This window comes from Bacillus sp. HSf4, from assembly GCF_029537375.1.
GTDB classification, from domain to species: Bacteria; Bacillota; Bacilli; order Bacillales; family Bacillaceae; genus Bacillus; species Bacillus sonorensis_A.
In genome coordinates this window covers 3,323,019-3,436,052 of record NZ_CP120679.1, presented here as the reverse complement: position 1 = coordinate 3,436,052, position 113,034 = coordinate 3,323,019, and the positions used below count along the sequence as shown (strand labels likewise).

General features: G+C 45.4%; 134 protein-coding genes, 1 tRNA gene and 2 pseudogenes (1 of these 137 cut by a window edge). 92 read left to right on the top strand and 45 right to left on the bottom strand.

Features of this window, described 5'->3' with window-relative positions:
- Positions 1-326 precede the first annotated feature (326 nt).
- The 7 genes from P3X63_RS17865 to P3X63_RS17835 all read right to left on the bottom strand — a co-directional run bounded on the left by P3X63_RS17865 (position 327) and on the right by P3X63_RS17835 (position 3,573).
- Positions 327-1,457 carry a response regulator aspartate phosphatase gene (locus tag P3X63_RS17865; RefSeq protein ID WP_277691619.1) on the bottom strand — a complete coding sequence of 377 codons (1,131 nt, stop codon included), beginning with the start codon at positions 1,455-1,457 and terminating at the stop codon, positions 327-329.
- 127 nt (positions 1,458-1,584) lie between these two features.
- On the bottom strand, positions 1,585-1,758 hold the full coding sequence (locus P3X63_RS17860; RefSeq protein WP_106070851.1) for a DUF8096 family protein: 174 nt from the start codon (positions 1,756-1,758) through the stop codon (positions 1,585-1,587).
- 47 nt (positions 1,759-1,805) lie between these two features.
- A complete protein-coding gene (locus P3X63_RS17855; protein WP_277691618.1) occupies positions 1,806-2,615 on the bottom strand; it encodes an ATP-dependent DNA ligase in 810 nt (269 codons plus the stop codon).
- An 89-nt stretch (positions 2,616-2,704) separates the two neighbouring features.
- Positions 2,705-2,857 carry a hypothetical protein gene (locus tag P3X63_RS17850; protein ID WP_023856052.1) on the bottom strand — a complete coding sequence of 51 codons (153 nt, stop codon included), beginning with the start codon at positions 2,855-2,857 and terminating at the stop codon, positions 2,705-2,707.
- 100 nt (positions 2,858-2,957) lie between these two features.
- On the bottom strand, positions 2,958-3,173 hold the full coding sequence (locus P3X63_RS17845; RefSeq protein ID WP_277691617.1) for a hypothetical protein: 216 nt from the start codon (positions 3,171-3,173) through the stop codon (positions 2,958-2,960).
- A gap of 41 nt (positions 3,174-3,214) precedes the next feature.
- Complete coding sequence (locus P3X63_RS17840; protein WP_277691616.1) at positions 3,215-3,412, bottom strand: hypothetical protein; 198 nt, start codon at positions 3,410-3,412, stop codon at positions 3,215-3,217.
- Positions 3,412-3,573, bottom strand: coding sequence for a hypothetical protein (locus P3X63_RS17835; RefSeq protein WP_277691615.1), 162 nt, complete (start codon positions 3,571-3,573; stop codon positions 3,412-3,414). Before P3X63_RS17835 ends, P3X63_RS17840 begins: the two co-directional genes overlap by 1 nt.
- A gap of 304 nt (positions 3,574-3,877) precedes the next feature.
- Here P3X63_RS17835 and P3X63_RS17830 point away from each other — a divergent pair, with 304 nt between their 5' ends.
- A complete protein-coding gene (locus P3X63_RS17830; protein ID WP_026588462.1) occupies positions 3,878-4,096 on the top strand; it encodes a helix-turn-helix domain-containing protein in 219 nt (72 codons plus the stop codon).
- 75 nt (positions 4,097-4,171) lie between these two features.
- Here the strand turns inward: P3X63_RS17830 and P3X63_RS17825 are convergent, their stop codons facing one another.
- Together P3X63_RS17825 and P3X63_RS17820 are read right to left on the bottom strand one after the other, a co-directional pair.
- Positions 4,172-4,483 carry a hypothetical protein gene (locus tag P3X63_RS17825; protein ID WP_277691614.1) on the bottom strand — a complete coding sequence of 104 codons (312 nt, stop codon included), beginning with the start codon at positions 4,481-4,483 and terminating at the stop codon, positions 4,172-4,174.
- An 11-nt stretch (positions 4,484-4,494) separates the two neighbouring features.
- Positions 4,495-5,934: a lipase gene (locus P3X63_RS17820; RefSeq protein WP_277691613.1), complete on the bottom strand. Its 1,440-nt coding sequence runs from the start codon at positions 5,932-5,934 to the stop codon at positions 4,495-4,497.
- Positions 5,935-5,992: 58 nt separating this feature from the next.
- On the opposite strand from P3X63_RS17820, the gene P3X63_RS17815 reads away from it, so the two are divergent.
- Positions 5,993-6,307, top strand: a complete 315-nt coding sequence (locus P3X63_RS17815) for a DUF1433 domain-containing protein (RefSeq protein ID WP_026586476.1) — start codon at positions 5,993-5,995, stop codon at positions 6,305-6,307.
- Between the two features lie 64 nt (positions 6,308-6,371).
- On the opposite strand, the gene P3X63_RS17810 is transcribed toward P3X63_RS17815, so the two are convergent.
- Positions 6,372-6,467 (bottom strand): hypothetical protein, encoded by a 96-nt coding sequence (locus P3X63_RS17810; protein WP_270568544.1) that lies wholly within the window; start codon positions 6,465-6,467, stop codon positions 6,372-6,374.
- A gap of 49 nt (positions 6,468-6,516) precedes the next feature.
- Positions 6,517-6,735 (bottom strand): helix-turn-helix domain-containing protein, encoded by a 219-nt coding sequence (locus P3X63_RS17805; RefSeq protein ID WP_026586477.1) that lies wholly within the window; start codon positions 6,733-6,735, stop codon positions 6,517-6,519.
- A gap of 110 nt (positions 6,736-6,845) precedes the next feature.
- Between P3X63_RS17805 and P3X63_RS17800 the strand changes: the two genes are divergently transcribed.
- The 12 genes from P3X63_RS17800 to P3X63_RS17745 all read left to right on the top strand — a co-directional run bounded on the left by P3X63_RS17800 (position 6,846) and on the right by P3X63_RS17745 (position 14,453).
- Positions 6,846-7,046 (top strand): hypothetical protein, encoded by a 201-nt coding sequence (locus tag P3X63_RS17800; protein WP_277691612.1) that lies wholly within the window; start codon positions 6,846-6,848, stop codon positions 7,044-7,046.
- The gene (locus tag P3X63_RS17795) at positions 7,043-7,381 is read left to right on the top strand and encodes a hypothetical protein (RefSeq protein WP_277691611.1); all 339 of its coding nucleotides are present in this window, start codon (positions 7,043-7,045) and stop codon (positions 7,379-7,381) included. The genes P3X63_RS17800 and P3X63_RS17795 overlap by 4 nt, the downstream gene beginning before the upstream one ends.
- The gene (locus P3X63_RS17790) at positions 7,378-7,920 is read left to right on the top strand and encodes a hypothetical protein (RefSeq protein WP_277691610.1); all 543 of its coding nucleotides are present in this window, start codon (positions 7,378-7,380) and stop codon (positions 7,918-7,920) included. The genes P3X63_RS17795 and P3X63_RS17790 overlap by 4 nt, the downstream gene beginning before the upstream one ends.
- Before the next feature lie 1,552 nt (positions 7,921-9,472).
- Positions 9,473-9,700 (top strand): helix-turn-helix domain-containing protein, encoded by a 228-nt coding sequence (locus P3X63_RS17785; RefSeq protein ID WP_277691609.1) that lies wholly within the window; start codon positions 9,473-9,475, stop codon positions 9,698-9,700.
- Between the two features lie 103 nt (positions 9,701-9,803).
- On the top strand, positions 9,804-10,175 hold the full coding sequence (locus P3X63_RS17780) for a DUF134 domain-containing protein (RefSeq protein WP_277691608.1): 372 nt from the start codon (positions 9,804-9,806) through the stop codon (positions 10,173-10,175).
- A gap of 36 nt (positions 10,176-10,211) precedes the next feature.
- Positions 10,212-11,024 (top strand): hypothetical protein, encoded by an 813-nt coding sequence (locus tag P3X63_RS17775; RefSeq protein ID WP_277691607.1) that lies wholly within the window; start codon positions 10,212-10,214, stop codon positions 11,022-11,024.
- Positions 11,025-11,110: 86 nt separating this feature from the next.
- Positions 11,111-11,422: a hypothetical protein gene (locus P3X63_RS17770; RefSeq protein WP_277691606.1), complete on the top strand. Its 312-nt coding sequence runs from the start codon at positions 11,111-11,113 to the stop codon at positions 11,420-11,422.
- A gap of 2 nt (positions 11,423-11,424) precedes the next feature.
- Entirely contained in the window at positions 11,425-12,261 is an 837-nt protein-coding gene (locus P3X63_RS17765) for a BRO family protein (protein WP_277691605.1), read from the top strand.
- Positions 12,258-12,446, top strand: coding sequence for a hypothetical protein (locus tag P3X63_RS17760; RefSeq protein ID WP_277691604.1), 189 nt, complete (start codon positions 12,258-12,260; stop codon positions 12,444-12,446). The genes P3X63_RS17765 and P3X63_RS17760 overlap by 4 nt, the downstream gene beginning before the upstream one ends.
- 37 nt (positions 12,447-12,483) lie before the next feature.
- Positions 12,484-12,930, top strand: a complete 447-nt coding sequence (locus tag P3X63_RS17755; protein WP_277691603.1) for a helix-turn-helix domain-containing protein — start codon at positions 12,484-12,486, stop codon at positions 12,928-12,930.
- A gap of 1,068 nt (positions 12,931-13,998) precedes the next feature.
- The gene (locus P3X63_RS17750; protein WP_277691602.1) at positions 13,999-14,157 is read left to right on the top strand and encodes a hypothetical protein; all 159 of its coding nucleotides are present in this window, start codon (positions 13,999-14,001) and stop codon (positions 14,155-14,157) included.
- Between the two features lie 23 nt (positions 14,158-14,180).
- Positions 14,181-14,453, top strand: a complete 273-nt coding sequence (locus P3X63_RS17745) for a hypothetical protein (protein ID WP_277691601.1) — start codon at positions 14,181-14,183, stop codon at positions 14,451-14,453.
- A gap of 271 nt (positions 14,454-14,724) precedes the next feature.
- Here P3X63_RS17745 and P3X63_RS17740 read toward each other — a convergent pair whose 3' ends face one another.
- Positions 14,725-14,931, bottom strand: coding sequence for a KTSC domain-containing protein (locus tag P3X63_RS17740; protein WP_219989254.1), 207 nt, complete (start codon positions 14,929-14,931; stop codon positions 14,725-14,727).
- Positions 14,932-15,009: 78 nt separating this feature from the next.
- Here P3X63_RS17740 and P3X63_RS17735 point away from each other — a divergent pair, with 78 nt between their 5' ends.
- From P3X63_RS17735 to P3X63_RS17725, 3 genes are all read left to right on the top strand, one after another.
- Positions 15,010-15,147, top strand: a complete 138-nt coding sequence (locus P3X63_RS17735; protein WP_277691600.1) for a hypothetical protein — start codon at positions 15,010-15,012, stop codon at positions 15,145-15,147.
- 99 nt (positions 15,148-15,246) lie between these two features.
- Positions 15,247-15,318: transfer RNA gene (locus P3X63_RS17730), tRNA-Trp, on the top strand.
- Between the two features lie 48 nt (positions 15,319-15,366).
- Positions 15,367-15,912, top strand: coding sequence for a hypothetical protein (locus P3X63_RS17725; protein WP_277691599.1), 546 nt, complete (start codon positions 15,367-15,369; stop codon positions 15,910-15,912).
- Positions 15,913-15,930: 18 nt separating this feature from the next.
- Here P3X63_RS17725 and P3X63_RS17720 read toward each other — a convergent pair whose 3' ends face one another.
- Complete coding sequence (locus P3X63_RS17720; protein ID WP_277691598.1) at positions 15,931-16,476, bottom strand: tyrosine-type recombinase/integrase; 546 nt, start codon at positions 16,474-16,476, stop codon at positions 15,931-15,933.
- Positions 16,477-16,579: 103 nt separating this feature from the next.
- Here P3X63_RS17720 and P3X63_RS17715 point away from each other — a divergent pair, with 103 nt between their 5' ends.
- The 27 genes and pseudogenes from P3X63_RS17715 (at position 16,580) to P3X63_RS17585 (ending at position 38,491) form a co-directional block, all read left to right on the top strand.
- Positions 16,580-18,334 carry a hypothetical protein gene (locus tag P3X63_RS17715; protein WP_277691597.1) on the top strand — a complete coding sequence of 585 codons (1,755 nt, stop codon included), beginning with the start codon at positions 16,580-16,582 and terminating at the stop codon, positions 18,332-18,334.
- A 16-nt stretch (positions 18,335-18,350) separates the two neighbouring features.
- Positions 18,351-18,779, top strand: a complete 429-nt coding sequence (locus P3X63_RS17710; protein WP_277691596.1) for a phBC6A51 family helix-turn-helix protein — start codon at positions 18,351-18,353, stop codon at positions 18,777-18,779.
- A 2-nt stretch (positions 18,780-18,781) separates the two neighbouring features.
- Positions 18,782-20,413 (top strand): phage portal protein, encoded by a 1,632-nt coding sequence (locus P3X63_RS17705; RefSeq protein WP_277691595.1) that lies wholly within the window; start codon positions 18,782-18,784, stop codon positions 20,411-20,413.
- Positions 20,410-21,231: a phage minor capsid protein gene (locus P3X63_RS17700; protein WP_277692940.1), complete on the top strand. Its 822-nt coding sequence runs from the start codon at positions 20,410-20,412 to the stop codon at positions 21,229-21,231. The genes P3X63_RS17705 and P3X63_RS17700 overlap by 4 nt, the downstream gene beginning before the upstream one ends.
- Complete coding sequence (locus tag P3X63_RS17695; protein ID WP_277691594.1) at positions 21,231-21,788, top strand: hypothetical protein; 558 nt, start codon at positions 21,231-21,233, stop codon at positions 21,786-21,788. Before P3X63_RS17700 ends, P3X63_RS17695 begins: the two co-directional genes overlap by 1 nt.
- A 113-nt stretch (positions 21,789-21,901) precedes the next feature.
- Complete coding sequence (locus P3X63_RS17690; protein ID WP_277691593.1) at positions 21,902-22,633, top strand: phage scaffolding protein; 732 nt, start codon at positions 21,902-21,904, stop codon at positions 22,631-22,633.
- Between the two features lie 52 nt (positions 22,634-22,685).
- Positions 22,686-23,783 carry an SU10 major capsid protein gene (locus P3X63_RS17685; RefSeq protein ID WP_277691592.1) on the top strand — a complete coding sequence of 366 codons (1,098 nt, stop codon included), beginning with the start codon at positions 22,686-22,688 and terminating at the stop codon, positions 23,781-23,783.
- Between the two features lie 54 nt (positions 23,784-23,837).
- On the top strand, positions 23,838-24,050 hold the full coding sequence (locus tag P3X63_RS17680; protein WP_077736285.1) for a hypothetical protein: 213 nt from the start codon (positions 23,838-23,840) through the stop codon (positions 24,048-24,050).
- Positions 24,051-24,065: 15 nt separating this feature from the next.
- Positions 24,066-24,452, top strand: coding sequence for a hypothetical protein (locus P3X63_RS17675; RefSeq protein WP_026588451.1), 387 nt, complete (start codon positions 24,066-24,068; stop codon positions 24,450-24,452).
- Positions 24,453-24,791 (top strand): hypothetical protein, encoded by a 339-nt coding sequence (locus P3X63_RS17670; protein WP_026588450.1) that lies wholly within the window; start codon positions 24,453-24,455, stop codon positions 24,789-24,791.
- Positions 24,788-25,198 carry a hypothetical protein gene (locus P3X63_RS17665; RefSeq protein ID WP_277691591.1) on the top strand — a complete coding sequence of 137 codons (411 nt, stop codon included), beginning with the start codon at positions 24,788-24,790 and terminating at the stop codon, positions 25,196-25,198. The genes P3X63_RS17670 and P3X63_RS17665 overlap by 4 nt, the downstream gene beginning before the upstream one ends.
- 3 nt (positions 25,199-25,201) lie before the next feature.
- Complete coding sequence (locus P3X63_RS17660) at positions 25,202-25,576, top strand: minor capsid protein (protein ID WP_277691590.1); 375 nt, start codon at positions 25,202-25,204, stop codon at positions 25,574-25,576.
- Between the two features lie 41 nt (positions 25,577-25,617).
- Positions 25,618-26,163: a hypothetical protein gene (locus P3X63_RS17655; protein WP_077736289.1), complete on the top strand. Its 546-nt coding sequence runs from the start codon at positions 25,618-25,620 to the stop codon at positions 26,161-26,163.
- A 58-nt stretch (positions 26,164-26,221) separates the two neighbouring features.
- Entirely contained in the window at positions 26,222-26,590 is a 369-nt protein-coding gene (locus P3X63_RS17650) for a hypothetical protein (protein ID WP_277691589.1), read from the top strand.
- A gap of 335 nt (positions 26,591-26,925) precedes the next feature.
- Positions 26,926-29,736, top strand: a complete 2,811-nt coding sequence (locus P3X63_RS17645) for a phage tail tape measure protein (RefSeq protein ID WP_277691588.1) — start codon at positions 26,926-26,928, stop codon at positions 29,734-29,736.
- A 19-nt stretch (positions 29,737-29,755) separates the two neighbouring features.
- A complete protein-coding gene (locus tag P3X63_RS17640; RefSeq protein ID WP_277691587.1) occupies positions 29,756-30,598 on the top strand; it encodes a phage tail family protein in 843 nt (280 codons plus the stop codon).
- 9 nt (positions 30,599-30,607) lie between these two features.
- Positions 30,608-31,972, top strand: coding sequence for a phage tail protein (locus tag P3X63_RS17635; protein ID WP_277691586.1), 1,365 nt, complete (start codon positions 30,608-30,610; stop codon positions 31,970-31,972).
- 15 nt (positions 31,973-31,987) lie between these two features.
- The gene (locus P3X63_RS17630) at positions 31,988-33,847 is read left to right on the top strand and encodes a right-handed parallel beta-helix repeat-containing protein (RefSeq protein ID WP_277691585.1); all 1,860 of its coding nucleotides are present in this window, start codon (positions 31,988-31,990) and stop codon (positions 33,845-33,847) included.
- A gap of 16 nt (positions 33,848-33,863) precedes the next feature.
- The gene (locus P3X63_RS17625; RefSeq protein ID WP_277691584.1) at positions 33,864-35,333 is read left to right on the top strand and encodes a phage baseplate upper protein; all 1,470 of its coding nucleotides are present in this window, start codon (positions 33,864-33,866) and stop codon (positions 35,331-35,333) included.
- 12 nt (positions 35,334-35,345) lie between these two features.
- Positions 35,346-35,636 (top strand): hypothetical protein, encoded by a 291-nt coding sequence (locus P3X63_RS17620; protein ID WP_277691583.1) that lies wholly within the window; start codon positions 35,346-35,348, stop codon positions 35,634-35,636.
- Positions 35,637-35,819, top strand: coding sequence for an XkdX family protein (locus P3X63_RS17615; protein ID WP_277691582.1), 183 nt, complete (start codon positions 35,637-35,639; stop codon positions 35,817-35,819).
- Between the two features lie 24 nt (positions 35,820-35,843).
- Positions 35,844-36,047, top strand: a complete 204-nt coding sequence (locus P3X63_RS17610; RefSeq protein WP_277691581.1) for a BhlA/UviB family holin-like peptide — start codon at positions 35,844-35,846, stop codon at positions 36,045-36,047.
- 70 nt (positions 36,048-36,117) lie between these two features.
- Positions 36,118-37,017 carry an N-acetylmuramoyl-L-alanine amidase gene (locus P3X63_RS17605; RefSeq protein WP_277691580.1) on the top strand — a complete coding sequence of 300 codons (900 nt, stop codon included), beginning with the start codon at positions 36,118-36,120 and terminating at the stop codon, positions 37,015-37,017.
- 20 nt (positions 37,018-37,037) lie between these two features.
- Positions 37,038-37,268, top strand: coding sequence for a phage holin (locus P3X63_RS17600; RefSeq protein WP_277691579.1), 231 nt, complete (start codon positions 37,038-37,040; stop codon positions 37,266-37,268).
- A gap of 147 nt (positions 37,269-37,415) precedes the next feature.
- Positions 37,416-37,601, top strand: coding sequence for a hypothetical protein (locus P3X63_RS17595; RefSeq protein ID WP_277691578.1), 186 nt, complete (start codon positions 37,416-37,418; stop codon positions 37,599-37,601).
- 223 nt (positions 37,602-37,824) lie between these two features.
- A pseudogene (locus tag P3X63_RS17590) lies at positions 37,825-37,917 on the top strand (iron-sulfur cluster assembly accessory protein); the annotation flags it as partial.
- Positions 37,918-38,011: 94 nt separating this feature from the next.
- A complete protein-coding gene (locus tag P3X63_RS17585) occupies positions 38,012-38,491 on the top strand; it encodes a GNAT family N-acetyltransferase (RefSeq protein WP_026588616.1) in 480 nt (159 codons plus the stop codon).
- A 280-nt stretch (positions 38,492-38,771) separates the two neighbouring features.
- Here P3X63_RS17585 and P3X63_RS17580 read toward each other — a convergent pair whose 3' ends face one another.
- Positions 38,772-38,996 (bottom strand): cold-shock protein, encoded by a 225-nt coding sequence (locus P3X63_RS17580; RefSeq protein ID WP_026588615.1) that lies wholly within the window; start codon positions 38,994-38,996, stop codon positions 38,772-38,774.
- A gap of 140 nt (positions 38,997-39,136) precedes the next feature.
- Here P3X63_RS17580 and P3X63_RS17575 point away from each other — a divergent pair, with 140 nt between their 5' ends.
- Positions 39,137-39,340 (top strand): DUF2116 family Zn-ribbon domain-containing protein, encoded by a 204-nt coding sequence (locus P3X63_RS17575; protein WP_026588614.1) that lies wholly within the window; start codon positions 39,137-39,139, stop codon positions 39,338-39,340.
- Between the two features lie 35 nt (positions 39,341-39,375).
- Here the strand turns inward: P3X63_RS17575 and yumC are convergent, their stop codons facing one another.
- Entirely contained in the window at positions 39,376-40,374 is a 999-nt protein-coding gene (gene yumC / locus P3X63_RS17570) for a ferredoxin--NADP reductase 2 (RefSeq protein WP_026588613.1), read from the bottom strand.
- A gap of 342 nt (positions 40,375-40,716) precedes the next feature.
- Here yumC and P3X63_RS17565 point away from each other — a divergent pair, with 342 nt between their 5' ends.
- The 4 genes from P3X63_RS17565 (at position 40,717) to P3X63_RS17550 (ending at position 43,444) form a co-directional block, all read left to right on the top strand.
- Positions 40,717-41,934 carry an NAD(P)/FAD-dependent oxidoreductase gene (locus P3X63_RS17565; RefSeq protein ID WP_179115653.1) on the top strand — a complete coding sequence of 406 codons (1,218 nt, stop codon included), beginning with the start codon at positions 40,717-40,719 and terminating at the stop codon, positions 41,932-41,934.
- Positions 41,935-42,117: 183 nt separating this feature from the next.
- Positions 42,118-42,246 carry a YuiA family protein gene (locus P3X63_RS17560; RefSeq protein WP_035428456.1) on the top strand — a complete coding sequence of 43 codons (129 nt, stop codon included), beginning with the start codon at positions 42,118-42,120 and terminating at the stop codon, positions 42,244-42,246.
- Between the two features lie 76 nt (positions 42,247-42,322).
- Positions 42,323-42,643 carry a YuiB family protein gene (locus tag P3X63_RS17555; RefSeq protein WP_026588611.1) on the top strand — a complete coding sequence of 107 codons (321 nt, stop codon included), beginning with the start codon at positions 42,323-42,325 and terminating at the stop codon, positions 42,641-42,643.
- A 135-nt stretch (positions 42,644-42,778) separates the two neighbouring features.
- Positions 42,779-43,444, top strand: a complete 666-nt coding sequence (locus tag P3X63_RS17550; protein ID WP_277692939.1) for a 3D domain-containing protein — start codon at positions 42,779-42,781, stop codon at positions 43,442-43,444.
- A gap of 47 nt (positions 43,445-43,491) precedes the next feature.
- On the opposite strand, the gene P3X63_RS17545 is transcribed toward P3X63_RS17550, so the two are convergent.
- Complete coding sequence (locus P3X63_RS17545; protein WP_026588609.1) at positions 43,492-43,968, bottom strand: divergent PAP2 family protein; 477 nt, start codon at positions 43,966-43,968, stop codon at positions 43,492-43,494.
- Positions 43,969-44,131: 163 nt separating this feature from the next.
- Here P3X63_RS17545 and P3X63_RS17540 point away from each other — a divergent pair, with 163 nt between their 5' ends.
- The 3 genes from P3X63_RS17540 (at position 44,132) to P3X63_RS17530 (ending at position 48,606) form a co-directional block, all read left to right on the top strand.
- The gene (locus P3X63_RS17540) at positions 44,132-45,622 is read left to right on the top strand and encodes a leucyl aminopeptidase (RefSeq protein WP_077735495.1); all 1,491 of its coding nucleotides are present in this window, start codon (positions 44,132-44,134) and stop codon (positions 45,620-45,622) included.
- A gap of 158 nt (positions 45,623-45,780) precedes the next feature.
- Positions 45,781-47,109, top strand: a complete 1,329-nt coding sequence (locus P3X63_RS17535; RefSeq protein ID WP_026588607.1) for a Na+/H+ antiporter family protein — start codon at positions 45,781-45,783, stop codon at positions 47,107-47,109.
- Between the two features lie 144 nt (positions 47,110-47,253).
- The gene (locus P3X63_RS17530) at positions 47,254-48,606 is read left to right on the top strand and encodes an IS1182 family transposase (protein WP_179115646.1); all 1,353 of its coding nucleotides are present in this window, start codon (positions 47,254-47,256) and stop codon (positions 48,604-48,606) included.
- Between the two features lie 117 nt (positions 48,607-48,723).
- Here the strand turns inward: P3X63_RS17530 and P3X63_RS17525 are convergent, their stop codons facing one another.
- Positions 48,724-49,320, bottom strand: coding sequence for a biotin transporter BioY (locus P3X63_RS17525; protein WP_026588606.1), 597 nt, complete (start codon positions 49,318-49,320; stop codon positions 48,724-48,726).
- A 100-nt stretch (positions 49,321-49,420) separates the two neighbouring features.
- On the opposite strand from P3X63_RS17525, the gene P3X63_RS17520 reads away from it, so the two are divergent.
- The gene (locus P3X63_RS17520) at positions 49,421-50,017 is read left to right on the top strand and encodes a sulfite oxidase-like oxidoreductase (RefSeq protein WP_026588605.1); all 597 of its coding nucleotides are present in this window, start codon (positions 49,421-49,423) and stop codon (positions 50,015-50,017) included.
- Between the two features lie 44 nt (positions 50,018-50,061).
- Here P3X63_RS17520 and ald read toward each other — a convergent pair whose 3' ends face one another.
- Entirely contained in the window at positions 50,062-51,201 is a 1,140-nt protein-coding gene (ald, locus tag P3X63_RS17515) for an alanine dehydrogenase (protein WP_026588604.1), read from the bottom strand.
- Between the two features lie 105 nt (positions 51,202-51,306).
- Positions 51,307-52,545 (bottom strand): sporulation transcriptional activator AdeR, encoded by a 1,239-nt coding sequence (locus P3X63_RS17510; RefSeq protein WP_077735494.1) that lies wholly within the window; start codon positions 52,543-52,545, stop codon positions 51,307-51,309.
- 182 nt (positions 52,546-52,727) lie between these two features.
- Here P3X63_RS17510 and P3X63_RS17505 point away from each other — a divergent pair, with 182 nt between their 5' ends.
- The 9 genes from P3X63_RS17505 (at position 52,728) to P3X63_RS17465 (ending at position 66,217) form a co-directional block, all read left to right on the top strand.
- Complete coding sequence (locus P3X63_RS17505; protein WP_077735493.1) at positions 52,728-54,131, top strand: alanine/glycine:cation symporter family protein; 1,404 nt, start codon at positions 52,728-52,730, stop codon at positions 54,129-54,131.
- A gap of 367 nt (positions 54,132-54,498) precedes the next feature.
- Entirely contained in the window at positions 54,499-54,795 is a 297-nt protein-coding gene (locus P3X63_RS17500) for a WXG100 family type VII secretion target (protein WP_026588601.1), read from the top strand.
- An 80-nt stretch (positions 54,796-54,875) separates the two neighbouring features.
- Positions 54,876-55,115, top strand: coding sequence for an ESX secretion system protein YukD (gene yukD, locus P3X63_RS17495; protein ID WP_026588600.1), 240 nt, complete (start codon positions 54,876-54,878; stop codon positions 55,113-55,115).
- Between the two features lie 14 nt (positions 55,116-55,129).
- A complete protein-coding gene (essB, locus tag P3X63_RS17490; RefSeq protein ID WP_277691577.1) occupies positions 55,130-56,464 on the top strand; it encodes a type VII secretion protein EssB in 1,335 nt (444 codons plus the stop codon).
- Between the two features lie 36 nt (positions 56,465-56,500).
- Positions 56,501-60,985 (top strand): type VII secretion protein EssC, encoded by a 4,485-nt coding sequence (gene essC, locus P3X63_RS17485; RefSeq protein ID WP_026588598.1) that lies wholly within the window; start codon positions 56,501-56,503, stop codon positions 60,983-60,985.
- Complete coding sequence (gene esaA, locus P3X63_RS17480) at positions 60,982-64,146, top strand: type VII secretion protein EsaA (RefSeq protein ID WP_277691576.1); 3,165 nt, start codon at positions 60,982-60,984, stop codon at positions 64,144-64,146. Before essC ends, esaA begins: the two co-directional genes overlap by 4 nt.
- Positions 64,130-64,627 (top strand): type VII secretion protein EssA, encoded by a 498-nt coding sequence (gene essA / locus P3X63_RS17475; protein WP_277691575.1) that lies wholly within the window; start codon positions 64,130-64,132, stop codon positions 64,625-64,627. The genes esaA and essA overlap by 17 nt, the downstream gene beginning before the upstream one ends.
- Before the next feature lie 88 nt (positions 64,628-64,715).
- The gene (locus tag P3X63_RS17470; protein ID WP_277691574.1) at positions 64,716-65,447 is read left to right on the top strand and encodes a (S)-benzoin forming benzil reductase; all 732 of its coding nucleotides are present in this window, start codon (positions 64,716-64,718) and stop codon (positions 65,445-65,447) included.
- Positions 65,448-65,686: 239 nt separating this feature from the next.
- Complete coding sequence (locus tag P3X63_RS17465) at positions 65,687-66,217, top strand: HD domain-containing protein (protein ID WP_277691573.1); 531 nt, start codon at positions 65,687-65,689, stop codon at positions 66,215-66,217.
- On the opposite strand, the gene P3X63_RS17460 is transcribed toward P3X63_RS17465, so the two are convergent.
- Positions 66,214-67,668 carry an esterase/lipase family protein gene (locus P3X63_RS17460; RefSeq protein ID WP_077735489.1) on the bottom strand — a complete coding sequence of 485 codons (1,455 nt, stop codon included), beginning with the start codon at positions 67,666-67,668 and terminating at the stop codon, positions 66,214-66,216. The genes P3X63_RS17465 and P3X63_RS17460 overlap by 4 nt on opposite strands.
- Positions 67,669-67,950: 282 nt before the next feature.
- Between P3X63_RS17460 and P3X63_RS17455 the strand changes: the two genes are divergently transcribed.
- From P3X63_RS17455 to P3X63_RS17425, 7 genes are all read left to right on the top strand, one after another.
- On the top strand, positions 67,951-69,054 hold the full coding sequence (locus tag P3X63_RS17455; RefSeq protein ID WP_026588592.1) for an AI-2E family transporter: 1,104 nt from the start codon (positions 67,951-67,953) through the stop codon (positions 69,052-69,054).
- Between the two features lie 56 nt (positions 69,055-69,110).
- The gene (locus tag P3X63_RS17450) at positions 69,111-69,332 is read left to right on the top strand and encodes a spore germination protein (RefSeq protein ID WP_026588591.1); all 222 of its coding nucleotides are present in this window, start codon (positions 69,111-69,113) and stop codon (positions 69,330-69,332) included.
- Positions 69,333-69,407: 75 nt separating this feature from the next.
- Entirely contained in the window at positions 69,408-69,656 is a 249-nt protein-coding gene (locus P3X63_RS17445; RefSeq protein ID WP_026588590.1) for a YueH family protein, read from the top strand.
- An 88-nt stretch (positions 69,657-69,744) separates the two neighbouring features.
- Positions 69,745-70,143 (top strand): YueI family protein, encoded by a 399-nt coding sequence (locus tag P3X63_RS17440; RefSeq protein ID WP_026588589.1) that lies wholly within the window; start codon positions 69,745-69,747, stop codon positions 70,141-70,143.
- A 152-nt stretch (positions 70,144-70,295) separates the two neighbouring features.
- Entirely contained in the window at positions 70,296-70,847 is a 552-nt protein-coding gene (locus tag P3X63_RS17435) for a cysteine hydrolase family protein (protein ID WP_026588588.1), read from the top strand.
- A gap of 17 nt (positions 70,848-70,864) precedes the next feature.
- Positions 70,865-72,334 carry a nicotinate phosphoribosyltransferase gene (locus P3X63_RS17430; RefSeq protein ID WP_026588587.1) on the top strand — a complete coding sequence of 490 codons (1,470 nt, stop codon included), beginning with the start codon at positions 70,865-70,867 and terminating at the stop codon, positions 72,332-72,334.
- Positions 72,335-72,498: 164 nt separating this feature from the next.
- The gene (locus tag P3X63_RS17425; RefSeq protein WP_026588586.1) at positions 72,499-73,716 is read left to right on the top strand and encodes an EAL and HDOD domain-containing protein; all 1,218 of its coding nucleotides are present in this window, start codon (positions 72,499-72,501) and stop codon (positions 73,714-73,716) included.
- Positions 73,717-73,765: 49 nt separating this feature from the next.
- Here P3X63_RS17425 and P3X63_RS17420 read toward each other — a convergent pair whose 3' ends face one another.
- Positions 73,766-74,095 (bottom strand): YuzC family spore coat inner layer protein, encoded by a 330-nt coding sequence (locus P3X63_RS17420; protein WP_026588585.1) that lies wholly within the window; start codon positions 74,093-74,095, stop codon positions 73,766-73,768.
- Positions 74,096-74,589: 494 nt separating this feature from the next.
- Between P3X63_RS17420 and degQ the strand changes: the two genes are divergently transcribed.
- From degQ to P3X63_RS17390, 6 genes are all read left to right on the top strand, one after another.
- Positions 74,590-74,730, top strand: coding sequence for a degradation enzyme regulation protein DegQ (gene degQ, locus P3X63_RS17415; protein ID WP_026588584.1), 141 nt, complete (start codon positions 74,590-74,592; stop codon positions 74,728-74,730).
- A 186-nt stretch (positions 74,731-74,916) separates the two neighbouring features.
- Complete coding sequence (locus P3X63_RS17410; protein WP_026588583.1) at positions 74,917-75,798, top strand: polyprenyl synthetase family protein; 882 nt, start codon at positions 74,917-74,919, stop codon at positions 75,796-75,798.
- 8 nt (positions 75,799-75,806) lie between these two features.
- A complete protein-coding gene (comX, locus tag P3X63_RS17405; RefSeq protein ID WP_026588582.1) occupies positions 75,807-75,971 on the top strand; it encodes a competence pheromone ComX in 165 nt (54 codons plus the stop codon).
- Between the two features lie 22 nt (positions 75,972-75,993).
- On the top strand, positions 75,994-78,300 hold the full coding sequence (locus tag P3X63_RS17400) for an ATP-binding protein (RefSeq protein ID WP_026588581.1): 2,307 nt from the start codon (positions 75,994-75,996) through the stop codon (positions 78,298-78,300).
- 86 nt (positions 78,301-78,386) lie between these two features.
- On the top strand, positions 78,387-79,025 hold the full coding sequence (gene comA / locus P3X63_RS17395) for a two-component system response regulator ComA (protein ID WP_026588580.1): 639 nt from the start codon (positions 78,387-78,389) through the stop codon (positions 79,023-79,025).
- Positions 79,026-79,044: 19 nt separating this feature from the next.
- Positions 79,045-79,434, top strand: a complete 390-nt coding sequence (locus tag P3X63_RS17390) for a hotdog fold thioesterase (protein WP_026588579.1) — start codon at positions 79,045-79,047, stop codon at positions 79,432-79,434.
- Positions 79,435-79,474: 40 nt separating this feature from the next.
- Here the strand turns inward: P3X63_RS17390 and mnhG are convergent, their stop codons facing one another.
- From mnhG to P3X63_RS17355, 7 genes are read right to left on the bottom strand one after another with little or no spacing between them, the layout of a single operon-like run.
- The gene (mnhG, locus tag P3X63_RS17385) at positions 79,475-79,849 is read right to left on the bottom strand and encodes a monovalent cation/H(+) antiporter subunit G (protein ID WP_026588578.1); all 375 of its coding nucleotides are present in this window, start codon (positions 79,847-79,849) and stop codon (positions 79,475-79,477) included.
- Positions 79,833-80,117 carry a Na(+)/H(+) antiporter subunit F1 gene (locus P3X63_RS17380; RefSeq protein WP_026588577.1) on the bottom strand — a complete coding sequence of 95 codons (285 nt, stop codon included), beginning with the start codon at positions 80,115-80,117 and terminating at the stop codon, positions 79,833-79,835. The genes mnhG and P3X63_RS17380 overlap by 17 nt, the downstream gene beginning before the upstream one ends.
- Complete coding sequence (locus P3X63_RS17375) at positions 80,117-80,593, bottom strand: Na+/H+ antiporter subunit E (protein WP_026588576.1); 477 nt, start codon at positions 80,591-80,593, stop codon at positions 80,117-80,119. Before P3X63_RS17375 ends, P3X63_RS17380 begins: the two co-directional genes overlap by 1 nt.
- A 5-nt stretch (positions 80,594-80,598) precedes the next feature.
- Complete coding sequence (locus P3X63_RS17370; protein WP_026588575.1) at positions 80,599-82,077, bottom strand: Na+/H+ antiporter subunit D; 1,479 nt, start codon at positions 82,075-82,077, stop codon at positions 80,599-80,601.
- Positions 82,070-82,411, bottom strand: a complete 342-nt coding sequence (locus P3X63_RS17365; RefSeq protein WP_026588574.1) for a Na(+)/H(+) antiporter subunit C — start codon at positions 82,409-82,411, stop codon at positions 82,070-82,072. Before P3X63_RS17365 ends, P3X63_RS17370 begins: the two co-directional genes overlap by 8 nt.
- A complete protein-coding gene (locus tag P3X63_RS17360) occupies positions 82,411-82,842 on the bottom strand; it encodes a Na(+)/H(+) antiporter subunit B (RefSeq protein WP_277691572.1) in 432 nt (143 codons plus the stop codon). Before P3X63_RS17360 ends, P3X63_RS17365 begins: the two co-directional genes overlap by 1 nt.
- Positions 82,839-85,241, bottom strand: a complete 2,403-nt coding sequence (locus tag P3X63_RS17355) for a Na+/H+ antiporter subunit A (protein WP_277691571.1) — start codon at positions 85,239-85,241, stop codon at positions 82,839-82,841. The genes P3X63_RS17360 and P3X63_RS17355 overlap by 4 nt, the downstream gene beginning before the upstream one ends.
- Positions 85,242-85,486: 245 nt before the next feature.
- Between P3X63_RS17355 and P3X63_RS17350 the strand changes: the two genes are divergently transcribed.
- Positions 85,487-85,720, top strand: coding sequence for a hypothetical protein (locus P3X63_RS17350; protein WP_026588571.1), 234 nt, complete (start codon positions 85,487-85,489; stop codon positions 85,718-85,720).
- Between the two features lie 59 nt (positions 85,721-85,779).
- Here P3X63_RS17350 and P3X63_RS17345 read toward each other — a convergent pair whose 3' ends face one another.
- From P3X63_RS17345 to malK, 6 genes are all read right to left on the bottom strand, one after another.
- Entirely contained in the window at positions 85,780-87,123 is a 1,344-nt protein-coding gene (locus P3X63_RS17345; RefSeq protein ID WP_277691570.1) for a 2-hydroxycarboxylate transporter family protein, read from the bottom strand.
- Positions 87,124-87,348: 225 nt separating this feature from the next.
- Positions 87,349-88,140, bottom strand: coding sequence for a phosphatidylserine decarboxylase (locus P3X63_RS17340; protein WP_026588569.1), 792 nt, complete (start codon positions 88,138-88,140; stop codon positions 87,349-87,351).
- Positions 88,141-88,184: 44 nt separating this feature from the next.
- Positions 88,185-88,667, bottom strand: a complete 483-nt coding sequence (locus P3X63_RS17335; protein WP_026588568.1) for a DedA family protein — start codon at positions 88,665-88,667, stop codon at positions 88,185-88,187.
- A 6-nt stretch (positions 88,668-88,673) separates the two neighbouring features.
- On the bottom strand, positions 88,674-89,210 hold the full coding sequence (pssA, locus tag P3X63_RS17330; RefSeq protein ID WP_026588567.1) for a CDP-diacylglycerol--serine O-phosphatidyltransferase: 537 nt from the start codon (positions 89,208-89,210) through the stop codon (positions 88,674-88,676).
- A 275-nt stretch (positions 89,211-89,485) separates the two neighbouring features.
- Positions 89,486-90,193 (bottom strand): response regulator, encoded by a 708-nt coding sequence (locus P3X63_RS17325; protein WP_026588566.1) that lies wholly within the window; start codon positions 90,191-90,193, stop codon positions 89,486-89,488.
- Entirely contained in the window at positions 90,186-91,787 is a 1,602-nt protein-coding gene (gene malK, locus P3X63_RS17320; protein WP_026588565.1) for a malate sensor histidine kinase MalK, read from the bottom strand. The genes P3X63_RS17325 and malK overlap by 8 nt, the downstream gene beginning before the upstream one ends.
- 185 nt (positions 91,788-91,972) lie before the next feature.
- Here malK and P3X63_RS17315 point away from each other — a divergent pair, with 185 nt between their 5' ends.
- Complete coding sequence (locus tag P3X63_RS17315) at positions 91,973-92,530, top strand: YufK family protein (protein ID WP_026588564.1); 558 nt, start codon at positions 91,973-91,975, stop codon at positions 92,528-92,530.
- A 57-nt stretch (positions 92,531-92,587) separates the two neighbouring features.
- Here P3X63_RS17315 and P3X63_RS17310 read toward each other — a convergent pair whose 3' ends face one another.
- From P3X63_RS17310 to P3X63_RS17300, 3 genes and pseudogenes are all read right to left on the bottom strand, one after another.
- Positions 92,588-92,995 (bottom strand): thiol-disulfide oxidoreductase DCC family protein, encoded by a 408-nt coding sequence (locus P3X63_RS17310; protein ID WP_026588563.1) that lies wholly within the window; start codon positions 92,993-92,995, stop codon positions 92,588-92,590.
- A 20-nt stretch (positions 92,996-93,015) separates the two neighbouring features.
- Positions 93,016-94,894: pseudogene (locus tag P3X63_RS17305) on the bottom strand (transglycosylase domain-containing protein).
- A 97-nt stretch (positions 94,895-94,991) separates the two neighbouring features.
- A complete protein-coding gene (locus P3X63_RS17300; RefSeq protein WP_035428450.1) occupies positions 94,992-96,233 on the bottom strand; it encodes an MFS transporter in 1,242 nt (413 codons plus the stop codon).
- 246 nt (positions 96,234-96,479) lie between these two features.
- Here P3X63_RS17300 and kapD point away from each other — a divergent pair, with 246 nt between their 5' ends.
- Complete coding sequence (gene kapD / locus P3X63_RS17295; RefSeq protein WP_026588559.1) at positions 96,480-97,097, top strand: 3'-5' exonuclease KapD; 618 nt, start codon at positions 96,480-96,482, stop codon at positions 97,095-97,097.
- 28 nt (positions 97,098-97,125) lie between these two features.
- Here the strand turns inward: kapD and kapB are convergent, their stop codons facing one another.
- Positions 97,126-97,512, bottom strand: a complete 387-nt coding sequence (kapB, locus tag P3X63_RS17290; RefSeq protein ID WP_026588558.1) for a kinase-associated lipoprotein KapB — start codon at positions 97,510-97,512, stop codon at positions 97,126-97,128.
- A gap of 55 nt (positions 97,513-97,567) precedes the next feature.
- On the opposite strand from kapB, the gene P3X63_RS17285 reads away from it, so the two are divergent.
- Complete coding sequence (locus P3X63_RS17285) at positions 97,568-97,765, top strand: hypothetical protein (RefSeq protein WP_077735484.1); 198 nt, start codon at positions 97,568-97,570, stop codon at positions 97,763-97,765.
- 14 nt (positions 97,766-97,779) lie between these two features.
- Here the strand turns inward: P3X63_RS17285 and P3X63_RS17280 are convergent, their stop codons facing one another.
- Positions 97,780-98,943 (bottom strand): MalY/PatB family protein, encoded by a 1,164-nt coding sequence (locus P3X63_RS17280; protein ID WP_277691569.1) that lies wholly within the window; start codon positions 98,941-98,943, stop codon positions 97,780-97,782.
- 104 nt (positions 98,944-99,047) lie between these two features.
- Here P3X63_RS17280 and P3X63_RS17275 point away from each other — a divergent pair, with 104 nt between their 5' ends.
- Together P3X63_RS17275 and P3X63_RS17270 are read left to right on the top strand one after the other, a co-directional pair.
- Positions 99,048-99,545 carry a hypothetical protein gene (locus tag P3X63_RS17275; protein ID WP_277691568.1) on the top strand — a complete coding sequence of 166 codons (498 nt, stop codon included), beginning with the start codon at positions 99,048-99,050 and terminating at the stop codon, positions 99,543-99,545.
- A 77-nt stretch (positions 99,546-99,622) separates the two neighbouring features.
- Positions 99,623-99,877 carry a DUF1871 family protein gene (locus tag P3X63_RS17270; RefSeq protein ID WP_026588554.1) on the top strand — a complete coding sequence of 85 codons (255 nt, stop codon included), beginning with the start codon at positions 99,623-99,625 and terminating at the stop codon, positions 99,875-99,877.
- A 49-nt stretch (positions 99,878-99,926) separates the two neighbouring features.
- Here the strand turns inward: P3X63_RS17270 and P3X63_RS17265 are convergent, their stop codons facing one another.
- Positions 99,927-100,748 carry an alpha/beta fold hydrolase gene (locus P3X63_RS17265; protein ID WP_026588553.1) on the bottom strand — a complete coding sequence of 274 codons (822 nt, stop codon included), beginning with the start codon at positions 100,746-100,748 and terminating at the stop codon, positions 99,927-99,929.
- A 203-nt stretch (positions 100,749-100,951) separates the two neighbouring features.
- On the opposite strand from P3X63_RS17265, the gene P3X63_RS17260 reads away from it, so the two are divergent.
- From P3X63_RS17260 to yugI, 3 genes are all read left to right on the top strand, one after another.
- The gene (locus P3X63_RS17260; RefSeq protein ID WP_277691567.1) at positions 100,952-101,452 is read left to right on the top strand and encodes an Lrp/AsnC family transcriptional regulator; all 501 of its coding nucleotides are present in this window, start codon (positions 100,952-100,954) and stop codon (positions 101,450-101,452) included.
- A complete protein-coding gene (locus P3X63_RS17255; RefSeq protein WP_026588551.1) occupies positions 101,453-102,613 on the top strand; it encodes an aminotransferase in 1,161 nt (386 codons plus the stop codon).
- 220 nt (positions 102,614-102,833) lie between these two features.
- Complete coding sequence (gene yugI / locus P3X63_RS17250) at positions 102,834-103,223, top strand: S1 domain-containing post-transcriptional regulator GSP13 (protein WP_026588550.1); 390 nt, start codon at positions 102,834-102,836, stop codon at positions 103,221-103,223.
- Between the two features lie 51 nt (positions 103,224-103,274).
- Here yugI and P3X63_RS17245 read toward each other — a convergent pair whose 3' ends face one another.
- Positions 103,275-103,511, bottom strand: coding sequence for a DUF378 domain-containing protein (locus P3X63_RS17245; protein ID WP_026588549.1), 237 nt, complete (start codon positions 103,509-103,511; stop codon positions 103,275-103,277).
- Positions 103,512-103,646: 135 nt separating this feature from the next.
- On the opposite strand from P3X63_RS17245, the gene P3X63_RS17240 reads away from it, so the two are divergent.
- Together P3X63_RS17240 and P3X63_RS17235 are read left to right on the top strand one after the other, a co-directional pair.
- On the top strand, positions 103,647-104,810 hold the full coding sequence (locus P3X63_RS17240) for an iron-containing alcohol dehydrogenase (RefSeq protein WP_026588548.1): 1,164 nt from the start codon (positions 103,647-103,649) through the stop codon (positions 104,808-104,810).
- Positions 104,811-105,110: 300 nt separating this feature from the next.
- A complete protein-coding gene (locus tag P3X63_RS17235; protein ID WP_026588547.1) occupies positions 105,111-106,463 on the top strand; it encodes a glucose-6-phosphate isomerase in 1,353 nt (450 codons plus the stop codon).
- 45 nt (positions 106,464-106,508) lie between these two features.
- On the opposite strand, the gene P3X63_RS17230 is transcribed toward P3X63_RS17235, so the two are convergent.
- Positions 106,509-107,027: a GNAT family N-acetyltransferase gene (locus tag P3X63_RS17230; RefSeq protein WP_026588546.1), complete on the bottom strand. Its 519-nt coding sequence runs from the start codon at positions 107,025-107,027 to the stop codon at positions 106,509-106,511.
- A 106-nt stretch (positions 107,028-107,133) separates the two neighbouring features.
- Positions 107,134-107,514 (bottom strand): VOC family protein, encoded by a 381-nt coding sequence (locus P3X63_RS17225; protein ID WP_026588545.1) that lies wholly within the window; start codon positions 107,512-107,514, stop codon positions 107,134-107,136.
- Between the two features lie 252 nt (positions 107,515-107,766).
- Here P3X63_RS17225 and P3X63_RS17220 point away from each other — a divergent pair, with 252 nt between their 5' ends.
- Both P3X63_RS17220 and P3X63_RS17215 read left to right on the top strand, forming a co-directional pair.
- Entirely contained in the window at positions 107,767-108,333 is a 567-nt protein-coding gene (locus tag P3X63_RS17220) for a DUF421 domain-containing protein (protein ID WP_026588544.1), read from the top strand.
- A 46-nt stretch (positions 108,334-108,379) separates the two neighbouring features.
- The gene (locus tag P3X63_RS17215; protein ID WP_026588543.1) at positions 108,380-108,784 is read left to right on the top strand and encodes a YugN-like family protein; all 405 of its coding nucleotides are present in this window, start codon (positions 108,380-108,382) and stop codon (positions 108,782-108,784) included.
- Here the strand turns inward: P3X63_RS17215 and P3X63_RS17210 are convergent.
- Positions 108,781-109,764, bottom strand: coding sequence for a potassium channel family protein (locus P3X63_RS17210; protein WP_026588542.1), 984 nt, complete (start codon positions 109,762-109,764; stop codon positions 108,781-108,783). The genes P3X63_RS17215 and P3X63_RS17210 overlap by 4 nt on opposite strands.
- Positions 109,761-110,015: a protein mistic gene (locus tag P3X63_RS17205; protein ID WP_026588541.1), complete on the bottom strand. Its 255-nt coding sequence runs from the start codon at positions 110,013-110,015 to the stop codon at positions 109,761-109,763. The genes P3X63_RS17210 and P3X63_RS17205 overlap by 4 nt, the downstream gene beginning before the upstream one ends.
- Positions 110,016-110,187: 172 nt before the next feature.
- On the opposite strand from P3X63_RS17205, the gene P3X63_RS17200 reads away from it, so the two are divergent.
- The 4 genes from P3X63_RS17200 to P3X63_RS17185 all read left to right on the top strand — a co-directional run.
- The gene (locus P3X63_RS17200; protein ID WP_026588540.1) at positions 110,188-110,412 is read left to right on the top strand and encodes a YuzI family membrane protein; all 225 of its coding nucleotides are present in this window, start codon (positions 110,188-110,190) and stop codon (positions 110,410-110,412) included.
- Between the two features lie 103 nt (positions 110,413-110,515).
- Positions 110,516-111,190, top strand: coding sequence for a zinc metallopeptidase (locus P3X63_RS17195; RefSeq protein ID WP_026588539.1), 675 nt, complete (start codon positions 110,516-110,518; stop codon positions 111,188-111,190).
- A gap of 52 nt (positions 111,191-111,242) precedes the next feature.
- Positions 111,243-112,532, top strand: coding sequence for a hemolysin family protein (locus tag P3X63_RS17190; RefSeq protein WP_026588538.1), 1,290 nt, complete (start codon positions 111,243-111,245; stop codon positions 112,530-112,532).
- A gap of 180 nt (positions 112,533-112,712) precedes the next feature.
- Positions 112,713-113,034: the beginning of a GH12 family glycosyl hydrolase domain-containing protein gene (locus tag P3X63_RS17185; RefSeq protein WP_026588537.1), read on the top strand. The gene runs 464 nt beyond the window's last position; only the first 322 of its 786 coding nucleotides appear in the window; the start codon lies at positions 112,713-112,715; its stop codon lies off the right edge, out of view.

The following is a 113,034-nucleotide window of genomic DNA, read 5'->3' as shown; positions in this document are numbered from 1 at the left end:
AAAACGACGCTCGGAACGTACAGCCATGTTTTGCCTTCGATGCAGGCGGAATTAGTCGGAAAACTGGACGAGTTGATCGCGAAAGTGTGACCGATATACGTTCAACCCCAACGTGGTTATCGGCAATCCACGACGCCAGACAAGACGCTGCTTGCGATGTTTAACGTTAAGAAACCGTAGAAATGAAAAAAGCCCCGCATTGGGGCTTTTCTTACGTTTGCTTACGGGTAGCTATTTGATATACGCCGTCAGACTGGTCGGTTGCTGAAACAACGCTAATGCCTATCGTTAATACCGCGGCGGCTAAAATGGGAATAACGAGCTTTTTAATACTCATATAAACACTCCCCTTTTTTAATTTGTGTTTGCGCATACATCATTTTTTGAAGGAACTCGATTGAGTTTCTGTGGTCTTTTCTTTCAAGGTATTGGTTGGAGACTTCAAGCGAAAGCTCTTCTATGTATGCAAATATTTTATTCTCCTCCAAGTATTTAAATACCTCTAAAATCTCTTCTTTATTCACAGAATAGATATATAAGGCCTCAAGATATTCAAATAGGGAAGTGAATAGGGTATCATTGAATTTTCGAGCCTTTTGTTTGCCAATACGAAATATCTCGATTGCGCGCTCGTAGTTTTTCTGCTTAAAAAGAAGTTGAGTGAAGTAATACAATGATTGTGGTAGGTTGTTATATTCTTCTTTTAGGTTAATCTCTACGGCTTTTTCAGCATATTCAACTGCTGTATCAATGTCCCCCATACATTCATGACAATCGGCTATATTGAAATAGGCAGAACTAATAAGCCTTTTATTGTTAATTTCTATCGCTAATTCGAGTGCGTTTTCCAGGTGGGGTAAGGCTTTGTCGTGGCACATTAAATCGTCATAGTTGCCCGCGATTACAAATAAACATTGGATTTTACGGACTTTGTAGAGTTCGTGATTATTATATATTTTAAAGGCTCTTAATATATGATACATGGACACATGCGTCTGTTTCATGATGTAGTACGCTTCAGCCATTTTAAAGTGAAACTCGGCTTGTTCTATAACATCAGTAATGATAGATAGCTGCTTTTCTGCGTTTCGATAAAACTCTATCGCTTTGATGTACTGTTTTTTCTCGAATTCATACATGCCCCTAAAGAAAAATGAGTAGTAACTAAGGAGGCCATTTAAATCTCTTCGAGGTTCCTCGATTTGGGCTAACAATTCGTGTATTGATTGTCCTTGTTTTCTTTTGTTAGTAGGTTCTAAATATTCTAACATTAATTGATGTCTAAAACACATCAACTGATAGTAAAGGAGTAAGTCCTGATCTTCTTCCATTTGATTGATTTCCTTCTCTACTTCTTCTTTTAAAGCCTCTGCATCTGGCACGCTAAACTCTCTTATCATTTTATACCATTCGTGGATTTTCACTCCGACTTTTGCCGAGGGTATCAACTGTTTCACTTCCACCTCTCCCTTTTTATTTCCTTTTGTAAATATATTACTATACTTAGAGTGATAATAGGTTGAAAAGTGAAAAAATTTTCGGTATGCCGCAATAAAAAAGACGCCTGTTAGGGCGTCTGAATCTCTAAATACTCTTCTTCATACCGCATCTGCGGCACTCACGCAAGAAAACGCCATCCTTCACCGAACTTTTGAACAGCGTATAATCACAGTTGTCGCAGCGGCCATAATGAACATCCGGATATTCCTTGTAGTCGTAGATAATCGTCGTATCGTATCCTTTTGTTTCGTAATCCATTCGTCCTCAACCTCCGACTATTAGAATACGATAAATGGCCGGCACATTCAACGCCATTCATGGAACGAAGGAATCCGCAGTAACCCGTTTTTCGTCTTGAATCGGTGTTTGACGCGACACTCAATCGGCTCAATATAGACGTATTTATCCGTTTCCTCAACGCCTTTTCTCTCCGAATGTAACTTTCGCCGCGCATCGTACGGCATAAACTCCATCACACCGGCATATTGTCCGTCCATATACGAAAGCAGCAGCGCATTATCTTCTTTGAGTAGCCCCGTTATCAAAACGTCAGTATATTCGTAGTTAACGATCTTCAGCCAGCGATCTGACCGCTTATTTTCCGCATAAACCGAATCAGCACGCTTCATAACGATGCCCTCGATCTTATTTTTGCGGACTAATTCGAAATAATCCGCAGCAAGGCCACGCACACCCTCGACTACTTTAACGTTGGGGTGATCGATCTTTAGGCCGGCCAGGAGTTCTTTCCGTTTATACAGCGGCCTAGACGTAACTGAAACGCCGTCTATCCGCAGGACATCGAACACGCAAAATACTATCGGATGATAACTTTTTCGCGACTGGAACCGTTCCATGACGGCCTCGAAATCGCCGGCGCCTGTCGGACCGGGCACTATAAGCTCGCCGTCTAGTACGGTGCCGTCCGGTATGTCGAGCGTTAATAGTTCCGGAAATTTAAAGGTGACTTCGTTGTTGTGGCGTGTGTATAGGCGAATTAAGCCGTTATTCCTGGACGCGATCAGACGGATGCCGTCGAATTTGGTTTCCGTGATATAGTCGTCAGAGTTAAACGGCTCCTTTGCGGATTCAAGCAGCATGGGCGAAATAAACAAAAAGAATCACCTCGTTTCAGCGTAGTTACTATAATGATATAGTAATAGTCCGCCGAGACAAAGCGATTCGGTTACGGTAAATTATTCCGTCATTTAAACAGTTTGCGGAGCGCTTTTCCGGTTTGCTTCCCGGCTGCCCTTCGTACGATCCGTTTTCCTACGGTTCCTTTCTTGACCGCATTTACATCGCCAAGCAGGCGAGACAGTCCGTAGAGAAAGCCGCGTGTTTTATTGATCGACATTCTGCATCGTCTCCTTTCAACGATTTTTCCACGAAATTAAAGCGTAGGAGCCGCCGGAATCTACTGCGGGTATATTAGGTATCGGCGGCCGCTTAACGCCTTATTTTCCGTCAAAATACTTTCGAACATCGTGATAGCGTTCGACTGAATCACGTTTAAGAATTTCCGATGACTGGCCGATCGCCTCCGCTGCTTCTGCGCCTAATTCTTTCACCTTCTCTGCGACATCAACTACGTCCGGATTATCCGTCAACGCCGCAAGATAGCGAGCACACGCAACCATTTCGACTAATGCTGCGTATTCTTTTGTGTTCATCGTAATCCCCTCCGATCGTTACCGTTATTATAACGGAAAATCTATTCGTCAGTACCTCCGTGTTTGGTTGCGATTAGATAGCCGAGACACGTAAGCGCCGTGTTGAAGCCGATCTGATACGCTTTGCCGGCGTCTTTGAACGTCGCGACAGGGCGCTGATATAGATCGAGAAGCTGATCGGTCTGCTGCCGGGATAATCGCGGCGTGTCGGACCACAAGCGTTTTATATAAAGCGTCATTACCGATTCCTCCTCGATTTAAAGAATAGAAGCGCGATAAAAACGACAGCTGAGCCGAGGCCGACGTAGTCCAGGACGGAAAGCCGGCCGAAGTTCATATCCGCAATCCAGGCGAGCAAGACGACGATTAACAAAATTTCCGTGGTATTAATTCGTTTCATTCGTGTTATAATTGATTGACAAGGGGCGCAATGCCCCTCGTAGGTTAAGTACGGCGACGGTGTTTCTTTGCGGGAAGCCGTCGCTTCTCACTTTCGGTATCTTTTCGCATCTTGCGGAGTTCTAAGACGATCTTTAGAATCCCGAGCCAAGTTGCGATGATTGCCGAAAGTTTCATCACTATGTCAATCAATTACGTTCACCTCCTTTCGTTACTTTAATTATAACGCATAACCGTTATAACGTCAATACGTCATTTACAAAAATATCGCTTTTACGATATAATGAGCGCAGGAGGTGCCGGCAATGATCGTTAAACTAAAATTAGCCGAGCTACTTGATCGGAAGGATATGACGCAGAAGGAACTCGCTGAACTGACCGGAATACGTCCGTCTGCTATCAGCGAACTAAGCCGCGGAATTAAGGAACGGGTACAACTCGACCACCTTAGCCGGATTGCGACTGCGTTGAATATAACGGACATACGGGAGCTTATCGACTTGACCGAAGACGCTGACGAATAGGTTGGCGTCTTTTTAGTGTGGCGAAAACAGAACAGATAATGTTGTTGAAAAAATAAGACGCCAATTAAGGCGCCTTTATCTCGTCTTAAACCCGTTCACAAAGCTTTCTCCGTCCTGCTCCATTTTAATGAGCTGCTGGGCGCTTTGGCTGATCCGTTGTGCCAGCGCCTGCTGCGCTTTCCCTTTGAAACTGTAGAGAAGCGATGAATAGACGCTGTTCATTTCTTTCTGAATCTCGTCTACTTTAAATTTGGGTTTTAGGGTATTTCGAACGGATTCGAGCTTGGCTCCTGCCGTGCCTCTCATACCGGATTTCAGCATATTAAGCTGCCTTCGCTTTTCCATTGGGTCGTTTTGCTTTTGAATGAAGTTATCTAATGTATCCATTTATTCCACTCCTAAAGTTTTAGCCAGTTAGCGAGCATTTTATCTTTTGCTTTAAAATCCTTTGCGATTTGCGCAAGGTAGCCGCTGATGTCTTCCAAATCGGAAATCGTATTTTGCAATGAAGCAATGTATGCTTTTTCAGCATGGACATCGTAAAACAGCGGATTTCCTTTTTTGTCAAACGACTGTGCCAGATCATTCAGCGTATTGTTTACGTCATCGAGCGTAAGCTGATCGTATAAGCCGTGGCCGACTTGGCGATAGGTCTCGTGTTTCAGATCGTTTATCGTGGCGTCGTGCTCCTGATAGGCGTTCTCGGCCTCTCTTTTCATTGTGCGCAGGTCATTGATGATCGCGTTTACTTTTTCCGCGAGCTGCTTCGCGACTTCAGGCGTAACTTTAATCGCGTCGCTTCCAGATGCAACCTCGGCCGGCAGCATCGCGTTTAAATTTTTGTCATAAACGAGTTCATCGCCTTCTATATTTTGAATGTTGCCGTTTTCGTCGAAGGAGAAGTTTGATTTATTTATCCCGTGTGTGTCCGGATTTTGAAAGATAAGCGTATTAGCGAAATATAGGAGATTTCTTCCTACCTGTTGAAGCTTATTACCGTCGAGTCTTTCTTCGCGATTTGCTTCAGCGAGAGAAGGGTCTTTTGTGTAAATAGTGGTACCGTTATGGCGGTCATACTCATCCCACCAGCCGGAACCGACCATGTCGTCCGGATTGATGATCGATTTCACATATGAATTATAATTGCCGTTATTGATCTCCTTCTGTTTTTCCTCGGAATGCAGATGAACGATTGAAGGACTGTTGAAAGCAACGGCGTAAACATCATTGTTGACCGCGCTGTATTCCGCCTCTGCGCCGCCAAGGGAGTGCCCCGTCGTAGAAACAATCGTCGATGTTCCTTTATACTTTTGTTTGACTTCTTTAACTAACCGATCAGCCTGATTGATTTGAGTCGTCTTTGTAATGACTTTATAGTTTCCGGATTCCATCATCTGAAGTTGTTCCATCGATCGTGTATACACACCGAGCGTTTTGGACGTATCTTTTGCGTCTTTTTCGATTATATATTCAGTTTCCTGTTTAGGATCTAACCCAACAACGACATTTTCAAGGTCTGCTTTTGCTCCGTCTGCTTCCAGATTTTTTCCGAGATCAGTTCCTGCGAAGGATACGACAACATTTTTTGGATTATCGGATTTTACCCATTTACCGTTTTTATTTTCGGCTTGTGACAGAACAACCGCATCAAGTCCGGTGTCATCGTCTGTTTTAATTTTATCAACATACCAGTAGGTGGCTCCGGAAACAGATGAATTAATCCGTATGTACTCTTTGTTTTTTAATTTTTTTCTGAGATAATCATAGTTGTAAGATCGCTGGCTTATACGATAATAAGTCTCATCAGTAAGATTTGACTTTTTTATTTTGTTACTCACGATACACAACACCTTCCGTGTAATGGTAAAATAATAATAGGAAAGGAATGAATTTCATTTGAAAAAATACATTATTATCCTACTATTGTTAATTATAGCAGGTGGAGGGTTGTTTATGAAGCACCAATATGATGTCAAAAAAGAAGAGGCTGCACTTTTTGAGAAAGCAAAAACTAAGATGACTGAATATCTACATAATGAGTATAAAGGTATAGAAAAGATTGCTTATTATGATGATTATTTTATTGATCCAACCGGAGCTATCACCGTTGAAGGGTATTTAAATGGTGATAAGTCTAAAGAGTTCGATGGTTTATATGATCCGGCGAGTGATAAAATAGGAAGCTCGTCTGTAGACGCAGAAGAAAAATAGAAATAGCCCGCTCGACAGAGTCGGGCTTTTTTGTATACTTATTCGTACGTAACCACCGTGTTTTCTACGCGTTCAACTGGACGATCTCTTCGATCGGGCAATCCAAGTATTCGTATATTTGCGCGATCACCTTCAAGGCAACAAACTCTCCGCCAGTCATCTTCGCCAATGTTGACGACGATATACCCAAGTCGTTTCTAAGATCCGTTTTATTCTTCTACCTCAACTAAACTTATAATTTCACTGATTTCTTTAATGTTAAAAGTGTTAGCGATTCGCTCAATATGTCCAAAATTGATATTTTGTCTCTTCCCATTCATTAATTCACTAAGCGCAGCGTGTCTTATCCCGCATTTATCAGCAAGACCCCTAAGTGAAAGATTTTCTTTTTCCATAATAGACCCGATATTCACACTGACTTTTTTCATTTTTGCCCTCCAATTGCATTTTTTTTTCTTGACTTTACGTAATAGCGTACCATATAATCCTAACTAAGATGGTACTCGAAAGCGTAACAAAATCTCGAGGAGGAATACAAATGCAAATTCGTTATGTTCGAACTGTTGTGGGATGGTGGAATGTCTATCCCGCAGGATCAGACGATCAATTCGTTAACTTAAATCCGGAGGAATTCGCTGAACTCTTGCCGCAAGTGTCCCGGAGAGCATTCGCAGGCTGCGCCGAAATCGGCGTCACGGCAGCGCGAGAACTATTCGGTGAGGAGGTGCAGTCGGCATGATGGATACATTTCAACCGCAAGCAGTAAAGCTGTATTATCACGGGGAAACATTCGATACAAAACAGGAAATACACGAAATTTCGGACGCCTGGTTAATCGCGGACGACGTCGTTGGGACTTATTCGGATGACTGGCTGGTGTTTTACGATACTGGCCGATTAGAAAAAAAGAGCGATGGGTACCATCTTTACGAAAACAACTACCCTCGATTTTTTACGGTAGACACGCCAAAGGTAGGCGCAGACCTCCGCAAAATCGATGTTTCTGAACTTGCAGGCATGTCATTTACGGATTTCGTTCGAATTGGTTTTTCACTAGGGGAGGGTTCACGATGATGCAGTATACAGTTTCTAAAGCGGCAGTTAAAAAAGCAACGGCGCGCCTCGGCCTTTCAAAAGCGCAGGCACAAAACGTATTACCGAAGTATGCTCAAGGCGCTTCGTTCGTATGGACACTTGACTCTACAAGCGGCAGCCAGTCCGTTTATGATAATCCCCGCGAACAGGTGCGCCTGGTCATTGCGGAAAATGGCACAATATTAGACGTTTACCCGGCGGACTATGCGCTTCAGTCTCTGAACGCTTTATCTGAAGACGTCCTGCAAACGTTGAAAGAAGCGACACGTAACGCCTTAATTGCGAAAAGGGACGAAGTTCATCGCAAATGGTGCGAGGTGGAGGTCGAGTTCCATTCGAACAGCTACGAGATTGCTAGGCGGCGGCTGGCTTTAATAGAGGCGACCGGTGACGATGAGCTGCGAATAAAAAGACGCCTGGCCCAGCTTTGTGCCGAAAACAAACGGCTGCACAACGAAAGGTCTGCGTTGAGGAAGGAAAGGACCGAATTGGAACGTGCGCTTGTGCCGTACATCTAAACCGGTATGTGCCAATCCGGAAGTGTATTCGTAGTGGGATAGTTTATGAGGGCGAAAATAAAACAAGACGAACGGTTGCGGGAACAACTCAATTCGTCTCTAAGATTATCGGATATTATTTGAACAATTGACGGGCTGACGGGTCCGTCTTTTTTATTATAACTGACAGAACTTAAGTTCGTAAATGTTTTTTGTTCAAAAACGTTGCCAATCCGAAAGTCGATTCGCAGTTACTATCGAGAGCATTTTTTCTTCGAAAGGGTGTCTAGATCCAGAAGTTACCTTGCGGTTATTCTCGAAATGCTGTCCGATCCGGAAAGTTTATACGCAACTAATAGTGAAGGCGGAAAAATTTTCGTATCTAGTGTTGCAAAAACGAATACTACCTACGTGTTATAAAGTGTAAGGAGGTTTTCGAAAAAATTTCTGAAGTTAATGTCGCAAAAATAGGTGGTGTTTGCACGTTATAAAAGTGAAGAAGGAAAAATTTTAGGTTAAGATGTCCATTTTCAGAAGTCTATACGCAGATATAAGTGAAGGCGAAAAAAATTTCGAAAAAATGTTTCAAAAATGACGGTGACCTACCCATTTTATAAGTGCATGGAGGTGAACAAAAAAATATTAGTTGCAAAGCCAAATTTACAAACGCATCTATTATTGAACACGGAAAAATTTTTGATATTTATGTCCCAATAATAAAGATTGACTACGTGTTCTATAAGTGAACACAGAAAAATCTTCGGAATTGATGTCCCAAAAACAAGGGTAGCCTACCCGTTATATAAGTGAACGCAGAAAAACGTGTGCCAATCCGAAAGTGACTTCGCAACTATTTATGACAGCGAAATTTTAAAAACGGTGTCCATTTCGGAAAGTTGTTACGCATCTATAAGTGAAGGCGAAAAAATTTCGATATTGATGTTGCAAAAATGACACTACATGTGGGGTTGTATAAGTGAAGGCGGAAAAATTTTCGTAATTGATGTTGCAAAATTAAGTGTTTCATGCACGTTATAAAAGTGAAGAAGGAAAAAGTTCGAAAATGATGTCCCAAAAATGACGGCGACCTACCCATTTTATAAGTGTAAGGAGGCGGTTTTTACAGAGGCGGCCGAATTGTGCGATAGTAATCGAGGTGCAGGCGGATTCGGGAGTAGCAGGACAAGACAGCGCTAAAGCCAATAGCGCCGTCGGTCCTCGAAATGATCTTTATATTGGTCTCTATTATTTCGAAAAGACTTTATAAACATTAGAAAAATCAGATCAAGCAACTTCTCAACGATCCAAGCTACAACGATATTTATTATGAACAATTTAACTCCTCCCCCTTAAAAGATATTGAGATCGGACTAAAATGTCCGCTCTATCTATAAGTGGCATTCGTATGACAGGGGGATAAAGAAGCTACGTACTTAATAGTGCACATCAGTATTGATTTTTTAGGAAGTTAGGATTTTTGTGCGACTTAGAAAAGTCGCGGGTATTATTTAGTGAAAGATATTTCTAAAGCTTTTGTAGACTTTCGTTACTTTTCAATTAAAGGAGGTGAGAAATGGTGTACATTTCTAAAGAATTATTTGTGATTATACGCATCTATAAAGGGATGACTCAGGAGCAGTTTTCTAACTTTTTGGGAATCAGCAAGCAAACAGTAAGTGCAATTGAGAGGGGAGAAAGGCCGGTTTCAAAAAGAACGCACCGTAAGATTATTGAAAAGGTTGAAATCACGGATGAATTTTTACGGTTCAAAGAAAAACACGAAAAGTTAATTAAAATTTAAGTCCTAAGCCAGGATCGGAGGTTAGAAAAATTGTCAACCTATATCATATAAAAAACCATAAAAATACCCAATTATAATATACGATAAAAATGGAGGGGATGCAATGGGGTCAGCGACAAATAGGCCGGACCAACACCGCCGATATGATGCGGAATATAAACTAAATGATGCAGAAGGTATTCGCACCTTATTGCGGGATTATGACAAGCTTTTTCAAAGGCGTTTTGAAGGCGATACCGCAGCTTCTGATATCTTACTTGACTTAGAGGATGCGATCGATGCTGCCGAGCTAACAGCGCTTCAGGGCGAGGCTATTCGCTTAATTTATATGGAAGATTTAACGCAACAAATGGCGGTTGAACGAATGGGGATCGAGAGAAGTGTGGTGTCAAAGCATTTAACAGCCGCAGTTAACAAAATCGCGAAAATTTATGCTTATTGGGCGGACCGAGGCGAAGGGTACTGCGCCAGTTAACAAAATAAAACAATTCAAAACAGGGGGAATTCTATTATGAAGAAATTTACTGAGCTTGAGCGCAATCTGATCACGGTTATCTTAGACGGACGTCGCAGCGATTTCAAAAAGGAACAGGATTTTGAAAAGGTCTTCGGAAGAAACGCGAATATTGATCTCGTAGAGGGTCGTAGTTACTTACTGGATGACGCATTATTCGGGGAAGGCGTAAGTGTCCCGGATATTATCGGCGATCTTCTTTACGAAACAGAAGCCGGAAACATTCACTATGAAGTCATGATTGACGCTCTCGAAGCCGCGGTAAACGAAGATTGGGCTAACGTGCCGAGCGTTGATGAGGCTATTTCAAAAACATTCCATCAGGAAGAATCTGTAACATCACTTAAATACTTTTTGGAAGCGTACAAAGCCATGCATACCTACGCTGGAGAAGAAGGAGTGTATTTAGATCATGAGATAGATTGTGTGGGTAACTCGGTACTTAAGGGGGTGGGGGTAAATAGTGAAGACTTTCGGGAGACATTAACTGAGTATATTATTGAGGCACAATCGACAGACGAAGTAATGCAATTGTTATTGGATAAAGTAGACTGGTCCGTAGGAATAGGAGACTTTGATTTTCTTACACAAGCTCTTGAGGCAACTAGAATATTAGATTGTCGAGCAGCGGAAAAAGGTTTAGATTTGATGCCCCATATTTTCGATGTTGAAAGGATAGTTTTTAATGCGGCCGGTTTCAATTATTTATTCCGTGAGATGTGCGACAATTACCTCGATTTGTATTACGAAGGGAAGAAGTCTCTAAAAGATACAATGAACGATATTAAGAAACTGGCTGAATCATTATGACAAAACTTTAGGTGTAGGATATGACATTCACCCGACCATAATCCAAGCTTTACAAAATACAGTTTCTACCGAGGAGGTACGTGAAGATGGAAGAGAATAACGGAGTAGGAGTTTCACTGACAAGGGAAGGTAAGACGCTGATGATTTCAAATAACCCGTACTACTATAACCAAATGATCGAATTAAAGGTGGACGGCCCAACGAAACAGGCCGTTCCCCTCCCGCGTTTTATGCGATACCTGGTTGATATATTTGGCTACGACGCGATCAAAAAAGCTATCGATGAGTTTCCGCAAGAAATTCGTTATAAAACTGCTCTCGAAAGGGTTAACGATGATGCGGAATATAAGGCGAAGCAGGACGAAGCAATGGCGAAATTAAAGCGGGAGGTTGAGTGATAATGAACGAATTGCAAAAAGTATTTAATTATCAAGATCAGCAGATCAGAACAGTCGTGAAGGACGGTGAACCTTGGTTTGTCGCAAAAGATGTTTGCGATGTCCTCGAAATCGGAAATAGCCGCCAAGCTTTAGCGCGATTAGATGATGATGAAAGTATGTCATTTGAAATGACACACCCTCAATCACCGTCAAAAACAATTATGATGCAAGCTGTCAATGAAGCAGGGCTTTACACTTTGATTCTTGGCAGCCGCAAACCAGAGGCCAAACAGTTCAAACGATGGATCACGCACGAAGTCATCCCGACAATCAGAAAAACGGGCGGCTATGTCGCGAATGACGATCTATTCATTCAAACGTATCTGCCGTTTGCAGACGAACAAACAAAACTTTTATTTAGCGCAACTTTAGAGACTGTACGCAAGCAAAACGAAGTAATTTCCGAAATGAAACCGAAAGCGGAGGAGCATGATCGTTTTATTTCCGCGACAAACGTGCAGACGTTAGAGCAGGTAGCCAAATCGATTGGCATTGGGCGAAACAAATTAACGACATTCTTACGGACAATCGGTGTATTTGTGCGGAAAGAGGGATCGCCGGTTCCTTATCAGCGTTACATCAACGAGGGCTATTTTAAAGTTAAACAGTCGCCGTCTCGGCTTTACGGAGTTAACTTCGTACAGACGTACGTTACTGCGAAGGGAGTTTCATTCATCGACAGGAAGCTGGAAGAGTATGGGGGAGCACGAGTAGTCAATGCGTTGCGGATAAAGGAAATTAAACAGAAGGTTCAAGGTGATTGCAGACCAATTTTTAACGGGAGGCATGTTGTGTGAATCGTTTATTCTACTGCTACTCAACAACGCTCATGCACTTTTTGAAAGCGGCTGGGCGCCGCTATAAATTTACGAGGCTCCATCCGCGAACTAATAACCGGATGTGGGTATTCGATAGAGATGCTGAATTAAGCGCTCTACTGGACGAATATGACGAAAGAAAAGCGAGTATGAAGGCGCGGTAAGTAACGCGATTAGTCAACGAAAGGAAGTCGATAGTAAATGGGAAAGCAATTCGAGAAGCTTGCTGAAGAAGCGCTACAACGAAAAAAGTATGCGATGGAAAGAGACAGCGGTCTCTCCGGCAACGCACCGATACCGCACGATCTATGGCGCCGGCTTATACCTATCGCGAGAGAATACGAGAAGGGAAACGTTGCTATAGCGCAACTGTATACGTACCTTCTGGCGTATGTAAACGGGCGTCCCAATAACGATCGATATATGAGCGCTTTTCCCTCGACGGATAAGATCGCCGAAGAGACGGGGATAGGGCGAAATAGAATAGCACGATTAGCGAACGTATTGGAGGCGGTTGGTTTGCTGGAAACTGCGTATGATTATACGTTGAGTAGGCGAAATAAACTCTACTTTCCGCAATATTACAGCGATTTGAGCGACGAGGAAATAAGGCGGAGGCTCGATAAGTTGTACGGTCAATCACCGTAGAGTGACTGACGTCAATCACTGTAGAGTGATTTACCTAAATCACCGTAGAGTGACGGTAATAATAACAAACGCAATAATAACGAACTAATAATAACAAACAAATAATAGCGTACCTATTCGCTAACGCTCATAGACACGCGGATATTATAGAATCTTAGATCCTTAATCATTAATACCTTATCGCGATAAAGAACTTAATAAATATATCTGCGGTCACGAAGGAGCGAAAGCGATGGAGTGGGCGCTATTCTTTTTTATACGAAAGGATTGCGTTAATACGCACAATTAATACGGATAGTTATCTATGTATTACGAGAGGGGATACGCACAAAACATCCCGATATGCTGTCTTACGTTATGAGAACGGTATGCACAACTTTTGCCTTTAGCTGGCTATACGTTATGAGAGGAACAGCGATTGTAAAGAAGGGACGCCACTTCGGAAAAACTACCGAGGCAGCAACCGAGAACACTGGCGCCTTTCTTTATGGTCGCTATACGATAAGAGGTACCGGGTAACTACGGCAGGGTGGCGGTAGGTACACCGCATATACGCACCGCCTGTTGCATACGGTAGGGGCATCGCTATACATATAGGAAGGGAAACGGTGAGGAGCAGGCGAGAGGGACAACGGGCTGACACCCGAACATCAGCGAGACTGTGTCGAAGGATAAGCCCTTCCGAAACTCACGGGGTCAGCCGACCGACACCACCGACCTACTACCGATATGCAGTATCTTATACATACCGGCCCGCACCACGCTATAACACTAACGTTGATCTGACGCGGTTTCTCGAATGCATAATGTTAATACGTTTACTTGCGATATGTAACGTCCATCGAACGCAGTAATATCAACGATTCATTCGTTTGTTCAATGTAACAAAAAGTGTTTGTGTTACATTCGATATGCAAAACGATGAATGTTTTATTCAACGGAAATCCCAAACGAAATCCGAAAATCATCCGACCCCCAAGCCGCCCCGACAAAACCCGGACGACTGCTGTTCAGAACTTGCGCACAATTTTTCGAACTCGGGGCGTAACTCAAACGGAGGTGCTGCCGTTGAAACCGATCAGACCGATGCGGATAGAATTCGAATCAGCCGAGAAAGAAGCGGAATTCGATGCGTGGGTATTTTCGAAAGAGAAATCGCAGTCAGAGTCCGCAAAAAGATTGCGAAAGGCTTTAGCGTCTTATACGAAAATGAAAGATAAACGATGATCTAACGAAAAGGAGGCGGAATCATGGCGATACAATGCGACGAGTGTCTAAAGGATTTCGAAGTCCGACCGAAGGAACGTCCGCTGAATAATTCCGGAGTAGAAGAAACGTATTTCAAATGTCCGCACTGTTCGAAGCACTATTCGGTAATCATCACCGATCGAGAAACGCGGAAATTAATTCGCAAGGTCAAGCGGCTGCGTCAAACGGATGATTCCGTGAAAGAAGCGGACGAGATTCAGCGGCAGATCAAAACGAAGGTTGACGCACTTAAAGAGGAATACCGAAGGACATAACGATTTTCACGCGCAAATCACACGAAATTAGACGTCTTAGCCTCCGCCGAGGGTATTCGGTAGGGGAGCGGTTGGAAACGCTAATTTCGTGCAAATTTCAAACGTATGCGGTGGCGGAATAGGTAGACGCAAATTCGCGGGTGCATCGAGAGAGTGAAAGACTCCTAACTTTGCTGGTATAGAAGCACACACGGCCCGGAATAACCAGTATGCGAGGTGCAAATCCTCGCCCGCATATACGAAGGCGCCAAACAAACGGCGCCTGTTAAATTTAAATTCTTGAAAATCTGTAGCGATTTTTGATAAATCTGTCGTGATATTGTCCTAAAGAAGACGCTGACATTAGTCCATCATATACGCTCTTGGGTACTCCGTAATAATCATAAGTCCCGTTGTGAAATGCAATTCTTAAGACCTGAGAATACGGATCATACCCGACTGCTCTTAAATTCGAAGATCTTACCGGAATCAAATTCATATATCCACCCCCTTTTTGTATGTATTTCTACAAATTAGATCAAAATACCTGCAAAGGATAAAAAAGGAGAGGGTAAAAATGCCTGAATTTAAAACACTAAAAGAAATCGTAGAGCAAATCAAGGCCTGCGACTTTGAATGCGAAGCGGGCCCGCTGACTAACAACGTAGCTTTTCAAAAGCTTGCGGAATTAGCTGACGTCAAATTACCGAACTAAGACGAATTTTATACGCAATCAGAACGAGGGCGATCCGAATAAGGGTCGCTCTTTTTGTGCTTGCGTTGCCTACGGGCCTTCCGGTTCGCAGGCGATCCTAGGGGCGCATGTTCCTCGGTGGCGATGCGGTCTCCAAAACCGCGTGGGCAGGTTCGATCCCTGTCGCCCCTGTAAGAGACGGTTTTGCCGTCTTAAATAACGAAAAAGGAGACGATGTGAATGGCGGAATCAAAGCGCGAATCAATCGGCAAAATTAAAATCGACTTGGATGTGTCCGACGCGATAACCGGACTCAAGGCGGTTCAACGCGAAGCAAAGGCGGCGACTAAGGCGCTAGCTGAATTGCGGGACACTGCGAAAAAAGTTGGGGGTATAGACGATAAGTACGACGAGTACATCGCGAATGTCAAAGAAATTGCTGGTGAATTTTATTCGGCGGACTTTGCGTTAACTAACGAGTTGATTTACCGAGCCTACCATCTAGGAAAAGGTTGTGAGCTTTTTGTGCGTAGGTGTTCCGGAACTAGCACGTCAATCAATGCACTAGAGAAAACTTTCGATGATGTAAAGTATCTCCGACGAGGAACCCGATACCAATCGCCTGATCTTAGTGGGAAGGTCGTTTTTGCTGATGCGGGAGTTTCAATTCCTAAAGAACACCGAGCCAAGAGAATTTACAGGATTGCATCTGTAGAAGAGCACGAATTTCAGTCGAAAACCATGCCGTTAGGTGTTACGTACACAGAAGCAACTGTAGCCCGATAAATAAAAAGCACCGAAGTCTTAAACCTCGATGCTTTCGTAAGCTTCCGATATCTCTTCCGCAGTAATCCCGATATATTTTAACGTATCGCGCTCGCTTGAGTGGTTGAGTATCGACATGATGCGCGAAACATCAACGCCGTTCTCGTAAAGCCGGTATCCAAACGTCTTCCGCAGCGTATGCGTACCGATGCCGCCAATCTTATCGTAAATGCCGGCTCGTTTGGCTGCGTCGTTTAGGATACGATAAGCCTGAACGCGGGTGATCGGCTCGCCGCCTTTGCGGCTGGCAAATACGTAGTCATCGTCGTCACCTTCGAGTTGGGATACGATCTTGAGAACGGAAGGGCTGAACGTGATCACGCGTTTTTTCTTCCGTTTCTTTTCTCGGAGTGTGATCGACTTCTGGCCGCGAAGCTCTCCGATTTTAAACAGCAACAAGTCGCTGATACGCAGGCCGAACGCCGTGCCTAATTGCGCCAGCCACTGATCACGGCCCGGCTTGAGCGCTTTTATGAACTTGTTATAATCGCGTTTTGATTTTATCGGAAAAACTTCGTTTGCCATATCGATTCACTCTCCGTAACATAAAAATGTTTTTGTTACATTCATATTGACGAAAAATATAACGAAAGTCAATACGAAATTAAACGAAAGGAGGCCGCCAATTTTGGCTTACACTAACGGGAAGTGGCTGGATCGCGAAGAAAGACAGGAGCGGATCGATTTATTGACCGAGCGTGTCCGTAAATTGGTGGCGCTCATTAAGACCGGTAAAGCTACGGAATACCACATCGATACTTTCCGGAAGGATAAAGCAGAATTGACGAAGCTGAGGCGGGTCCATAAGGCCGAACTCGATGTAGCGTACTTTACTTACGAGTACCTAAGCGACGGTTTGAACCCGGATAATGAGGACAACGTTGTTCGGAATTCCGACGATGGAACTCCGCATGACGGGATCGAGAATATCGCGAAGATTCACGAAGAGTTTTTCGGTCTTTGTAACTATGTAAATAACGAAAAGAGAAACGCACGGTTGGCGATTGCGGCCGCCCGGGGCCATTCAAAGTCTGGGATGTTTTCGAACGCCCTTCCGTTACATCAAGCGGCTTTCCGAAAACGCAAATACATTCTGATCATCTCCGAAACGGACTCGCTCTCGAAAAAACTTATCGGATGGGTCAACAAACAGATGAAATACAATCAGAAGCTGCGTGAAGACTTCGGTCCTATGATGCACGAATCCGCAAGCCGTAACGAAAAAGATAACGAAGAAGCGTTCATCACAACGACAAATATCCTGATTGAATCGTCTTCGTCCGGTAAGCAACTTCGCGGTAAAAGGCACGGGGCTGTCCGGCCAGATCTCGTTATTATTGACGATCCGTCGTCCAGTAACAACGAAGGTACGAAGGAAGCTCGCGAAAAGCTCGTTCACTGGTTTAACTCCGTTGTCGTACCGATCGGATCTAAAGCGACGGCGATCATACTTGTCGGAACGATGGTGTCGGCGACGGGTCTATTAAACCACGTTCTGAAGCGGAAGGACTTTAAATCGAGCTTTCATGGCGCCATCATCAGTGAACCTTCGAATCCGCAGTTATGGGAAAAATACTGCGAAATCTATGCGCGATCTGAGTCGATGGAAGAAGTCGATGAGTTTTACGAGCGAAACAAAGAGACGTTGGAGGAAGGTGTAGAACTTGCGTGGCCTTGGCGTTGGACTTATCGCGAGCTCATGCACGAAAAGGTAAACATGGGAACGCGGGCATACAATTCGGAGTTCCGAAACCTTGCGTTCAGTGAAGACGAACAGTTCTTCTTCCCAGAAAACTACGCTTATTACCATTACTACCACGAAAACGGCGTTGCCTATGTCGTCTATAACGAGCTGAAAATACCGATCAAGGACTTGACGATCAGCGGCGCCTGGGATATTGCGCAGGGAAAAAACGCTCGGTCTTGCTACAACTCGGTTATTACGCTCGGAAAGCATGAACCGACCGGCTATATTTTCGTACTTGACGAGTACGCATCGAAAGAGCCGGCGCATGTTTACATTGACATCATCGTTAAGAAGATCAAGCAGTATCGTCACCGGATGTTTAACGTTGAGACAATCAATGCTCAACACGAGTTTTATCGACAGCTCCAAGAGGCGGTTAGAAAAGAAGGATTATATACGTGCCGGGTCAACGATGTAAAGTCGCACAAGTCATCGAAAGATGAGCGTATCCAATCGTTAGAACCGATGCTTCACAATAAAACGCTGATTCTTAACGACCGTCACACGATGCTCCTAGATCAGATGGCGCAATATCCTTTCGGGGATTACGTGGATTCACTCGATGCACTACAGCAGGCCGTCGAGGGAGTTTTCCGACCTAAAACGAGGCTTGTAGCAAAACCGAATTGGATTTAAAGGGGGAGGCGACATAATGACACGATTAAAAGAATTAGAGGCAAAACTAACGTTACAACAACGAAAGGCCGCGCTTTTGCTCGTCGAAAACGAGCTGATGGCCGAAGAAAGAAAGACGCAGGAGGAGCTCGCCAAAGATATTGGAGCCGACCGCGTCACAGTCTATCGATGGCGGACGCAGAACAAAGCGTTCATCGAATATATGAACTTGCTTGCGGACGATATGCTCTCCGGACACAGATCAGAAGTGTATGCGCAGCTAATGAAGCTCATCCGAAGCTCTCAACCGTCAGTAAAAGCGATTGACTTGTTCCTTAAACGTTACGGCTTGCTTACCGACCGTCAGGTCACGGCGACAGAAAACGAAGGCGGAACGTCCAGCAACGAAGATATCGCGAAAGAAATCAAAGACATTGACGAATTGCTTAACGACGGGAACGAGTAACTATGAATCTATTTAAACGAAAACATGACGAGGCAGACGAATTTACGTACGTTAAAACCTACGGAATTATTCGTAAAGGCGCGCAATTTCCGCCGCAGGATTCGATCGAAAGACTCGCTAAATATAAGCGGGCTAAGAAATGGTTTGACGGAAAGCAACGCGATGTGTACGAACGGGCAACGGCCATTTTAAAGGATTCGCCATTCTCGGCGCAGCTCGAAAAGCTCTATATCGCGGTTAACCTTGCGGATATTCTCGTCACAAAACCGGCGGACTTACTTGTCGGCGAGCCGGTCCGTTTTGAGAGCGGAAAATCGGACGATAGTAAAGAACAAAAAGCGCTCAATAGATACGTAGAGGAAAACGACATCAATCAACTGCTACACGAAAGCGCGACAGCTAACGGATATCGCGGTGATGCGTGGTTTAAAGTTCGCTATGGCTATCGTCAGGATTATTCGGAGCTTAAAAAGATGGGACTTATAGAAGGAGATGCGCCAGAAGGCGCTGAGATGGAGCCAATCATCGAACACGTTAACGCAAGTTGGGTATTTCCGGAGACATCAGCCGGCAATGTAAAGCAGACCAAAGCGTTAAATATTGCGCAAGTCGAGTGGGTTGAAACAGAAAAAACGGAGATTCCTTTCCTAAATGTCGAGCGGCACATCCCGGGGTACATTCTATACTCGCGCCATCGACTCCATGAGAACGGCGTTGACACATCGACAGGAACACCGGTACAGCTATTTACTATCGGGGATGAGGTTCCAACAGGACGAGATGAGGACTTAGATGTGACGAATCTTCCGCATATTCCCGTTTTTCACATACCGTATAAATCGGTCGATGACTCGTTCTTCGGAATCGGCCTCATCGAAAAGCTCGAAACGGTATTCGCCGCGATTAATGACCGCCTTGTTCAGATCGATTACATCCTCTGGAAGCATAGTGATCCGACAGCGTACGGTCCGGATTTAGAAGCGACTAACGGAGCCGTACAGTTTGGCGGTAAGTATATTCCGGTGACTAAAGAAGATCCGACGCCTGGATATATGGTGTGGCAGGCGCAGCTAGACGCAGCTTTTAAAGAATTAGATATTCTGTTCAGCAACGTCTTTCAGATGTCCGAGACTCCGCAATGGCTTTTCGGAACAACGATGTCCGGCGATAATTCCGGCGGAACCGGTACTTCGCATACTGACGGAGCCGCAATTAGAGCGAGATTCATGCCAATCCTTTCGAAAGTAAAACGTATCCGGGCCCACTACGATAAGGCGATCCGTGATGCGCTTTGGACTTGCATGCTTTTCGATAAAGAATTCGGAGGATTAGACGTAGCAGATCCGGTCTATCCGAAAGCCATTTGGAACGACGGCATTCCACGAAACGAAAAAGAAGCGGCTGAGATCGCAAACATTCGGACCGGCGGCAAGCCTACGATTGACGTTCGCTCTGCTATTAAAGAGCTTGACGAAGTTGATGACGAAAAAGCCGAAGAGATCATCCGTAGAATTGAAGACGACGAAAAGAGCGTCAACGGGTTCGTAGACGGTTCGGTATTTAACGAGGGGACTTCGGAGCCAAAAGCGCCGGTGGAGGAAAAGGAAGAGATCGTCGAAGAGGTTAATGAATAATGCGCGTTCCTGAGCCGACTTACAAGTACGAAGTAGATCAGCTTATCGCGTATTATCAAGACGCTGTCCATGACATCTTAGCCGAGTTGGAGCGCGTCGACATCGATAATTTCCGCAGGGCAAACGCAAAAGCAACTCTCGATTCGATCGCGGAAATCCTTTCGGAATTAGACGATAAGTCGAAAGCGTGGGTCGAAAAGAACATTCCGAAAGCGGCTAGAGACGGCGTAATAAACACGATCGTCTCTCTTGGCGTTGCGGAAACAGTAGAAAAGGCGGCTCATATCGCTTCATTTTCTCGGCTCAATAAAGAAATGGTCGAGGCTGCGGTTGCCGATACTCAAGCGGATCTATTAGCGGTTACGCAGAACGTCGACCGGAAAACGAAAGCGGCTGTCCGAAAAGCCGTCTCCGATTCAATGCGTTACCACATGACGCGTGGCACGAACGGTCGCCGAACTATTGCGTCCGACATTCGAAATACACTTCAGCAGTCGGTAAAGACCGGAATTATTGACGCAGCAGGCAGGCGTTGGCGTCCGGAAGTTTATGCGGACATGGTAGTCCGAACGAAAATGATGGAGACTTACCGGGAAGCAACGACGAACGAAGCGTTAAAAAGAAACGTTTATTATGCCGTTATTTCTTCGCACGGAGCGAAGGATGCTTGTCGGTTCTACGAAGGGAAGATCATGAAATTGACGGATGACGCACCGGGGAACTATCCTACCTACGATCAGTTGAAAGCTTCCGGCCAAATTTGGCACCCGAATTGTAGGCATACATTTTCGCCAATTAGAAATCCAGAGGGGGTTTAATGTTGAACGTTAATAACAAAATGCGCGTAGGAATCTCGAATGATTCACACGGCGTCAGCAAAGTCGTAGACGAATCGCTCGACGGCACGAAAGCCATACCGGTTGTATTCGTACAGAAGACCGCAGACGGAAGGTTTTCATACGGAACTGATCCTGAAGCTGGTACGGAAATAGACAATGAAATGCGGCATCCGATTGAAACCGATCCGGCTGGAACTACCGAAGTTGTTGACGAAGATGCAGACGGGGTAAAGGCGGTTCCGATCGTTCCCGTAACGAAGAACGCCGAAGGGAAATTCGTTTATACAAGCGTTGGCGGAAGTAATACCGACGTTGATTGGGCGGACGTTCAGAATAAACCAACAACGTTCCCGCCGTCATCACATACGCATCCGATTTCGCAAATTACGGATTTACAAACAACGCTGAATTCTAAATTGACCGCGAACCAAGCGGCTGCATTAGTAGATAGCACAGCTACGGATGTCGAAGGGTTGAAGGCGGATCTTAACGCTCTACTTGCCGCACTTCGAACCGCAAAAATTATGGCGGAATAGAAGGACGTCGAATAAGACGTCTTTTTACTTTGTCCAATATCGGTTATGACATTAAACTATCCGGTAAATTCGTCGCGTTGGACGTTAAAAACGTAATGGGAGGAAACAAAGTTATGGAACTATTGAAATCACTATTGCCGTTAGATTTACAGTATTTTGCGGAAGAAAATAAAGATCAGGCGGAACCCCCGGCTGCGGAGCCGAAAAACCCCGATACACCCGAACCGCCAAAAGACGATGTAAAAACGATACCTTACGACAGATTTAAGCAAGTTAACGACGATTTAAAATCGTTTAGATCTACGTTTGAAGAATTAGGAATTGACGGAGTGGATTCACTTAAAGCGCTTGTCGAAGACTACAACGCGAAGAAAACTGCCGAAGAGGAACGCAAGCGCAGCGAAATGACGGAGCTTGAGCGCCTCCAAAACGACTTGAAAGCGAAGGAAGAGGCCGAGAAAACTCTCGCTCAGCAACTCGAAGATCTTCAGAAAGCTAATGAACGTGAAAAAATCCGCAATGAATTTATTAAGGTTGCTACGAGCAACGACGTCGCCTACATCGACGATGCCCTTGCGTTGGCTGACCTATCCGCGGTAAAGGTCGAAGACGGAAAGGTTGTCGGAGTGGAGGACGCGGTCAAAACGCTCGTTGACAATAAACCGTTCTTAGTCAAGAAAAAGGCGCCCAAGCCTATTGGACAGAGCTCGAACGGAGATGCCGCAGGAGCTTCTGAAAAGACAGCGGAACAACTATTGAAAGAAGCCGCAGAAAGAGCGAGGCATAGCGGTCGGCATGAGGACAAAGTGGCCTACGCAAAATTGAAAAGAGAATTATTAAAGTAATCAGCGCCTTTTAAAGGGCGCTTTTTTAATGCGCAAATAAGGGGGAAATTGAATGTTAGAATCGAGAATTTTGTCAGGAGAATTAGTAGGTAAAAGGGAATCCGTTGTAGATGAGATTCTACTTTTAAATGAGCATCAGACGCCGCTATTGAATCTATTGGGATTCAGTGATCCAGTAACTCAGGTTGAGCATCAATGGTTCGAGGACGAAATGATCTCTGATCAATCTACAATTGTAGGCGCCAAAACTGCGACAGACACTGATCTGGTCGTTGCAGATGTAGAACCATTCTGCCCTAATCAAGTAATCCAAATTGGCGATGAGTTGCTAAAAGTAGTATCGGTTAATGATACCACACTCACAGTCGTTCGAGGATATGCTGGGACAACTGCGGCCGATATCGCCGATGGTGCAGTAGTAGAAGTTCAATTCGTGGAGGGTCAAGAGGGTGCAGACGCTCGCGATGCTAGATACAAGCCAAGAAAACGCGTATCCAACATCACGCAAATCTTCGACGAAACAATTTCCATCACTGGTACTGCAGCAGTCGTAAGCAACTACGGAATCGACAACCTATACGAATACGAGAAACAGAAGAAACAGCTAGAACTTGCGCTGCAGCTCGAAAAAGCGGCCATTAACGGTATTAAATACGAATCACCTGATGGAATCGTTCGTCAAATGGAAGGTATGCGCCAGTTCATCAAAACTAACGTAATTGACGCACAAAAAACGGCACTAACTGACGAGCAGGTCAACGATGCGATGCAGAAGATTTACGAGAAGGGCGGATTTACAACGGGAGGAATCTTCAAAATCATGGTCGGTGCAAAACAAAAACGTGCGATCTCAAACTTTGAAAAATCTAAAATCCGTCTGACTCAATCTGAAAACTCTCGCGGCCAGGTTGTGGATCATTTCGTATCTGATTTCGGTCAAGCGGAAATCGTTTTGAACAATAATCTAAAAGGGGATGAGTTGTTTATCTTCGACGCAAACCGCACAGAGATCAGACCTCTTAAAGATCGTGGTTTCTTCCACGAGTATCTAGGTAGGAAAGGCGACCGTTTCGAAGGTCAAATCGTCGGTGAGTATACGCTTCAGTTCCTGCAAGAAAAAGCTCACGCACGAATCAAAGGATTGGCGTAATCAACGGCCCGCGTTTTGCGGGCCTATTTATTTTAACAGAGGTGTTGCGAAATAATGGCGGAATTTAAATCGAAATATCCGGAACTCGGATTCTACGTGGACGGCGAATTCAAGTCGTTTAAAAATGGCGTATATAAAACGGAAAGTCAGGACGAAATCAAAGTCCTATCCGAACTGGCAGACGTAACTCGAATCGATAAACCAACGGAGGAAGCCGCACCTAAACCGGCAGCTAAGAAGCAAACGCGTAAATCCTCCGCAAAATGATAGGAGGTGGCGCTAATGGCGTTAAGCGTCGAAGGTGCTGACGAATATATCAATAGTTTCACGATCGATAACGAAGATTGGAACGATTATGCAACCGAAAAGAAGCAACGAATTATAAACAGAGCCGATGACGTTCTAGTGCGTAAATTTCCCGACTACAAAATACCGGACAAAGCGGTCTATGAGTTTGCGAACGTGCTTGCGATTGCCTATAACGATACGAACCGCCTGAACAAGCAAGGTATCGCGTCCTTCTCTATTACGGGCGTTGCGTCCTTTAACTTCAAAGATACGTTAAATGTCGATGATGAATCGTTGATCCCGAAAAAGTCGCTCGATCTTATCGGAGAAGAAAACGGTGTGAAACTCGGCGGCAGGCGTATTCAATGGACGGTGATGTAAATGGCGATCGTTCCTATGCGTCAGATCATTACGATTGAACGCGACTCTACCGGAGAACTTGATCCGTGGGGAAATCCCGTAAAACAAGATCCGATCATCTTAAAGTGTCGCGTTGATGAAGGCTCACAGATTACTTCGTCACGATCTTCCGGTGTTATAAAGAGCGAAGAATCCGTTGCGACAGCGAGAATTCTAATTGACAAACTGGCAGACGTTCGGTACTCGGATACGGTCATATTTACGAATGAGCTCGGAGAAACGATCAAGCGAAAGCCGAAAGAAATCAACGTAAAAAGACACATATCCGGTAAGCCGATTCTGACGGAGGTGGTTGTTTGAGTTTCGTTCTGGACGCAGGCGATTTCCTTAGTCGATTCGATCGAACTGAACACGGCGCAGAGAGGGCGGCTACTCAAGCGATGGAGGACAATGTCGATGATCTCGCTCGTATCGCTCAAAACATCGCGCCGATTAAAAAAGGGATTCTTCGTCGGGGTATGAAAAAGAAGGTAACGCTAACACGGAACCGATTGATTGGCGAGGTATCCTTTCGTGCAGTTGAAAACGGATTTAACTACGCAATATGGACGCATGAGGCCGACTACAATCTCGGTCCTACTTCTGCACAAGCTGGCGGAACAGATGGATATACGGTCGGTAACAAATATCTGGAACGTCCGTTAAAGGGGAAAGCCGAGAAGTATATAAAAAACGTCGCAAATGCCGTCGGAGAGGAGTTGAGGTAAGCGTTGAAGATACTCGAATTAATATCGTTCATTAAGTCGCGGGTTCCTGGCGTTTACTATCCTAACCGTTTCCCTCGCGATGCGGCTGACGAATGTATTTCCGTAAAACTTACCGGAGGGTTTCCGACATCGCAATGGACCGGGAAGAAGCAGCCGTCGTTTCAGATATTAGTGCGAGGGCGGCAAGCAGGCGAACAAGATTGCGAGGATAAAGCTAACGAAATCTTCGATTCGCTTACCAACCTTAAAGAAGTAATCATCGGAGAAAGTTCTGTTGTGATCATTCGCGCTACGACTTCGGTTCCTTTGTTTATAGGCTATGACGACAACGATCGTCCTCAATATTCATTAAATTTCGATTGCGTGATTCGCCCCTGATTAGGGGCTATTTTTAATGCGAAAAACAAGGGGGAAACTATATGGCAGCAGGTATTAAAGGTATTGACGTTCCAATCGGTCCAGCCATTGTTGAATATGGCGAAGGAGCCGATATGGTAACTTTCGACATCACTAAAGGTGGAATTCAATTTAAAGTTCAAACATCAAAACAAGATACTACAGTCGATCAATACGGGGACACAATCGTTAAGTCCACGATGAAAGGTCGTACTGCGGAGGTAACAATCCCGTTCGCTTTACACGATCTCGATCGGCTTGCGGTCGCTATTCCGAATAGCCGGCTAGTCACCGACAGCACAGATCCGGCAAAGAAAAAGCTCGTTGTCAGCGGTAAAGCGGGCTTCGATATGCTTGCAGCGTCTAAAAAGCTCGTCATTAAACCGACTGCTCCGACAACTACTCCAAACGATTACATCACGATTCCGTTAGCTGGCGCAGTCGCCGATCCAGAATACACCTACGATTCGGATAATGAGCGTATCTCAAATCTGACTTTCGTTGCGTATCCGGATACAGACAATGACGGTGATTTATTCATTATCGGAGACGAAACCGCAACTGCATAAACGTAAAGGCATCGCTTTATTGCGGTGTCTTTTTTATTTGAACGAAAGGAGTTGCTTTATGAAGTTTTTTGCTAGAAAAGATCCGGATCAGCTTTATTTCGGAGAGTATCCGGTTGAGGTTCCGAAGCTTACTCCGAATAAGTGGAAGCAACTATTTGGGGCCGTAGATAAACTGCCTGGCATTATCGTCCAAGTATTAGGAGCGCCCCAGGAAGATTTTTATTCATACGTAGTTACTGGCCTCGAAGTAGGTCTTGACGAAATCGTCGGGATTGTATCGGTTTTGAGCGGCGTGGATAAGGAGTATATTGCGGAAAATGTCGGAGCTGACGAGATGTTCGAATACATCTCCTTAACGGTTAAGAAAAACCGATTGTCGTCTATGGCAAAAAACGTGAAAAGCCTTCTTCCGAACCTCGGCAGTTAGGCGAAGAAGAGGGCGATTCTTATACGATCGATGATTACCTAATCGACGCGGCCATTATACTCGGCGTCACGCAACGTCAGATCGAAAACGATTATTATATGGTCGATATCCCGAAACTCATCCATGCGAAGACAAAACAGAACGCACTAAAACGCCTTGAAGATGTGCGGATACTACTCGCCACAAATAATCGGTCAAGTGAGGATTCGTCCTACAATGCGTTAATGGCCGGTTTATCAAAAGCAGCCGGAATCGAAAAGGCTAATCAATTTGATAGGGACAAATTCGAACAATTACGCATGATGCAATCAGCTTTTCGGAAAGGGGGTAACTAGATGGCCGGAGCAACAGTCGGAGAAATACGCGCCCGTTTGATTCTTGATATGTCCGATTGGTCGCGAAGAACACAGCAGGCTCGGAACGATATGACGCAGATGGGTCGGTCATCCGAAAACCTATCGAAGCAAATGGGGCTTGTTCAGAAGGCGTCATTAGCCGTCGGCGGTGCGGTAGCGGCCGGAATCGGGGCATCCGTCAAGACCGCGGCAGATTTCGAAGCGGCCATGTCGAACGTTAAAGCGATCAGTGGCGCAACCGGCGACGAATTCGAAGCGCTAAAGAATATCGCGGCCAAGATGGGTGCCGAAACGAAATTTACAGCGGTAGAGGCGGCGGAAGGTCTGCAATACCTTGCGATGGCGGGCTTCAGCGTAGAGGACCAAATCGGATCATTACCGGCCGTCCTTAACCTGGCGTCTGCGTCTAACGAAAGCCTCGGCCGATCAGCCGATATCGTATCGAATATCATGACGGGGTTCGGCATCAAAGCGGAAGAGTCCGGACACGCGGTCGACGTTCTTGTGAAAACGATGACGACAGCGAATACGGATCTCGGCCAATTGGGCGATGCAATGAAGTACGTCGCTCCTGTTGCTCATTCTCTCGGATATTCAATCGAAGACACGGCAGCCGCGGTCGCAAAAATGTCCGATGCGGGTATACAAGGTTCCATGGCGGGCACGGCGCTGAGAGCATCGCTCTTGCAGCTTACGAATCCGGTCGGGCAGTCGGCGAAAGCGATTAAGGAGTACGGTATTAACGTAAAGGATGCCAATGGAAACTTGAAGCCATTGCCGGAACTGATCGGGCACATTGCGAAGAGATTTGACGGAATGACAAGCGCACAGAAAACGGCCGCAGCCGCACAGCTAGTCGGAACTGAAGCTGCATCCGGATTCGTTACGCTACTTGGCATTGGTGAAAAGGGATTGCGTGACTATTCGAGTGCCTTAAAAGATGCGGGTGGAACAGCGGATAAGGTCGCTAAGACGCAAATGGATAACCTGAACGGCTCCTTCGAAGAATTTAAAAGCGCGTTAGACGGCCTCGGTATCAAGATCGGCAACGAATTCTTGCCTACTTTCCGAAAAATTGTCGAAACAGGGACGAAGATTCTCGGTTTTCTCAACGAGCTAAATCCGGGGATCATTACGACAGGGCTCGAAATGGCCGGCACAGCCGCAGCAATTGCGCTCGTAGCATCATCGATTGTTAAACTCGGAATTGCGCTGAAAGGATTGAATATGACGCCTGTTGGTGCGGCGATAACAGCTCTCTCGCTTCTTGGCGGCCTATTAGTCGGCGTAAAGAAGAGTTATGACGAAATGAATACGGTTAGTTTAGAGGCGGCAGAGGCGAAGCAGAAGGAGATCGAAGCACTCGATAAGACTGCGGCCGAGTTCGATAAACTTCAGTCAAAAACGAAATTGACCGCGGATGAATTCGCGCATTACCTCGATCTCAATGACCGGTTAAAGACGGAGACGGATCCAGACGCTATCAAGCGGATCAAAGACGAGCAGGCGGATTTACAAGAACGATCCGGCTTGACGAATGAGGAGTTCCGCCGATTTTTGAAACTTAACGGGGAAATCGTTGAGAAGGCACCGGAAACGAATGCGGCGATCAGCGAACAAGGGAACGCCTTCGCAAAAAATACGGATGCAGTTAAAAAATTGACCGAGGCCAAAGCGGATGAGCTTCGTACTGAATTAGAAAAACAAAAAGCTACGGCTCAGAGCAAAGAAGCTGAATACCTTCAAAAACAGCAGAACCTTAAAACGGATATAAAAAAACTAGATGGAGAGCGAGCCGAACTAGAAGGGAAGATTGCTGATCAAACGCAAAAAGTTAAGGATGTAACCGCCGAACTTAACGCAGCAAAAGAAGACGGTAACGAAAAAGCGCAGTACCAAGCTGAAATTGATTTAGCCGCCGAAGAAGCGACGCTCAATAAATTGCGGGAACAACTTGTCGCAAATCTCGACAATCTACAGACAAAGCGAAAAAGCCTGGGCGAAGTAAAAAAGGAACTCGGCAAACTAGACGAGATTAACCAGAAATTGATCGATATTGAACTTCAACAGTTCGGACTGAACGCGAAAAAAGGCGAAGGCGTAAACGTACTGAGGAAGGAGCTTTTCCGTCTAAAAGACGTGAAGGCCAACCTTGAAAATAACACGTCTGCGGCGGACAAAAAGACGAAGGAATATCGGGATTCCGTAAAAGCCGTTGATAAGGAAATTTCGCAACTTAAATCGGCTTTGAGTCGGGTTCAGGACATTACCAAAGAAGCCGAGACGATGAACGAAAGACTAAAGCGGCGGATCGATAAAAAGATCCACGTCACCTACAGCATGGACGGAACGGAGATCGAAGAGAGTGCGGAGACATTCAAGAAGACGCACGGTAAAGGCGGACGGGAAGTGCCGTTCCACGTCGGCGGTATTGTCGGCCGCGGCCAAATCAACAAGCTCCATACCGGAGGGCTTGCGTCTAAGTTCGAAAACGCTCCGATGAGCCACGAAGTCGACATCCGGGCACTGCGGAATGAAATGGTCCTGACGGAAGCGCAACAAGCGAATTTAATGCGGATGATTGACGCTGGACATACGGCGGCAATCGGAAGCCAGGTCGGATCCTCGCCGGAAGTATTGGCGGCTCTCACGTCTATCGAAAGGGCCATCCGTAACAGTGACGGCCAAGTGATCGTGATGAATGACGAAGTGGTCGGGCGCTTGGTCGAACCGCATGTCAGTCGGAAGCAAGCGGAAGAAGTGAACGTCTTGAATGCGTTTAATGTTTGACGGACGGAGGTGATTACGTTTGGAAAAAATTCCGATAACGGACAGTAATTTTAGGATCGTTTATCCTAACGGGTCCACCGTCGATATGGCGAGGGACCTTTCGGTTTTAGTTCGGAGTTTCGTTGTGTCGGCGCCTTCGCCTAGTATTTATTACGAAAAAATCGAAGGAACAGACGGGAGTATACGGACCGGTAAAGATTTCGGAATACGGTCGATTAAAGCGGAATGTCGTATGTTTGCCGAAGATACGGACGACTTTTTTCTCCTACGAAATAAAGTGGTCGCGGCTCTCTATAAACAATCGCAATACTACGTTATTTGTGAGTCAGAGCCCTATAAACGTTGGAAGGTCGAAGTGAGTTCGTCATTCGATCCGGACAGAGTCGGAACAATCGGAGATTTTACGCTGCAATTTGATTGCGCTGATGTGTTCGCGGAATCTCTCGGAACAACGCTAGACCCGTTCACGTTTGACGCAGATAAATGGCTTTTAGGCGAGGGTTTCACGGACACTATTCCGGCTTATACTCACACGACGACTTCCTTTTCAATATATAACGCAGGACACATTCCGATTGATCCTATCGAGATGCCGTTGATCATTACGTATAAAGGCGGGTCGTCTAACTTGACTATTACGAATGAGACGACGGGGGATTCTTGGAAGTATACCGGGTCTACTGCGTCCGGGGACACTATCGCGCTTAACCGTGTCGTGGCGACTAAAAATAACACTAGTATTTTCGGGAATACCAATCGGAAAATCATAACGCTTGCTCCGGGTTGGAATCGATTCAAACTATCGGGAACTTCCGGCAGTTTTGAGATCACTTTTAATTTCCGTTTCTACTATTTATCGTGAGGTGGTGTTTTGAAACCTTTATATATTCGGAGTATTCTCGGACAGGAAGAGGCGCTCACCAAGTATAGTGTCACAAGAAAACGAGGCCTTAACAGCGAAAAATATATCGATGTATCGGTAGTAAAGCACGAGACGAATGCCCAATCTTATCCTTTAGTTCAGTCAGAGAACATTCTTATCTACGAAGGCGAAGAGTACATTATCCGCCAGATGAACTCGTCTTTAAATTCCGTAAAAGTAAAAGGAATACACCGCATGTTCATCGATCTGGCTGACGAGTACATCTACGAGGTAAACGAAAAAGAGAAGGACTACACGATCGAGGAAGCGTTGGATATTGCGCTCAAGGGCACCGGATACGGCTATCAAGTTGATAAGACCGGATTGCCCGCGACGGTCAAGATGTCGAACTTCGGGGACGGCTTTTCTATCGATCTCCTTAAAAAGATTTCTTCGGAGTTCGGAGTTGAATATGACTGCGCTGGCAAAACGATCTATCTTGCGAAGCAGATCGCGAGATATACCGACAATCAAATACGATATAGGCTCAACGCGTCCAATCCAACGAAAGAACTCGATACGAGCGAACTCAAGACGTATATCAAAGGCTTCGGCAAAAAAGACGAAAAAACTGGTGCTTATGCGGTCACGGCGGAGTATCGGAGCCCGTTAGCGGATGTTTACGGAGTTCGTCACGCTACTCCTGTTCGGGATGATATATATACGGAAAGTAACAAGGACCAACTAATTGCGCGGATGAAGAAGGAGCTTCACGATTATATAAACATTTCAATTTCTCTGACATACATCGAGCTTTCGTATCTCGGCGTACAAGATATCCGTCTCGGCGATTACGTTTGGTGTATCCTCGATCCGTTTGATATAGATGTTCAAATCCGCGTTGTTGAAGTCGAGGATTATTCCGACCCTTTAAAGTCTCCGAAAATTACATTCGGAAGTATTGTTCGAAAAGCACCGAATTTAATATCTGATTTCAAGAAGACGCAGCAGGCGATCTCTAAAATCGTTGACCCACAGACCGGCAAATTGCGTGAAGGCTCCGTTACCATCGGAAGCGGAACGAATTTCGAGGACGGATATGACCCGACTTTGATTAACATTCCGCAATACGGTCTAGCTTCAGCGACTACGGACGGATTGATGAGTTCGGCGGACTTCGTAAAACTAGCGAATATTCTAGTCGGACCAGACGGGCAAGTTGTTGTCGCGCTGGCCTCTGAAACTAACGACGGCCTAATGAGTTCAGCGGATTTTACGAAGCTGATGCGGATAATCATGCCTGTTTCGGGTGATGTCGATATGCAATCGATCTTGGATCGTATAGCTGCGTTAGAGGCAAAAGTAGGAACATAATAGAGGAGGAATCGTATGGGTAAGTATAGGAAAGCCGGAACCACATGGGACCGAACATTTCGAAATAACTATAATCAGAATTTAGACGACATCGATGCGGACATACAAAAAACCCGTTCGTCTCTGACAGATCACGAAACATCAAAAACCGCCCACACGTCGGATCAAATCGACCACGGCGGTTTTTCTGTTGCCAACCGAATTAAAAATCTATATTCTCGGTTTGCTAACCTTGTATTGAATCACGACGGGACCAGTATAAAAGAGGTCGTCGACATACGTGTCGCAATGGACGGCTCGATCCATCCGACGGCAAAAGACCGTCTTGACTACGATTACAACAAAATCACCGACCGCATCCAATGGGTAAGCGTTAAAGATTACGGCGCCCTTGGCGACGGAGAAACGGATGACACGGCTGCTATCCAATCAGCATTAGACGCGCGGCTAAGCGCAAGCAAAATGCATTTTGTTCGTTTTCCGCCCGGTACGTATAAAGTGACGACATCCCTTCGCGTGGATAGCAATACGTACCTATGGATGGACGGAGCGACAGTCGGACGTTTTTCGCAGCACAACGCGACGATCTTCGTTTTATATAGAGACGGAGTTGTCACGCCGGGGTATAGTGGCGTTAGTAACGTTATATTTGACGGCGGCACAATCGAAGGAAATTCGCATTTATATACCGGCGGCTTTACGCTGCTTACGGCTCCGCACGCGTCTAACATTATGATTAAGAACGTCACCTTTAAGAATGTTCGCGATAACCATGCAATTGATTTACCGGGATCAAAAGACGTTTACATTAAGAACTGCTTTTTTCTCGGACAGGAAACAAGTGCTTCACGGTTCTTTGCGGAAGCGATACAGTTAGATACGGCAAAATCCGGATCATATGGAACGATTGACTCCGGAAATTTAGATGGCACAGTCACAAAAAATGTGACGGTTGAAAACTGCTATTTTGGGGCTTCGAGGGAGATGGGTGCTTTTCATGCTGGTGTCGGATCGCACAGTGCAGTCACCGGTAAATTCTATGAGAATATCAAGGTCATAAACAACACGTTTGAGGATATGCGTTATTACTCCGTTAAGCCTATGAAATGGCGCGGTGTCGTGGTTTCGGGAAATCGGTTCTTAAACACTTATGGCGGCGTTTACGTTGCGCCTATCCCTGACGGTCAGCTATACGATTTAGGCGGAACAAAAGTCACTTACGAGACAGGAAGCGACGTTGTGATTAACGCTAATACTTTCGAGAACATGGGAGAAAAAGCGATCTACGTTTTGGGTCGAAAAGAAATCTACCAACAAGACGTGACGATTTCTAATAACATCGTTTCAGGGACGGCAGACGGCAAAAAAGGGATATTCATTCGCTACGCAGATGGAGTCAACATCAGCAACCACCAAAGCAAAAACACAGGTAGCCAGGCAATTTATGCGGAGTTTTCCCAAAATATATCTGCCAGTGGGGGAGAATTCAAGACGACCAAGACAGACGGGATCAAGCTTAATGCGGTCAAACAAGCCAACATCAATAACGTGTCAATTCAAGATACCGGAACGCACGGAATCATGACGTATGGAGGATGCTCCGGAATCGATCTGAAGTACAACAAAATCACCGATCCTTCTCAGTCAAGCGCGGGAGGATTCGATGGCATTTACATGTCAAACGATACGACTGATAGCTCTCTGATTGCGAACAAAATCCGCAGCTCTAAAAAAGCGCCTCGCCGCGGTATTTGGGTTACAGCAACCTGCGACAATATCGTCGCATTTGGAAATGATACGCGGTGCCGTGCGGTCGAAGCAGACTCGTACCGGAACAGCGCGACCAATAAAATAGAAACGTCCGGAAACGTATAAGACGGGAGGGGAACGGATGGTTTACAAGAATGCAGATATTCTATTCGATGTTAACTCGAAGATAAAGCGAAGTGTTTCGGCAAACATTCAATTTAGTACGCAAGATATAGGGACCGCAAAGTTGTCGTTTAACCTGACAAAGGACGGTGTACCTTTGCCGATAAGTAAGGCAACCCATGCCAAGCTATTCATGAGGTTTACTGACGGCAGCCAGGTCTATGTCAATACAGAAGTCGAAGACGCGCTGAAGGGCGCTATTTTTTATGTCTTGACTGCGGACCAAGTCACGCATTACGGAACGGTTAATGCGGAGCTTTATGTTAATTATGACAACGGACAAAGCGTTAGCGTGCATAAATTCTCGTTTGAGATCGATAGAGCACTTGTCGATCAGGATATCGCCCCGGTCGCCGAATACTACATCGAAGATTTTGAAACGCTTAAAGCCGTTATCCAAGAAATGTCGGCCGATGCTGAACAGATGCTTGCGGAGCTTCAGGCGAAATTCGAGACTCTCGACAACATCGAAACGAAGACCGGAGCCCAAGAAAAAGCGGACACAGCTGAAGCTAATGCGAAGGCCTATACGGACATTCACGCGGCTAAAATGGATAATCCGCACGCTGTTACGAAGTCACAGGTCGGACTGGCAAACGTTGATAACGTGCAGCAGGCGGCGAAAATCGATTTTGATAGCCACGTCGGAAATAAGAGTAACCCCCACGCAGTAACAAAAGTACAGGTCGGCTTGTCGAATGTAGACAACGTGAAGCAAGCGTCTAAAATGGAGTTTGATACTCACGCGAACAACACAACGGTTCATATTACCGCAAATGAGCGGACTAAGTGGGATGGCGGGCAGCTTAAGAAAATCAGCGCTGATGATGGTGGGGTAACTGCCACAGCAAACAACGGTGAAGATGTCTTAGAAAAGGTAACTTCATTAGGGAAAGGAATGGGGACATTTTATGCGGCGGGAGGCGCAGTAAACTCCCCAACTCCAATATCAAATCGAGGAATGTTTCATTTTACGAGCACAGATACCGAGGGAAAAGGAACGTTTGGATGGGTCATTTCTACTGATTACAAAAATAATGTCTATTCGAATTACAGAGACGGTAATCTCGGCTGGATGGGCTGGAGGCGTCTTCTGCCAGCAAGTGAAATTGAATCCCCGACGTGGGTAAACGTTACGTTGAAAAACGGAGCGACATCAGGGGATAGGACGGTCCAGTATACGAAGGTCGGTAATATGCTACAGCTTCGTGGACATGTCGTAACAAGCAGAGAGGTTGTATTCGGATCGATACCGACTTCGTTTGTGCCGGCAAGTGGTGCGGTAGTAAACGTATCTGTAAGCGGGACGATGGGTAATAGTAAGCTGATAATTTATCCAGAAGGGGATCTAAAGCTCACCGGAATACAATCAAATAACGATAGTGCGGTGACGGGTTATTATTTGGACGTTGTTGTTCCGATCAATTAGGAGGTGTTTTTATTGATCCAAGTTTTTCAGTACGACATTAATTTTCTCCTCACAGATATTCTCATAGTAGAGGAAATCGACGAAGAAGGTAACTACGTTTTACCAGAAAACTCGACCACAATTTCTCCGCCAGAAGGTTTGTATAAACCGAAATTCTATCCGGACGAAAATGTCTGGAAAGAGTCGGCTACGCAAGAGTACATCGATAGCATGCAGCCGCCCCCATCAGAGCCTAGCGAAGTCGACAATCTGCGGAAACAGGTCGCTGATCTTTATTATCTAATGGCGTTAGGGGGTTCGTAAATGACGATTGATTGGTTTACGTATATCAAAGGTTTTTACGAAGATGGCCTCTGGACGAAGAAACAAGTTCACGATGTAGTGGCTGCCGGCCGCATCACACCTGAACAGTACGAAGAAATCACCGGAGATCCATACGATCCGGATTCGCCTCCGAGCGAGGATGCAAGCGGCACAACGACATAAAGAACGACAGAGGAGGCGTAGTTAATGGGTGATATCGACGTAATCAAATATTTTTTTACGCAAGGGCCGTTCGCGGTCCTTTTTACGTGGCTGCTGATTTACGTTATGAAATCGAATCGTGAACGTGAGTCGAGGCTACAGGATCTACTCGATAAATTCAGCGATAAATACGACGTCATTATCGACAAGCTCGATAGACTCGAAGAAAAGTTTCGCGGAAGAGATTAGCGCAGCCCGTTCGGTGAGAGTCCGGCGGGCTTTTTATATACGGAAAAATAACGAAAAGGGAGACGATTAAATGAAAAAAGTTTGGCTCGATGCAGGACACGGCGGCAAAGACCCAGGCGCAGCAGCAAACGGACTAAAAGAAAAAGACTTAGTCTTGACGATGGTCAAACATGCAAAATCTTATTTAGAGGCTAATTATAAGGGCGTTGAGGTCAAGTTGACTCGTTCGACTGATGTCTTTTACGAACTGTCAGAGCGTGCGGATATGGCCAACAGGTGGAACGCTGATCTTTTCGTTTCCATTCATGTAAACGCCGGCGGCGGCACTGGGTTCGAAACATATCGCTATCCGGGTACTAAAGGGGACACCCTCAAGCTACAAGAAACCCTTCATAAAGAAATCCTTGCGACCATGAAAGGGTACGGACAGATTGCGGACAGGGGGTTAAAACAGAAAGACCTTGCGGTTCTCCGTGAAACTCACATGCCGGCAGTTCTTACCGAAAACCTGTTTATCGACCGCAAAGAGGATGCGGAACGTCTCAAGGATTCCGGCTTTGTAAAAGCAGTCGGTGAAGCACATGCGCGTGGCATTGCAAAATATCTCGGCCTGTCCGGTGGCTCAAGCAAACCCGCCGAATCAAAACCGAAAAAAGAAGCGCCTAAAAAGGAAACCAAAAAGAAATCATCCAAAAAATACACGCTACCGACCGGCATTTACAAATACAAAAGCCCGATGATGAAAGGAACTGCTGTCCGACAGATTCAGGAGGCTTGCGCAGCGGTTTATTTCTATCCGGACAAAGGCGCCAAGAATAACGGAATCGACGGCTATTATGGACCGAAAACAGCGAACGCAGTCAAACGGTTCCAGTTGATGCACGGGCTGTCTGCTGATGGAATCTACGGACCGAAAACGAAAGCGAAACTTGCTGCGGCATTGAAAAAAGAAGGCTATTCCGTAAACTAATCGAAAAGGGAGACGATATTATGAACGTAAAGACAACTGAAAAAATTAGCGTAGGAACAGTCGCTCGGTTCGTGATTCTGGCGCTTGCACTCGTTAACCAAGCGCTTATGATGACGGGGCACAGTCCGATTCCGGTCGATGAGGAAGGCGTGCAGCAATTTATTTCGCTCGCATTTACCGGAGTGGCTTCGCTGTGGGCGTACTGGAAAAATAACGACGTGACGAAGAAAGCGCGGACTAAGGGCGAATAGGTAACGGAACTTTTTGGCGAGCACCTACGTATAAGATCGTAGGTGCTCGTGTTACATAATCTATAAAACGGGGGAAATGTTAGTATGGAACGTAAGTTTAGTCTGGTGTAATTTGTTCTCGGCTGGATCGTAATTGTGGCCGGCATATTGACGAACATCGAAAGTACGCTGTATCTTAACGCGAATCAATACGTAGCTGACGGAGAATCACCGAAGCCGGTTAGAATGATGGAGATTGTTTCCGATATCATTCATCCGTTATATCAAGGCGGTATACTGATCGCACTGTCGTATCTATTAACCTACGTCAAAGGCTTCGGAAAAACCGAATAGATCGTCTGGCCCCGTCCTTAATCGGATGGGGCGTTTTTTTTTTCGTCATTTTTACGACTAGGAACGCTTGTCATTCCGGATAAGTTTGGGTATTATTGTGTTAACGAGATCCGTCGCTATGAAAGATCGGAATTAACAACCATTACGAACAATAACAATCGTGCAAATCGTTTATAATCGTTGATATGGCGGGATTTTCATCTAACGAAAACTAATCGATTGATTTACGATCGACAACCCGAACGCCATCGCATCATGCGGCTGCGGCTCATCATTCCGCACGGCGGTAAACGCCGGTACGCCTGAAGAATGCTGATATACGCGGGTAAAACAACGCCTTTCTCATCGTTTTTGTGAGAAAGGCGTTGTTGTGATATGAAAAGCTTTTATTGCGACTAGGGGGTAAAGACGTGAAGGTTATCCCGGTGAACGAATTGCCAAAAGGGACTGTAACGGAATTTTTTTGCCTCCATTGGGGCAGCCCTGAAATGGTGAATTCAAATGGAACATTTCAATGCGATGAATTGGAAGGGTATGCTGTTTTAGATGAAACGGGCAAAATAGCAGGTCTGATTACTTATATCATCGAAGAAAACGAGTGTGAAGTCGTCTCTTTGGACAGCACTATTGAAAATAAAGGGATTGGCTCGGTTCTTTTAAAAGAAGTCGAACACGTTTCCGAACAAAAGCAATGCAGCGTGGTGAAGCTGATCACCACCAACGATAATATACGCGCCCTGGAATTTTATCAAAAGCGGGGCTATGTATTCAGAGAGCTCTATGTGAATGCGGTGGAAAAAGCAAGGAAAATCAAACCGGAAATTCCCCTTACGGCGGATAACGGCATTCCAATCCGCGATGAAATCCTGTTGCTGAAAAGCTTGGCATAAAAAAAGAAAGTGATTTAAAAGCACCCTGCCTTAATAACCCGAAGTGCGGAACATAACCATCCCTCATGCTCATTTTGCCCAGCCGCACCCCGACGGCTGGATTTTGGCAAATGAACATGACAATCCCAATTGTATGATGAATAGCAACATCTTCTTTTCATACAGGGGGATGGAATCGAAGTATGATTGGACAGTCAGGCGAAAACATAAATATGCGGGAAATCAAAGAATTGATTAAAGAAAGGCATCCACCTCGCCTGGTTTCAGCAAGGGAGTATTTCTATTTTTGATTAAACAGACGATGGAGGTTGCTCGTATTGTTGGCGATTGAGGTTAAATAACGGCTTCCGCTCACCATTTCCTGATTGCAAAGAGGGCATAAAGGACGTTCACTGCTCGTGAAGTTTTTTCTCATCCAGCCGTTGCATTCCTCTGCTGTGCACTCCCAAGTGCTGATATCTTCCTTGGGCAAAGGTTCTTGATTTCGGTTGTTGTAGTAAGACATACCGTCACTTCCTAACAAAGGTTTTTATTCATTTTAAGGATATTTTGTGAATCCTAAGACATTCTATTCGTTTATTTGTTATTCTATTCTGGACAAGTTCTTTTAGGAACAAAAGCCCATCAGGGAAAAGGGGACCCATCATGGAAGAAAGAATCAACTGCAAAGCATGCGGTCAGCTTATTCCATACAGCTCAAAAGTATGTGAAGCGTGCGGATGCGAAAGCCCGCTTCCTCAATCACAAAAAATCAAAGACAGGATGATCCTGACTGTAGCAGGAATGGTTGCGATTTTAACGATCGTGCTGATTTTGGGAACGCTATTTTCATATATGAATGTCTTTTGACAAAAGGAGCCTTTTCTGTAAGGCTCCTTTTTGTTTTATTTGTTCTCAAACATGCTCGTCGAATGAAGAGGCTGAACGCGGGCTTTGGGATCCATATAAGCTTTTGCGTTGTTTACCGCGGTCGGAGCTTCTCCAAATCCGCTTGCGATCAGCTTGACTTTTCCTTCATATGTGCAGATATCACCGGCTGCATAAAATCCTTCAATATTTGTCTCCATCGTCGATTTGACAACGATCGAATTTTTCTCGATCTCGAGCCCCCAGTTTTTGATCGGTCCGAGGGATGAAACAAATCCGAAGTTGACGATGACGTCATCGACATCAATGACTTCTTTTCTTTCTCCTTTGACTTCCTCAATGACGATCTGCTCTATTTTGTTTTCGCCGATCAGCTCTGTCGGCACAAACGGCGTCAGCACGTTGACTTTGGAATTTCGGAGGTTTTCGACGCTGTGTTCATGGGCGCGGAATTTGTCGCGGCGGTGAATGATCGACACCTCTTTTGCAATCGGTTCAAGCATCAGCGCCCAGTCTACAGCTGAGTCCCCTCCGCCCAGCACTGCAACGCGTCTGCCGGCGAATTGATTCAGATCATCGATGAAGTAATGAAGGTTCGCGTTTTCAAATTGAGCCGCGGATTCAAGTTCAAGCTTTCTCGGCTGAAACGCGCCGTTACCGGCTGTAATAATGACAGTTTTCGAATAGTGAACTTCTTTGTTTGTGACAAGCTTAAATATGCCGTCGGCTTGCTTTTCCACGCTTTCGACAGCCTGTTCAAGGCAAACGGTCTGTTCAAATTTGGCCATTTGCTCCTTTAAGTTGTCGACAAGCTCCTGGGCGCGGATTTTAGGGAAGCCGGCAACATCATATATGTATTTTTCCGGATATAAAGCGGACAGCTGGCCTCCGAGCTGCGGCAGGCTTTCGATGATTTTGACGCTCGCCTGTCTCATTCCGCCGTAAAACGCGGTGAACAGGCCGACCGGGCCGCCTCCGATAATCGTAATATCATATACTTTTGAGTCTTCACGCATGAAAATAATGCCTCCTAAATGAAAATTGTTCTTAATTATATCATATCACATAAAATAAATACGAGTATGTCTGTTGTTTTTCAGCGGTCAAAACCGCTTTTCGCCGGCGGCATATCGAATCTTGAAAAACCAATTCTGAATCGCTATGATGTAGTTGTGAACATTTCATAAATGTTTTATGAATTTTTTTTGTCAATCAGTTGGAAAGCGATCCGTTTTTGGACGGATCTAAAGTGAAGGGTTTCACAATCTTTTTTTCATAAAAAGCCGGAGAGAGGGCGAAAATAACCCAAAGGCTATTTTTATCCGGCTTAGCAGTAAAATATAGAAAAGGTGGATGTGATTCCGTTGAATAAGCCAAAAGTAGTAGTGTTAGGTGCAGGTTACGGTGGATTAATGACTGTGACGCGACTTGTCAAAAAAATCGGCATCAATGAAGCGGACATTACGCTTGTCAATAAGCACAACTATCATTATGAAACAACATGGATGCACGAGGCAAGCGCAGGCACGCTTCATCACGACAGGTGCCGCTATCAAATTAAAGATGTCATCAACACATCCCGCGTCCGTTTTGTTCAGGACACGGTGAAGAAAATCAATAAAGAAGAAAAAAAGGTCGTTCTGGAAACCGGCGAGATTGCATACGACTACCTTGTCGTTGCCTTGGGAGCCGTTCCTGAGACATTCGGCATTTCGGGATTAAAGGAATACGCTTTCCCGATTTCAAACATCGATTCCTCCCGCCAGCTTCGGGAGCATATTGAATACCAGTTTGCGACATACAACACAGAAGCCGAAAAGCGCCCTGAGCGTCTGACGATTGTTGTCGGAGGCGCAGGTTTTACTGGAATCGAATTTTTAGGTGAGCTGGCCAACCGCATTCCCGAATTGTGCAGGGAATACGATATTGACCGCCAGCAGGTCCGCTTGATTTGCGTCGAGGCCGCACCGTCCGCCCTCCCTGGTTTTGACCCCGAACTTGTCGATTATGCGGTCAATTTCCTTGAAGGAAAAGGCGTCGAATTCAAAATCGGAACAGCCGTAAAAGAATGCAAACCAGACGGCATCATTGTCGGAAAAGATGACGAGACCGAAGAAATCAAGGCCGGAACGGTGGTGTGGGCTGCCGGTGTCCGAGGAAATCCGGTGATTGAAGAATCGGGTTTTGAAAATATGCGCGGCCGTGTCAAAGTCAAGCCGGATCTTCGGGTTGACGGCCATGATGAGATTTTTGTCATCGGTGACTGCTCGCTTGTCATCAACGAAGAAACCGATCGTCCATATCCGCCGACAGCGCAAATTTCCATGCAGCAGGGAGAGACTTGTGCGGCAAATATTGCGGCGTTGATCCACGGCAAAGAAACTGAAACATTCACGTTCGATAATAAAGGATCTGTCGCTTCGCTTGGCGAACACGATGCAATCGGCATCGCTTTCGGCAAAAAAATGACCGGTACAAGTGCTTCCTTTATGAAGAAGATGATCGACAACCGTTCGCTCTTCATGATCGGAGGACCGGGGCTCGTCCTGAAGAAAGGGAAATTTAAATTTTTCTAAGAAGCTTGCAGCATGTGCTGCGGGCTTTTTATTTCCGATCAAAAACTTCAAAAATGAAAGAAAACGGAAGAAGGTCTTGTTTTTAAGCGCTTACATGAAATATTCCGTTATATTTTCTGACTTTCTCATTGACAATCTTCATGATATTATTATCTGAAAATTAAGAAAAAAGGTGTGTGTGTGATGAAGACTTCTTCAACTAAGCAGCGCTCAGAAACCTGCACATTTTGTTCAGGCAAAGGTTATTTTCAGCTTCTGCTCGGCGGTTCGGAAACGTGCAGCCACTGCCAGGGGACCGGAAAAGACCGCTGAATCAAGACTTTCCAATGATTGACTCAAGCTCCTTCTCCAATGTACACTAAAAGAGGTTACTTGGGGGTGGAAGGCTTTGATCAGTTTACCAGTTGTCATCATATCAGTTGTCTTGTTTTTCGTCTTGTTTTTCGGAATCGGTTTTTTGCTGAACATGCTGCTCAGGATGTCGTGGATCATGGCTGTCATTTATCCGATTGTATGCCTTTTCATTGTCAATAAGGAAAAATTAATTCGCTATGTGGAGACGCCCGGAGAGGCGTTTTCCGGACTTTTTGACAGGGTGGCTTCATTGGCTGCGGCGGACATTATTATTTTAGCAAGCGGGATGGCCGGGGCCCTTTTGTCAGGAGTCACGATCAAAGCTTTGCGAAAAAGAGGATACCAAATGTTTTAACCTTCTTCTTTTTGCTGAAGAGGGTTTTTTGGTGTGAATTTTCCCAACTTTCTTGAAATTATCTCGCCATCTGAATATTTCCGCCCACTCTTGGAAACAACTAGATGGTGAGAGGAGTGGGAAGATTTGAGAAAAGTGATAACAATGTGCAGGCGCTTTTTGATGACGATATTGTTCGTCCTGGCTTTCATGACGACTTTCTTTGCCGTATCAGGCGTCGAAGCAGAGGATTTATCAAACTGGGCAAAAGAACGGGACCTGTCCCTTAAACAATTGGGGCTAACCTTTAAATCACTTCCGAAAGAAAGGGCGGAAACGACGTCTTTGTCTGCCGCCAAGCAAATTAAAAACAAACCGAAAAAACTTGAAGACGCATTTGACTGGAGTAAATATCCGAAACAAAAAGTCACGGCAACAGGCTATACCGCAGGGGTTGAATCGACTGGAAAACAGCCTCACGATCCTGAGTACGGGCTTACATATTCAGGAGTCAAAGTGAAAAGAGATTTATATTCGACCGTTGCAGCGGACCCGAACGTGTTTCCGATCGGAACGATTTTGTTCATTCCCGACTACGGCTACGGCGTGGTCGCTGATACGGGATCGGCGATTAAAGGGAACAGGCTGGACCTGTATTATGAAACGGTTGAAGATGTCTATAATGAATGGGGAAAGAAAACCCTTGATGTCTATGTCATTAAAAAAGGGGACGGCTCCGTGACCGAAGAGGATCTCATGAAGCTGAATGAAAACAAATCGATGCAGGTATTCAGGCAAAAATATAAAATGGCGAAAGAATAAGCAAAAAAACGTTTAAGTCCGAAAAACGGGCTTAAACGTTTTTTATTTTACATGAATAAATAGTGCAGAATCAGCGTTAAAGCGATGCCGGTCAATCCTCCGAAAAAGACCTCGATCGGCTGATGGCCCAACAGCTCTTTTAACTTTTTTTGCTTTTCCTCCTGATGCACTTTTGGAAAATCCTTTGCCTCACTGACAAAGCGGTTGAAGTCGCGGACGAGCCGGTTGATGACCGTCGCCTGTTCTCCGGCGTGCCTTCTGACTCCGGTCGCATCAAACATCGTAATGACCGCAAATATCGAAGAGACGGCAAATAAAGACGAATCCATCCCATGGTCAAGAGCCACACCCGTTGACAGGGCCGTAACGGCCGCTGAATGAGAGCTCGGCATCCCCCCCGTGCTGGTCAACAGCCGCCAATCCCATTTTTTTGAGACGACAAAATAAATGGGCACTTTGATGAACTGAGCAAAAAAGATGGCAGCGAAGCTCGCCAGTAAAGGAAAGTTATTGAGGATTTCCATTTTCAGAACATCCTTTCTAAAAAAAAATAGAGATGAATTCAGAAAAGTATGCGGTTATTTGCTAAAATATATCATATGAAACCTCATAAGGAAAAAATGTTTTTCCTATTATAACATTGTTGCTTCAATTTTACTCACTCTGCTGGTAAGGAGCTGTGGACAGATGTTTTATGCCTTTAAAGACTTTGAAAAAAAAGAAACGCTGCTGATCGGATTGTTTAAAAAAAGCCGTCTGTACGGAAAAGCGGAAGAAATCGACCGCCTGTTGAACGGCCAGCTTTTGCAGCTGTTAAAAAACGGTGATGTATCCTCCAAAAAAGCGCAAGTTTCTAAAATATTTACCCCCTCGCTTACGGGAGTTAAACGGCTGTATGTCGTCGGATTGGGCCGGGAAGCGGACTTCTCGTTCGAGGATGCAAAGCGGTGCTTTGCAGAAGCGGTTCAAATGATTCACAAAGACAAAAAGCAGGACATAACCGTTTTGCTAGACAGCTTTGTATCTGATCAAATCGATGCAAACGATGCCGCCCATGCACTGGCGGAGTCCTGCATGCTCTCAACATATGAGGTGCAGGATTACAAGCACAGACCGAACGAACCCGAGCACCACCTGCAAAACGTTTTCGTATTAACTGATCATGACCTGAAGGAGGTTCAGGCAAGCCTTCATGTCGGCCAAGTGTATGGACATGCCACGAATTCAGCCAGAACGCTCGTCAATATGCCGGGCAATATGCTGACCGCGGCCGATCTCGCTTCCTATGCGGCTGAACTGGCGGCTAAATACGAATTCGAATGCGAAATCCTTGAGAAAGAGGAAATGGAAGAACTCGGCATGGGCGGGCTCTTGGCGGTCAACCAAGGGTCTGAAGAACCGCCGAAAATGATCGTGCTTAAATATCAAGGAAAAGAAACATGGGATGATGTGATCGGTTTGGTCGGCAAGGGAATCACGTTTGATACAGGTGGCTATTCTCTTAAAACGAAGGACGGCATTGTCGGGATGAAATCGGATATGGGAGGAGCCGCAAGCGTTTTAGGGGCGATGGAAGCGATCGGCGAACTTCGTCCCGAGCAAAATGTTCTCGCTGTCATCCCGTCTACGGACAATATGATTTCCGGAAGCGCCATGAAGCCCGACGATGTCATCGTTTCCTTATGCGGCAAGACGATTGAAATTTTGAATACGGATGCTGAAGGACGGCTTGCCCTGGCCGACGGTCTGACTTATGCGAAACACCATGGAGCAAACGTATTGATCGATGTCGCGACACTGACAGGCGGCGTCATCGTCGCTCTCGGCACGGAAACAACGGGGGCCATGACGAATCACGCGCCGCTTTATGACCGGGTGCGGGAAGCCGCTGATGAAGCGGGAGAAGCGATCTGGCAGCTTCCGATAACAGAAAAGGACAAAAAGAGAGTGAAAAACAGCCAAATGGCCGACTTAAACAATTCGCCCGGCAGAGAAGGCCACGCCATAATGGCCGGGACTTTTCTCGGTGAATTCGCAGAGCAGACGCCATGGGTGCATCTTGATATAGCCGGAACGGCAACGACAAATCAGCATACATGCTTCGGGCCAAAAGGCGGGACAGGTGTGATGGTGAGAACGCTTGTCACGTTTGTTGAGCGGTTTACAGGAGATGTATGATCTTTTAGAATCCCCTTCACCAGGGGATTTTTTTATTGGTTAATTTTCACATTTTCAAAGCTTCATTGACGCAATCGCAAAAGATGTGGTAATATACGTTCATTACTTTAATTATCTACTACATTAGCAAACTAAAGTGTTTTTTCGGAGGTTTAAATATGAATGCAGTTGTGATTGCAGTTATTGTTATGCTGATATTAAGCCTGCTGCGGGTCAATGTTGTCATTGCCTTGATTGCGGGCGCCCTTGCCGGCGGTCTGACTGGCGGGCTCGGCCTCGGTCAGACGGTCAGCGTCTTTACCGAAGGGCTTGGAGGAAATGCGACGGTAGCCGTCAGCTATGCGCTTCTCGGCGCATTCGCGGTCGCTTTGACGAAAACGGGCCTCCCGGATGCCATGGTTGAAGCGGCTGTAAAGCTGATCGGCAAAGAAGGGGACACGCGGCGCAAAACACTGTCAAAAGTGTTGATCGTTCTTGTGATTTTAATCATTTCCTGTATGTCGCAAAATGTCGTTCCCGTTCATATCGCATTTATCCCGGTGTTAATCCCGCCGCTGCTCAAAATTTTAAATGAGCTTCAAGTTGACCGCCGGATCATTGCGTGTGCGATGACTTTCGGATTAACGGCTCCGTATATTTTGCTTCCGGTCGGTTTCGGCCAGATTTTCCAGGGGATTTTGAAAGATAATATGAAAGACGCGGGACTCTCCGTTTCTCTTTCGGATATTCCGCTGGCGATGATCATTCCGGTTGGTGGAATGGTTGTGGGGCTAGCAATCGCCGCTTTCGTATACCGGAAACCGCGCACATATGAAATGAAGGAAATCGCCGGTCAAAAACCTGCGGCTTATACGAAAAAAAGCCTCTCTATCGCAGTGCTGGCCATCGCCGTTTCATTAAGCGTGCAGCTGTATTTGTCACAAAGCCTTGATGTTGACGGGATGATCTTCGGCGCGCTCAGCGGATTGGCGGTCTTATTCTTAAGCGGCGCCATGAAACGAGGCGAAGCCGACGAATTGATCACAAACGGGATGAACATGATGGCGTTTATCGGCTTTGTCATGCTTGCCGCTGCAGGTTTTGCCAATGTGCTTGAGAAAACGGGCCATGTCAAATCCCTTGTTGAAGCATCCACCGGTTTGATCAGCAATAACCAGGTTGTCGGCGCGCTATTGATGCTGATCGTCGGGCTGTTGATTACAATGGGAATCGGCTCATCATTTGCGACGATCCCGATCATTGCCACGATATTCGTCCCGCTCTGCTCACAGCTCGGCTTCAGCCCGCTGGCGACGATCGCCATTATCGGAACGGCGGCAGCTTTGGGAGATGCCGGCTCGCCTGCGAGCGACAGTACGTTAGGACCGACATCAGGCTTAAATGCCGATGGACAGCACCATCACATTTGGGATACTTGTGTGCCGACGTTCATCTTTTATAACATCCCGCTGATCCTGTTTGGCTGGATCGCGGCTATCGTCCTTTAATTTTGGATATTTGTTAAAATGAAAAGAGAACCCGCAAAGGTCAGGCTGTCGAGAAAATCTCGACAGTCTTTTATTTTTCCCTTAAATCATCCATTTCTTCATTTTATAATAAAGAAAAGGACTTAAAAGGAAGGTGTTTTGCTAATGTTCTACACCAGAAATTCTTCTCAAAACGAAGCCGAATTCGTATTGCTTGATCAACTTGTTGAAGAGGATCATCTGCTACGCAAAATTGACAAATACATAGATTTCTCGTTCATTATTGAAAAGGTTAAGCCTTACTACAGTGAGAATAATGGCCGGCCATCTCTCGATCCATTGATTTTATTCAAAATGATGTTTATCGGATACCTGTACGGTATCCGTTCAGAAAGACAGCTCGAAAAAGAAATTTACTACAATATGGCCTACAGATGGTTTTTAGGATTAAATATCAATGATCCAGTTCCTCATCATTCAACGATCAGTTGGAACCGACGCACTCGTTTCAAAGATACAACCATTTTCCAAGATATTTTTGATGAAATTGTCCTTCAAGCCATCAATCACGAAATGGTTGGCGGGCGTGTCCTTTTTACCGATTCAACCCATCTCAAAGCCAACGCCAACAAGCATAAATATACGAGGAAAACAATTGAACAGGATACACAAAACTATATAAAGGACTTGGATGAAGCCGTGCAAGAAGATCGAGAGGCGCACGGAAAAAAGTCTTTAAAAGCCAAAGAGGAGGTGAAAGCTAAAAAAGAAATTCGCCACAGTACCACCGATCCCGAAAGCGGCTATCTTTACCGTGAAAATAAACCTGAAGGTTTTTTCTATTTGGATCATCGAACAACGGATATGAAATACAATATCATCACCGATGTCTATGTAACACCTGGCAATGTCCATGATTCTGCACCTTATCTTGATCGTTTAGATCACCAAATCGGACGATTTGGTTTTCAAGTTGAAGCCGTCGCTCTGGATTCCGGCTATTTAACAACACCAATCTGTAAAGGGCTTTCCGACCGCCATATTTTTGGCGTCATTGCCCACAGACGCTTTCATCCTAAAAAAGGTTTGTTTCCTAAATGGAAGTTTCAATACGACAATGAAAAAGATCAGTACATTTGTCCAAACGGACAAACACTTTTTTACTCCACAACCGATCGAAAAGGCTACAGGTTTTATAAATCAAATCCTGAAAAATGCGCTTCATGTCCTCTGCTTGAGAGCTGTACACGATCTAAAAACCATCAGAAGGTCGTTTCAAGACACATATGGGAGGATCATAAAGAAAAGGTCAGGGAAAATCGTTTGACTGCCTCAGGAAAAAACCTCTACAAAAAAAGAAAAGAAAAAATAGAGCGAAGCTTTGCAGATTCAAAACAGCTGCATGGGCTTCGCTACTGCCGGTTGAGGGGAAAACGGAATGTGACGGAACAAGTTCTCCTCACAGCTACCTGCCAGAATATGAAGAAGATTGCCACACACCTAGCGAAGCTAGGCTAGGAGTGTGGGAGGCCTTTTTCTGTTTCTTTGTAAGAAGAAAAACATATCAAAACCTATTTAAAACAAAAAGCTTGTAGAAAAACATGGGTTTCTCTACAAGCTGAAGGTTCTCTTTTTTTAAAAAGTGGGATTTCTTTTGAAGCCGGCGGCTTTCTGAACCGCTTTGTAAACTTTTGAGGCGAGGGCGGCCAACAGAACGGAGAAGGCCAGATCCTTGATGAAAAACCAGGTCATCATGACCCAGGCGTAAGAATAGGTGATCGGTGTGTTCAGCCAAGTTTTAAAAGCGAAATACATATAGTTGACGCCGATCAGGTAGATGATCAATGTACCGATGACTGAAGCGGTGAAAAAATCGGCTGCTTTCGGCTCGGATTTTCTGTCTGTGATCCAGCCTGCGGCATATGCCGCGGGGATGTAGGATAAAATAAAACCGCCGCTGCCCTTGAAAAGAGCGGATATTCCCCCGGAAAACGAGGCGAAAACAGGCGCGCCGATAAAGCCAACCAACGCATAAACAATCATGGATAACGCCCCCAGTCTGCGGCCGAGCAGAAGGCCCGCCAGCAGGCAGAAAAACGGCTGCATCGTCAGCGGAATTCCGCCGATTTGCAGGAAGGGAGCAAACGAAGTGATGTTGGCGCCGATTCCCATCAGAGCGGCAAACATTCCAGCAAGCGCCATGTCACTGGCACGAAGCTTTTGTTTTGTCATGTTGTTCTTCCTCCTTCATTCTCCTCCTATCGTAAAAGATGATGAAAGAGTTTGTCAACCTTATTTCTATACTAGTTAACAAAAGAGAGGTGCTTGCCACATGTTTTTTGGAAAAGCAAAACAGCACAAGCCATCTGACAGAGTGCCCCCGAACCAGAATGTCACCACGACGTTTCCCGTCCTTCACACAGGCGATGTTCCCGATTATGGAGATTTGTCAAAATGGAATCTGCAAATCTACGGATTGGTTGAACAGCCGCTCTTATTATCCTTTGAGGAACTGTGCGAGCTCCCGGAAAGCGAAGTGTCAAACGACATCCACTGTGTGACGGGATGGTCAAAACTCGATAATGTCTGGAAGGGAATCAAGACACAGGAGATAGCCAAAATCGCAAAGCCGCTTGAGGAAGCCCGATATGTGATCTTGCACGCTGAGGAAGGCTGGACGACCAATGTGCCGCTGAAGGATTTTTTGCTGGATTCCTCTTTGCTGGCCCACTCCCATAACGGCGCTCCGCTTACTCCTGAGCACGGTTTTCCGCTGAGGGCGATCATGCCGCACCTTTATTTTTGGAAAAGCGCCAAATGGCTGAGGGGCATCCAGTTTACAAAGGAAAACCACCCGGGATTTTGGGAGAAAAATGGTTACCATATGAGGGGAGACCCTTGGAAAGAAGAAAGATACAGCTTTGATTAAAAAAAGACAGAGGCCTGCGAGTAAGCCTCTGTCTTTTGAACATGTCACGCCCCAGCCGCTGACGACGAACTTTCAAGCGCCAATTCCGGCGGTACATAGCTGTCATTTAAAGCTTTTGCCACCGCTTCATATGTGATATGTCCGCTTGCCACATTGACGCCGGCCTTTAAGGCTGGATTTTCAAGAACCGCTTTTTCCGCGCCCTTGTTTGCGATCTCAAGGGCGTATGGAACCGTTACATTTGTCAGCGCCACTGTGGATGTCCGCGGGACGGCGCCGGGCATGTTGGCGACGGCGTAATGGACAATGCCGTGCTTTTCATATGTCGGATTGTCATGGGTCGTGATGTGGTCAACCGTCTCGACAATTCCGCCTTGATCAATGGCGACATCCACGATAACGGAGCCGGGCTTCATCTGTTTGACCATTTCTTCCGTCACCAATGTCGGAGCCTTTGCGCCGGGAATCAGCACCGCACAAATGAGAAGATCGGCTTCAGCGACAGCATCGGCAATATTGACCGGGTTTGACATCAGCGTTTTGATTTGATGGCCGAACTGATCGTCAAGCTGGCGGAGCCGATCTGCGTTCAAATCGATCATTGTCACATCGGCGCCAAGACCCGCCGCGATTTTCGCCGCATTTGTGCCGACGACGCCTCCTCCGATAATCGTCACTTTTCCGCGAGCCACACCGGGAACGCCGGCTAATAATATGCCTTTTCCGCCTTTCGGCTTTTCAAGGAATTGCGCACCGATCTGGGCGGCCATCCGTCCGGCGACTTCCGACATCGGCGTCAGCAAAGGAAGGGAACGGCCGTCACTTACCGTTTCATAAGCGATGGCGATGACACCGCTTTGTTTTAGAGCTTCAGCCAAAGAAGGCTCCGCAGCCAAATGGAGATAGGTGAACAAGATCAGCCCTTCGCGAAAATAGGGATACTCTTCAGGCAAAGGCTCTTTTACTTTCATCACCATCTCCGCAGTATTCCAAACCGTTTTTGCTTCTTCGGCGATCTCCGCACCTGCTGACACATAATCCTCATTTTCGAATCCGCTTCCCGCACCTGCATCTGTTTCCAGGATGACGCGGTGGCCGGCGGCAATCAGCTGCGCTGCTCCACCGGGAGTCAGCGCCACCCTGTTTTCATTGTTTTTGATTTCTTTCGGAACCCCGATCATCATCGCGTCGCTCCTCCTTCTATGGTTACTGTTCTTTTAGTTTATACTGACAATTTAGAATTTTCTTTGTTCGAATAAGAAAATAAAAAAACATGCATTTGTGGAATCTCACAAATGCATGTTGCGAAGCTTGATTTCAAGGTAAATCGTAAACTTTTCATTAATGTTTTTTAAATCGATTTCCGCGATTTTGCCGATCCGCTTCAGCCTGTAGTTTAATGTATTGACATGAATGTTCAGCTTTTTGGCAGCGGTGTTGACATTGCTGTCACACTCGATAAACTGCTCAAGGGTCTCGACGAGATTGGAGTGGTGTTCTTGATCATAAGCCTCAAGCTGCATGAGCGAATAATTTGGATAGTTCGCGTGTTTTCTTTTTTCGGCAAGCACATCGAGGTATTGATAAATGCCGAGCTCTGAAAAGCTGACGAGATGCTTTGTTTCGTCCGCAAACCGCTCCTTTACTTTTAAGACGGAGAGCGCTTCCTGATAGGATTGGTGCACACGGGTGATCGACCCGTACATTCCTCCGATCGAAATCGTGCAGTCGTTCAGCTTGTACCGCTCACTAAGCTGCTTTTGAATACTTCCGGCAAACTGTTTTAAATCGTTAAAAGGCTGTCCGTTTTCCCCTGTTTTCGGAGCGGCGAGGATGATCAGCTCATTATAGTCGATCGTGGCCAGCGAAATTTGCACCTGCTGTGTCGTCTCCAATAAATAATTGAGCTGTTTTTCGGTTTTTTCCTCAATTTCGTTTTTCAGGCGGATGATGAAGACAGAGTAGGAAGACGGCACCCTGATGCCGAGCTGATGAAAGCCGTCGGCAATTTCCTGTTCCTCTGAAATATGCCCTGTGAGCAGCTTCCAGAAAAATTCCTGGCTGCGCTGTTCATTCTTTCGTTTGCGGACCTGGTATGGCAAAAGCTTATTCTTCACGGAATCGGCGGCAAGCCTTAAGAGGTGAAGCTCGTCTTCCGACAGTGTTTTTTGGCTTTCGAGAGCCCAAATGAAACCGATGACTTCGCTGTTTTTCCAGATTGAGATCGCCACGCGGCTGCTCAGACCGACTTCATCGATTTGCTCCACCCTGATCGGTTCGTCTGTTTTCATCAAAGCTGGAATCGTTCCGTCTTTCCAGAGCTTGTTGATCACCTTTTCCGGAACGCGCCGGCCGATGATCGTCGATGTTCTCGCCGGATCGGTATAGTCGCTGTGCGTGCTGTAAGCAAGGAGGCGGTGGTTGACATCCTCTATCGTAATCGGGCAGTTCAGCACCTCGCTGATATGATCCGCCACATCTTCCAAACGGTCGTATTGGTATTTAAAAGGATTCACTCGATTGTTCATAAAAAACCCCTACTTTTATGTTTGCATGAAAAAATTTTGACATATACCCATCTTACTTTTATTATGAATATAGTTGTTTGTGAAAATCAACAAAAAAGTTAATCGCGATTCATTATATTTCATGAATGGTGACAGCTATTACAACAAATTTAATTATTTTGGAATAAGAGGAGTAGACAGCGGTGTTGGTATTAGAGAAAATTAACAGCATTTTATGGGGAGTCCCGGGCATCGTTCTGCTTGTAGGGACCGGAATTTTTTTGACGGTGATCCTGAGGGGGCTTCAATTTAAACGATTGATATATGCTTTCAAGCTCGCTTTCGGAAAAGAAAAAGAGTCTGCGGGTGCAGACGGCGATGTCAGCAACTTCAAAGCGCTGATGACGACGCTGGCCGGGACGATTGGAAACGGCAATATCGCCGGGGTGGCCACGGCGATTACGGTAGGGGGCCCGGGGGCTTTGTTCTGGATGTGGCTCGTCGGCCTTTTGGGTATGGCTACCAAATACAGTGAAGCTTTGCTGGCAATGAAATACCGTGTCAAAAATGAACGCGGCGAGTATTCCGGAGGACCGATGTACTATGTTGAAAAAGGTCTCGGAAAGAAGTGGAAGCCGCTCGCCGTCTTGTTTGCGCTGTCGGGCGTGCTCGCTTCTTTTGGAATCGGCGACTCTGTCCAGTCCAATACGATTGCTGAGGTCGTCACACATACATTCGGCATCCAAGATTGGATTATCGGCCTTGTGCTCGCAGTGCTGACAGCGGCGATTATTTTCGGCGGCTTTCAGCGCGTCAGCACGGTTGCAAGCATTTTTGTGCCGGTGATGGCGATTCTTTATATCGGCGGTTCATTGATTATCATTTTCCTGCATTATGATCAAATCATTCCGGCGTTTCAGCTGATTTTCTATCATGCTTTCAACCCGGTGTCTGCGGCTGGAGGCTTCACAGGAGTGGTCGTGTCCGAAGCGATCAGAAACGGAATGTCCAAGGGGATCTTTTCAAACGAAGCCGGTTTAGGAACAGCGGCTCTCATCGCCGGGAATGCCAAAACCGATCATCCTGTTAAATCGGCGCTGGTGGCGATGACGGGAACGTTTATTGTGACATTGATCGTTTGCACAATGACAGGGCTTGTCCTCATCATTACAGGGTTCTGGGATCCTTCAGGCGGGTTGATTTCCGGAGTTGCCCATGATACATCCCTTGACGCGGGGGCGCTCACGAATGCGGCGTTCGCCTCTTCTTTAGGGTTAACAGGGAAGTACATTGTTACGTTTTCGGTGATCTTTTTCGGCTATTCAACAATTGTCGGCTGGTATGTATATGGAGAAAAATGTCTTGAATATCTTGTCGGCTTAAAATGGGTGCCGATTTACCGTGTTGCTTACGTATTCATCACGTTTTACGGTGCTGTGGCAAGCCTGAATACGGTATGGGCTTTTGCCGACATGGCGAACGCGTTGATGATGATTCCCAACCTGGTGGCTCTTGTTTTATTATGGAAGGTCATTCGCGCGGAAACCGACGATTTCTTTTTAAATCATTACAACCGGCAAAAGCCGGCGAAACTAAAAGCCGGGTGAGGCGAAAAAGCCTGTCTCCAAGATAAGGAGACAGGCTTTTTTGGTCTGAGCGCCTTCTCGGCGTTTTTCTTCATTATAATGCAATCCATCCTTTTCACTATGGACTTTAAAAAGCTTGCACATAGTCAAATAGAACCATCGCTTTTGATTCAAATTGAATATTTGATGAAAATTGAGATTTTTTTACTAGATTTCTAGAATTTTTGCTGGATGGAAATAGAGGAATGATAAACCTTTAGACTCATTTTGTAAAATAACAACAGATTTGTTTGACTGTGCCTCAATCTTGTTTTTATAATAAAAGCGTTCAAAAAAATAAGTTATTTAGCCCATATCTAGGGCGAATAGCGCAGGAGGTATAAGGAATATGTCAGGAATCATTCGTGTTACGCCGGCTGAACTGCGGCAAATGGCTGACAGATATCAAAAAGAAAGCGGAGACGTTACTGAACAGGTCAACCAGCGTCTTGATCAAATGATCAACCAGCTTCAAGATATGTGGGAAGGTGAATCAAGCCGCGCGTTCGCAGAGCAATATCAAGAGCTGAGACCTTCTTTTGTGAAAATGGCTGAACTTCTAAGCGACGTTTCTAAACAGCTTCATCAGACTGCTAACACTCTTGAAAGCACTGACCAAGACATCGCTAGCCAAATTCGCGGCTAATTTACAGATTAGAAGAAAGAGAGAAGCGCCTAATTCAAAAGAAGATGACGGCGCTTTTTCTATTGAGAGGTGATGAACTGGTGTATGTTGACATTACCATCGATTTAAAACATTATGACGGCGGCGCTTTTGATCTCAGACTGTCAGATTACCATTCTGTCAAAAAGGTGGTCGACATCGCTTGGCAGGCCAAGAGCATATCTGTCCCTCCCCGCGAAGGCTGCTGGATCAGGGTGACAAATAAGGATGCCGTTTTTTCAGGCGAATACACACTGTCACAGTGCGGTATAACGACTGGAGACCGTCTTGAAATATTATGAAAGGATCTGGATGAATGGCAGAAAAAAAGAAAACGTATCTGGAAAATCAACTGGAAGCCGTCATGACGAAGGAAGACGATGCTTACATTTTTCGTTTTCAACGAGAAAAGATCAACCTTGTCAACGGCTTGGAAGCAAACGTCATCAAAGAAGTCGATCCTTCCTTTAAAAAAGAAACCGTCATGACCGATGATGAAGTCCAAATTTCGATTCAGCCTCCTGCTGAATATAAAGAATTTCGCTACTTGAAATCCAAAAATAAAAAAAGCAAATGGCTTTTCGCCTACCAGCTCGTCAAAGCTGTTGAAGAGCACTCGGTCAAAAGGCTGCATCTCATTGCGACGCCGGAAAACATTGTCTTTGACAAAGGGTTGACCCCGAAATTTTTACATTATGGAGTGAAAGAAAGCATTCCGCCATACGAACACGATGAAGAAAGACTTTTTAATGAAGTGAAGGCAGCAGCGGCGCTTGCCGTTGACGGCGAATTCACCTTTGAAGAGTATTTAAAATACAGCGAAACCATCAAGTTTTCAGACGAAGTGAAAAACATCGTCTCAAGCGGGACATACGGCGATTTAAAAGCTGTCATTCAAAGACGGCTTGATGAGCTTGACGCCGAAGAAAAAACGCTTGTCCACCTTCCGAAGAAGAAGTGGAAGACGCAAAGATACATAGGATTGGGCCTTATTTTATGTTTAGTACCGGCTTTATTGTTTTCCTTCTATTCTTTATTCTTCGCTCAGCCAAAACAGGAGGCGTTTGTCGAAAGCAACCGCTACTTTTTAAATAAACAGTACAGCAAAGTCATCAGCACGCTTGATAAATACAAACCTGATGAGATGCCGGATTCCGTTCAATATCAGCTCGCATATTCCTATATGATTGTTGAAAACGCGCTGAAGGAATTAGACTGGCAGGAAGATGCCCTGAACAGCCTTACGCTGCAGGTCGATCCGAATAACTTCCTCTACTGGATTCAGATCGGACGCGGGGAAAATAAAGAGGCGTTAGAGACGGCTCGTAAGCTGGAAAACAACTTCCAAATCATATTTGCAATCTCGAAATATATCATTGAGATCAAGACGGATAACCAATTGTCAAGCGAAGAGAGGCAGAAACAGCTGGATCCGCTGCAAAAGGAATATGACGAATTGTATGAGACATTGGAAAAGGAAAAAAACGCGCAGAAAAATACTGAAGAAAACCAGCAGGTAACGACTGAGCAAAAACAGGCTGATATAGAGGCTGCAAAGACTGAACAAGAAAAAGCGGAAAAGACTGAAAAGGAGCAGGAGAAAAAAGAAAATAAAGAAAAGGAAGAGCAAAAGAAAAAAGATGATAAATAAAGTGAAGATAACCTGTTGTTGGCAGGAGGCGGAAAAATGAGTCTGTTATGGATTTTTTACCATGAAAATTATCAAAAAATAAAACTGGATGATCACAGCAGCCGCACGCTGACAATCGGACCGGATGTCAAGCATTCCGTCACCATCAGCCGTTTTCCGTTTGAAAAAGGTCCGGTGACATTGGAAAAACAAAAGGACTCCGATCTGTACAGCGTCTATCGCAAGGATGAGCCGGCCTCTTCTTTGGCGCTTGGTGATAAAACGGTCCTAAAAGACGGCGCCGGGGAGCTGACGCTCTTTTTAACGGAAGAATCCGAAGACGCCCCTGCCTATTATTTAGGAGAGAGAAAAGAAATCGCTGTTTCCTCCTGCAATGAGGAGGCGGATGTCTCTTTTACCGAAGCGGATTCGCCTTTCGGAGACCGCGGCACCTTCTTATTGATCCGCCTTGAAGGCAAGTGGCATGTGATCCCGAATGGTGCGCTCGTCTATATGAACGGGGAAAAAATAACCGCTCCTGCCTTGGTGCAAAATGGGGATGAAATTTTATACGGCCTGAATGCGTTCCGCATCATTGAAAACGACCTTTTGGAAATTCATGGACAAGAGGAGTTTGCTACAAACCTGGAAAAAATGCTCAGGCCTACCTCTGAAACGAAAAATAAATATCCGCATTACCGCAGGCCGCCGAGGATGATTTACGACCTGCCGGATGAGAAAATATCCTTCAGCTTTCCGGCGCAGGAAAGCGATGAGAACAACAGAGGCTTATGGCTGATGATATTGCCTCCGCTTGTCATGCTGCTTGTGATGGGAATCGTGGCGATCATTCAGCCGCGGGGCATCTTTATCGTCGTTTCCCTGGCGATGTTTATGATGACGCTGATTACATCAACTGTGCAATACTTCCGTGATAAAAGCCAGCGCAAAAAACGCGAAGAAAAAAGGGAGCGCGTCTATACGCTTTACCTTGAGAATAAAAAGAAGGAATTGCATGAACTGGCGGAAAAACAAAAATTCGTCCTGGAGTTCCATTTTCCTGCCTTTGAACGGATGAAATATTTAACAAAGGAAATCAGCGGCCGAATTTGGGAAAAAACAATTGAAAGCGCAGATTTCCTGCAAATCCGCCTTGGCACGGGAACGGTTGCCTCTTCCTATCAAATCAACCTGAATGGCGGAGATTTGGCAAACCGTGATACAGACCATCTGCTCGAACAGACGCAAAAGATGGAAGAGGTTTACAGAGAACTAAAAAACGCGCCGATTACCGTCAATCTCGCCGAAGGACCGATGGGGGTTGTCGGAAAAGAAGCTGTCGTCAAAAACGAGATTCATCAGCTCGTCGGACAGCTCGCTTTCTTCCACAGCTATCATGATTTACGCTTTGTCTTTATTTTTGACGAAGCCGAGTATAAAGAATGGGAATGGATGAAGTGGCTTCCGCATTTTCAGATGCCGCATACATATGCGCGAGGGTTTATTTACAACGAACAGACGAGGGATCAACTTCTTTCAAGCGTCTACGAGCTGTTAAGAGAACGCGATTTGGATGAAAACAAAGACAAGACCCGGTTCAGACCGCATTTTGTCTTTATTATCACAAACCAGCAGCTGATCGCTGAACACGTCATACTTGAATATTTGGAAGGGAAGCAGAAAAACCTCGGAGTGTCGACAATCGTTGCGGCAGAGACGAAAGAAAGCCTGTCCGAAAACATCCATACCCTCGTTCGTTATATTACCGAACAGGAAGGCGACATTCTGATCAAGCAAAAGAAAGCCGTGCAGATCCCGTTTCAATTGGATCAGCATACAAGGGAAGACAATGAGATCTTTTCACGTACATTAAGGACGCTTGACCACCAGCTCGGAATGACCAATTCAATTCCTGATACGGTTTCGTTCCTTGAGCTGTTCCATGCGAAAGAAGTCGATGACATCGGTATCGGACAAAAGTGGCTGACAAGCGAATCGGCCAAATCGTTGGCTGTGCCGATCGGCTATAAAGGAAAAGATGACATCGTGTATTTAAACCTGCACGAAAAAGCACACGGTCCCCACGGATTGCTTGCGGGGACGACCGGATCGGGAAAAAGTGAATTTTTGCAAACGTATATTTTGTCTTTGGCTGTTCACTTCCATCCGCATGAAGTCGCTTTTCTTTTGATCGACTATAAAGGGGGCGGAATGGCGCAGCCGTTCCGGAACATTCCCCACCTGCTCGGAACGATCACGAACATTGAAGGCAGCAAAAACTTCAGTACGCGGGCATTGGCATCAATTAAAAGCGAGCTGAAGAAAAGGCAGCGCCTTTTTGATCAGTACAGCGTCAATCATATCAATGATTACACAAAGCTTTACAAGCAGAAAAAAGCGAAAACGGCAATGCCTCACTTATTCTTAATATCGGATGAGTTTGCCGAATTAAAAAGCGAAGAGCCGGAATTTATCCGCGAGCTCGTCAGTGCGGCAAGGATCGGCCGAAGCCTCGGCGTGCATTTGATCTTGGCGACGCAAAAACCGGGCGGCATCATCGATGACCAGATCTGGAGCAACTCGAGATTTAAAGTGGCTTTAAAGGTGCAGGACGCTAATGACAGTAAAGAGATCCTCAAAAACGGGGATGCGGCCACGATCACGGTAACCGGCCGGGGGTATTTGCAGGTCGGCAACAATGAGGTATATGAGCTGTTCCAGTCTGCCTGGAGCGGAGCGCCTTATGCCGAGGACGCCTACGGAACGGAAGATGAGGTGGCAATCGTCACCGATACCGGATTAATTCCTTTATCAGATGTAGACGCAGACCATGCCTCGAAAAAAGAGGTTCAGACGGAAATTTCCGCTGTTGTGGAACAAATTGAGCGCATTCAGGAGGAAATGGGAGTCGAAAAGCTCCCGAGTCCTTGGCTGCCGCCGCTTGAGGAACGCATTCCCAAAGCGCTTTATCCGTCGGAGGAGGCCGATACATTCAACTTCGCCTTTATCGATGAACCGGAAAAGCAAAGTCAGGAGCCGATCAGCTACCGCATGATGGACGACGGCAATATCGCCATCGTCGGATCATCCGGCTACGGAAAATCGCTGAGTGCGATCACCTTCCTGATGAGCTTTGCGGCTGAATACACGCCAGAAGAACTGCACAACTACATTTTTGACTTTGGAAACGGAACGCTTCTGCCGCTTGCGAGACTTCCGCATACGGCCGATTATTTCCTGATGGATCAGACAAGAAAAATCGAAAAATTCATGGTCCGCATCAAAGAGGAAATCGAGCATCGGAAAAATCTGTTCCGCGCCAAAGAAATCAGCCATATTAAGATGTACAATGCGCTGAACGAAGAGAAGCTTCCGTTCATTTTCATCACGGTTGACAACTTCGACATCATCAAAGATGAAATGCACGATCTCGAAGCTGAATTTATTCAGTTCGCCCGCGACGGCCAGTCATTGGGGATCTATTTGATCCTGACGGCGACGAGGGTCAACGCGATCAGACAGTCGCTGTTGAACAATCTGAAAACAAGGGTCGTTCATTATTTGATGGACCAGTCCGAAGCCTATTCCATTATCGGAAGGCCGGAATACAGCCTTGAACCGATTCCGGGGCGTGTCATCTTAAACAAAGAAAACCAATACTTTGCGCAAATGTTTTTGCCTGTTGAAGCAAACAGCGATATCGAACTGTTTGAAAACATCAAAGCCGATATTCAGGACATTGCCGAGCGCTTCAAGGACATGAGAAAGCCTGCGCCGGTGCCGATGCTGCCGCTGGAGCTTTCCGTGACGCAGTTGATGAGGGACTATCCGCTTCAGCCTGAAAGAGGACTGATTCCGATGGGGCTTGATGAAGAGTCTGTCGAACCTGTTTACTTTAACCTTGAGAAAAATAAACATTGCCTTATCATGGGGCAGACCCAGCGCGGAAAAACAAATGTCATCAAAATCATGCTTGAGCATCTGCTTGATCATGATACGAAAAAGATCGCTGTGTTTGACTCCATCGACCGCGGCTTATCTCAATACGCGACAGAGGATCAGATCAGCTACCTTGAAACAAAGGATGACATTCTTCTATGGCTGTCCGAAACAGAAGAAATCTGCCGGACGAGGGAAGCCATGTATGTGGAGGCTGTCAGACAAGGGGAAATCGCAAACCTTGACTTTTCGCCGATGGTCTTTATCGTCGACGGAATTTCGCGGTTCCAGCAGACGATTGACGCATCGATCCAAGATAAGATGGCGATGTTCATGAAGTCTTATGCCCATTTAGGTTTCCACTTTATACCTGCCGGAAACCACAATGAATTTACAAAAGGATATGATGCATTGACAAGCGAAGTCAAGCAAGTCAGACATGCCGTCCTGCTGATGAAAAAGTCCGAGCAAAACTTGATCCAGCTTCCGTATGAACGGCAGGAGCCGGAAATTCAGCCGGGCTTCGGCTATATCGTTGAAAACGGCAGGGAAAGAAAAATTCAAATTCCTTTATGTTCTGTAGAAAGGAAGAAAACGACATGACGGAACAACAAAAAAGCACTCTGAAAATCATCAGCGCGATGGTCATCATCATCCTTCTGCCCGTCTTATTCTTTCATTTCATCGGCGAGAATCCGACGAAAAAGGTTTCGAGCGCGACAAGGGAAATCGCCGTTGTCAATGAGGATACCGGCGTCTTGAAAGAGGACGGAACCGTTGATGAAGATACGTTATTTGGAAACCAAATATCGGCGTTTTTGGCTGAACGTCCGGACTACAAATGGACGGTCGTCAGCCGAAGCGCCGCCGAAAGCGGACTTGCGGAAAAGCAATACGATGCGATTGTCTACATCCCGTCCGATTTTTCGCAAAACATTTTAAGCTATAATCATAAACGTCCGCAAAAAGCGGAGTTGGAATTTAAAATTCAGGGCCAGCTTGACGCCGTCAACAAGGAAAAAGTCCAGCGTGAGCTTCAGGACGCCCAAAAAACGGTGAGCAAGAAAATGACGACTCTGTATTGGGGGCTTGTCAAACAGGAGGTCAAAAAGGTCAGAAAAGAATTCGACAGCATCGTCAACAAAGAGTCGGAATTCCAAAACGCCATGTACAACTTTTATAAGCCGAGCTCCAATGACTTAGCGGGCGAGGTGAACAGACAAAAAGAGATGATCGAAAGCCTCAAGGAGTCGATCAATGAAACACACGGCACATCAAAAGAACGCAACGCAAGCGTTGAAGAAACGAAAAAGCAGCTGGACAGCTTTGTTGACAATGTCAATCAGTATAAAGAGTACCAGGAAAAGCAGTCAGAGCTGCTTCAATCAGCCCAGGCGGACAGTGAAGAACAAATTCAAGACGGCCTGACATCCATCAAAGAAAAGCAAGCCAGCGCCCAAAGCCGCTTCAGCGAACAAATGAACGGTATGGCAATGTCGCTCAGCGGTTTGCAAAACCAGTTTAGCTTGACTTCTACCTCTCTTGAAAACCTGCAAAAAACGCGGGAGGATCAGATTTCAATCCAACTGAATGGGATTAATTCGATCCAAAATAAGTTGATAGATAACTATCAGGCTGAAACAAGAAAAGCGAATTTGAGTAAGCTTGAGCCTGACTTAATTGTATTACGGTCTGATCTATCGAAAGGCTCTGAAGATGATTCACAAAACGGCACGGACCCGGGTGATGAGGATAAAAATGATCAGGATAATAATCAAGATGATGAAGAACAGCCGAACAATCTAGAAATCAATCTTCAAGAACAGCAAGATGAATTGAAGAGCATTGCGGCTGAACTGAAAGAATTATCGGACGGGTTAAAAGATTCTTCTGATAACGATGGTGGAGGTACGGAACCAACTCCTGAAGAACCAACTCCGAACCCGAGCGAAGATCCGACTTCCGAAGAACCGGCTCCTGATCAGAGTGGAGACCCTTCAACAGAAGAACCGACTCCTGATCAGAGTGAAAATCCCGCTGCCGAGAACACGACTCCTGATCAGAATCAAGAACCGGCAGCCGACACTGGAGAAAACGGACAGCAAGACACATCAAATCCTGAAGATCCGACAAATGATCAAGCAACAGGTGAAGACGGAGATACCCAGAACCCTGGAAATGAGCAGCCTTCAGAAGGATCGGATGACGAGGTTGCCAAATTAAAAGAGCAGCTGAATGAAGCTGCTGCCCGGCTTGAAAAGGTGGAAGAAGACCTTCGTGCAAAACAGGACACTCATAATGAAGAGCTGAAAAAGAAGCTTGAAACCTTGAGTGGGGAAATTACAAAGCTAAATGAAAACATTGACGATTTAAAGAAAGAAATAGTGGATCTGAACGATAAGATTACAGATCTCAACAATAAACGAACAGAAGATTTTGATGCTATCTATAAGAAAATTCAAAATATAGAAGCGAGAGTATCAGAAAATCTTCCGGAAGATAGCACCTTAAAAAAAGCTTTTGAATCTAACATACGTACGAGAGATGTCGATCAACTGCTCAATTACTATAAGTTACTATCAAATTATGAAACAACATTTTTCGGTTCGGTCAATTATTCAACTAAGGAAAGCGTCATCTCCGGGACGCAAGACGGTCTCAATACAGTCCTTAAAGTCGGTGAAACCGAAGCGGAAAAATGGGAAAACCTTAAAAACAACATGCTGTTATCAAATGAGGACATTCAAGATTACACAGAAGGCATGTCCGATTTTGTAACAACCTACGGAGAATTCATTGATGAAAAGCAGACGGAAACGCTGAATGAGCTTAGCACAATCTCAGAGAGAGCAAATGCCGTCTCTGAACAGCTCAGCAATCCGGTGGGTGCCGGAACGGCGGTCTTTGAAGGAGATGCGACAGACGGCTCCATGGTGATCAGCATGCAGGATACGCTTGGAAATGACATTCTGCAGCTGTCAGATATGCTTGGTTCCTTGTCAGAAACGCAATCAGGCGTCATCGAGTACACCAACAATATTACGGAAAGTGTAAACGATGTTCAGCAAAAAGCGGATACCCTGAATTCAAACTGGGGTCAGAACGTCAATACGACAAAGCTCGTCCGCGGCGATGTGTACAGCATCCTCGGCAATGCTTTTGGAGGAAATGACGGATATGTATACGATCATCTGGCGAGTCCTGTGAAAATCAGCGGGGATGTTCCTGAATCAAAAGCGCAAAACGTACCGCCGGTTGTCATTCTCGTCATTGTCATGATCTCAAGTTTGTTGATCGGATACTTCAGCCACCACTACCAAAACGCTCCGCTTCTCGTCAGAGGCGCGCTGTTTGGAATACTGAATATCATTGTCGGATTGATGATCAGCCTGTTCGGCTTGAACATCTACTCTCTGGCAGATGACCAGGCCTTGATGTGGTCGGCCTTTACGATCATGCTGCTTGTCGCAAGCTCCGCCGTCATCCGTTCGGCATTCATGCTTGGCTCCATTGCCGGAGGCGCGGCAACAGCTTTCATGATTTTGTTCTACATTGCTCCGCTGCTTGATTTGGCCATGCCGAATTTCAGCTTCGAGAATCCGGTGTCAACCGTATATATGTCCATTCAGTATGGAACAGGCGATATGTTCGCACTCGGAATGGGAGCATTGGTTCTTATCGCAATCATCGCATTGGCCGTTCCGTTTATTGTCGATTTTGCAAAATCAAAAACGGAGGAAAGCGAGAATGACATTGATGCGTAATGCGAGATGGGGAAAGAAGGGGATCATGGCTGTCATGCTCTCCTTCTTTCTTTTCACACCGCTTGTGAAAGCGGATGAAACCGATGAAGTCGACGTCAAGCCAAACGAGTATGAAAAGCAGGATGTCAAAATCGAAACGGACTACCTGCAGGAAGACGATGCTGTATACAAAGAAGATATACCGATACCGGAAGAGCTGAAGGAATTCTCATTTTCGGACAAGAAAAAAGACGGTCCCCTCGAACAGCTGAAAGGTCTATCGGGAAGCTTCACAAATAAAAGCAATTCCGTCGCCTCAAAGCTGAAAGAGCTCAATCTGTCATTTTCAGCGGAGCCATCATTAGGCAAACAGGAAGATGACATGGCAGAAGACAAGCAATCCATCTTCCTCCCTATCTTGTATGGAGTCCTGATCCTTCTCTGTATTGCGGGCCTGTTCTTCTTGATTCCGAGAGTTGTCAGCGGCCAGCAGAAGAAATAGGGGCTGCCTTTCTTCCGAGACAAACCGCGGAAGCACTTGAGAAGCCTGCCGACGAATCAGTACAATGATGGATAAGGAGGGAATTCAGATGCATTTATCCATTGTCACAGGAGCGTCAAAAGGCCTCGGCGCAGCGATTGCCAACGGTTTTTTGGAAAACGGCCATTTGGTGCACACCGTCTCCAGGACCAAGTCCGATATTTGCCATGACAGACTGATTCAGCATGAGGCTGATCTGACAAATCCGGCGGAAACAGAGAAGTGGTTTCAGCAATTGACTGATTCTGTGCAAATCGACGAGTTGGCTTCGATCACACTGGTCAATAACGCCGGCATGGTGACGCCGATCAAGCGCGCAGGCGAGGCCGGGCGGGAGGAACTGAGCCGGCACTATAACCTGAATCTGCTTGCTCCGGTTATCCTCAGCCAGCAGTTTACAAAGTGGCTCGCTCCATTTAATGGCGAAAAAACGATCGTCAATATTTCGTCCGGTGCAGCCAAAAACCCTTACAAAGGCTGGAGCGCCTATTGCAGCTCAAAAGCCGGGCTTGATATGTTCACTGAAACATTCGCCTTTGAACAGGAGGACGAGGAATATCCTGTGCGGATGATTTCGTTTTCTCCGGGAGTCATGGATACCGGCATGCAAGAGGTCATTCGCTCATCATCCAAAAAAGACTTCCATGAGATTGAGCGGTTTAAAAACTATCAAACAAAGGGCAGCCTGAGAAGCACTGCCTTTGTTGCCGGAATGCTTCTTGATCTGCTTGAGACGGAGTTTGAAACCGGCAGAGTGTACGACATCAAAGAATTTTTGTGAAAGGCAAAAACAAGCACAGTGAGATATATTGTGCTTGTTTTTTTATTTTCGCCCTCAGGCTTTAGTGTTCTTTAAGAAGGGCTGCCCACATTTCTTTGTGTGGGGTGTAATCATTCGATGACAATGTGTTTTGTCTGTGAATGATAAAAGCGGTCATGATGAAAAATGATGTGCCAGATCAATTGAGATTTGCGCGAAAATATGTTAGGATTCTAAAAATATATAAAGGAGGGGTTTACATGAGAAACGTAACATTAATGGATGTATTCACCCATCCCATTGCACAAAAATATTTGACTCGTTCAGGCGTCGCCCATGCCGTTGCCTGTGCTTTCCACGCATATCGTCTGGCGGTAAAAACGGGAATAGACCCCGATCTTGCGACAAAATCGGCATTGCTCCACGATATCGGCCATTATGAATGGTATACGGACGGGGAGTGGGACTATGAAAAATACAAACAAAATGATATTCATGCCATTAAAGGAGCTGAGCGGGCCCACAAGCTTCTGATCCGGCTCGGCGAGGACCCGAAAGCCGCAAAAGAGATCGCTTTGGCCATTCTCCTTCATACCGATTCATACTTGCCTGAAGGCGATCTGGACAAAAACACGCTGCAGCAGATTGTCAAAAAAGCGGATGAACTCGATGAAGAGCCGGGCGGCAATCACCACTACCGCAAAATCGACCATAAGCTTGCGATCGAAAAAATCAAGCAGCTTGATCGGATGGTGGATCAAGCGCGTTTACCCATGAAAGAAACGGTTTAATCTGACAAAGGGTTATATTCAAACCTTTCCCCTTTGTCATTTACATAGACGGAACGGATGATCGTTCTGTTAAACGGCACGCGGTCAGCTGTTTGACCGGAAACATCGATCGTGACGGAATACATCCCCGCTTTTTGAACGTGCTGCAAGGCATGGAGTGAAGCGGAGCGGAGCTCTTTTTTCTCCACTTGCTTTCCATTTTGATAACGGATTGAGCGGACGGCCGTTTTCACATTTGCAAGACTTGACCCTTGTGCCTTAAATTCCTTTTCAATTTGCTGATCAAGAGGGGAGTCAAAGGTGACGACGAATAAAAAAGCTTCTTTCTGTTTGACGGAAGACGTTATTTTCCACTTGCCAGAGGCCGGATTTTTGATGACAGCGGAGTGAGCATATCCGCCCGCAAACACATCTGCTGTTTTGGAAAGGGAAAAATCTTTCGTCGCTTTGCCATGAGGATCTGTCAGTTTGATATTTCCCGAGGAATGATTGCTCAGCCAGTGAATGGTTATTTCTTCTACCCCTTTCTCCACCGCAAATTCTTCTTCTGTAAGGCCCTCATTCACCCCGCCTCTTATATAAGGATAGGACCTATTTTCTTTTGTCAGCTTGTTCATTTGCATGTTTTCATCAGTTCCCAATAAAGACTTTAATACAGGGAACGTCTCGCTTCCTTTAATGATGGAGAAATGATCCCAGCTGCCGGTGTCGAGATTGACGGCATATGGAAGCCGGGCATTTTTTTCAACGACGGCCCCGTCATTTGCGCCAAACATGTTTAAATAAATGCCTCCGAAAAACAAGACGCTCCCAAATCCGCCGATTTTATTGCCGGCGAGTGTAAAATACTCGGTTTTCTGTCTGTTGGGATGGCTGTCGATCTGCTCGCGGAATGCTTTCATATACCCGGTTTGCAAAGAATAGACCGCATCATTTTGCTGGCCTAAAATGTCCGCGAGCCATCCGGCCCAGCTGCTGTATGCAAGGTCGGCAAGCTGTGAACCGTAGTGGGGAGTCCCGAGTGTGATGACGTGTTCGACATAGCGGTAAGCATCATGGCGGATCAGGGCGGACTGGCTGTCAATCCCGCCTTTGCTGTAGGATATGAGAATCACTTTCCTGCCGAAATGATCATACATCTCGCGGAGCTTGGCAGCGAGGAGGGCCCCGTTATCATCCATGTCTTTATCGGGATGGAGATCGATAAAAGCCGTTTCATAACCGCTTTTCCAAGCCTGTTCCGCCATGTCGTTTTCATCAAACCAGGCAGCGGACGAGCCGTTTAAGCCGTGGACGAAAACAAGCGGCGGTTTTGCCGGATCGGGCTTTTCAACAGGATCGCCTGTAAACCAGTAACCAGGATTGCCTCCTCCGCCTTTAAAGCCTCCAGCATGTGAGCCGAGAGGAAACAAAAACAATAGAACAAGCAGCACCAGCGCCATTTTTTTCATAAAGTGTTCACCTCATGTTTTATTGTAAACGCTTTCATAATATTTTCTTGAAGTGCACTTTATTCCCAGCGGGTGAAAAAAATTTAGAAAATTTTCGAAAATAGCAGGCATATTTAAAGAAGACCGGATGCCGCCGGTCTTCCCATTGTTTTATTTGGTCTTTCTTTCCTTTAGATGAAACTCTTTTTCCTGTTTGTCCGTATTGAAGGATGAAAACAGTTGACAGACGATGGTGTCAATAGTACTTTTTAGAGTAATGAATAAACCGGGAGGAAACAAAGCTTGTTTAAATCAAAAACCCATTTTTGGACCGTGCAGATATTATTGATTCTGCTGATTATTTATGTGTCGACGAAGGTGACTTTTCTTTTCCAGCCGATTATCATATTTGCGTCAACATTATTTACCCCGATTTTAATCGCGGGCATTTTGTATTTTATATTTAACCCGATCGTACGGTTTCTCGAGAAAAAGCTGCCGAGAACGCTGTCCATTTTGCTGATCTATTTGGCGTTTTTGGCTTTCATCGGCTTTGTTTTATCATCTGTCGGGCCGATTTTTACAAAACAGGTGAGCGACCTATTCAGCAGCATCCCTGGATATGTGAAGCAGATACAGGTTTTTATTAAGCAATTATCCACTTCCCAATGGTTCACTTGGATGATGAATCAGGATTTCGTGTCGGTTGCAAAAATCGAAAACTCGATCGGAGAGTTTCTGACAAGTCTTCCTGAAAATATTACGGGCAGCCTGACATCTGTATTTGGCTTTGTCACCAATATCGCGCTAACCGCCGTGACCGTGCCGTTCATCTTGTTCTACATGCTGAAAGACGGTCATCGTTTTCCGAATCTGGCGGTCAAAATTCTCCCGGCCAATTACAAAAATGAAGGGCTGAAGATTTTTAAAGATCTGTATGATACGCTTGCGGCGTATATTCAAGGCCAGCTGATCGTCTGCCTTTTTGTCGGAACGGCTTGTTTTATCGGCTTTTGGATCGCCGGAGTGAAGTATGCGCTTATTCTCGGTCTGATTATTGCGGTGACAAACATTATTCCCTATGTCGGCCCGTTTCTCGGCGCGACCCCGGCTGTGATCATCGCGTTTCTCGATTCGACGACAAAAGCGATCATCGCGCTGATTATCGTTGTCGTCGTCCAGCAGACGGACGGCAATCTGCTCTCTCCGCTTATTATCGGAAAGCGCCTGAACACGCATCCGTTGACCATCATTCTCTTATTGATCGGCGCCGGCAGCTTCGGGGGGATTCTCGGCATGATTGTCGCGGTGCCTGCCTATGCTTTGCTGAAGGCTTTTACACTCAATATCATCAGGCTTGTCCGTTTGCGGCAGCGCTCCAAAAAAGAATCGGCCGAACGTACTTGAACGTTTTTTCCGCTTTCACATATCATGCAAATAAAATGGTGGGCGGAGGTGTGAAGATGCCAGCAATCGTTGGTCCGGTTTTGATCAGGACACTCGCTGACGACAGTGCAGCCTTTTTTGGAGATGTGTTTGCGATTTCCCCGAAATCGACGGATTTTTCCGGAGGAGGGGCGGGTTCTTTTTCAACAGGCGATTACAGCGTGGTTCATAGCGGAATCAGCAATACGGTCCTGACAGATGCCGATGTCTTGGATGGAATACAAGGCTTTAACGGCTGACAGCCTCTTTTAAAGAGGCTGTTTGTTTTTTATAGTATAATGGGAAAAAAGATGGGTAGGGCAGGTGAAAGAGAGTTGAAAATAAGGAAAGCCAACATCATCAATCAAAAAGAAATGATCACAGATGTATATCTTCATGAAAACAAACAGCAGTTTCATACGCTTGTGGCAGTGCCGCAATTGGAATGGAGCACGCTGATCTCATATGAAGAAGAAAAGGCGGAACTCATTCAAAAACTGAATGCTTCCTTGGCCAACATCGCAGAAAAAGAGGCCGCTGAAGAGCTTTCCCAAAAAATCGCGCATTGGGTGACGGAAATGTAGCCTTCAGTTTATGCTCTTTCGTTTCAAGGCATACTGATAAAAAGCAGCCGCAAATGTGTAAGCAATGATAAAACTGGAGGGTCTGAATGTGAGCGATCAATCAATGGATCTATATTTACAGCAGGGGATGCACGGACCACGCGAGACAAAACCGGATGAACGCCGGCTGTTTTTAGGTTCGCTGAGAGAAAGGGTGCTGATCGCCCTGACAAAGGGACAAGTGCTCCGCCAGAAAGCATACAACGAGGTGATTGAAGCGATCGGGGCACATGCCGATGCCGAGCTGCTATTAAACGGTGAGATCGACTACTCCCGCTTTTCGGCCTACATCAAGGAGGCGAACAAGCATGGAGTCCCATTTTCGATCGTATCTGATCATGAGACGGATACGCCGCTCGGACTGATTTTGGTGTCGAAGGATGCGGTGGAGAAGGAAACGATTTATATTCAAGATGATATATTTGAACGCTCGACGCTAAAAGAGTAGGCGTCTGGCGCTAGCTTTTGTTTTTTTCTGAAAACGTGATAAGCCGCTTGTGGCGCGGCTTATCAAGGGTTTTCGCTCGTTTTAAGCCATTCACTTGTCTTTATAGATAAGGTATAATGTTATCTATCATCCAAAAGGCAGGGAGGGCGGCAATGAAAAAAGCTCTTATTTGTATAGATTATACGAACGATTTTGTTGCCTCTGACGGCAGACTGACGTGCGGAGAACCCGGACAGAAAATTGAAGACGCCGTCGTGCGGCTGACGGAAGCGTTTATTAAAAACGGGGACTATGTCGTGTTCGCTGTCGATGCGCACGATGCGGAAGATCCGTATCATCCGGAAACCCGCCTGTTCCCATCCCACAATGTGAAAGGGACAACAGGGAAAGACTTGTACGGAAATCTTGAAACGCTTTATCAAAAACACGCACACGACAACCATGTTTACTACATGGAAAAAACAAGGTATTCTGCTTTTGCGGGGACAAATCTTGAGATCAAGCTTCGCGAAAGGGATATTAAAGAGCTGCACTTAATTGGTGTTTGCACGGATATATGTGTGCTCCATACGGCAGTAGATGCTTACAATAAAGGGTTTGACCTTGTCATTCATCAAAAAGCAGTGGCTAGCTTTAACCCGGACGGACACAACTGGGCTCTTTCTCATTTTGCAAACACCCTGGGAGCCTCAGTATCAGATTGAGGAAGGAGAAATGAAGGTTGGAACACCGGTTTACAGACGACAGTCTATCACTACACACAGACCTATATCAAATTAATATGGCGGAAACGTATTGGCGCGACGGCATTCACCAAAAGAAAGCGGTATTTGAGCTGTTTTTCAGAAAACTCCCTTTTGACAGCGGCTTTGCCGTATTCGCCGGCTTGGAGAAGGCGATCGAATATTTGCGTGATTTCCGGTTTACTGAAAGCGATTTAACGTATTTAAAAGAACAGCTGGGATTTAAGGATGACTTTCTCGGCTTTTTAAAAGATATGAGATTCACCGGTTCGCTTTATTCCATGCAGGAAGGTGAAATCGTCTTTGGCAATGAACCGATCATGAGGATCGAAGCGCCTTTGGCTGAAGCGCAGCTGATTGAGACGGCTTTGCTCAACATTGTGAATTACCAAACATTAATCGCTACGAAAGCGGCCAGAATCAAAAGTGTGATCGGAGATGAAACGGCGCTTGAATTCGGAACAAGGCGGGCGCATGAAATGGACGCCGCGATGTGGGGAGCAAGAGCGGCGATTATCGGCGGTTTTGATGCGACAAGCAATGTCCGCGCCGGCAAGCGATTTGACATTCCAGTCTCGGGTACGCATGCACACGCGCTTGTCCAAGCTTATCGCGATGAATACACAGCTTTTAAAAAATATGCGGAAACCCATAAAAAATGCGTCTTTTTGGTCGATACATATGATACGGTCCGTTCCGGCATTCCCAATGCGATTAAAGTAGCAAAGGAATTCGGCGATCAAATTGAATTTTCGGGAATCCGCCTTGACAGCGGCGACCTTGCCTACCTTTCCAAGAAAGCGAGAGCTATGCTTGATGAAGCCGGATTTAAGGATACAAAAGTTGTTGCATCAAGCGATCTTGATGAATACACGATCATGAATCTGAAAGCGCAAGGGGCGAAAATCGATGTCTGGGGCGTCGGAACAAAGCTGATCACCGCTTATGATCAGCCGGCGCTCGGAGCGGTTTACAAACTCGTGTCCATCGAAGAAAACGGTGAAATGACCGATACGATTAAAATCTCTTCAAATCCGGAAAAGGTGACGACCCCGGGCCTGAAAAAGGTATACAGAATCATCAATCAGCTGAACCACCATTCTGAAGGGGATTATATCGCTTTGGACTACGAAAAGGTCAATGAGCAGGAACGGCTTAAAATGTTCCATCCCGTTCACACGTTTATCAGCAAATTTGTGACGAACTTTGATGCCAAAGACCTTCACAAACCGATCTTTGAAAAAGGCAAGCTTGTTTATGACAATCCATGCATTCAAGACATTAAGCTGTATGTCCAGGAGAACCTTAATCTGCTTTGGGAAGAGTATAAACGGATCAGCAAGCCTGAGGAATATCCGGTCGATTTAAGTGAAGCATGCTGGAATAACAAAATGCAGCAGATTCACGAAGCCAAAATGAAAGCGAAAAAAGGTCTGGATCAAAGCTGACTCTGTAAACGATAGTTTTTACCATAACTCGGGATTGAAACAGATAATTTCTTCGGGGATTATCTGTTTTTCAATACGCATTTTGAGCGGTTTATCCATCCGGCAAAATCCGCTCATTGATCACTGAAGAGCAAAGGCGCCTCAGTCCGCTAGGGGGAAGATGAATGAGGGTATTTGTTGCCAGACAGCCAATCTTTAACCGAAAAGAGCAAGTTGTCGCATATGAGCTTTTATACAGAGGAAGTGAAGAGAACTTTTACTCTGGTATAGATGGTGACCAAGCGACGACGGAATTAATGATTAACAGCTTTTTAAATATAGGAATCGATAAGTTAACTGAGGGCAAAAAGTATTACGTGAATTTTACAGAGGGTCTTTTGGCATCAGGTTTGCCGACTTATTTTGATCCGGACCGGCTGGTAGTCGAAATTCTTGAAGATGTGCCGATCACCGTTGAATTGATTCAAAAATGCAGGGAATTGAAAAGACTCGGCTATACGATCGCCTTGGATGATGTTTGTTTAAAGCGCTTCGTCACTTGCGATTTGCTTCACCAGCTTTTGGAGTCCGTCGATATTTTGAAGGTCGATTTTTTCAAAACGACGCAGCAGGAAAGGCGGAGCATTTTGCAGTCGTGCCGGGCTCACCGCTTGATGTTTCTCGCCGAGAAAGTGGAGACGAGAAAAGAGTATGAACAGGCGGCAAAAGATGGATTTCATCTGTTTCAGGGCTATTTCTTCAGCGAACCGATTGTCATTGACGGCCACGATATTACATACCATTTTCATGCCTATTACGAATTGCTTCACGAGCTGAGTGAAGATCAGCCTGATATTGAAAAGGTCACGAATATCATTGAGCGGGATTTGTCGCTTTCTTATCAGCTGCTGAGGCTTTTGAATTCTCCCGCCAACAGGCCGACGCAAAAAATCAAAAGCATCCGCCAGGCGATCGTGCTGCTTGGGTTTAAAGAAATTAAAAGATGGATCTTCATCCTCTCTTTTAAAGATTTAACGAAGAAGCAAAATTCCAGCAAAAACGAAGTGGTTAAAATATCGCTGATCCGTGCCAAGCTGTGTGAACTGCTGGCGAAAAAAACACGCCGCTCCCAGCCGTCAGCCTATTTGCTGACAGGCATGTTCTCATTTATTGACACGCTGCTGCATAAAGAGCTGAAAGAAGTCGTCAATGAACTGCCGCTGACAGAGGAAGTAGGTCAAGCTTTGCTCGGCACAGAAAACGATTACCTGAAAATCTTAAGGCTTGCGAAGTCGATCGAACGAAATGAATGGAATGATGCAGCTGAATCAGAAGGCATCACAAAAGAGGACGCATATCGATGCTACCTTGAAGCCATTGACTGGTGCCATAAGATCTTGTAAACAAAAAATTCCGGCTCTTCTCCAAGAAGAGGCCGGAATTTTTTTTGATTTAAGACCAGCGCAAAATCAAAAATATCCGACTGTTGGGGTTGATGAGCATGATCGTGATGCCGTCCGGATTAAAGGATGCATCAAGCCCGCTCCGGACGCCGGTTTGCCTGAGCAATGAAATAACGGTTTCCTTTTGGGAGCTTTGGGCGGCGGTCATGATTTTATGAGCCAGATCCCTGGAGGAAGAAAGCCTGTTTAAGATCGTATGGCCGTCGGCCAAGAGATTGCCCGCATCTTTCGCGGAACGGCGAAATGTACTTGTTTCGACTTCGGGATAGACCGGACGCCAATGGTAATAATGATACGGAAAACAGTATGGAGGATACACATTGAACACCTCTTTCTTTCATTTTACGGGTCCAATTGCGGTTTTTGCGGTGTGAGCCGGACGAATGGTTTTTTTCGGCTTGGATTTGCGCGGGGGTCTTTTGCGTTTTTTTCGGTGTTGTACCCGTCATTGCGTGCCGCAATATCTTAAGTTTTTCTATTGGAGGAAAGGTCATACTTTCGTTCTACACTCATAAAGCGAACAGATTTCACCTCCAGACATGATATATATAGGGGTTTAGCGGAATGTAAAATTTGAAAATGAATAAATCAATTAAAAATTTTATGTTTCATTAGGAATTGAGTACCATTGACACATCGTGTAAAATAGGTGTTATGGTCTATTGAAAGTTTGCGGTGTAACGCATGAATAGAAGGGCAACTTTTCGGTGAAAAAGAGACCAATTCTCTTTAAACTTGTATTAACAGATCAAATACCTATGACTCGTTCACTATACACAAATTGATTGATCTTCCAAAAGGAGTGTGGAATCGGTGGAAAAGCAACAAATTGAAGAATTAAAGCAATTGCTTTGGCGGCTGGAAAATGAAATCAGAGAAACAAAGGACTCCTTGCGCAAGATTAACAAAAGCATTGATCAATACGACAAATACACATATTTGAAATCCTCTTAAGAAGACTTGTTTTCAGACAAGTCTTTTTTTTTGTGCCGAAAACCAAAAAAAGGTTAAATTATTATATAATTGTTAAATAAAAAAAATGCTCTGTCAATCGGGAATTTGATTTAGTAAAATATTAAGAAAGGAGTGAGCACCATCTCTAAGCTTTTTTGTCTAGACCGCAACAAAATCAAGCAAAGAATGAATCATTTTATAGACGATGACATTCCCAATCCCGACTTAAATCAGACTTTACGCTCCTTTGTAGATGCAAAGGACCAGTTGCCTTTCGCCGAGCTTGTTTTTTACCATTACTTTAGTTTCGGCGGCACGGACACCAAAGCGGCAGAAACGCTCGCAGCCGGAATTGAACTGCTGATCCTTTCTTTTGATATTTTCGATGATTTGGAGGATGAAGACAGCTTTGACGCACCTTGGATGAAGGCGAACCGCTCAATCGCCCTGAACGCGGCGACGGCTCTTTACACCCTCAGCATCAAAGTAATCAGTTCTGTTTCAAATGATCCTTTGTTTGTGCATAAGCTGATGGAATATGTATTGCAATCATCGCAAGGACAGCATGACGATCTTAGTGATAAGCCCGCCACTGAAGAAGAATGTCTTGATATGATCCAGAGAAAATCTGGTTCGCTAATTGTTATACCATGCGTTTTGGGGACGGTTCTAGCCACAGGAGAATTCAATCCAACAGTTGAAGAATACGCCTATCAGCTCGGGATCGCCTTTCAAATCGAAAACGATTTTAAGGCCCTTTTTTATGATTCAAAAAGCGACATCGCTAAAAAGAAAAGAACGCTCGCATACTTATATTTGTCACGAAAATTTAATCAAGCTTCAATTGATTTGTTAAAAATATTTGAATACAAGGATAAAATTGCCGATATAGAAATAAAATGCTATAAAGAGAAATTGAAAGAAGCAGGCGTCACCCAATATATGTATGTCATGAACCAGCTTGCTATTCAGAAGTTTAAAAAAGGAATCGAAAAGTTGGAACTGGGAGAGAAAGAGAAGAAAAAACTGGTTTCTTTGATTTTAAATAAGTTTGAAAGGGAGGATTAAAATAAATCGTGCAGGAGATTGTAAGTTATTTAATCCAACATCCAGAGGTTTTAGAACAGATTATTAAGGGAAATGCCAGCTTGATTGGACTAGATCAAGATCAAATACTAAGTATAGTAGAAGGTTTTAAAGAATGGGAATCTATTGGAAGAAGAGTTCCTGTTTGGGGATAAATTTAAAATTAGGACGTTTAAAATGAAGTTTTCGTTGAAATTGATTTCGGTCGCCTTAGTTGCTATTAGTTTTATTTATACTGTTTTTGTTGTATTTCTATGCTATAACAACATGTTTGTAGGTGCATATTTAGAGTACAATTCTAAAAATCAGCTTGTTGTTGAATATGTTGAGAAAGATTCCTTAGCGGATTATACCGGTTTACAATCTGGAGATATCATTCTTGAAGTAAATAACGAAAAACCATCTACAAATGAACCAAAGAAAAGTATTCTGTCTGACGTTCGCTCATTGTCGATTGAAAGAAACGGAGAAATCATTACTACTGATACTAGAGAAACTATTATAAGCTATGATATCTTATTTACTGTTTTAATTCCGGTTGTATTTTATTTATTATGTATGTTATGTGTTTTTTTGATCTTAAAATCAAATAAAACTAAAAAACAAACATCATCTTTTTTGTTGATTTTATTTTTACTCGTAATTTCAATAGCATATGTTAGTATTGGCGGCGTATCAAGAGGTGATAAATTTAGTAGATATCTAAATTTGTTAACTTTCTTATCCATACCTGCTAGTTATTATCACTTTATACTTCAATATTTCAAAGAAGTTGGAGAAAAATTCTTCAGCAATAAAATGTTGTTGCTTTATATCTTGCCAATCCTAAACATCGTAATAGAAATTTTATATGATCTTTTTGGAATTCTTGAAGAGCCTATAACATATATCAATTTATTTTCGTTTTTTATTGGAATTGCTTTAGTTTACGCAGTTATTATTTATGGTTTAATTAAGTATAAGCATAATGAACAAATATATTTTCTGAAAATGCTTATGTTGGGAAATTTCTTTGGAGTCTTCCCTTTTGTAGTGTTTTTTGTTATTCCAATTTTATTAATTGGTGATTATATTTATTCTGCGGCAGTAGTTGCTCCATGTATATTAATTATACCATTTTCTTTAGTTTATCAATTTATCTCTAATAAAATTTATGATGTAGAGTTTTTGGTAGGAAGATTAAAATACTATGGGTTATTAGCAATTATTCCGACAATAATTCTGATATCGTCTATTAAGTTAATGAAATATCAAACAGGTGATTATTATGATTTAAGATTAGCTGTTTATATTTATCTTCTCATGCTCGGAGTCTTCTATTTAAAAGAAATCTTAGACTACCGCTTCCGTCTGAAGCGGTTCTCGGAGAAGTTCAATTATCAAGACAGCATTTTTAAATTCACACAAACGATTCGCTCCTTCACATCTTTAAACCAGGTTCTGTTGGAATTGAAGCAAACCATTTTAGATGTACTGGTTGTCAGTCAGGCGCATGTACTGAGGGTCAAAAACAATGGATCAATTTCCTTACTCGAAGGAGAAACGGAAGAGTACCCTTGGATTCCGTATGAAAAAGAAGTCGCCAAGGTCATCACCGAAATCGGCAAAATCGTCGAAGTCGACCGCGGGTTTTTGATTAAAATCGGGGAGCGGGGCGGAACGTCGTATGTGATGCTGTGCCTGTCGGTTTTAAACACGCCTAGATTGACCCGTGATGAGATTTCCTGGCTGGAGACGCTGGCCTTTTATACGAGCGTGTCCTTGGAAAACGTGCTGAAGATCGGCGAGCTGATGGAGCATCTGGAAAATGTCAAACAAGAAGGGCCGAATCCGGCTTGGCTGAACAAGCTGATGTTTGCGATCGAGGAAAAGCAAAGGTCTGATTTGGCACGTGATTTGCACGATTCAGTGCTGCAGGACATGATTTCATTGAAGCATCAGGGCGAGATGTTTCTGGCCGATTTTGAAAAAGATAAAGTCTGTACGAATCAAATCCGGCAAAGGCTGATCAATATGAATGAGCAAATGTCCACCGTCATCCAGACGACAAGGGAAACATGCCAGGAGCTGAGGCCGCAGCTCTTGTATGATCTAGGCCTTGTTAAGGCGCTTTCCAAACTGGCGGCACAGCATCGTGAATCTTCGGCGATTGAAAAAATCCGCCTGAATACGGAAAAGTTTACAAAGGTATTGGATCTCGATACACAGCTCAATCTGTACAGGATTGTCCAGGAGCTCTTGAGCAATGCGGTCAAGCATTCAAAAGCTACTGAGGTGTTGATTATGCTTGTCTGCATTAAGGAAAAAGTCGTGCTGCATTATGAGGACAACGGCATCGGCGTCGATCAGGACAAGCTTTATCAAAACAGCGCAAGCATGGGGCTGTCAGGGATTCGCGAGCGCGTCCGTGCATTGAATGGAAACCTGGATATTCAAACGGCAGAAGGGAAAGGATTCAGAGTCGTCATTGAAATGGAATTGTAATGATTCGTTAACGATTTTGCTTGGCATCTGCCAAGTTTTTTCTATAAAATGGTGATAGGGCAAGGTAACGCAAAAGGGAGGAAATTATGAGAAGATTACTTGTGATCGATGATCATCCGGCTGTTATGGAGGGGACGAAGGCAATTCTTGAAACAAATCAGGACTTCATTGTCGATTGCCTCAGCCCTGAAGCCAGCGAACAATTTCTGACGAACCATGATTTTTCTGCGTATGACCTGATCTTAATGGATTTGAATCTAGGTGAAATCAACGGAATGGACCTATCCAAGAAAATCCTTGAGACCTGTTCATCATGCAAAATTATCGTATATACCGGATATGAGGTGGAAGATTATTTTGAAGAAGCGATTCGTTCAGGTATGCACGGTGCGATCAGCAAGACGGAATCAAAAGAAAAGATCATCGAGTACATATACCAGGTGTTGGACAATAAAATTGTCGTCGACTACGATTATTTTAAACAGCTGATTACACAGCAAAAGACGAAGACAAACAGCCAGCAGACCGAGCACGAGCTTTTGACAGAAAGGGAATGCCTGATTCTGAAAGAAGTTGAAAAAGGCTATACGAATCAGGAGATTGCCGATGCCCTCCATTTGAGCAAGCGCTCGATTGAATACAGTCTGACGTCGGTATTCAGCAAGCTGAATGTCGGCTCGCGGACCGAGGCTGTGCTGATCGCGAAATCCGAAGGTGTACTGTAATCAAGGAGGGACTTGTAGAGTGGAGACAAAGCACACACTTCTCGAAGCTTTAGGGATTGAACTGACGGAATGCAACAAGGAACGGTGTGTCGCCGTTATGCCTGTTGATGAACGGACGCGACAGCCTTTTGGCTATCTTCACGGAGGCGCATCTGTCGCGCTTGCCGAAACGGTCGCCAGCATCGGAGCATATCAGCATATCGATCCAAAACAGCAGGCATGCTTCGGACTTGAGATAAACGCCAATCACATCAAGTCCGTTAAGGACGGAACCGTTCAAGCTGTCGCAACCCCTCTTCATGTCGGGAAAACGACGATGGTGTTCAACATTGAAATCCGCGATGAACAAGACCGGCTCATTTGCATTTCAAGGTGTACGATGGCGGTCATCCAGCGGCCTTCATCATAACGATACGTTGTAAAAAAACTCGCCAAACGGCGAGTTTTCTTTATACATGTGAATCTTCCTTCTTTTTGCCGATTACATTCCGATAGCCTTCATAATCATCCTGCACGCTTTTCTCTTCCATTTTAACCCCCGTATTGTAGGCGGCCCTGGCGATCAGGTGGGCGCCCACCGGAGACGTCAGGAAGACAAAAACGATGCCGAGCAGCACTTTGGCTGTAATGATGCCGTGTAGCAGCCAGAAATAAAAGAACACGCCGAGGAGAACAGCGATGACTCCCAATGTGGCTCCTTTAGAAGCGGCATGAATTCTCGAATAGACATCAGGAAGCCTCAATGTCCCAAAAGAAGCGGCCAGGGAGATCAACGCGCCCAATAAAATGAAAAAAGCGATCAACAATTTAGCGGCTTCGATCATTTTCGATAATCTCTCCCTTCTCAAGGAATTTAGAAAAGGCAACGGTCCCGATAAAGGCAAGAATACCGATCAAGAGGATAACCTCTAAATAGGCCGTCGTATTTAACAGGATGGAGACGAGAGCCGTAATTCCGATCAGGTTGATGCCGATCGCATCAAGGGCCACCACTCTGTCCGGGATGCTCGGTCCTTTAATGACCCTCAGGACGTATAACAAAGTGGAGACCGCCAGAATACCGAGCGACAATTGCAAAATAAATTCAAACATCAGCGGCTTACCTCCTTAATGGCTTCTTCAAATGAATCGCGAATGTCGCTGATGGCTTTTTCGGCATCATCTATATCAACCGCATGAATATAAAGAATCGAACGGTCATCGGAGACATCGACGACTAGCGTGCCGGGTGTCAGCGAAATCAGATTCGCCAAAGTCGTGATTTCCCAGTCCTCTTTAAGGTCTGTCTTGAACGCGAAAATGCCCGGTTTATTTTTCAGCTTTGGCGACAGGATCGTCTTCAGAACGGCCACATTGGCTAAAATCAGCTCTTTCATGAAAATAAACAGCAGCCTGACAATCGCCCATATATTAATCAAATAAAAACGGCGGTGGAAAAAACGCCTCATCAAAAAGAGCGTGAACAATCCGATCGCGTAACCGATAATAAAGCTGGCAGCGGTGTAGTCGTTGTTTAAAAACATCCAGCATAACGCAAGAATAAAATTCAACAAGATTTGTAATGCCATGCGATCTACTCCTTCAAAACGGCTTCAATATATTTTTCCGGGTTGACCAGCGTGTCGGCCGCCTGATGAAAATACGGTGCGACAAACTCGGTGCCGATTCCGATGGCAAGGGACAGAAAGAGCAGTATCGCCGCCGGATAAAGGTAGCTTTTGAGCGGTTTTGCCGCCGGGGCGTCTTCCCGTTCCTCACCCCAAAAGCCGTTAATAAAAATTTTCATAACGGAATATAATACGAGCAAGCTTGATAAAAGCATGAGCAGTGTGATGACGAACTCTCCGCTTAAAAATCCGCCTTCAGCGATTTTCAGCTTGCCGATAAATCCGCTAAAAGGAGGGACTCCGGCCAATGAAACGGCGGACATCATAAACATCCAGCCGAGGACGGGATGGTTTTTGATGAGTCCGCTCATTTTTTTCAGGTTGTGTGTTCCGGTCAGCGCAAAGAGCGTTCCGGCAAGCATAAACAGCGCTCCTTTGATGATCATATCATGAATCAGATAATAGATGGCCCCCTCGATCGACGCCGGTGTATTGGCGGCGATCCCCAAAAGGATCACGCCGACCGCTGTCACGATATTGTAGATGATGATTTTTTGGACATCCCAATATGCAATGGAGCCGATCACGCCGAAGATGATGGTGAGTGCCGCGAGCCAGACCATCAGCTGGTGGGTGAAAGCGGCATCTTGTGTGAAAATCAGCGTAAACACCCTTGCGATCGCGTACATTCCGACTTTGGTGAGGAGCGCTCCGAACAAAGCCGAGACTGGCGCAGGCGGTGCGTAGTATGAACCCGGCATCCAGAAGTAAAGCGGGAAAATCCCGCCTTTCAGACCGAAAACGATCAGAAATAATACGGCGATGACGGTGATCAGTCCGGTTTGGCCGGATTCAGCGATCCGAACGCTCAAATCCGCCATGTTCAAGGTCCCCGTCACAGCGTATAAATAAGCGACTCCAATGACGAACAGGGCGGAAGAAATGATATTAAAAACGATGTATTTTAAAGATTCCCGCAGCTGAATCTTCGTTCCCCCGATGACGATCAGTACATAAGAAGACATCAGCAATACTTCAAAGAAGACGAACAAGTTAAACAAATCTCCTGTCAAAAAAGCGCCGCTGACGCCTGCCAGGAGGAATTGGACAGCGGGATAATAAAAGAAGCGCTCCCGCTTTTCCCCGATGGAACGAAACGAATAAAGAACGGTCAGAAATCCGATGATGGCCGTTGTGAATGCGAGAAGGCTCGCGAACTGATCGGCGACAAGGCTGATCCCAAACGGAGGTTTCCAGCCGCCGACGTACAGCGTTTGGATGCCGTCTGTAAACACGGTTTGCACGAGGAAGCCTGCCGCAATCACAGCTGCAAGGGAAGATATGGCACTGAATACACGCATTAGTTTTATCGATTTGTTCATAAAGATAAGCAAAGCGGCTGCCAATAACGGAATGAGAATTGGCAGGATTACAAGATTATTCATGTTGATCATTTCCCCTCATTTGATCCATATCATCCATTTTCAGCTCCTGGTAGGCGCGGAAGGCCATGACCAAAAGAAATGATGTCACACCGAAAGCGATAACGATGGCCGTTAATATCAGAGCCTGCGGCAGCGGATCGACATATGATGCCGTTCCCTCTTTTAAAATGGGCGGAGCACCTTTTTTTAACCCTCCCATCGTCAGCAACAGAAGGTGGACGCCGTGGCTGAGAACGGCCGTTCCGATAATCACCCGCAGAAGGCTCTTGGACAGCATTAAATAAGTCGCTGCCATAAATAGGATCCCTACGATAAAAGACATTAAAATTTCCATTATTCTCTCTCTCCAATCGTCTGAATAATGGTCATGGTCACGCCGACCACCACGAGATACACGCCGATATCAAACAATACGGCGGTGGCAAGCTCCGTTTTCCCAAGCAGCGGAAGATCAAAATAATCAAAAGCGTGCGAGAGAAACTGAGCGCCGAAGACAAAAGAACCGATCCCCGTGCTGAGGGATATCAATAATCCGGTTGCGGCCACATAAATAAAGTTGATGGGGAGAATGTTCCGCACCGTTTTTAAGTCATAGGCGAGCAATAGCAGCACGATTGACGAGGAGGTCATCAAACCGCCGATAAAACCTCCACCGGGATCGTTATGGCCGGCCATAAGAATGTGGAAAGAAAAGAGCAAAATAATAAAGGCGGCGATCTTCGTAACCGTTTGAAGGATCACATCATTTGTCTCGTGTTTTCTCAATGCTCTTCTCCCCCTTTCTCCATTCTTAGCTTGATCATTCCGTAAATGCCTAACGCGGCAATGGCAAGGACGGTAATTTCAAACAATGTATCAAATCCCCTGAAATCGACCAAAATCACGTTGACGATGTTATGGCCGCCCCCGAGTTTATAGCTGTTTTCGATAAAGAAAGCCGAAATGCTGTCCAGCGTCCGCTGGCTGTTTGCCGACAAAGCCAGAAGCGTTACGACCGCACCGACTCCGATCGAGACGATGGCATTGGTCAGCCTGAATTTTGCCGACTTCGGCTTGAATCTGAGCTTCGGTAAATGGTAGAAGCACAACAAGAACAGCGCCACGGAGATGGTCTCAATAATCAGCTGTGTCAGCGCCAGATCCGGCGCTCTGAAAATGACAAAGAATAGAGCGAGCGTATAGCCGATGACACCGAGTCCGATAATCGCCGTCAGCCTTGACCGCGCGAAAACGGTCGTAAATGTCGCGGCAATCATCACGATCGACAGGACGAGCTCGTACACGCCGATTGAAGCATTTCCTTTGACGTCATATGAAAAGCCTCCTGTGATCGCAAGCGAGCCGCCGATGAGAACAATAAAAAAGACGAAAACATAGACAAGATAATCGCGGAGAAAACCCGTCATATATCCCCTGGTCAACCTGTTGGAGCTTTTCTCAAGGCCGGTGAGGGAGCTGTCATAGAGCTTGTTCAGCGTCAGCTTTTCCGGGAACAGACCATAGACTTTTTTCCATTTGCTGATGGTCAAATATGCGAGAACTCCAAGGACAACGACGCCGACCGTCATGAAGAACTCCGGTGAAAAGTCGTGCCACATGTATATATGAACTTTGAACTTCTCATCATCGCCCAAAAGGGTCGGCATAATCGATGCGGCGGCAGGTTCGATGATGCTGTACGACAAAATGTTTGGGAAAAAGAAAAAAATCACAACGAGAGAGGCGAGAACAATCGGCGAAATCAGCATGCCGAGCGGAGCCTCATGCGCTTTTTTCTCCAGTTTTTCCGGCTGATATTTTCCGGTGAATGTTTTGAAAAATAAAACCATGCTGTAAATAAAGGTAAACACGCTGCCGATCCATGCCAAAACAGGAAGCAGGACACCCCATGTATCGGCATGATAAAGACCGAAATCCGTGATTCTGAGCATGCTGGTGAAAAACATTTCTTTACTCAGAAAACCGTTGAACGGCGGCAGTCCGGCCATCGAAAACGCGCCGATCAGCGTGATCGTAAAGGTGATCGGCATGACCGTCATCAAACCGCCGAGCCTGCGGATGTCTCTCGTTCCTGTTTCATGGTCGATAATCCCGACGGCCATGAACAGGCTGCCTTTAAATGTCGCATGGTTGATCAAGTGAAAGACGGCGGCGATAACCGCGACCATGTAATATTCAAAGTTTTGATAGTGCAATGCGGCGGAGCCGACGCCAAGCATCGACATCACCATCCCGAGCTGGCTGACCGTCGAAAATGCGAGAATCGCTTTCAAATCAGTCTGTTTGACCGCATTGAAAGAGCCCCAGAACAGCGTGACAATCCCCGTAATTGAGACAATCCAAAACCATTCTCCCGAAAAAGCGAAGATTGGTGTGAATCTTGCGACAATATAAATACCCGCTTTTACCATTGTAGCGGAGTGCAGATAGGCACTGACGGGTGTCGGCGCTTCCATGGCATCAGGAAGCCAGATATAAAATGGAAATTGCGCCGATTTTGTAAAGGCGCCGATTAAAATCAACACGAGTGCGGGAATATAGAAGCCGCTGGCCGAGATGAGATCGACCTGGCCGATCATCTCTCTAATGCTGAATGAACCCGTTATCGTGTAAAGCAGGATGAAGCCCCCGAGCATCGCCAGACCGCCGAAAATCGTGATAAGCATCGATTTTGTTGCGCCATAGCGCGATTTTTCCCGCTTGTACCAATAGCCGATAAGCAGAAAAGAGGATATGCTGGTCAATTCCCAAAATAGATAAAGTACAATGACGTTATCAACAAGAACAACTCCGAGCATTGCGCCCATAAACATGAGCAGGTAAACGTAAAACGGTCCGAGCTGTTCTTTTTCTTTAGACAGATAGTAGATGCTGTAGAGGACAACCAAAGAGCCGATCCCTGTTATCAAGAGGGCAAACAGCAGTCCGAGGCCGTCGACATAAGCGGTGAAATTGATCCCGAAGGACGGAATCCACTCCATGACGGCTTTTAATGTGCCGCCATCGGCCGTCATCCCGATCATACGGAAAAAATAAATAAATAAGAGAACAGGAAGTACCAGGACAAACCATCCCGTATGAATCTTCCGGGCGTATTTCGCCAAGAGCGGGATCAAGAAAGCGAGTGCAAAAGGCGATAAAATAGCAATATGTAAAGACGTCATCGTTAACCTCCCTTAGGTAGCATGTATAAATACATTCTGATCCATACTAAAATTTTCAAACGTTATGTACTTTTTTAGAGCTGGTGACCTAGACAAATTATAACTCAAATTTTAATCGGCTGCATGATCGCAAAAGGTTTGCTGTTTATGCGGTCTTATGAACCTGAAAACAATTTTAACAAAAAATGAACGATTTGTATAATGGAAAGTTTTTTTGAACAAGCTGAAAACTGAGGTGATGAAAGATGAAAAGAAAAGCTTTTGTCAGCTGCAGTTTATTTTGTTCGCTTTTTGCGGGAGCGTTTCTGATCAACAGGGAAATGACCCGTGAGGCTCCAGCCGATGCAGAAGCCGCCGAAAAACGGCAGTACCGCGGCGATTACACCCCGATTAAAACAGGGACCGATGATATGCGCTTCACAACGAATGAACGCGTCCCTTTTAAACCGAGAGAATATATCAGAGTTGAAAAACGCTGAAAGCAAAAAAGGAATCCGATCGTATAGATCAGACTCCTTTTTGTTTTTTTATGCGCTTTTTACGAGGTGAAAAGCTTCAATAATATAGTCGCCGCAATGACGGTGGACGCACCTCCGATACGCGTTGAAATTTGCGCGAAAGGCATGAGCCCCATCCGTCCTGAAGCTGAAAGAATCGCGACATCCCCGGTTCCGCCAAGTCCGCTGTGGCAGCCTGTGACGATGGCTGATTCTACAGGATACATGTTCATTAATTTTCCGACGTAGTATCCTGATGCCACCATCGCAATTACGACAGAAGCACAAACGGCGATAAAGCGAAGCGAGATGACGGATGCGACATCATCAAGCGGGATATAAAGAATGCCAAGTCCGACCATCAATGGCCACGTAAAGCTTGAGGACATGAATTTGTAAAGCTGGTGAGCGCCTTTTTCCATGCTCGCCGGCAGAAGCTTCGCGTATTTGACCAGGGCTGCGGAGATAATCATTAAAATTGCTCCCGGAATCGCGATGAACTTGGATACCAGGCCGCCGAAAATGAAGAATGAACAAGCGATCAAGACGCCCGCACCCATTAATTTCAAATCGATTTTAGCTTCCTCTTCTTTCTGATTGAATAATTCATGATCTTTGTTCGATTTGACGAGGCGTCCGTTCCCGTTTAATTCCGGCCGTTTTTCACCAAGTTTTTTCATCAGGCCTGCGGCGATAATCGCCACCACGTTTCCGATAATAGCGGCTGGAATCAGCTGTGATACAAACGCTTCATGAGACTGGCCCAATATTTGCGAGTAGCCGAGAGAAAGCGGCAAGATCCCTTCGCCGATGCCGCCGGCGATAATCGGCACAATGATAAAGAAAAATGCTTCATAAGGACTGTAGCCAAATAAAAAGCCGACAAGAATTCCGGCGGTCACAGCGGCGATCGTACCGGCCAAAAGCGGAACGAACATTCTCATAAACCCTTGAATCAAAACCGTCCGATGCATGCCCAAAATGCTTCCCGCTACAAGGCAGGCAATATAGAAATATAGAAAATTCGATGTCTTCATCAGTGTGGTAACCGCTTCCAAAGAAACGGGATTCAACACTTTAAAAAAGACTAAAAATGAAGGAACGAACAACGATAGAATAGCCGGACCGCCGATGTCTTTCAAGATCGGAATGCGCTGTCCGACATCCCCGAGAATGATTCCGAGAATCATGATGATGGCAAAGCCGCCGAGCATGTCATTCGGCAGTTGATTGAAATAGGCTGCCAAAAAAATAATCAGTGCGAGCGCAATGTACAGCGGGAAGGGAATCACACCAACCTTCCAGCTGATCAATTTTTGGAAAATATTTTTATTTTGTTGATCATTCTGATTTGTAATCGGTTTCAAATCTTTTGCTGCTTCCATGAAAAACACCCCCATGTTTGTATGGTTTCAATTGTAGAAGAGAAGTGTCAATTTTGTGCATTTTTTTAATTAAAATAAGCGATTGATAATTAAATAAAAGAGAGAAAAGGGTGTTTTCTTTGCTGAATCAGCATATTTTATAGGAATTTTGACTTAAATGGGGAGCTTTTGGCCCCGTTTTTTAAAGTGAGGAATAAAAAATCCCCCGAAGTCGTTTTCGGGGGATTACGAAGTCCGCTTTGTCAGAGAGCCCAGCACATCTCCCATTTTGACTTTCAGTGAGGGGCCGAGGCGCTCAGCGGGGACAAAGGTGTCTTTTTCAAACAGGAGAATAACGGTTGAACCGAACGAAAAATAAGCGATTTCTTCTCCTTTCCGCCATTCAGTTGAATTCGACAGCATGACGATCGAGTTAATATACATCGCGCCAACCTTCACCAGTAAGGCTGAACCATATTGATGCCTGAATTCGGAAATCATTCTGTGGTTTTTCGTCAGCGGCGATTTTCCATATGTCAAACCGATGGTGTTCACCGGGTATGAAGCGCTTCCCAATGAATATTGCTTTTCAAGCGTCCCGTCGGCCGGGCTGTGGATTCTGTGGTAGTCTCTCGGACTTAAATAGATGATGATATATGTTCCGCCTATATAGCGGCTTGCGACTTCATCTCTGTCGATCATTTCCTCCAGAGAATAAGGCTTATTTTTCACAATAAACTGTTTGTCGGAAGAGATTGTGCCCCATTCTTCAACAACCCCGTCCACCGGACTGATCAGGCTGTTTGGATCAGAGGGAAGCGGGCGCACTCCGTTTTTCAACTTTCTGATGAACAGCTCATGCAGACTGTTAAAAGAGCCGACGTCTTCCAGCATTTCTTCGGTGTTGATACGAAAGGTTTTGATATAGGAGGGGATGAGCGGTTTGCTGAGCTTTGACTGGGCAAATCTTTTCAATGCCGTTGAAACTTTCTTTTTATTTGTCAATTCAATCAAACATCGGTAAAGCCGCTTTTTCAAGCTGTTCACTCCTTTTGTTGTCATCGGTAAAAAGCAGCCTGCTTTTATATAACGCCGAGCGTATAGCCGATCGTAATAAAAACGAGACACCAAATTAAAGCTCCTGAACCGGCATATATCAGAAACCTTTTCATTTTCATTTCGTTCATTCCGGACAAATAGCATGTGACATGGCGAATGCCGGGAACAAAATAGCCGAACACAATCGTCCACGGACCGTATTTATCAAACCAGCGGTGAACAGTATCCAATCTTTTCGGCGTTAAACCGATCCATTTACCGAACCTGTCAAGCAGCGGCTTGCCGATTTTATTCCCTAAAAAATAGCTGATGATCATCCCCGACAACGCACCGGAGAAACTGATCAACAGCGACAGCTCATAGTTTAGGATATGTATAGAAGACAGATACCCGACAAATGTCATCATCACCTCGTCGGGTATCGGAAGGCCTACGATGCCGAGCACGAGCATGCCGAATATCGCAAAATACCCGTAGTGGGAAATTAATTCTTTTGCCAACTCCATGAAATCCTAGCTCACTTTCTTCAATAGATTTTTCCCTTTTAGACTGATGACTCTGATTTTGCTGACCATGAGATAGGACAAACATAAAGAGAACATAATGACCGTTTTTGGGCCGATAATCCCCCATAAAAGGTTGAGGCACACCAAAATGGTGCCGGCAGCGGTAATGGGCAGCCCCGTAAAATAAGTTTGGTTCTCAGATTGAATATTAAATCGGGCCAGCCGCAGAGCCCCGCAGACCGGGAATAATAGTGTAGAAGGGAGGCCCAGAACCGGAGCATCATGAAAAACGATCGAATATGTAATAATAGCCGGAGCGACACCGAACGTAATAATATCAGACAAAGAATCCAACTCTTTTCCGAACAGGCTGACGGCGTTTAATTTCCGCGCCGCCATGCCGTCAAGGCTGTCCAAAATGGCGCCGATGATCACAAATATAATCGCTAAAAATAAATACCCTCTGAATGCCAGCAATATTGAAGACAAGCCTGAAACAAAGTTTCCAATCGTTATCAAAGAAGGTATGATAGATTTTTTCAATGTTTTCGCATCCTTTAAATAAAGCCGATTAATATAGAAATAAACAATAGTTAATTGTATACGATTTAAACTGCATCTGCAATAAAATTCCTGTCATGATTTGCTAACAAGACTTTTTCATCATACCATAAAAGTGGTAAAAACATTGCCGCCCTCGCAAAAATTTTATCTTCAATTAAGGTCCGGGCAAATAGAGATGCCCTCTTATTCCATCAATCTATTTTCGATCCCGCGAAAAATCCCCTTCCGCCTGATGGCAAAAAGGGGAGGAGGATTTATAAATATTGATTGATCGCGTTCATGTCATTGGTATTTAATTTATATTGGAATACCGGTCTTCCGATGGTCCCATAGGCCATTTCCACATCCAATACTTCGATTTCCTCAAGGAATTTCAAATATTTGCGGATGGAAACCTGCGAAATTTCGGTGTGCTTGGCTAAATCCTCCGTCGTGAACGTCATGCTGTCAAACGATTTGATGCTTGACCAAATAAGCTTCAGCGTGCTTTTTGTCAGCCCTTTTGGCAAATGGACTTTTTCCGGTGTCCGCTTTTTTTGGAACAGCTCGACATCCAGTTCTTTTTGGCTGATGTTCCGGTTGCTTGAATAGAGGTGCTGTTTCCGTTTGTAATCGGTGAGTGCGGACTGAAACCGTTCAAATTCAAACGGCTTGATTAAATAATCGACAGCTCCGAAGCGCAACGTTTTTTGCACAACGTCCATCTCGCTCGCCGCTGAGATGACAATCACATCGACGGCCTTGTTTTGCCGCCTGATTTCCGTTAACAGTTCGACTCCGTTTCTGCCGGGCATATAAATGTCAAGCAGAATTAAATCGATGTGCTCCTCTCTGAGAACGGAGAGAGCCTCTCTGAAAGAAGCGGCGACGCCTTTTAACTGAAAGCCGTCGATTTGGCTGAGGTAGCGCTTATTCAGTTCTCTCACCATTGGGTCATCTTCAACGATTAATACATCAATCATAGTCATCCTCCTTTGGTTCATACGGTATGCGGAGACTGAATGTCGTTCCTTCATGTTTTTCGCTCGTGACGACAATATGTCCGTTTACATTTTCCAGGGCTTGCTCGACAAAATAAAGTCCGAATCCGCGGTTGGCGCCTTTTGTTGAAAAGCCTTGATCAAACATTTTCTCCTGCTCCTCTTGCGATAAGCCGATACCCGTATCTGTGACTTCAATGTCCAGAAGGCCGTCATGATACCGGAAAGAAATCGAAATATTTTTTTTGTCAGCAGAGGAGACGGCGTCCAGCGCATTGTTGAGGAGATTTCCGATGACGGTGATCAAGTCGTGGATCACCGCAGTGTTTGCGGCATTCGGAATCCTTGTGCTGCAATGGACTTCAAGGACGGCACCCTGTTCTCTTATATAGCTTTGCTTGCCAAGCAAAAAGCCGGCGAGCACGGAATTTTTAATGTGGTTGATAATTTCGTTCGCTTCGGCCTGCTGATAGATCGCGATGTCTTTAATATAGTTGCCAAGCTCATCATAATTTTTCAGCTGGACAAGTCCAAGAATGACATGAAGCTTGTTCATGAACTCATGGGATTGCGCTCTGAGCGCGTTTGCGTACATTTTAACGCCAGAAAGCTGTTCAGCTAAGTGTTTGACCTCGGTTTTGTCGCGAAATGTAGCAATGGCCCCGACGATGTCTCCTTTTTTTAAATGGATCGGAACCTCGTTAAAGACAAGCTCAAGCCCGTTGATCCTAACGTCGCGGTCATTGACCGGCTGCTGGGTGTTAATGACCTGCTTCAGCCGGGTGTTTGGCAGAAGCTCGCTCACGTCCCGATCAATCGGATTTTCATCGATCCCCATTTTTTTGAAGAGGCGTTTTGCTTCCGCGTTGGCAAGCTTGATTTTTCCGTTTTGGTCGACGGCGAGAATGCCTTCTTTGGTCGATTCAAGCATGGCGCTCCGCTCGTTCAAAAGCGTTGCGATTTCATACGGTTCCATGCCGAACATGATCGTTTTCACTTTTCTGGCCACGATGACGGCTCCAATGATGCCGACACAGATGCTGAGGACAATGACCGTATATAAAGGCCGAAGATTTTGCTCGATGATCTGCTCAATTTCGTTAAGAGTGATGCCGACGGCAACGGCGCCGACCTGTTTTCCTTTTTCATTGAAGACGGGAACAAAAGCTCTCAGTGATTCACCAAGCGTACCTTTCGCCGTGCTGATATGCTGATGGCCTTTCAGCGCCTCTTTTTCATCTCCGCCCGCAAATTTCTTTCCGATTTTGTCGGGATCCGGATGGGTTTTTCGAATGCTGTTCATGTCCATGACGACGACAAATTCGGTCTTTGTCGCTGCTTGAACACGGCGTGTATAGCGCTGCAGCTCTTTGTATCGGCCGCTTTCAAGCGACTGCGCCGTAATCGGAGCTTCAGCGACCATCTTCGCCGTCTGGAGCGCGATCGTCTGCTCCTGCTCGCGGATATCCCGTGCGGTTTCCGCGCCAATCATAAAAAAAGTGATGAATAAAGAGATAAAGACAACAACACAGACAAAGATCGTTAACCGTGTCTGCAGCTTTAATGTTTTTTTCAATGGCGATTCCTCGCGATCTATTGATAAAGTCAACAAGTAATACTTTACAGGTAATTGGCGAATTTGTGAAGAATCCTGCATGTCCCTTGACATAAACTTAGATTAAAATAATGGAAAATATTCTTGTCAACAGGTACTAAGTCGTACATAATGAATGATGGAACATATCAGAAAGGGTCTTTTTTATGAAAAATACGTATATATCAGGTTTTTTCCCGTTTATTGCAATCCTTCTTTTTAGTTCATCGTTGGCCATTTCCTCCGTGATGTATGCTATGCAGGTCCTGTCATCCTTCGGTATTTATAAAGGGATGCTTGAGTTTTTTTCTGAGAGCGGTATTAGAATGGCCTTATTTATCGTGTTTGCGCTTGTCTTTTTTATGGTGTTTTCCGCACTCAAGCTGATTGCCAATACGGTAACAGAACTCTCGCTTTTATTTTTTGCCAAGGATCCTGAAGGGGCAAACTTGAAGAAAATCAGGGCCGGTTCCGCGATTTATCTCGGAGCGAGCCTTTTGTCCTTTATTTTTGTCCAATATGCGATAGGAATTGCAGCGATTCTCGTATTGGCGACACTTGTTTACTTTGTCTATATCGTGTATACGATTCACGGTACGCTGTCATTTTTTTCACTCATCGGTTTTGTGATGTTTGAACTGTTGTTTTGGTTTACATTTTTGATTGGAACGATCTATATTGTCATCAAGCTTTACAACAGCATGATGGCCAGCTTGCCTGTATAGGCGGATTAGGCTAAAAAAAACCGGAGCATGGACATTTGTCCAGAGGCTCCGGTTTTTTTAGGATAGAAACCTTTTTCTGATTTCTGGTCCCGGGATCGTGCATTCATTTTTTTGGCCAAACCATTTATAGCGGTTTTTCGCAATCAGGCTGTAGACGGCGTCGCGAAGCGGGCGCGGCACGATTAGAAAGACGGCCGCCGCCTTCCACGGACCTGAAAGGTTTTTCAGCACGCGGAGCGCCGCCGCCGATTTTTGGTAGATGCGGCCGTTATCGATCAATATAAAGCTGTCAAAATGATCGGTTGGGAGCTGATGGTTCTTGAGCAGCTCCCCGCCGATGTCGGATTGCAGAGAAGCGAAGGAAAATAAGCCTTTCGGATCATGTTTAATGATGAACTGAACAGCTCCGTCACAAAAATTGCAGATGCCATCAAACAGAACGATGCGATCAGGCATTTCCGTCATACGTGCATCAGCTCTCCCTTCTAATATGCGTATTGAAGCGTCCCTTTCCATATTAAAAGCTGGGGTCCTGTATGATGAAGAAATTCGACATTGCCTTTTTTCTCTTTTCCAACCCATACACTCATTGTATACGTATCGGTCAATCCGACAAACCACAGGTCTCTGTAGTCGTTTGACGTTCCCGTCTTGCCTCCGACATATCCACCGCTGAAATTGGCTTTTCGTCCGGTTCCTTCTTGAACAACCGCTGACAAGAGGATGCGCAATTGATTGTTTGTCCGCGGGCTGAAGACCTGCTTCGGTTTATCTTTCCACTTGTAAAGCGTTTTTCCTTTTAAATTCGTAACCTTTGTGATCGCATGGCTTGGCGTATAGCTGCCATCATTGCCAAACGTCGTATAAGCGTTCGCCATCTCAAGCGGTGAAAAGCCATCCGTAAACCCGCCCAAAGCGGCTGGGAGACGGTAGTCCTTCGGATCGATTTTTTCAAATCCAAACGGCTCTAAATAGCTGAACCCTTTCTGGACGCCGATTTGATTCAACGCCCGGACGGCCGGTGTATTATAGGAATATTTAAAAGCCGTTTTGATCGAGACGGTTCCATATGTTTTTTCATTAAAGTTGTTCGGGCAGTAATCTTTGCTGCAAAATCTGCTGGCATCGATCATGCTGCCGGCCGTGGCGCCCGTTTCTTCCATATAAGGTCCGTAGTCAAGCAGCGGCTTGATCGATGAGCCGGGCTGCCTATGGGCTTGATAAGCCAGGTTGAAATCGTATTTCTTATAATTTTTCCCGCCCGACATGGCGACGATTTGATGGGTTTGGTGGTTGATGACGACGGCACCTCCCTGGACTTCTGCATACGGGAGCCGGCTGTTGACTTGCTGGACGACTCTGTTTTGCATCTCGGGATCAAGCGCCGTGTAGATTTTAATGCCGCCTGTCAAAAGGGAGCTGATCCGGTTTGACAGCTCTTTTTCAATTTTCTCCTTCTCTTCCTTTGTTTTCGCCTTTTTCAGCCGTTTGTCAAAGCCTTCGGAAGACGAAACCAATTTGGTGAATTCATCATTGACATATGTTGCGTAATCGGGATAGGCGTCTTTCTTTTCTTTCACATTGAGTTTAATTTTTTCCTTAACCGCTTTTTTATATTCTTTCTCATTGATGACGCCCGCTTCTCTCAGCTCAACCGAGAAGCCGTTTTTGACGGGTTTTTGTGTAGTCAAAATGTTTCAAAGGATCATATAATGTAGGGTTATTAGGGATCGCGCAAATAAACGCCGTTTCAGCGAGCGTAAGAGATTTGAGCGGCTTGTTGAAATAATATCTGGACGCAGATCCAATCCCGTATACGCCATTATTAAAATAAATCGTATTTAAATATTTCTCGAAAATCTCTTCTTTTGATAGCTTTTTTTCAAGCTGATAGGAATACAGAAGCTCTGTCAGCTTGCGGTCGAAAGTCCGTTCATGGCTCAAATACAAGTTTCGCGAGAGCTGTTGGGTAATCGTGCTCGCTCCCTGATCAATGCCGCCTTTTTTAAAATTGGCTGCGGCGGCCCGGACCATCCCGAGAAAGTCAAAGCCTTTATGTTGAAAGAAATGGCGATCCTCCGATGTCAAAAACAGCTGCTTGACATGTTCGGGAATATTTTTGTAAGAGACAAACACCCGATTCTGGTGATCAGAGACAATCTCTGAAATCAGAGCGCCGTCCCTGTCATACATGTAGCTGTTTTGTACAAGGCCGATGTCCTTTAAGTTGATTTTCTCATCGAGCACTTGGTCGAGAGGCTTCATTTTTTCGGCTTCTTCACCTGAGGCCATTAAAGTATATACAAATATGGGAATAAACATGATCAGCAAAATCCATCCAAGGATCAAACGCAATTTTGTCACTCTATGTCACACTCTTTTCGCTAAATTCTAGCCATATCGTACCATTCTTTTTCAAGATCGAGAAGAATAATTTGATAGATTTCCTTATTTTTATATGTCAGCTTGCCTTTGCTTCTGATTTCTTTTGCTGGGACCTTTGGAACAGCAGGAGGCAGGCTCCGCTGAAAAAGAGAACAGCGGTTGCGTAAAAGGCGGAAGAAATGCCGAAACCGCTTGACAGCATACCGCCGAGCACCGGACCGATCACATTGCCCAAAAATCTGAAGCTGACATTGTAGCCAAGCACTTCCCCCTGGATGTCACCCGGTGTTTGAACGCGGATGGATGCCGTGATGCAGGGAATCATTCCGCCTAAGGCGATTCCGAATAGAAATCTGAAAGCCACAAGCGTTTCATAAGTCGATGTGAGCCCTTGGGGAATGACACATCCCGCTGCCAAAAGTGACAGTATGGCTAATATTTTTCCATGCCCGAACCGGTCGCCCAAGGCACCCCATTTTCTCGCGGCCAAAAGGTTTCCGAGACCGGTTGCTGAAAAAGCGAGCCCGGAAAAAAACGCAAGGTGCTCTGGGCCGTGCAGCTCGCTGACATACAAGGCGAGCAGCGGCTGGACGCTGAAGTTCCCGATTTGAATCACCGCCGTCAGCACCATGACAGTGATCAGCGGACGCCGTTTTAATATCGTTAGGAGCACTTGTTTTCTTGTATATGGAACCGTCCGGCTGCGGTGCGCTTTCAGCGGATGTTCCCGGACACCGACAAAAACGAGGAAAACCGCACCGTAAATCACAAACGCCGTAATAAAAAAGGTATATGTAAAACCGGCATGATCGGCGAGAAGGCCGCCGAGCAACGGGCCGAACAATCCTCCCGATACCGTGCCCATCTGCAATGTGCCAAGCGTTTTGCCGGCTTTCGATTTCGGCGTCTGCGCCGAAATCATCGCGAGGGAGGTAGGGATGAAGCCTGTGACAAGGCCCATTGCCATTCTCAGAAAAAACAGCTCATATACAGAGGAGACAATCGACATGAGGAGAATGCTCGTTCCAATGCCGGTCCCGGTGATCAGCAGAATTTTTTTATAGCCGTGTTTATCACCGAATCTCCCCCAAAAAGGAGAGACCAAAAAAGCCATCAAAAATGTGACGCCAAACACATATCCGCTCCATTTTTGCGTAAATCCGTCGGAGTAGCTGCCGAGCGTCTCGATATAGAGAGAAAGAAACGGCAGAACCATTGTGGAGCTTGCCGCGACAAAAAAATTTGCAAACCACATGATGACTAGGTTTTTCTTATGAACAGAGATGAGAATCACCTTCTTAAAAAAATGAAGTTCCATTTCATTATAAAGGAAATGTTGCAGAAGGACGGGACGGGCGACTTTTCGATGTGAAAAAGGCGTTTGAATGAATTTTCGTCATTTTCAGAAAATATGAGCGTGAATATAGAAATATAATGATATAATAAAAGAAAGAAGAACGGAATTTTTAAAAAAACAGACAATGAGCCTTGGCCCCGGACGATCAACATCCGCTGCCCACAGTTGGGAAGGTTTTATACTGCGATAGAAAGGCAGGTGTGAACATTGAAACAAAGCCCCTTACTTGTTATTGATTTTGAATTTACAATGCCGGAGGGGAAGTATCATCCGCAAAATTTTTTCCCGGAGATTATCGAAGCAGGGATTGTAAAGGCGGTTGATGATGAGGTGGTTGAAACGTTTTCAAGCTATATCAAGCCAAAGAAGTTTCCCAAGCTGACGCGGCGCTGCAAATCTTTTTTGAACATTACGCAGGAAGAAGTCGATCAAGGCATTACATTTCAAGCATTGATTGAAAAGCTGAAAGAGCTTGATCCTGATCAAAACAGCGTCATCATTACATGGGGAAACATGGATATGAAAGTATTAAAGCAAAATTGCATGTTTAACCATGTCGCGTTTCCATTTAAAGGAGAAATGAGGGATCTGTCGATGGAGTACAAGGAATTCTTTGGCGACAAAACGTTGACGAATTTGTGGAAAGCGGCTGAGGAGTACGGGGACTCCGGCACCGGGAAGCAGCATAAAGCGCTTGATGACGCCATGACGACCTATAAATTATTTCAGCTTGTCGAACGTGATAAACAGTACTTGGAGAATCCGAAGCCGACGACGATCGGCGACCGGATCGATCTGTCAAAGGTATTTCCCCATGCAACATAAACAACCCAATCTTAAACAGAAGATTGGGTTATTTGTTTGGAAAATATTCTTTTTCAAGTGCAGCGGCGCATGCCAGCGATTTCGCCGCGTAATCTGACGGATCGTTTGCCAATTCCGCTTGAAAACGGCTCAGCGCCTCGCGAAGTGAATCCTCGTAATCCGGCACAGGGCCGTCGTAAGGCTTCACCATATGGTGCGGAATGTTTGTCTGCTCACGGTAAGCGAGAGCCTTTCGTTCATGGAAAAATGCCACTTCGGCATCTTTGGGATGATGAAGATCCCCCTGCTTCGGATGGGTTAAGACGGCGAGAATTTTCACTAAATAGTGCATCGGCTTGATATCCGTTATTTCTCCTATATAAACGCCTGTTTTATAAAAACCTTTTACCTGATCTCCGACTTGAAACTGATTCACTGCGTCCACCTCCAAATGGTATGATTATATTTGGAAACAATAAACAATCGGGGGAGTGGCGCCATTGCTCATTCAGTTTATGCTTTATTTTCCTGAAGATAAAAGAGAGTATATTCCTTCTTTTATCACGTTGGCCATTTTCTTTATCATCGCTCTTTTTGTATTCCGGCTGATCATCAGACATTCCAAAAAAGAAGCTGAAAAAGCGGAAAAGCTCGAACAAGAAATGCAGCAAGAAACGCATAAACGATAGACATGCCGTGATGCTTATGAAAAAGCCGTTTTTAAGCGGCTCAGTCCGTCCTTTACCACGGACAGTGAACATCCGACATTCATTCTGACAAACCCTTCTCCACCCGGGCCGTACTTCGGTCCGGATTCAAGAATCAGCTTTCCTTTATGAAGGAGCCTGCGCTTCAATTCCTGATCTGACAGTTCGAGGGCTCTGCAGTCCAGCCATGCTAAATATGAGGCATCCGGCTTCATCATCCGCACCTCAGGCAGCTCCTGCTGCAAAAAGCGGCTCACTTCCTCCATATTATGTTCGATATAGGGGATTAATCGGTCCAGCCAAGGTTCGCCTTTTGAATATGCGGCTTCAATGGCTGAGACCGCAAATGCGTTTAGCGATGACAGCCCTTGGCGCTGCATCACCTGTGTGAAAGCCGCCCTTTTCGCCCGGTCGGGAATGATGATGGCCGAGGCCTGCAGTCCGGCCAAATTAAATGTCTTGCTCGGAGCGATGCATGTGATCGAAAGCTCTGCGAATTCCCGGGAAATCGAGGCAAACGGGGTATGTTTGCGCCCATACAGCATCAAATCGGAATGAATTTCGTCAGAAATGACCGTCACCCCATGGGCAAGGCAGAGCTCGCCAAGCTTTGTCAGTTCTTGTTTCGTCCAGGAGCGGCCGGAAGGATTATGCGGACTGCAAAGAATGAAAAGCTTCACATCTGGTTCGCTCAAGCTTTTTTCAAGATCGGCAAAATCGATCTCATAGCGTCCGTCTTGTTCGATTAAAGGGTTATGTAATACAGACCGTCCGTTTTTCGTCACCATGTCAAAGAACGGGGTGTAAACAGGCGGCTGAACGACGACTTTGTCACCCGGTTCAGTGAATGCCTGGACAGCGGTGGCAATCGCTGTAACGATGCCGGGGCTGAACGTAATAAACGACGGTTCAGTCTCCCAGCCGTGGCGGCTGTTGAGCCAGCTGACGACAGCTTCCTTCGTTTTTGCGCCTGCCGACGTATAGCCGAAAACCCCGTGCTCCAGGCGCTCTTGAAGAGCATCAATAACCGCTTCAGGCGCGCGGAAGTCCATATCCGCCACCCACATCGGCAGCGCGTCATTGACGCCGAATAATTCTTGTGTTAAATCCCATTTCACAGACTGCGTTCCGCGTCTGTTATGTTCTGTATTAAAATCCATGATCTCACCTCATGTCTTTTTCATATGTTATACATTAACGATGATAGCAAGAGATTGCAATCTTTTCGCGGAGAAAGCCTCATTTAAAAAAGGAGTGGGTGCAAATGGAATGGAACAGCGTGCTTGAATGGGCTTTTCAGCGCCATCTCAATCCGCTTAGCTGGTATATCCGCCCGTTATTTCTCATTGTGCTTTGTTATTTTTGTTATAAACGATCATGGAAAGGCGTGATCATCACCTTTTTGCTGATGATGAGCAGCATGGTCTGGTTCCCAGTCCCTGAGACGATCGATCCCCGGATGCAGACTGTTTTGGAATATGAACAAATGCTCTTGTCCTCTTCGCTTACAGCCATGTTGACGATTGCTTTGATGATGGGGTTTCTCGTTTTGATATGTGCGGCATTTTGGCAGCGCTCATTGGGATGGGGGCTCGCGGTATTGAATGCGACTCTTGTCGGCAAGGTTGTCCTGTCGCTGGTTATGACGGGGGAAAGCGGCTGGGCGCCGCTTGGCAATACGGTTTTCGGCCTCGTTCTCGTCAACGGCCTCGGAATTTATTTGATCACTCGGCGGCGGAAAAAGGAAAACGCGGATCTTTAAAACGGTGTTTTTTATCAAAGATTGGCCAGGTTATGATACAATAGCTTTGAAAAATTTCAGTTTAAGCGGTGATCCATATGAAAGAAAGTCAGGCAGCAGCTCAAATTGTACAGATGATCAAAGAATGGGACCCTTTCTCCGCCGGGGCTGATTTTTACGAAACAGAAGCGGCGGAAATCGTTCAGGCCGTCTACACCGAGGACGATAGAAACCGGCTCGGCAAGGCGATTCAAGCCGTTTTTGAAGTGTCATTTGACGAGACACTGCCATTGGAGGAATGCATAAAAATGGCAGATCGGCTCCTTGTACTGAAAGACAGCAGTTCCTGCTAAAACATAGAGTCCAAACTGTTTAAAAAACCGCCGCTGGCGGTTTTTTATTTTATGTGATGACAAAATTAGCGATTTTGTCTGAAACAAAATCCGGATTTTCCTCGGGAACGAGATGCCCGGTGTGTTTTAAAGAATAAAAAGAGGAATTGGGCAAGTCCTGATGAAGCCTTTTTCCGATCTGAACGGGCACGACCCGGTCCTCTTCCCCCCAGATCAAAAGGGACGGCGTTTCGATTTGTTTTAATTCGTCGGGCGCTAAATCGCCCTCCCGATGTCTGATCAGGCGTGCGAGCGCTCTGAAAATCTGATCGTCGAGAAATGGCTTCAAATAGCCGTCAATCATGTCCTGATCGATCAGGGATTTGTCATAAACGACATTCATCAGGTTTTTGAGCACGCCTTGTTTGGAGAGCCAGCGTTTGATATACAAGTGGAAATAGGGGATGTGGCTCCCGAAAATGAGCCGCCGCGGCGCCCGTGTTAAATATCCTGAGCTGCAGAGCAGCACGACCTTTTTAAACAGCTCGGGCCGCTCCTTTACGGCATAAAGGGAAATCTGTCCGCCCATTGAATGCCCGACCAAGACCGCTTCTGTGATCTTCAGCCGTTCGATCAGCCCGATCACCACTCTGGCCATGTTTTGGTACGTATAAACAAAGGTCTGCGATTTTTCCGATTGTCCAAAAGGGGGCAGATCAAGAGTGATGATATTAAACTCATTCTTCAAAAGAGGAATGAGCTTTCTGTAGCAGAACGAAGAGGAAAGAAAGCCGTGAATTAAAATCAGCGTTGTCCTGCCGGGATTTTCATAATGTTCATAATAGATATTAACCCCATGAATGTGCTGTGTGGTAGGTTTCGATAACTGCATGATCAAAATCACTCCGAGATCGTTTTCTTCATGTAAAACAAGCCCGACTGCATGTTGCGGAGCCTGTTTGAGTATGTTATTTATCGTACCCGAAAAAATTTTTTTCACCCCGTAATTTCGCTTTTTTTACCGACTTACAATCGCCGAAAAACGTGCTATAATATTCAGAAGATTTCTCAGACATTTAAAGGTGTGATAACAAGATGAAGCTTACTGAAAAAGAAACCGAAGTATTGGAAATTTTAGAGGAAAACAGCCGCCTCGAACCTGAAACGATCGCGAAAATGGCGAATATCTCTCAGGAAGAAACGAAAGCGATTATTGAAAAGCTGGAAAAAGAGAAGGTCATTATCGATTATTCGGCAATGATCGATTGGCGCAAAGTCGACGGCCATGAAGGCGTAACGGCGATGATCGATGTCAAGGTGACACCGAAGCGCGGCGTCGGGTTTGATGAAGTGGCCGAACGGATTTACAGGTTTGATGAAGTTGAATCCGTTTACTTAATGTCAGGAGTTTATGATCTGTCAGTTGTCATTCGCGGCAAAACGATGTCTGATATTTCGCACTTCGTATCAGAAAAATTATCGACGCTTGATTCCGTCGTATCGACAACCACCCACTTTATTTTGAAGAAATACAAGCACGACGGGAAAGTTTTTGACTCCGGTGATGATGACAAAAGAATCGTGGTGTCTCCGTAAATGAGATCGAGTTATATATCCAAAGCAGCACAGCAAATCAAGCCGTCCGGCATCCGCAAGTTTTTCGATCTCGCATCAACGATGGAAGGCGTCATTTCCTTAGGCGTCGGAGAGCCCGACTTTGTGACGGCGTGGAATGTCAGGGAAGCGAGCATCCTTTCCCTTGAACAGGGTTATACATCCTATACGGCAAACGCCGGTCTCCTTTCCTTGAGGAAAGAGATCAGCGCTTATTTGAATAAACGCTTTCAGCTTGACTATTCGCCGGAGAGCGAGCTGATCGTGACCGTCGGGGCAAGCCAAGCCCTCGACATCGCGGTAAGGGCGATTCTCGATCCGGGAGAAGAAGTGCTGATTCCCGAACCGTGTTTTGTCGCCTATGAAGCGCTTGTCTCCCTGGCAGGCGGAAGAGCCGTCCACATCCATACGAATGCTGAACGGGGATTTAAAGCGAAGGCCGAAGACTTTGAAGCGGCCGTCACGGAACGGACAAAAGCGATCATTCTTTGCACGCCGTCCAATCCGACCGGTTCTGTGTATTCAAAAGAAGAGCTAAACGACATTGCGGCATTTGCGAAAAAGCATGACCTGATTGTCATTGCGGATGAAATCTATGCCGAGCTTACATATGATGAACCATATACCAGCTTTGCGGAAATCAGCGGGATGAAAGAGCGGACGATTTTGATATCCGGTTTTTCAAAGGGCTTCGCCATGACGGGATGGCGCCTCGGCTATGTCGCGGCTCCGGCTTTTTTACGGGAGCCGATGCTGAAAATCCATCAATATTCCATGATGTGTGCTCCGAGCATGGCTCAATTCGCCGCAGAGGAAGCGCTTAAAAACGGGCTCAACGATGTCGAAAAGATGAGAAAAAGCTATCGGCGCAGGCGAAATGTGTTTGTCGACAGCCTCAATGAGATCGGACTTGACTGCCATCAGCCGGGCGGCGCTTTTTACGCGTTTCCGTCGATCAAAAAAACCGGTATGAGCTCTGAAGCGTTTGCAGAAGCGCTGCTCATGAAAGAAAAAGTCGCCGTCGTTCCGGGCAATGTCTTTGGGCCGAGCGGAGAAGGCTATATCAGGTGCTCCTATGCGTCCTCGCTTGAACAGCTTCAGGAGGCGCTTGTCAGGATGAAGCGGTTCGTCGGCAGCTTGTAAGTTATAAGGACAAAAAAATACGCACCTTTTGACAGGTCCGCATACAAAATAAGGGGGGGGATACTAGAAAGCCTTGATTATTCTCAGTATTCCCCTTTGGCGTGAGTTTTAAACATGTATGTTTTAAAAAAAGTTTTTTTGCTTAAAAAGGACTTGTGTGATATAATTTTTTATTGCGTATAAAAAGAGTTAAATTCATTAGATGTAGGAGTTGTTAGTTATGACAGCAAAATTTGAAGTGGGCAGTGTTTACACTGGTAAAGTGACTGGATTACAGGCGTATGGAGCGTTTGTTGCCCTAGATGAAGAAACACAGGGACTTGTGCATATTTCTGAAGTGACACACGGTTTCGTTAAAGATATCAACGAGCACTTGGCCATCGGTGATGAAGTGCAGGTTAAAGTTCTTTCTGTCGATGAGGAAAAAGGCAAAATCAGCCTATCCATTCGTGCTACACAGGCAGCTCCTGAACGAAAAGAAAGCAAGCCTAGAAGACAAAAGGCTGTCCAAACTGAAGATGCGGCTGCTCCGCAAGGCTTCAATACGCTAAAAGACAAGCTTGAAGAGTGGATTGAGCAGTCTAACAGAAAAGATTTAATCAAAAAGTAAGCTGAACGCAAATAACTCCGGCTCCCGCCGGAGTTATTTTTTTATGGACGGCTACCGCATTTCCGGCTGTTTCGCGTCTTCCCCGGCGGTTTCTTCTTGCGGTTTAAATAAAAGGCCGAGATTGATCAAACCGGCAATCCCGACAAGCGCATAAACCGTACGAGATATGGCAGAACCGGGTCCGCCGAAAATGGCTGCAACCAAGTCAAATTGAAAAAATCCTATCAGTCCCCAATTGATTGCTCCGATAATCGTCAATACCAATGCAATACGCTGAAGCACACTCATTTTTCATTTTCCTCCTTTATTTGTCATGAACATTTATAGATTGTGAACGTTTTGGATAGTTTATACGTATAAAAGCAGATCGCTTTACATAGCGTACAGCCTTTTCACATAATAGTGGTTAAAGGAGGAGATTAGATGGATCAATTTACATATTGGAATCCGACCAAACTGATTTTCGGACGCGGAGAAGTGGAAAAGCTTCCAGAAGAAATTAAACCATACGGCTCCAACATTTTGCTCGTTTACGGCGGAGGCAGCATTAAGCGAAACGGTTTATACGATCAAGTCGTCTCGATCCTCGAAAAAGCGGGTGCAAATGTTCATGAACTGGCCGGTGTTGAACCGAATCCGCGCGTCGCTACAGTCAATAAAGGCGCGGCGATCTGCAAGGAGAATGATATTGATTTTCTTCTGGCGGTTGGAGGCGGAAGTGTCATCGACTGTACGAAAGCGATTGCGGCGGGCGCTAAATATGATGGTGACGCCTGGGATATCGTTACAAAAAAACACATTCCGACTGAAGCGCTCCCGTTTGGAACGGTACTCACATTAGCGGCGACCGGATCTGAAATGAATTCAGGGTCTGTGATTACCAATTGGGAAACTAATGAAAAATACGGATGGGGGAGCCCGCTTGTATTCCCTAAGTTCTCAATCCTAGATCCGGTCAACACGTTTACGGTACCTAAAGATCATACGATTTACGGCATGGTCGATATGATGTCCCATGTGTTTGAACAATATTTTCATCATGTCGAAAATACCCCTTATCAGGACCGGATGTGTGAAAGCCTGTTAAGAACGGTGATTGAAACCGCTCCTAAGCTCATTGACGACCTTGAAAATTATGAACTGCGCGAAACGATTCTCTTCACGGGTACGATTGCCTTAAACGGCATGCTGTCAATGGGAGCCCGCGGCGACTGGGCGACACACAACATCGAGCACGCCGTCAGCGCCGTTTACGATATTCCTCATGCCGGAGGACTTGCCATTCTCTTCCCGAACTGGATGAAGCACACGCTTTCTGAAAATGTCGGCCGCTTTAAACAGCTTGCCGTCCGTGTGTTTGACGTTGATGAAACAGGCAAAACAGATCGTGAAGTGGCTCTGGCGGGTATTGAAAAGCTTTCAGAATTCTGGACGAGTCTTGGAGCGCCGAGCCGCCTCAGCGATTATGATATCACGGATGAAAAGCTTGATCTCATTGCCGACAAAGCGATGGCCAACGGAGAATTCGGCCGTTTTAAAACGTTGAATAAAGCGGATGTTCTGTCCATCCTGAAAGCTTCGCTGTAACTACAAAACGGCTCCGGAAAGGAACGCTCTTTCCGAGCCGCTTTTTGATTTGTTGTCATTTTGACAAAAATTCAAAGTTCCATGCGAATTCGGCATTTTTGGCTGCCAAGCCGCCATCAAGGCATTGGTCGCTCCTGTTCATCACTTGATTTCGCGATGGAGTTCATATAAAGTGAAAAGGGAAGAGGCTGTCGCCTTAAATCGACATGTTTAACAGACCCATACTAGCCGGAGCCCGAGTCAAAAATGAAAGCGCTGGCGGGAATATTAGAAAACAGTGAGAACTGGAGGTTTATTCATATGACGCATGTCCGTTTTGATTACTCAAGAGCATTGCCGTTTTTTAAAGAAAAAGAGCTTACATATCTGCGTGATTTCGTAAAGGTTGCCCATCACTCGATTCATGAAAAAACCGGTGCCGGCAGCGACTTTTTAGGCTGGGTGGATCTTCCGTCCAACTATGACAAAGAAGAATTTGCCCGCATTCAAACAAGCGCCGAAAAAATTAAAAACGACTCTGACGTCCTTCTTGTCGTAGGAATCGGCGGTTCTTATCTCGGCGCGAGAGCAGCGATTGAAATGCTGAATCATTCATTCTACAACACCCTGCCGAAAGAAAAACGGAAAACGCCTCAAGTCATTTTTATTGGCAACAATATCAGCTCTTCCTATATGAAAGATGTCATGGACCTTCTCGAAGACGCCGATTTTTCAATCAACGTCATTTCCAAATCAGGAACAACGACTGAACCGGCGATCGCCTTCCGGATTTTCCGCAAGCTTCTGGAAGAGAAATACGGAAAAGAAGAAGCGAAACGCCGCATTTATGCGACAACAGATAAAGAGCGCGGCGCACTAAAAACGCTGGCCAATGAAGAAGGCTTTGAATCATTTATCATTCCTGACGATGTCGGCGGACGATACTCTGTTCTGACTGCGGTTGGGCTGCTTCCGATTGCCGTCAGCGGTGTTGATATCGATGACATGATGAAAGGCGCTCAAGATGCAAGCAAAGATTTTTCCGTATCAGAGCTAGAGGATAACCCGGCTTACCAATACGCGGTTGTCAGAAACGTTCTTTATAATAAAGGAAAAACAATCGAAATGCTGATCAACTACGAGCCTGGCCTTCAGTACTTTGCGGAATGGTGGAAGCAGCTGTTCGGCGAAAGCGAAGGAAAAGACGAAAAAGGGATTTACCCTTCTTCCGCCAATTTCTCTACCGATCTTCACTCACTTGGACAATATGTTCAAGAAGGAAGAAGAGATATGTTTGAAACCGTCTTGAATGTTGAAAAGCCAAGACATGAACTGACGATCGAAGAAGCGGACAATGACCTTGACGGCCTGAACTATTTAGCGGGCAAAACCGTCGATTTCGTCAATAAAAAAGCGTTCCAAGGCACGATGCTCGCACATACGGACGGAAATGTGCCGAACCTGATCGTGAACGTACCGGAAATGAACGCCTATACGTTTGGCTACCTTGTATACTTCTTTGAAAAAGCCTGCGCGATGAGCGGATATCTGCTCGGTGTCAACCCGTTTGACCAGCCTGGGGTTGAAGCTTACAAAGTGAACATGTTCGCCCTTCTCGGCAAACCGGGATTTGAAGAGAAAAAAGCGGAGCTTGAAAAACGCTTGAATCAATAAGAAGAGAAAATGGCCGGCAGCACAGTGAAGTGCAGCCGGCCATTTTTACGTTTTGTGCAATATGTAGGACGGGTGGTGAAGGCCTGTTGGCGGATAAAATTCGTCATGTGTATAACGGAAGCCGAGCTTGTTCAAGAGCTTTCGTGAAGCCTGGTTTTCAGGATGGTGGCCGGCAAACAGCTTGCTTGCGTTTACTTTTGTATAAGCATAATCAATCATGGATTTGGCAGCTTCACTAGCATAGCCTTTATGCCACATCGAACGCACGAGATGAAATCCGATTTCATAAACCCGCTCATCAAGGTTGTATGGACGGAGTCCGCAACATCCGATAAAGGCATGATTGTCTATGGCGAAAATCGGAAAATATTGAACACCGTCCGTTTGATATTGTTCGATTTCTTGCTGTAAACGGTTTTTTACCTCTTCAGCTTCAAGCCTGCCGCGGCTGGATATATATGCTGTTACATCCGGATCTCCCCACAATACGTTTGCTAAATCCATATCCTCTTTTGACCATAGCGAAAACCCAATCCGTTTCGATTGCAGAAAATAGTCCCTCATTCATCTATCCACTCCCTATAGATTCCTCATCATGATTTTACCACGGCTTCCGCTGGCAAAAGAGGGGGACTGGGAAGGGGAGTACTCCAGATGAGTCTGTTTTTTATTACATGTTCGCCATTGATTTAGAAACTTCAAGCAGCTCAATTTTATTATCGAACGGGTCGACAATGACCGTATAATGACCCGGAGGACATGTTTGCGGTTCTTCGTACAAAACGTGTACACCGTTTTGTTTCAGGTGATTCATGTCCTTCTTTATATCATCGGTCTGTAAACCAAGTACGACTTGTGAATGTTCTCCATACTCTAAGGTGTTCGGTTTCGAAGCTTTCTCAAGAATAATTGGAAAACCGTCGACATTTAATTCAATGATATTTTCCCCATACTCTTTTTCCAATTTAAAATTCAATTTTTCACAATAAAAACTCTTCGCTTCTTTCATATCCGTTACTTTAATGGATACCATGCAAACCTTAACATTCACCTTTTGCACCTGCTTTCTTTATATGCGATACAGTAATTTTCATCAATTACATTTTCTTCAATCGAAAATAAAAATCCTTCTTTTAATGGGCAGATCAATGAAAACTGGACCGGTCCTGAGGTCTTTCGGAGCTTTCGATATATCTCATTTCCTCTTTTGAATATTCGTTATTTGCCAGTTTTGCCGCAAACATACTCATAAGAAAACACTTCTGAACCATAATAAAGAAATAAAAAGGTTTGGGGTGAGGTCATGCTTTTTGTTCTGAAAACACTTCTTCTTATTTTAACGGGGATTATCCTGCTGCGAATTTCCGGAAGAAAATCGATATCGCAAATGACAATAGCGACAACCGTCGTCATGATTTCCATCGGAACGATCATCGTTCAGCCAATCATCGAAGACAGCGTCTTCAAAACGGTGACAGCCGCATCAATTTTTATCATCGTTCTCTTGTTGATCGAGTATTTAAAAATGAAATTTGACTTTTTTGAAACCCTTATAGCGGGAAAAGCGGTTGTCCTGATCGAAAATGGGGAATTGCAAACAGACAACCTCAAAAAACACCGACTGACCGTCGACCAGCTGGAAATGAGGCTGAGAACCCAGGGAATTTCAAAATTATCTGATGTCAAAAACGCAACCCTGGAGTCTAATGGCCAGATCGGCTATGAATTAACTGATGATGCAAAGCCTTTTACCGTCGGGGAGTATAAAAAATTTCTGCAAATGCAAAACAATGCACTGCAGCCGGAGGGTACGCTCTTTAACGAAATTACAGAAGGCCATTTGAACAAGCCTGACAAAGAATTGCGGTAGTGCTGCTGATGTAAGGTAAATGTAAAAACGAAAAAGGGGTTTTTTTATGATAAACATACCATCTGAATTGGAAAATCGTTCTTTCTCGCTCTATCACCTTGAACAAACGCTAAAACCGCTCGGATATGTGATCAGCGGGGGATGGGAGTACGACCACGGCTTTTTTGACTATAAGATGGATGATCAAGACGGATATTTGTTTTTGCGGGTGCCGTTTGAGGCGGAAGACGGACAGCTTGATTCGCAAAACGCGACAGTCAAATTGGGCAAGCCGTTTTTGCTGCGCCATGTTTATCAGGAGGCGCTCGATGATCACGTCATTCAGGGGAATTTTCGTGCCTCCTTTGACCAATTTGCAGAGCCAAAGGAAAAAGATGCCGATATCGCAAGTGTCTATGAAGATCTGGGCCGTTCTTATGTAAAAGAACTCGAACAGGCGCTGTTGTCTTAAAGCGCCAGCAACTGATCAGTCGGCTCGAGTTTGTACGAAAAGGAAGGCGATAAAGCCGGTCCGTCTTTTTGCTGAATACCGACAAGCAAAATATCGTCATTCAAAAAGTGATGGATCGCATCTTGGAACGTTTTTCCTTGCAAAGATGCCGGAACAGGAAAGGCATGGACTTTTAAATGAATGTCGGCTTCTTCGAAAACCGGACCAGGAAGCTGGCTTTTAATGAGAAAATGCTGCAGCATCGCGGTTTTTAATAACTCAGCCGTACTGATAATTTGACTTGCTCCGGCCCGCTCGGCATTCTTTTTTTGTTTTTCCGTCAGGATTTCGGCGATGCAATAAACGGAAGGGTTCAGCCCTTTGACAGCCACTAATGTTAAGATGGTCTGCGTATCTGCGGCCGCTTCGTTTTTATGCTGATCAGCGGTTATCAAAACAATGCCGGCCTCTTCGATATTGGCACTTGTTAATGTGGCATCGTCTGCGGCATGTCCGCTGATGAAGTGAACGTCCTCCATCAGCGGGCCTTCCTTTAATGTTTCATCAATCAGCACGATCGTTTTGCCGGGATTGTTGGCTTGCAGAGAGCGAATCAGTTTATTGGATTTTTCGTTCCAGCCGACCAGAACGATATGCCCCTTTCCTTTGTAATTCACCTTGCCTTCTGCATAGCGCTGCTGCCTATTGAAAGCCGCTGTCGCCATCGTTGCAAAATAGGCCGTCACAAAAGCGGCGCCTAATAAAATGAGCACCATGCTGACAAGTTTTCCAGCGGCCGTCTTCGGCACCGCATCGCCGTATCCGACGGTCGAGACGGTAATGAGCGACCACCAAATCCCGTCAAAGACATTTGAAAATTGATCAGGTTCAACGATTGTGATCAGTTCTCCAAAAATAATGATCAATAAAAGGATGATGATAGAAACCCGAACATACATCGGCCATCTAAGCCATGCGATAAAAATACGGTTTGATTTCACGTTTTTTCACCATCCTGCAAAAGGGAAAACGATAAAATTTCTTTTATGATCGCGTTTAATTTTTGATTGATGCTTTCTTTTCCATGGTGTTCAATCGCTTTTTTGATAATGTCCGCGGTTTCATCTTCATACTCGATCAGCGGCTCGTCTTTTTCCGATTCGTTGTAAAGGAGAATGAATGCATCAAGCCCTTCATTCATTTTATCAATCGCTGTGCTCAGCTGTTCTTTTTCTTGGTCTGTAACTTTCACCGTGCCACCACCCGCTGCGCTTTTTTTATTCAGTATATCCAAATATTTTCAGGAGAAAACAACAGGGAGTTACCGACAATAGATATGAGAGATATGATATTTTTGATGCGCCGGTATAACAGTTCCGATCCCTCCATACAATTTTACAAAACGGGTGGGGGATGCGAGTTGAATGTCCTGTTTATTGAGAATCATCCTGGTGTTGATCGGCGTGCAGCTGATGGCGGGCGCGGCCATTCAATTCATTTTTGATTTGAATTCCGTCTACCTGACGACAAATGAAGTGTTTTGGAGCGAGTTTTTCAAGGAGCTGACGGTAAGGCCGCCATTGTATGTGATGATTTCGGGAATGGCCTGTTGTTTTATCGGGATTTGTTTTCCGCGGAAAAGCAGGTAATGCATTTTCCTGTACAAAGGGGATCCCCTCAAATAAAATATATTTTAACCATTTCGAATTCATAAACCATTTTACTTTAAAGAGGGAAGATGATTTGATGAGCATGATTTTTTTGTTATTGACATTTGCTGCATTAGGTTTATCAATTTGGGCACAATTTAAAGTAAAGAGTAACTTTGAAAAATATTCAAAAGTGGAGGCCTCAAGCGGAAGAACGGGGGCGGAAGTGGCCAGACAGATTCTCGACCGCAACGGCCTCTACGATGTTCCGGTTGAACCGGTAAGAGGAACCTTGACAGACCATTATGACCCGACAGCGCGCGTTGTACGGTTATCTGAACCCGTATATTACGGCCGTTCGATCGCTTCAGTTTCCGTTGCTTCCCATGAATGCGGACATGCCTTGCAGCATCAGGAATCATACGGCGCCCTTGTTTTAAGGCATAAGATGTTCCCGATTGTCAACTTTTCTTCGGGAGTGGCGCCGTTTTTATTTCTTGGCGGCTTATTGCTTGGAAGCCTGAATCTGATCGGCCTCGGCATCATACTGTTTTCCGCAGCCGTACTCTTTCAGCTTGTGACGCTGCCTGTTGAATTCAACGCAAGCTCCAGGGCAAAACGGATCATCGTCTCGGAAGGAATGATCCGCAACACTGAAGAAAGAGGCGTCAGCAAAGTACTTGATGCCGCGGCATTGACATATGTAGCCGCAGCGCTCGTTTCATTGTTTGAACTGCTGCGCTTCGTAGCGATTTTCCTGTCCGGCCGTAATGACTAACCATTCGTCAGAGGAGGTGACCCCTTACCAATTCATTTGGTAAGGGTTTTTTTTGAATATCTTAAATCTCATACTCGTCATGCTTTTAATTGCAGCAACAGCTTTTTTTGTTGTCGCCGAGTTCGCGATTGTTAAAATTCGCGGGACAAAAATCGATCAATTGGTGGAAAACGGGGATACGCGGGCGATTGCAGCCAAAAAGGTGATTTCAAATTTAGATGAATACTTATCGGCCTGCCAGCTGGGAATCACGATCACCGCTTTAGGGCTCGGCTGGCTCGGGGAATCTACATTTGAGAGGATCATTCACCCGCTTTTCGAACTCTTCGGTCTGCCTGAGTCGGTCATAAGGATCGGGTCAGTGGTGACCGCTTTTGTGATTATTACGTTTTTGCATGTTGTGGTCGGTGAGCTGGCTCCGAAAACGATTGCCATTCAAAAGGCGGAAGCCGTCAGCCTCTGGACGGCGAAGCCGCTGATTCTTTTTTATAAAATCATGTATCCCTTCATTAAATTATTAAACGGCTCGGCCCGTCTGCTGACCAGACTTTTTGGTTTCCATTCGGTCAAGGAACATGAAGTGGCCATCAGTGAGGAAGAGCTGCGAATTATGCTGTCTGAAAGCTATAAAAAAGGCGAGATCAACCAGTCGGAGTTTAAGTATGTCAACAAAATCTTTGAGTTTGACAACAGGCTGGCGCGGGAAATCATGGTTCCGAGAACGGAGATGGCGACGCTTGATGAAGATCAGGCCATCAAGGAAGCGATTGAAACCGTTATGAATGAACGCTATACGAGATATCCGGTCATTAAGGATGATAAAGATCATATTATCGGAATCGTCAACAGCAAGGATCTGTTTAAATCCTATTTCCTTGATCAGTCGATCCATTTAACCGAAATCATGAGGCCCGTGATCAGGGTGATTGAAAGCATCCCGATTCAGGAACTATTGATTCGGATGCAGAAAGAGCGTATTCATATGGCGATCCTTGCTGATGAGTACGGCGGAACGGCGGGGCTTGTGACGGTAGAAGATATTTTGGAAGAAATCGTCGGGGAAATCAGGGATGAATTTGATCAGGATGAAATGCCTCACATCGTTAAAAAAGGCGAGCATCATTATATTATGGACGGCAAAGCGTTAATTGACGAAGTGAATGATCTTCTTCATATTGCGATCGATAATGAAGAGGTGGATACGATCGCCGGGTGGCTCTTGACGCAAAAAATGGAGCTGAAAAACGGCGATGTCTTTAAGACGGAAGGATGCGAATTTAAAATTCTTGATGCCGAAGATCACCATATTCGCTTTGTTGAAATAAAAAAAACAGACTTTTAACCCGGATTGCGGTTTAAAAGTCTGTTTTTAGTTCGATAGCAGCTGAAAACTTCTTTTTTTTGGCGATTTTTTTAAAGTTAAGTATAATGATCTATGGAAAATCATGACTTTCTATGAATGTGCTGCTGCCGATTCTTTTTTATAATGGTCGTGTATTATCACGAGGAGGTTCATAAAACGTTGAAAAAACATTCGTTCGCAAAATCGCTTCTTTTGTGGGGCTTCGCGCTCACCATCTTATTGGCGGGACCGTTCACGGCGCTTGCCGCGTCTTCATCCAAGCCAGCGGAAAAAATGTATTTTAAAAACAATCAATACTACATATTCAACAATGTCTGGGGAGCCGACCAGGTCAGCGGCTGGTGGCAGACGATTTATCATAACAGTGATTCGGATTTAGGCTGGGTATGGAATTGGCCGAGCACGACAAGCACAGTTAAAGCCTATCCGTCGATCGTCAGCGGCTGGCACTGGACGGAAGGCTATACGAAAGGAAGCGGCT

What these genes read in the sequence shown, in the direction of transcription:
- P3X63_RS17710 (WP_277691596.1), top strand. Translation starts at nt 18,351, where the DNA reads ATGACACGATTAAAAGAATTAGAGGCAAAACTAACGTTACAACAACGA.
- P3X63_RS17355 (WP_277691571.1), bottom strand. Translation starts at nt 85,241, where the DNA reads ATGACGTCTTTACATATTGCTATTTTATCGCCTTTTGCACTCGCTTTC.
- P3X63_RS17720 (WP_277691598.1), bottom strand. Translation starts at nt 16,476, where the DNA reads ATGGCAAACGAAGTTTTTCCGATAAAATCAAAACGCGATTATAACAAG.
- P3X63_RS17245 (WP_026588549.1), bottom strand. Translation starts at nt 103,511, where the DNA reads ATGAGTGTGCTTCAGCGTATTGCATTGGTATTGACGATTATCGGAGCA.
- P3X63_RS17770 (WP_277691606.1), top strand. Translation starts at nt 11,111, where the DNA reads ATGGAAGAGAATAACGGAGTAGGAGTTTCACTGACAAGGGAAGGTAAG.
- essB (WP_277691577.1), top strand. Translation starts at nt 55,130, where the DNA reads ATGGCAGAAAAAAAGAAAACGTATCTGGAAAATCAACTGGAAGCCGTC.
- P3X63_RS17840 (WP_277691616.1), bottom strand. Translation starts at nt 3,412, where the DNA reads ATGACGCTTTATATAAAACGCTTGTGGTCCGACACGCCGCGATTATCC.
- P3X63_RS17800 (WP_277691612.1), top strand. Translation starts at nt 6,846, where the DNA reads ATGCAAATTCGTTATGTTCGAACTGTTGTGGGATGGTGGAATGTCTAT.
- P3X63_RS17705 (WP_277691595.1), top strand. Translation starts at nt 18,782, where the DNA reads ATGAATCTATTTAAACGAAAACATGACGAGGCAGACGAATTTACGTAC.
- P3X63_RS17690 (WP_277691593.1), top strand. Translation starts at nt 21,902, where the DNA reads ATGGAACTATTGAAATCACTATTGCCGTTAGATTTACAGTATTTTGCG.
- esaA (WP_277691576.1), top strand. Translation starts at nt 60,982, where the DNA reads ATGACGGAACAACAAAAAAGCACTCTGAAAATCATCAGCGCGATGGTC.
- P3X63_RS17580 (WP_026588615.1), bottom strand. Translation starts at nt 38,996, where the DNA reads ATGTCTTACTACAACAACCGAAATCAAGAACCTTTGCCCAAGGAAGAT.
- P3X63_RS17255 (WP_026588551.1), top strand. Translation starts at nt 101,453, where the DNA reads ATGAGATCGAGTTATATATCCAAAGCAGCACAGCAAATCAAGCCGTCC.
- P3X63_RS17300 (WP_035428450.1), bottom strand. Translation starts at nt 96,233, where the DNA reads ATGGAACTTCATTTTTTTAAGAAGGTGATTCTCATCTCTGTTCATAAG.
- P3X63_RS17260 (WP_277691567.1), top strand. Translation starts at nt 100,952, where the DNA reads ATGAAGCTTACTGAAAAAGAAACCGAAGTATTGGAAATTTTAGAGGAA.
- P3X63_RS17310 (WP_026588563.1), bottom strand. Translation starts at nt 92,995, where the DNA reads ATGACGGAAATGCCTGATCGCATCGTTCTGTTTGATGGCATCTGCAAT.
- P3X63_RS17235 (WP_026588547.1), top strand. Translation starts at nt 105,111, where the DNA reads ATGACGCATGTCCGTTTTGATTACTCAAGAGCATTGCCGTTTTTTAAA.
- P3X63_RS17540 (WP_077735495.1), top strand. Translation starts at nt 44,132, where the DNA reads ATGTTTTATGCCTTTAAAGACTTTGAAAAAAAAGAAACGCTGCTGATC.
- P3X63_RS17675 (WP_026588451.1), top strand. Translation starts at nt 24,066, where the DNA reads ATGGCGTTAAGCGTCGAAGGTGCTGACGAATATATCAATAGTTTCACG.
- P3X63_RS17850 (WP_023856052.1), bottom strand. Translation starts at nt 2,857, where the DNA reads ATGTCGATCAATAAAACACGCGGCTTTCTCTACGGACTGTCTCGCCTG.
- P3X63_RS17280 (WP_277691569.1), bottom strand. Translation starts at nt 98,943, where the DNA reads ATGGATTTTAATACAGAACATAACAGACGCGGAACGCAGTCTGTGAAA.
- P3X63_RS17370 (WP_026588575.1), bottom strand. Translation starts at nt 82,077, where the DNA reads ATGAATAATCTTGTAATCCTGCCAATTCTCATTCCGTTATTGGCAGCC.
- P3X63_RS17560 (WP_035428456.1), top strand. Translation starts at nt 42,118, where the DNA reads ATGAAGACTTCTTCAACTAAGCAGCGCTCAGAAACCTGCACATTTTGT.
- P3X63_RS17605 (WP_277691580.1), top strand. Translation starts at nt 36,118, where the DNA reads ATGAAAAAAGTTTGGCTCGATGCAGGACACGGCGGCAAAGACCCAGGC.
- P3X63_RS17465 (WP_277691573.1), top strand. Translation starts at nt 65,687, where the DNA reads ATGAGAAACGTAACATTAATGGATGTATTCACCCATCCCATTGCACAA.
- P3X63_RS17775 (WP_277691607.1), top strand. Translation starts at nt 10,212, where the DNA reads ATGAAGAAATTTACTGAGCTTGAGCGCAATCTGATCACGGTTATCTTA.
- P3X63_RS17365 (WP_026588574.1), bottom strand. Translation starts at nt 82,411, where the DNA reads ATGGAAATTTTAATGTCTTTTATCGTAGGGATCCTATTTATGGCAGCG.
- essC (WP_026588598.1), top strand. Translation starts at nt 56,501, where the DNA reads ATGAGTCTGTTATGGATTTTTTACCATGAAAATTATCAAAAAATAAAA.
- P3X63_RS17240 (WP_026588548.1), top strand. Translation starts at nt 103,647, where the DNA reads ATGGATCAATTTACATATTGGAATCCGACCAAACTGATTTTCGGACGC.
- P3X63_RS17630 (WP_277691585.1), top strand. Translation starts at nt 31,988, where the DNA reads ATGGGTAAGTATAGGAAAGCCGGAACCACATGGGACCGAACATTTCGA.
- P3X63_RS17795 (WP_277691611.1), top strand. Translation starts at nt 7,043, where the DNA reads ATGATGGATACATTTCAACCGCAAGCAGTAAAGCTGTATTATCACGGG.
- P3X63_RS17830 (WP_026588462.1), top strand. Translation starts at nt 3,878, where the DNA reads ATGATCGTTAAACTAAAATTAGCCGAGCTACTTGATCGGAAGGATATG.
- P3X63_RS17575 (WP_026588614.1), top strand. Translation starts at nt 39,137, where the DNA reads ATGGAAGAAAGAATCAACTGCAAAGCATGCGGTCAGCTTATTCCATAC.
- P3X63_RS17680 (WP_077736285.1), top strand. Translation starts at nt 23,838, where the DNA reads ATGGCGGAATTTAAATCGAAATATCCGGAACTCGGATTCTACGTGGAC.
- ald (WP_026588604.1), bottom strand. Translation starts at nt 51,201, where the DNA reads ATGATGATCGGGGTTCCGAAAGAAATCAAAAACAATGAAAACAGGGTG.
- P3X63_RS17500 (WP_026588601.1), top strand. Translation starts at nt 54,499, where the DNA reads ATGTCAGGAATCATTCGTGTTACGCCGGCTGAACTGCGGCAAATGGCT.
- P3X63_RS17780 (WP_277691608.1), top strand. Translation starts at nt 9,804, where the DNA reads ATGGGGTCAGCGACAAATAGGCCGGACCAACACCGCCGATATGATGCG.
- P3X63_RS17650 (WP_277691589.1), top strand. Translation starts at nt 26,222, where the DNA reads ATGAAGTTTTTTGCTAGAAAAGATCCGGATCAGCTTTATTTCGGAGAG.
- P3X63_RS17460 (WP_077735489.1), bottom strand. Translation starts at nt 67,668, where the DNA reads ATGAAAAAAATGGCGCTGGTGCTGCTTGTTCTATTGTTTTTGTTTCCT.
- P3X63_RS17520 (WP_026588605.1), top strand. Translation starts at nt 49,421, where the DNA reads ATGTTTTTTGGAAAAGCAAAACAGCACAAGCCATCTGACAGAGTGCCC.
- P3X63_RS17530 (WP_179115646.1), top strand. Translation starts at nt 47,254, where the DNA reads ATGTTCTACACCAGAAATTCTTCTCAAAACGAAGCCGAATTCGTATTG.
- P3X63_RS17200 (WP_026588540.1), top strand. Translation starts at nt 110,188, where the DNA reads ATGTCCTGTTTATTGAGAATCATCCTGGTGTTGATCGGCGTGCAGCTG.
- P3X63_RS17735 (WP_277691600.1), top strand. Translation starts at nt 15,010, where the DNA reads ATGCCTGAATTTAAAACACTAAAAGAAATCGTAGAGCAAATCAAGGCC.
- P3X63_RS17615 (WP_277691582.1), top strand. Translation starts at nt 35,637, where the DNA reads ATGACGATTGATTGGTTTACGTATATCAAAGGTTTTTACGAAGATGGC.
- P3X63_RS17810 (WP_270568544.1), bottom strand. Translation starts at nt 6,467, where the DNA reads ATGACTGGCGGAGAGTTTGTTGCCTTGAAGGTGATCGCGCAAATATAC.
- comA (WP_026588580.1), top strand. Translation starts at nt 78,387, where the DNA reads ATGAGAAGATTACTTGTGATCGATGATCATCCGGCTGTTATGGAGGGG.
- P3X63_RS17450 (WP_026588591.1), top strand. Translation starts at nt 69,111, where the DNA reads ATGCCAGCAATCGTTGGTCCGGTTTTGATCAGGACACTCGCTGACGAC.
- P3X63_RS17825 (WP_277691614.1), bottom strand. Translation starts at nt 4,483, where the DNA reads ATGGATACATTAGATAACTTCATTCAAAAGCAAAACGACCCAATGGAA.
- P3X63_RS17740 (WP_219989254.1), bottom strand. Translation starts at nt 14,931, where the DNA reads ATGAATTTGATTCCGGTAAGATCTTCGAATTTAAGAGCAGTCGGGTAT.
- P3X63_RS17345 (WP_277691570.1), bottom strand. Translation starts at nt 87,123, where the DNA reads ATGGAAGCAGCAAAAGATTTGAAACCGATTACAAATCAGAATGATCAA.
- P3X63_RS17835 (WP_277691615.1), bottom strand. Translation starts at nt 3,573, where the DNA reads ATGAAACGAATTAATACCACGGAAATTTTGTTAATCGTCGTCTTGCTC.
- P3X63_RS17785 (WP_277691609.1), top strand. Translation starts at nt 9,473, where the DNA reads ATGGTGTACATTTCTAAAGAATTATTTGTGATTATACGCATCTATAAA.
- essA (WP_277691575.1), top strand. Translation starts at nt 64,130, where the DNA reads ATGACATTGATGCGTAATGCGAGATGGGGAAAGAAGGGGATCATGGCT.
- P3X63_RS17845 (WP_277691617.1), bottom strand. Translation starts at nt 3,173, where the DNA reads ATGAACACAAAAGAATACGCAGCATTAGTCGAAATGGTTGCGTGTGCT.
- P3X63_RS17470 (WP_277691574.1), top strand. Translation starts at nt 64,716, where the DNA reads ATGCATTTATCCATTGTCACAGGAGCGTCAAAAGGCCTCGGCGCAGCG.
- P3X63_RS17645 (WP_277691588.1), top strand. Translation starts at nt 26,926, where the DNA reads ATGGCCGGAGCAACAGTCGGAGAAATACGCGCCCGTTTGATTCTTGAT.
- P3X63_RS17685 (WP_277691592.1), top strand. Translation starts at nt 22,686, where the DNA reads ATGTTAGAATCGAGAATTTTGTCAGGAGAATTAGTAGGTAAAAGGGAA.
- P3X63_RS17610 (WP_277691581.1), top strand. Translation starts at nt 35,844, where the DNA reads ATGGGTGATATCGACGTAATCAAATATTTTTTTACGCAAGGGCCGTTC.
- P3X63_RS17220 (WP_026588544.1), top strand. Translation starts at nt 107,767, where the DNA reads ATGCTTTTTGTTCTGAAAACACTTCTTCTTATTTTAACGGGGATTATC.
- P3X63_RS17375 (WP_026588576.1), bottom strand. Translation starts at nt 80,593, where the DNA reads ATGGCATTACAAATCTTGTTGAATTTTATTCTTGCGTTATGCTGGATG.
- P3X63_RS17790 (WP_277691610.1), top strand. Translation starts at nt 7,378, where the DNA reads ATGATGCAGTATACAGTTTCTAAAGCGGCAGTTAAAAAAGCAACGGCG.
- P3X63_RS17230 (WP_026588546.1), bottom strand. Translation starts at nt 107,027, where the DNA reads ATGAGGGACTATTTTCTGCAATCGAAACGGATTGGGTTTTCGCTATGG.
- P3X63_RS17425 (WP_026588586.1), top strand. Translation starts at nt 72,499, where the DNA reads ATGAGGGTATTTGTTGCCAGACAGCCAATCTTTAACCGAAAAGAGCAA.
- P3X63_RS17755 (WP_277691603.1), top strand. Translation starts at nt 12,484, where the DNA reads ATGGGAAAGCAATTCGAGAAGCTTGCTGAAGAAGCGCTACAACGAAAA.
- yumC (WP_026588613.1), bottom strand. Translation starts at nt 40,374, where the DNA reads ATGCGTGAAGACTCAAAAGTATATGATATTACGATTATCGGAGGCGGC.
- P3X63_RS17265 (WP_026588553.1), bottom strand. Translation starts at nt 100,748, where the DNA reads ATGCAGTTATCGAAACCTACCACACAGCACATTCATGGGGTTAATATC.
- P3X63_RS17745 (WP_277691601.1), top strand. Translation starts at nt 14,181, where the DNA reads ATGGCGATACAATGCGACGAGTGTCTAAAGGATTTCGAAGTCCGACCG.
- P3X63_RS17350 (WP_026588571.1), top strand. Translation starts at nt 85,487, where the DNA reads ATGAAAAGAAAAGCTTTTGTCAGCTGCAGTTTATTTTGTTCGCTTTTT.
- mnhG (WP_026588578.1), bottom strand. Translation starts at nt 79,849, where the DNA reads ATGATCGAAGCCGCTAAATTGTTGATCGCTTTTTTCATTTTATTGGGC.
- yugI (WP_026588550.1), top strand. Translation starts at nt 102,834, where the DNA reads ATGACAGCAAAATTTGAAGTGGGCAGTGTTTACACTGGTAAAGTGACT.
- P3X63_RS17270 (WP_026588554.1), top strand. Translation starts at nt 99,623, where the DNA reads ATGAAAGAAAGTCAGGCAGCAGCTCAAATTGTACAGATGATCAAAGAA.
- P3X63_RS17655 (WP_077736289.1), top strand. Translation starts at nt 25,618, where the DNA reads ATGGCAGCAGGTATTAAAGGTATTGACGTTCCAATCGGTCCAGCCATT.
- P3X63_RS17400 (WP_026588581.1), top strand. Translation starts at nt 75,994, where the DNA reads ATGAAGTTTTCGTTGAAATTGATTTCGGTCGCCTTAGTTGCTATTAGT.
- P3X63_RS17695 (WP_277691594.1), top strand. Translation starts at nt 21,231, where the DNA reads ATGTTGAACGTTAATAACAAAATGCGCGTAGGAATCTCGAATGATTCA.
- P3X63_RS17805 (WP_026586477.1), bottom strand. Translation starts at nt 6,735, where the DNA reads ATGAAAAAAGTCAGTGTGAATATCGGGTCTATTATGGAAAAAGAAAAT.
- P3X63_RS17435 (WP_026588588.1), top strand. Translation starts at nt 70,296, where the DNA reads ATGAAAAAAGCTCTTATTTGTATAGATTATACGAACGATTTTGTTGCC.
- P3X63_RS17670 (WP_026588450.1), top strand. Translation starts at nt 24,453, where the DNA reads ATGGCGATCGTTCCTATGCGTCAGATCATTACGATTGAACGCGACTCT.
- P3X63_RS17725 (WP_277691599.1), top strand. Translation starts at nt 15,367, where the DNA reads ATGGCGGAATCAAAGCGCGAATCAATCGGCAAAATTAAAATCGACTTG.
- P3X63_RS17315 (WP_026588564.1), top strand. Translation starts at nt 91,973, where the DNA reads ATGAAAAATACGTATATATCAGGTTTTTTCCCGTTTATTGCAATCCTT.
- P3X63_RS17860 (WP_106070851.1), bottom strand. Translation starts at nt 1,758, where the DNA reads ATGGATTACGAAACAAAAGGATACGATACGACGATTATCTACGACTAC.
- P3X63_RS17525 (WP_026588606.1), bottom strand. Translation starts at nt 49,320, where the DNA reads ATGACAAAACAAAAGCTTCGTGCCAGTGACATGGCGCTTGCTGGAATG.
- P3X63_RS17625 (WP_277691584.1), top strand. Translation starts at nt 33,864, where the DNA reads ATGGTTTACAAGAATGCAGATATTCTATTCGATGTTAACTCGAAGATA.
- P3X63_RS17335 (WP_026588568.1), bottom strand. Translation starts at nt 88,667, where the DNA reads ATGGAGTTGGCAAAAGAATTAATTTCCCACTACGGGTATTTTGCGATA.
- P3X63_RS17380 (WP_026588577.1), bottom strand. Translation starts at nt 80,117, where the DNA reads ATGTTTGAATTTATTTTGCAATTGTCGCTCGGTATTCTGGCGGTCTCC.
- P3X63_RS17275 (WP_277691568.1), top strand. Translation starts at nt 99,048, where the DNA reads ATGGAATGGAACAGCGTGCTTGAATGGGCTTTTCAGCGCCATCTCAAT.
- P3X63_RS17195 (WP_026588539.1), top strand. Translation starts at nt 110,516, where the DNA reads ATGATTTTTTTGTTATTGACATTTGCTGCATTAGGTTTATCAATTTGG.
- P3X63_RS17325 (WP_026588566.1), bottom strand. Translation starts at nt 90,193, where the DNA reads ATGATTGATGTATTAATCGTTGAAGATGACCCAATGGTGAGAGAACTG.
- P3X63_RS17600 (WP_277691579.1), top strand. Translation starts at nt 37,038, where the DNA reads ATGAACGTAAAGACAACTGAAAAAATTAGCGTAGGAACAGTCGCTCGG.
- P3X63_RS17510 (WP_077735494.1), bottom strand. Translation starts at nt 52,545, where the DNA reads ATGAACAATCGAGTGAATCCTTTTAAATACCAATACGACCGTTTGGAA.
- P3X63_RS17765 (WP_277691605.1), top strand. Translation starts at nt 11,425, where the DNA reads ATGAACGAATTGCAAAAAGTATTTAATTATCAAGATCAGCAGATCAGA.
- P3X63_RS17535 (WP_026588607.1), top strand. Translation starts at nt 45,781, where the DNA reads ATGAATGCAGTTGTGATTGCAGTTATTGTTATGCTGATATTAAGCCTG.
- P3X63_RS17545 (WP_026588609.1), bottom strand. Translation starts at nt 43,968, where the DNA reads ATGGAAATCCTCAATAACTTTCCTTTACTGGCGAGCTTCGCTGCCATC.
- P3X63_RS17410 (WP_026588583.1), top strand. Translation starts at nt 74,917, where the DNA reads ATGAATCATTTTATAGACGATGACATTCCCAATCCCGACTTAAATCAG.
- P3X63_RS17215 (WP_026588543.1), top strand. Translation starts at nt 108,380, where the DNA reads ATGATAAACATACCATCTGAATTGGAAAATCGTTCTTTCTCGCTCTAT.